Genomic DNA, 110,568 nt, shown 5'->3' with positions numbered 1-110,568 from the left:
TGGGGGAGAGGTGAGGCGGCGGCTCAGGAAGCCCCCGGCCGCGATGAACAGCACGATGAGGGCCTTGAGGACCGTCACGATGTCGCTGTTCACCTTGGCGAGCTTCGTGGTGACGCTGACCGAGCCGGTGTCGATGGTGCCGAACAGGATGCTGGACGCCACGACGCCTGCTGGGGTGCTCTGACCCATCAGGGCCACGGCGATGCCGTCGAAGCCGACGTTCACGGGCATGTTCTGCTTCAGGCGGTACTCGTCAAGCGCCCCACCGTTCACGTAGTGCGTGCCCGCCAGGCCCGCGAACATCCCGGCGATGGTCATGGCCAGGATGGTGTTCTTCGCCACGCTGATCCCGCCGTACTCGGCGGCTTTGGGCGACAGGCCCACGGCGCGCAGGGCGTACCCGGCGGCGGTGCGCCACATCAGCAGGCCGAAGCCCGCCGCGCACAGCAGCGCGATCAGGAACGCGCCGTTCAGCTGGCTGCCGGTCACGGTGACGGGAATCCCGATCCGCCACGTGAGGGCGCCCAGCACGACGGCCGCGGCCAAGGCGATCAGGCTGCGGTTCTTGCGCACGAGCAGACGCACGACCACAAAGGCGATCAGCGCCACCAGCAGGCCGATGCTCAGGGCCACCTGGCCGTTCTGCCCGACGTTCAGGACCTCCAGCAGGGGGCGCAGCTGCGCCTCGCTATGCAGCAGTTCACTCTGCGGGTTCGAGCCCTCAGCCTTCAGGGGCTGCGGGTACTCGCGGCCCAGGAACGGGAAGGAATCACTGCCGATCAGGAACACCAGCACGGACGACGCGATGTAATTCAGCATGATCGTGTTGATCACTTCGCTGGACCCGAAGCGCGCCTTGAGCAGACCCGGAATGGCGCCCCACAGGGCCCCGCCTGCCGCGGCGGCCAGGACACTCAGGGCCAGCAGACCGTAGCCCAGGCTGGCCGGGCCGTACACGCCGACCAGCATGGCGGCGATGGCGCCCATGGTCAGCTGCCCGGGCGCGCCAATGTTGAACAGACCGGTGCGGAACGCGAAGGCCACGCTCAGGCCGGTGAAGATCAGCGGCGTGGCGATCTTCAGGCTGTCCAGCAGCGGGTTCAGGGACGTGATGGGCGCGAACAGCGTGGAGTACACGAAGTACACCAGGTCCGATTTCGCCAGCCACGCGCTCCACAGGCCCATGGGCGCGCCGCTCTGGTTGATGCTGGGCTGCACGATCAGCACGACGATCGCGCCGACCAGGACCGCCAGGCCGATCGCGGCGATGGGCACCAGCAGACTGCGCATGCGGTTGAACGCCTGCCACACGCGCGGCAGGGCGCTGAGGCCCGCGCCGGCCGCGATCAGGCCCGCCAGGGCCGGGAGGAACAGGCCCAGGTTCATGCCGCCACTGGCGTAGAAGTTCCCCAGCTGCCGCTTGGCGCCGGGGCGCAGGGTGGTGTCGGCCAGCACGCGCCTGGTCTGGTCATCCAGAGCGCCGCCCAGTACGATCACGGCGGCCGTGGCCAGCCCGAAGGTCAGCAGGCCCGTCAGCCAGAACCAGCGCTGACGCTGCCAGGCGCCCAGCAGGGTGACGATCAGGGCGGCCAGCGTGGCCCAGGCGAGGCCCAGGACTGTCCCGGTGGGTGGCAGGGGGGCCTGCTGGTTCGAGGTGAGGTTCATGACGCTGCCCGTGACGTGCAGGAGGACGGCGTCGGCACTGAATCCCCGGCCCAGTGTGGCCAGGGGGAAGAGAAGCATGCCCAGGGCGGCAACCGCGCAGGCGATCAGCGCAATGCGGGCCGCGTCGCCGGATGGGCGAGGGGGAGAATCGTGGGTCACCTTCCCATTGTACGGGGTTTGCTGCAAGTCTGGACAGGTGGGCGGGAGGGCCGCCCAGGGGGGGACGTGACACCAGGGCAGGGGGAGCCTGCTATCTTCGGGAGCGCTATGGAACGCACCTTTGCCATGATCAAACCCGACGGCGTCCGCCGCGGCCTGACCCCCGAGATCCTCGCCCGCATCCAGCGCAAGGGCTACCGCGTGGTGGGCCTCAAGCAGATGGTCATCGCCCGCGAGACCGCTGAAGCCCACTACGGCGAGCACAAGGAGCGCCCCTTCTTCGGTGAGCTGGTGGACTTCATCACGGGCGGACCCGTGGTTGCCATCGCGCTGGAAGGCGAGAACGCCATCGCCGGCTGGCGCGCCATGATGGGCGCCACCAACCCCGCCAACGCTGCCCCCGGCAGCATCCGCGCGGACTTCGCCACCACCACCGGCGAGAACGTCACGCACGGCAGTGACAGCAGCGAGAGCGCCGCGCGCGAACTGGCGCTGTTCTTCAAAGACGGCGAACTGATCGCCTGAACTGGCCTCCAGCGGGGCCCCGCCGCCAGCGTGCTGGTCGCGGGGTCCCGCTGCGCTCGGCGCCCCCCCTGACGAGGAGTCGACGGCGTGGGCCCGGCATGCCAGAATTCAAGACACCACATGAGCCAGCTGCCTGACACCGGAGTGAAGCTGCTTTGAGGCCGCTCACGCTGCCTGAACTGCTGCGCCGCAACCGGGTCATGGTGGTGTGCAGCGCCAGCGTGGCGTACGTGCTGTACGCCGTCCTGACCGCCATGGTCGACCCGCCCCGCGAGGGCCTGATGGCCCTGAGCAACCCGAAGAACATCGCGGCCTTCGTGGCGCTCCTGACGGCGGCCACCACGCTGCTGCGCCCGCAGGCGGTGCAGGGCGTGTACGCCGTGACCAGCGTCGGGTACCTGCTGGTCGCCATGCTGGAGGTGCCGCGCGCCGTCGCGTGGGGCGACATGCCCATGCACCTGACCCTGTGGCTGACGCTGAACGTGCTGGTGTCCTACCTCGTGTTCGGCACGCGACTGGGCACCGCCGTGAACGTCGTGTGCGCCCTGTCCATCGTGGTCAGCCTGCTGATGAACGGCCCGGTGGAACCCAGCAACGTGGCCGACTGGATCACGGCCCTGATCGTGATGGGCGGCACGGGCGTCATCGCCTTTTCCGTCATGCGCTTCATTGAGCAGAACCTCAGCGTGCACCTGCACACCGACGCGCGCCTCAGGGCCGCCCGCAAGGACGCCCTGACCGAGGTGCTGGGACGCAGCGCCACCGAGGAGGAACTGCAGCGCAGCATCCAGCAGGCCCTGAACAACCGCGCGCCGCTGAGCATCATCGTGACCGACATTGACCACTTCAAGCACGTGAACGACGTGCACGGCCACGGCACCGGTGACGACGTGCTCCGCTCGTTTGGGAAGCGGCTGCGGCGCAGCGTGGGTGGCTCCGGCGGGCAGGTGGGCCGCTGGGGCGGAGAAGAATTCCTGCTGATCCTGCCCGGCCTGGCCCGCACCGACGCGCTGGCTGTCGCTGAACGCCTGCGCGCCGAGGTGGCCGGCGAGCCCATCGCGGGCCTGGACATCACCGCCAGTTTCGGCGTGGGGTCCCTGCGCGGCGCTGAGGACAGTGCCGCCGACCTGTTCGCCCGGGCGGACAGCGCCATGTACAACGCCAAACGCTCCGGCCGCAACGCCGTGCGCTGAAGCCCCCCAGGGCAGGTGCCGCTCAGCGGCGGAAGGCGGGCAGCAGCGCGGCGTCCTCCTGCGTGGCGTACCCGCGCGTGATCACCCGCAGGCCCTGCGCGGTGGTCAGCACCAGCGTGTCCGCCAGCCGGGACGCCTGGGCGGGGTGCAGCGCCTCGCCCTGCGGCGTCGTGACCATCTGCGCGCCCGGCCCGGCCAGTTCCTGCGCCGTGAAGTGCGGGGAGCGGATGTCCAGCATCCAGCTCAGGGGGCGCGCGTCACTGTCGTACTGCACGACCACCCCGGCCGCGTCCAGCGGGGGGCGGGCGGTCCAGGTGGCGCGGCGCAGGCCCCCACCGATCCGCTCACGCGAGTCCGCCTGCGCGTCGAACGACCCGGTCGCCGTGAACAGGGTCCTGGCCACCAGGTCCTCGCCGCCCTGCGCCGCCCCGCCGGGCTTGCAGGCGGTCAGGAGCAGCAGGGGCAGCAGCAGATGGGCAGGACGCATGCCCCTGAACGTACACCCGCCCCGGCAGGGCATCTGTCACGCGGCGCGCTGAACCGGGCCGCGCCGTGCGAGCATGCAGCGTGAGTCCGCATCACCTGGCCCTGCTGATCACCGCTGCGCTGCTGAGCGCGCTGCTGGCGCTGGGCCTGAGCCTGCAACTCGGCTGGCGGCGCGACGCGGCCCGCTGGCCGCACCACGCGCTGTTCTTCCTGACCTGCGCCGGAGCGCTGCTCAGCCTGGAACTGGCGTGGCGGGCCGGGGCGGCCGCGTGGGCGCTGCTGCCCGCGCTCGCCCTGCTGCTGAGCATGCCCCGCACCCGCCCGGGGCGCGCGGATCACTGGCAGCGCGCCCTGCTGAGCGCCGCCGCATTCGCGCTGGGCGCCCTGCTCGCCTGGAGTTCCTGAGTCACGCGCTGCTAGCCTGCGGGTATGGATCTGATCGACGGCATGCTCGCGCGGCGCACCACCAACGGCCCCTTCCGCCCGGACCCGGTCAGCCGCGAGCACCAGCACCTGCTGATGCGGGTCGCGCAGGCGGCCCCCAGCCACTTCAACAGCCAGCCGTGGCGCTTCGTGCTCATCGAGAACCCCGACACCATCGCGCAGGTCGCGCAGATCGCCGGTCAGAGCATGACCGAACTGATCGAGGGCGGCGTGTTCTTCGAACGCTACCGCCGCTACTTCCGCTTCACGCAGCAGGAGATGGAGGAGCGGCGCGACGGTATTCACATCGACCACCTGCCCGGCCCGCTGAAACCCTTCACGCGGCAGGTGTTCAGCGACGCCGGACTGAAACTCATGCGGCAGCTTGGCGTGCCGAAAAAACTCGGGGAGGACAACCGCAAACTCGTGGCCGGCAGCCCCCTGCTGCTGGCCGCCCTGCTCGACAAGGGCGAGTACCGCCCCGGTGAACTGTCCGGCTTCTACTCCGTGTTCGGCATGGGCGCCGCCATGGAAAACATCTGGAACGCCGTCGGCGCGCTGGGCATGGGCATCCAGTTCGTCAGCACGCCCATGGAGATCCCCCGCCACTGGCAGGCCATCCAGGACCTGCTGCGCGTGCCCGGCGACCTGGAACTCATGGCCGTGTACCGCCTGGGGTACCTGCCGCACGATCAGGCGCGGCCCAGCATCGACTGGAGCAGCCGCCACCGCAAACGCCTGGGTCAATTCGTGTACCGCGACACCTGCGAGCAGCCCGAACGCGAGTGAAGATCACCTTGAGTGAACGCCCACGCTCTGCCGTCAACGGGCAGCGCACAATGCCCCCTTGGAGGGCAACACCATGACCGACACCACCCCCAACGCCGCCCCGAGCGGCACCTTCAAGATCGGCGGCGACCTGACCGTCACCCGCCTCGGCTTCGGCGCCATGCGCATCACCGGCGACGGCGTGTGGGGCGACCCCGCCGACCGCGAGGGCGCCCTGACCACCCTGCGCCGCCTGCCGGAACTGGGCGTGAACTTCATCGACACCGCCGACAGCTACGGCCCGGCCGTCAGCGAGGAACTCATCCGCGAGGCCCTCCACCCCTACGACGCCGTCGTGGTCGCCACGAAAGGCGGCCTGACCCGCACCGGCCCGAACGTCTGGATTCCCGTGGGCCGCCCCGAGTACCTCAAGCAGCAGGCGCACATCTCCCGCCGTCGCCTGGGCGTGGACCGCATCGACCTGTGGCAACTGCACCGCATCGACCCGCACGTCCCGCGCGACGAGCAGTTCGGCGCCATCAAGGAACTCATGGACGAGGGCGTCATCCGCCACGCCGGACTCTCTGAAGTCAGCGTCGAGGAGATCGAGGCGGCCCGCAACGTGTTCCCCGTCGCTACCGTGCAGAACCTCTACAACCTCGCCAACCGCAAGAGCGAGGCCGTGCTGGACTACTGCGAGCGCGAGCACATCGGCTTCATCCCCTGGTTCCCCCTGGCTGCCGGGAACCTCGCGAAAGAAGGCAGCGTCCTGACCGAGATCGCCGCGCGACTGGGCGCCACGCCCTCCCAGGTGGCCCTCGCCTGGGTCCTCAGGCGCAGCCCCGTCATGCTGCCCATCCCCGGCACCGGCAAGGTCCGGCACCTCGAAGAGAACGTCGCCGCCGCCCACCTCACCCTGACCGACGAGGACTTCCGCGCGCTGGACGAGGTCGGCCGCCAGGAATGGGAGAAGCAGCAGTAACGGCCAGGGCGCCCGCCCCACCAGAACAGGACGCAGTGAGCCCGGCATGTACGTTTCCTGAATTCTGAACCGTGGCTTTTCCCTGACCGCCCACGCCACCCGGCGCGCAGAATGCGGCGCATGCCCCTGACCCCCCACCTGCGCGCCCTCGTGACGGGCACGCCCCCGCACCTGACGCCGCAGACGCAGGTGCAGGAGGCCGCCCGCACCCTCTTCCCGCGCATGGCGGCCCGCCCACAGCTGCTGGACGTCTTCACGAACGCGCAGATCGACACGCGCGCCCTGGCCCGCCCACTCGAGTGGTACCTCACCCCACGCGGCTTCGGCGAGAAGAACGCCGTCTTCGTGCAGGAAGCCCGCGCCCTGACCCGCCGACTGGCCAGGGAGGCGCTGGACGCCGCGCAGATCACCCCCGCCGACGTGGACGCCGTGGTCGTCGTGAACACCAGCGGCATCAGCGCCCCCAGCCTCGACGCCGACCTGATCGAACATCTGGGGATCAACCGGCACGCCGCGCGGCTCCCCGTGTGGGGCCTGGGCTGCGCCGGAGGCGCCAGCGGACTGGCCCGCGCCGCCGACCTCGTCCGCGCCGGGTACCGCCGCGTGCTGTACGTCGCCGTGGAACTGTGCAGCCTGACCCTCGTGCACGGCGACGAGACCAAGAGCAACTTCGTCGGCACCGCTCTCTTCTCCGACGGGGGCGCCGCCGCCGTCCTCACCCACCCCGACGAACCGGGCCCCGCCCCCCTGGCCGAACTGTGCGGCGCGTACTCCACCCTCATCGAGGACAGCGAGGACATCATGGGCTGGGACGTCGTCGACGAGGGCCTGAAAGTCCGCTTCAGCCGCGACATCCCCACACTGGTGCGCGGCATGATGCAGGGGAACGTCCAGGCCGCCCTGAGCGCGCACGGTTGGTGCCCCACGCAGGTCGGCACGTACGTCGTCCACCCCGGCGGCGTGAAAGTCCTCAGCGCCTACGAGGAGGCCCTGAACCTCCCCGCTGGAGCGCTGGACGCCAGCCGCCACGTCCTGCGCCACTACGGCAACATGAGCAGCGTCACCGTCCTGTTCGTGCTGCAAGAAACCCTGCGCGCCCACCCGCAGGGCCGCGCCCTCCTGAGCGCCATGGGCCCCGGCTTCAGTGCCGAACACGTCCTCCTGAACTTCCCCGGCTGACGGCTACAGCCGGTTCAGGTCCTGCCGCGCCTCCGCAAAGCCGGGGCGCAGGCGCAGCGCCTCGTGGTACGCAGCCTGCGCTTCGGCGGTGCGGCCCAGGCCGGTCAGGGCCCGCGCGCGCCAGTAGTGCGACTCCTCGTGCGTGGGCACCGAGCGCAGCACCGCGCCTGTCAGGGTGAGCACCCGCGCGTACTGACCGGTGCGGGTGTACGCCTCCAGCGGCCCGAACGAGTACCACAGCGCGCGCCAGGGCAGCCCGCCCTGCACCCACGCGGGCCGGGTCGGGTCGAGGGCGCGGTCGGGCGTCGCGGCGAACGCCCGGTCGAAGGTGCGCGCGGCGGCGCGGGCGTCCCCCGCGTCCAGTTGCGCCTGCCCCAGGGTCAGGAAGCCCACCGCATCGTTGCGCCGTTCCGCCTCGCGCTCGGCGACCCGCAGCGTCTCGGCCTGCTGCTGCGCGCGGTCGGCTCGCCAGTCCAGCACGCCCGCCAGGGCCGCCCGTTTCGACGGCGGCGTGACGATCAGGAACGTGCGCCCGAACGACCGCCACAGCTCGTCGAAATTCGCGTAGTTCATCCGCAGCGGCCCCAGGTACGAGTCCAGCGCGCTGAACTGCCCGGTGGCGTCGTCGTAGCCGGTCAGCAGGCGGTAGTGCCCCATGCCGCCCGAGTCCGGCGTAACGAACCACGTCTCCACGATCACCGGGAAGCCCGACGCGAGCAGCGACCGCAGCAGCGCCCGGTCCCCGCCGCGCGCCAGGTGCACGTCCATGCCCTGCGCCCGCGCGAACGCCGCAAGTTCCTCCGGCGAGACGTTCACGTCCCCCTTCGACGGCTTGAGTTTCGGCGCGATGTCGTACTGGTTCAGCGCGCCTCCCCAGCGGCTCAGGGCCATGCCGATCGTGACCGGCCCGCAGTTGTTCAGCCGCTGGTACTCGTGCCGGATGCCCGTGACGCTGGCCAGCGCCGGCAGCATCCGGGCAGGCGCGGCCGGCCGAGGCGCAGGTGTGACCTCCGGCGTGGGCGGCTGCACCTGGACTGGAGTGGGGGTGACCGGTTCCGGCGCAGGGTCCGGCCCTACGGGTTCTGGTGCGGGTTCCGCAGCGGGCGGTAGCGCAGGCACCGCTGGTTGCTCGACCGCAGCCGTCTGAGCCTCTGCACCAGACTGGAGGCGCGTGACACCGAACGCGGCCGCCCCCACGAGCAGGGCCGCCGTCACCAGCAGGGCAGGGGAACGCATCCCCTCCATCGTCCCCGCCCTTCATGATCCACCCCTGAGGCGAAAAGGTCTCGCAGGTCACGCTGTTGGCACGAGTGCGCTGCAACAGCCGCAAGAAGCCCGCCACTGCTAAAGCCCAAAAAGTAGAACCTTCTGGTCCGCACCAAGTTGGCTTGTCCCACTGGCGTCGTGGCAGCCGAGCCCGTCGTGCGCGCAGCGCGCGGGGCGCTCGCAGCGATACCGGAGGCATGCAAGCCCATACGTGGCCGTCCCCGCCCCATCCCCGCTGATTAAGCCAGAGAAATACCTGCCGAGCGCAGCGAAAACTCCCCCTGCCCCTCTGGGGTAGGGGGCTGGGGGGTGGGGCAGACCGCCGCAGGCGCCCCCATACGCGTTCACTCAGTGGGTCAGTAGTCCATGACCTGCCGGATCGCTTTCGCGACTCGCAGCGGGTTGGGTCGGTACACGTCCTCAACGGCGGTGAAGGGTGGGTAGGGCGCGTCGAAGCCGGTGACGCGGACGATGGGGGCGCGGAGGTGTTCGATGGCTTCTTCGGCGATGACGGCGGCGATTTCGCTGTGGAATCCGGCGGTGCGGGGCGCTTCGGTGACGATGACGGCGCGGCCGGTTTTGGCGATGCTGGCGATCACGGTGTCGGTGTCCATGGGGACGAGGGTGCGCAGGTCGATGACTTCGACGCCGATGCCGGCCTGTGTGGCGGCGGCGGCGGCTTTCTGGGCGACTTCGACCATGCCGCCGTAGCAGATGACGGTGACGTCGTCGCCTTCCGTGACCACTCGGGCCTTGCCGATGGGCACGCGGTAGTCGCCGACTGGGACGTCTTCTTTGACACTGCGGTAGAGCTTGATGGCTTCGAAGAAGAAGACGGGGTCGGGGTCGTTGATGGCCGAGAGCAGGAGGCCTTTGGCGTCGGCGGGGGTGCTGGGGATGACGACCTTGACGCCAGGGGTGTGGGCGAGGATCGCTTCGGGGCTGTCAGCGTGCTGTTCGGGGGTGTGGACGCCGCCGCCGTAGGGGGCGCGGATGACCATGGGGAGGTGGTAGCGGCTGCGGGTGCGGTGGCGGTAGCGACCGAGGTGGGAGAGGATCTGGTCGAGGGCGGGGTAGAGGAAGCCGGCGAACTGGATTTCCGCGACGGGTTTCAGGCCGGCGAGGCCCATGCCGATGCCCATGCCGACGATGGCGGCCTCGGCGAGGGGGGTATCGAAGACGCGTTCCTGGCCGTGTTTGGCCTGGAGGCCGTCGGTGGCGCGGAACACGCCGCCCATGACGCCGACGTCCTCCCCGAAGATGTGCACGGCGTCATCAGCGGCCAGCGCGATGTCGAGGGCGTCGTTGATGGCGGCGACCATGGTCATGGTTTTGGTGGTGCCGGTGGGGGGGGTGGCGGTGGCGGTCATGCCTGCTCCTTGCTGTCCTGGGCTTGGTCGTGCGCGGCGTGCTCGGCGAGGATCTCCGCGCGCTGTTTCTTCAGTTGGGGGGTGGGTTCGGCGAAGACGTGGTCGAGGATCTCGGCGGGGGTGGGTTCGGGGTAGCTGTCGGCCTCGGCCAGGGCGGCCTCGAACTCGGCGGTGATCTCGGCGAGCAGGTCGGCCTCGCTGGCCTCGGTCATCAGGCCTGCGTTCAGGAGGTGGGTGCGCAGGCGCGTGACGGGGTCCTTGGCGTCCCAGCCGGCGGTGTCGGCCTCGCTGCGGTAGCGGCTGGGGTCGTCGGCGACGGTGTGCGGCTTGACGCGGTACGTCACGGTCTCGATCAGGGTGGGGCCGCCGCCGCCCCGGGCGCGGTCCACGGCTTCACGGGTGACGTGGTAGGTCGCCAGGGCGTCGTTGCCGTCCACGCGTACGCCGGGAATCCCGTATCCGTCGGCGCGGCGGCTGAGGTCGGTGGCGCGCGTCTGTGCACGGGTGGGGACGCTGATTGCCCAGCCGTTGTTCTGGAGGATGAACACGCACGGGGCGTTCAGGGCCCCGGCGAAGTTCAGGGCCTCGTGGAAGTCGCCCTCGCTGCTGCCGCCGTCCCCGATGAACGCCATGGCGACGTTGCGGGTGCCCTGGCGCCGCTCGGCGAGGGCCGCGCCGACCGCCTGCGGGTACTGCGTGGCGATCGGTATGTAGAAGGGCAGGACCTTCAGGTCGGCGGGCATGTGCCACCCGTGCGGGCTCGTGCGCCAGTAGGCGAGGGTGCGCGCGATGGGCAGGCCCAGCGTCAGGGCCGCGCCGGTGTCGCGGTAGGTGGGGAACAGCCAGTCGTTCTTCGTCAGGGCGGCGGCGGTGCCGACCTGGCTGGCCTCCATGCCGCCGAAGGGCGGGAAGACGCCCAGGCGGCCCTGGCGGTACAGCACCCAGCCGCGCTCGTCGAAGTGCCGGGCGCGGCGCATCTGGCGGTACAATTCCAGGCGAGTTTCGGGGTCGGGCAGCAGGTCCTCGCGGACGACCGAGCCGTCCGGCGCGAGGCACTGCACCATGTCCCCGCTGCTCTGGGCGTCGTCGTACGCAGCCTGCGCCGCCGCGTAGCCGGGGGCGGTGTCCTGCGATTCTGAGGCGTGACGGTCGGGCTGCGGGGCAGCCAGCTTGGCATCTGGGGTCATGCGGTCTCCTGTCTGAAGGGGTGGCGTCTGCGGGCCGGATGGGGGAGGGGTCCGCCGTCAGGGCGCGCGGCGCTGGTTCAGCAGCCGGTCACTGCGACGCGGCAGGCCGGGAGCGGGACAGGGCAGAACGTCAGGCATGGCAGGAAGAGAGGAGCCGCGCGGCCCCGTCGGTATGAAAGTGCCTCCCAGCGTAGCAGCCGGGAGGCACGGGAACCAAACGAGCGTTTGGGAGGCGGGGACGGGAGCTGACAGCGGTTTCCAGTGCCGTTGAACGGCCAACGGCACGCCCTTCAACTCCACTTCCAACCGCTTCGTTGGCGGCTTCTCGCGCTGCTCGGTTCAGACGTGTTGAGGGAACTCCTCAACACGTCTGAACACCGCTGTCAGCGGGCCAGCAGCACCGCCAGGATCGCCAGCGCGGCAGGCACTGTCTGGATGAACAGGATGCGGCGGTTCGCGGTGGCCGCGCCGTACAGTCCTGCGACCGCCACGCACGCCAGGAAGAACAGCTGGATGGCCGCCGAACCGGTGAGCAGGCCCCAGATCAGGCCCGCCGCCAGGAAGCCGTTGTACAGGCCCTGGTTCCCCGCCATGACGCGGGTCTGCGCCGCGAGGTCTGGCGTGGTGCCGAAGGCCTTCATGGCCCGTGGGGTGGTCCACATGAACATCTCCAGCACCAGGATGTACACGTGCAGCAGGGCGATCAGGCCCACCAGAACCGCGGCGATCAGCGTCATGCGCCCAGCTTAGAGGTCCGGGCGACCACGCGCTCGCGGCCCAGCGTGGCGAGCAGGTCCGGTAGGTCCGGGCTCTCCATGGTGCCCGCCACTGCGGCGCGCACGGGGGGCATGACCTTCCCGAGCTTCAGGCCCTTCTCCTCGGCAAAGGCCGCGAAGGCCGCCTTGATGGACGCCGCGTCGAAGGTCGGCAGGTTCTTCAGCGTGGCGGCCAGCTCGGGCAGCAGCTCGCGCGCGCCGTCGATTGCCGCCTGCGCCTTCTCGGTCACCGGGTACTCCTCCGACCAGAAGTAAGGTGTCTTGTTGAGGAACTCGCTGAAGACCTCCATGCGGGGGGTCATCAGGCGCACCACCGACCGGAAGTAGTCGTCCAGGGGGAGGTTTACCTTCTGATCGGCCAGGAACGCGTGCAGCCTCCGGGCGACTTCGTCCTCGGAGAGCACCTCGCGCAGGTACTTGCCGTTGTACCAGCGCAGCTTCTCCTGACTGAACACCGGGCCGCCCAGCGTCACGTCCTCCAGGCGGAACACCCTCTGGAATTCCTCCAGATCGAACACTTCCAGGCCGTCCGGGTGCGTCCAGCCCATTGTCGCCAGGAAGTTCAGCATGGCCTCGGGCAGGAAGCCCTGCTGCTGGTACCACTCGACGCTGGTGGGGTTCTTGCGCTTGCTGATCTTCGACTTGTCCGAGTTGCGCAGCAGTGGCATGTGCGCGAACACCGGCTCAGGCCAGCCGAAGGCGCGGTACAGCAGCACGTGAATGGGCGTGCTGGTGATCCACTCCTCGGCGCGCACCACGTGGGTCACGCCCATCAGGCGGTCATCCACCACGTTCGCCAGGTGGTACGTGGGGAACCCGTCGGCCTTCAGCAGTACCTTGTCGTCAATCTCGCGGTTCTGGAAGTGAATCGGGTCACGCAGCAGGTCATTCACGAGCGTCTCGCCTTCGCGCGGGACCTTCAGGCGGATCACGGCCGCTTCGCCCGCGTCCACGCGCGCCTGGGCCGCTCCTGCCTCCAGCTCACGGCTGGGCACCGCGATCACGCGGCCCTCCGCCTGCGCCGCCTCACGCAGCGCCGACAGCTCCTCCGCCGTCTCGAAGGCGTAGTACGCGTGCCCGCTGGCGACCAGCTGCCGCGCGTACTCGCCGTACAGGTCGAAGCGCTCGGACTGCCGGTACGGGCCGTTCGGGCCGCCCTGTAGGGGCGACTCGTCCGGCGTGAGGCCCAGCCACTGCATCATCTGGAAGATGCGTTTCTCACTGTCCGGCACGTACCGGTTGCGGTCGGTGTCCTCGATACGCAGGATGAACTTCCCCCCGCCCTGACGCGCCAGCGTGAAGTTGAACAGCCCAATGTACGCGGTCCCCACGTGCGGGTCACCGGTCGGGCTCGGAGCAATACGGGTCACAACAGCCATAGGGCACAGCATACGAAAGGTGGGCAGAACCCACGTCACGCCCGCCGCCGCACTTGACCTTCCCGCTGCTGGAACGCCTAGCGTGACGGGCATGCGAGGTCGCCTGATCATCTCCCGGTTTGCCCTGCTGACCGGGCTGCCCCCGAAAACACTGCGCTACTACGACGAGATCGGTCTGCTGCGCCCCGACGCCGTGGACGACCAGACCGGTTACCGCGCGTACAGCGCCGCGCAGATCAACCTCGCGGTCCGCATCCGCCACTGGCGGGCGCTGGGCCTGCCCATCGACGACATCCGCACCCTGATCCGGCAGCCTGAACTGACTCCAGAGGTGCTCCACGCGCACGAGCAGCGCCTGACTGCCGAGATCGCCGACCGTCAGCAGGCCCTGACGCACCTGCGCCACCTTCTCCAGGAGACCCCCATGCACTACCGACTTGAGCAGCTGCCCGACCGCCAGTGCCTCATCATCCGCACCGTGCTCCAGCCGCCGCACTACGAGGTGATCCCGCAGGCGTTGCAGGACCTCATGCACTACGCCCGCCGGCAGGGGTACCAGCCCGCCGCGCCCAGCTTCTTCATCCACCACAACGACGACACCGGGCAGGGCAGCCTGGTCGAGGTCTGCGTCCCGGTCGACGGGGACGTGCGCCCCGAGGGCCGCATCGAGGTGCGGACCCTGGGCGGTGGCGCCGCCTTCATCGGTCGCTTCGTCGGCCCCTATGACCAGACCGGCGCGGCCTACACGCAGGTCGTGGAGGAGGCGCTGCGGCGCGGCCTGAGCGTCTGTGGCGTGACCGCCGAGTTCTACGTGAGGAGCGTGCCCCACACCCCCAACCCGCAGGAGTACGAGACCGACATCGCTTTCTACCTGACCGGTGATGCCTGAGGGCCAATAGGAGAGGGGCGGGGCTGATCAGCTCCGCCCCCTTCGTGGCCTGCTCAGTTCCAGCGGCCGCCGCGCTGCTGGCGCGCCTCGGGTTCCGGCGCGGCGTACAGTTCCTCCGCGCGGGACAGCTTCTTGCGGCCGTACAGGCCCTCCAGGACGAACTCAGCGGCGGACACACGCACGGCGTCCACGCTGCTCGCGGCAACCTCGGCGGCCAGGTCACTCAGGCCCGGCACCTCACCGGCGGCCTTGAGGGCGGCGGCGCTGTCCCCGCCCTGCGGGAAGCGGAACACGTTCCCGGCCTCGAACCATTTTTCCAGCTCGCGGGTGTTCGCGCTGCCGTAGCGGCGGGCGTACACGGCCCCGGCGGCCTTGCGGATCACGTCCCGGGCGACGTTGTCCGCGCCCTTGAGTTCACCCTCGTACTCCAGTTCCATCTTCCCGGTGATGGCGGGGAGGCCCGCGTACACGTCACTGACGCGCACGACCGCGTCGTCGCCCTGCACGAGGCTGCGGCGCTCGGCGTTCGCGGCGGCGACCTCCATCAGCGAGATCGGCAGGCGCTGCGACACGCCGCTCAGCTTGTCCACGCGGCCGTCCTCGCGCGCCTGGAAGGCAATTTCTTCCACGAGTTCCGCGATGAACTCCGGCACCGTCACGTCGCCGCTGCGCACAGCTTCCTGCGCGGTGATGTCCATGCCCAGGCGCACGTCGGTCGGGTAATGCGTGCGGATCTCGCTGCCGATGCGGTCCTTGAGGGGCGTGACGATCTTCCCGCGCGCCGTGTAATCCTCGGGGTTCGCGGAAAAGACCAGCATCACGTCCAGTTCCAGGCGGATGGGGTAGCCCTTGATCTGCACGTCCCCCTCCTGAAGGATGTTGAACAGCGCCACCTGCACCTTCGGCGCCAGGTCCGCCAGTTCGTTCACGGCGAAGATCCCGCGGTTCGCGCGGGGCAGCAGCCCGAAGTGCATGCTGCGCACGTCACCCAGGCTGGTGCCCAGGCGCGCCGCCTTGATCGGGTCCACGTCCCCGATCAGGTCCGCGACCGTCACGTCCGGCGTCGCCAGTTTCTCCACGTACCGCTCCGCGCGCGGCAGCCAGCGGATCGGCAGCTCCAGCCCGTGCGCCTCCAGCAGCGCGCGGCCCTCGGCCCCCACGGGGTTCAGCACGTCGTCCGGCATGTCCACGCCCGCGATGACCGGCACCTCGGGGTCCAGCAGTTCGGTGATGGCGCGCAGGATGCGGCTCTTCGCCTGTCCGCGCAGGCCCAGCAGGATGAAGTTCTGCCGGGCCAGCAGCGCGTTCACCAGCTGCGGAATCACCGTGTCGTCGTACCCGACCACACCGGGGAACAGTTCCTCGCCGCCCCGCAGCTTGCGGGTCAGGTTGTCCCGCACCTCGTCCTGCACCAGGCGGATCTTCCCGTCGAACGGCGCGCGCCCGGCGTACCCTTCGGTCTGAAGCAGTTCTCCCAACGTCCTCGCCTTCGCAGTCACGGTCATGATGCGCGGAACGTACCACGCGCCCAGACGCGGGAATGTGCGGCTTGCTGGGAATCGGGCACGCGGGGCGCCGTGTGCGGGACGAGGGTGACCCGTGCTCATCTGAGGCCACCCGCGCACGGAACGGACCGTACTGTGGGTCAGATGCATCCTGCCCCCGCTGCCCGCACGGCCCTGCTGCCCATCCTGCTGCTGATTCCGGCCGCCGCCCTGACCCTGTGGGTGGCCGGGGCCACCTTCGACGCGGGCACCAGCAGCGCCCTGGCCCGCACGCTGCGGTACGTGGCGTTGACGCCGCTGCTGCTGATCACCGTCAACCGCCTGCCCTGGCCGACCTTCGCGCTGCTCGCCTGCGGGTGGATGACCGGCGTCCTGACCGTCACGGCCACCCTGGCCGGCACCATGAACTGGCTGCTCGGGGCGCCCGCCCTGCTGCTGGCGATGGCCTGCGCCGCCGGGTTCATCCTGCTGCGCCGCTGAACGTGGCGTGATGAACGCCCTGCACGTCATGAACGCCGCCGGTCAACTGAAGCCTGAACTGGCGCGCGAGATCAAAGGCCAACTGACCGCGACCCTGAACTGGCACGCGGCCCGGCTGAACCTGGACGGCGTGGACGTCGCCCTGCGGGTGCTGCCCTGGGCCCTGCCGGAGACCGGTGTGCACGGCTACGCGCCCACCGGCACTTACGTGGAGCTGACCATCAACCCCGGCCATGGGCACTTCCTGTCCGGCTGGCGCACCGAACTGCCCGCCACGCTCGCCCACGAACTGCATCACGCCGCCCGCTGGCGCGGCCCCGGCTACGGGCGCACGCTGCTGGAGGTGCTGGTCAGCGAGGGCCTCGCGCAGCACCACGAACTCACCGAGCGAGAGACGCCGCCCCTGTACGCGCAGGCGCCCGTGAACCTGCGCGAGCTGTGGGCGCGGGCTACGCCGCTGCTGCGGACCACGGACTTCGGGTTTGAGGCCTGGTTCTACGGTTCTCAAGTGCAGAACCTGCCGCGCTGGGCCGGGTATGCGCTCGGCTTTGACCTGGTGGGCCGCGCGCTGCTGCACCTGGGCGGCGCGGCCGCCGAGCACGTTCACACGCCCGCCGACCTGATCCTGGCCGCCGCCCACCCCTGACGCCACGGGTGCAGCCCGCCCCCTGAGCCCCCTCAGCTGCTGCTGGCGGTACTGGCGCTGGCGGCGTCCTGCTGATCCTCCAGGGCCTTGAAGGCGCAGGTGGCCGCCAGCGCCGCCACCAGTGCGGGCACGCCATCCAGTTCGAGACTCACGTCCTTGCCGTCCACGACCCCGCCGATCCGGCCGTGCAGGCGCCCGCCGTCTGAGGTGAGGCTCACGTCCTTGCCGTCGATCCGGCCCGAGAAGCGCCCCTCGACCCGCGCGCCGCTCAGGGTCAGGTGCAGGTCGTCCCCCTGAATGCGGCCACCCAGACGCACGTCCACGCGCTGATCACCCAGGTCGCCGGTCGCGTCGAAGCCCTCGAACGTCCCGCCGACCCGGCCGGTCACGCGCCCACCGTGCACGCTGAGGTGGATGTCCTTGCCCTCGAACCGCCCGCCGATGCGGCCCGTGAGGCGCTGGCCGTCCCAGGTGGCGCGCAGGTCGTACCCCAGGGAGACTCCGCCGATCCGTCCGTTCAGTTCCATACCTGCCGGTACGCGCGCTGCGGGGTCTGGGTTGCCGCGGGGCAGACTGGGCGCTCAGGGCACACGCCGCTGACGACGGCCACTGGCGGGCCCGCACCTTCGCGCCTGCCTTCAGCCGCTGCGGGCGTCCCGCCACAGGTCCAGTTCCTCGGCGGGCATGGCGGGCGCGAACAGGAACCCCTGCATGTACTCGAAGCCCAGGTCGCGCAGCAGCGCGTGCTGTTCGGGCGTCTCGACACCCTCGGCCAGTACGTCGAGGTTCAGTTCGCGGCCCAGGGTGTGCACGGCGCGCAGCACCTGCGTCCCGCTGGGCAGTCCGCCCGGGGTGTCGTGGCCACTCAGGAAGCTGCGGTCGAGTTTCAGCACGTCGGCCGGGAGGGCCATCAGGGCGCTCAGGGACGCGTGCTGCACGCCAAAGTCATCCACGCTGATCCGCACGCCCAGCGCGCGCAGTTCACGCAGGATCGCGGCGGTGCCCGTCAGGTCCTGCACGAGCAGACCCTCGGTGACCTCCAGTTCCAGCAGGTGCGCGGGCAGGTCCAGGCCAAGCAGCAGGCCCTGCACGTGCGGCACGAAGTCCGGCTGCGTGAACTCCAGCGGGGACACGTTCACCGCGACCCGCAGGGGGCGGCCCTGCGCGTGCCACGCGGCGGCCTGCGCGCACGCCTGCTCGCGCACCCAGCGGCCCAGCGGGAGGATCAGGCCGCACTGCTCGGCCACCGGAATGAACCGCCCGGGCGACACGGGCCCCAGCTGCGGGTCGGTCCAGCGGACCAGGGCCTCAACACTCTCAAGTGCGGCGCCGCGCAGCTGCGGCTGGTAGTGCAGCGTGAACTGCTGGGCGTGCACGGCGCGGCGCAGCGCGGCCTCCAGCGCGAAATGCTCGCGCCGCTGGTCGTCCAGGGCCGGTGTGAAGGCCTTCACCTGCCGGCGGCCGCTGTGCTTGGCGTGATACATCGCGGTGTCCGCCCGGCGCTGCAGGGTCGTGACGTCCGTGCCGTCGCGCGGGGCGACACTCACCCCGATGGACGCCGACACGGTCAGCGTGAGGCCCGCCACGGCCACCGGGTCGCTCAGGCTGTTCAGCAGGCGCCGCGCGGTGTGCAGCGCCTGCGCCTCGTCCGCGCCGGGCAGCACGAGCGTGAACTCGTCGCCACCCACGCGCGCCAGGGTCGCCCGGGCGGGCAGGTGCGTCTGCAGCCGGGCGGCCACGAGGCGCAGCAGGTCGTCACCCACCGGGTGCCCGAAGGTGTCATTCACGTCCTTGAAGCCGTCCAGGTCGATGAACATCACGGCGGCCGGGCCGCTGATGGCGGCGCGCAGGCGCTCCTCGAACTCCGCGCGGTTGGGCAGGCCGGTCAGCGCGTCATGCCGCGCCTGGTACCGCAGCTGGGAGCCGCGCCGTTCCAGTTCCGCCGCGGAGTGCCGTAACTTGCGCGCCAGCAGGTGGTTCTCCTGGATGACCGTGCCCTGGCGCAGCAGCACCAGCAGGAACGTCAGGGCCGCGCCCCACAGCGTGACCGGCGCCGGACGGGACACGAGCAGGGCCGCGCAGGTCAGGCCGCCCGCCAGGTACGGGAAGGCCGCCAGCCACACCCGCACCGGGCGGGGTGGGCGCCACTGCACGCCCCGCACCGCCTGGTCACGCCGCCACCACAGGCCCAGCACCTGCAGGGCGCTGCCCCACAGGTACAGGAAGTCCGCGCGGTTCCCGGACGCGTACCCGCCCACCAGCGCGGCGTGCAGGTCACCACTGACGATCAGGGTCAGGCCCGCGCACAGCAGCGCCACGGGCACGCTCAGGCGCTGCTGCCGCAGGGCCAGCAGGCCCACGGCGATCAGCGCGAGGTCCAGCGTGACGTACGCCGCGCCGGCCGGGTGCAGCGGCACGCTGCGGGACAGCAGGAACGTCCAGGTGACCGTGCCCAGGATCGTCATGACGATCAGGCTGTCGAGCGTCATGGACAGGGTCCGCAGGGAGTTCAGGCGCAGGCGCGTGAGGCTGAGCAGCGCGCCGCCCATCAGCAGGTAGTACGTGGCGTACAGCGCGTCCGCGACGGACAGACCGGGGATGTTCAGGTCCCGCAGCTCGAAACTCAGGGTGACGCAGTCGCCCAACCACAGCGCCGTGAGGGCCAGCGTGAAACGCCCCAGCAGCCGCCGCTGCGCGTGGTGCGCGCCCCGCCAGGCCTCCGCCGCGACGAGCAGGCAGGCCAGCTGACCCAGCAGGTACGCCCCGCCCGTCAGCCAGGCGGACCCGCTGACGGGCGGCGTCACGGTGACCGTCAGGGCATGCAGCAGGACCGTCAGCAGCAGCGCCGCTTCAGCGCGGCGCTCGACCATACGTACGTTGAGGACCTGAACCGTCATGCCGTCACGTCAACCTAACCTTCCCGTCTGAACTTGGTGCCGCAGGCTACCGCACGGCACGCACAGAAACCTAACCCCCCCAGAAAGGCCGGGCGGGGCTGACCCGCCACGAACCCGGAGCGGGCCGCACAGCGCGCCCGTCACTGCCCCTGGCGGCGCGCAGGCTGATGAGCCTCAGGCGCGCGCCCACCTGGAAGTCACGTCAGCGCGGGCGGGGTGGGGCGGCGGCCAGTGCGACGCCCGCCACGCACAGCGCCAGGCCCGCCAGGGAGACGCCGCTCAGACGCTCGCCGTACAGCAGCCAGCTTTCCAGCACCGCCAGCGGCGGCACCAGGTAGAACAGGCTGTTCACGCGCGCCGCCGGCAGGTCCCGCAGCAGCCGCATGAGCAGCAGGATCGCCCCGACCGACAGCACCAGCACCAGCCACGTCAGCGACAGGATGAATTCCGCGTTCCAGTGAATCACGCCGCCCCCACGCGCCAGCGTGATGGCCCCCAGCGCGGCGGCACTCGCCACGTACTGCGCGGCCGTGCCGCCCAGCAGCGGCATGTCCCCGCCCACGCGCCGCTGGTACAGCGTGCCCGCCGTGGTGCAGATCAGCGCGAACGCGGCGGCCCCCAGCGCGGCGGGACTGCCGAGCCCGCCGGTCACGCGGCCCTCCATGACCAGCAGCACGCCCACGAAGCCCAGGGCCAGACCCGACCACTGCCGCGCCGTGACCCGCTCGCCCAGCACCGGCCAGGACAGCAGGCCGGTCAGCAGGGGCTGCACGCCCACCAGCACGCTCGTCACGCCCGCCGGGAGGCCCAGCCAGATGGCGGTGGTCACGCCGCCCAGGTACCCGGCGTGCAGCAGCAGACCCGTCACGGCCGCGCGGCCCGCCTGCGCCCGCGTGGGCCACGGCGCCCGCAGCGCCGCCGTGAGCAGCGCCATCAGCCCGGCGGCCAGCACGAACCGCACCGTCAGGTACGCGAACGGATCGGCGTTGCGGGCCGCGCCCTTGGTCCCCAGGAACCCGGTGCTCCAGAGCAGCACGAACAGCAGCGGCGCCGCCGACAGGAAGGCGGCGGGCGCGGACTTCAGGCGGGTCATGCGGCAGGCTAAACCAACAGGGAACCGGGCGCGGCTCAGGTGTCCAGCATCGCCGCGATGGCCTGCACGGTCCGCTCGTTCCGGACGGTGACCTTCACGCCCAGCGTCCGCTCGATCACGCCCGAGGACAGTTTCATGTTCCGCACGCCGTCGGGGACCGTCTGGCACAGCGTCTGACCCACGATCTCCCAGCGTTCCGGGGCGACGTCCCGCCCCCGCAGGGCCGCCACGCGCGCCGGGTCGGGCGGGTCGCGCAGGAACGCCAGCACGACCGCCTCATCCCGCAGGTGCGCGGGGCAGTCCCTGGCCGCCTCCCGCCACTCGTGCGCCGTGCGGAGTGTCACCGGCACCGGGAAGCCGAACTGCGCTTCCAGCGCCGCCTCCAGCCGCCCGCGCAGCGCCGGATCCGGTCCAGCGCCGAACACGGCGTTCCCGCTCTGGATGTACGTGCGGACCCCCTCCAGCCCCAGGCTGCTCAGCAGGGCGCGCAGGTCCGCCATGGGCACCTTGCGCCTCGCGCCCAGGTTCACGGCGTGCAGCAGCGCCACGAAGATCATGCGTCCGATTCTGTCACGGGGCGCTCCGCCACACCCGCTCACACAGCACCAGCCGGAAGCCGTCCGGGTCGCGCACCGTCACGCCCCAGCGGTCCCAGTACGGGTTCAGCGCCGCGACGCGCCCGCCCCCGTGCGCCTCCAGCCGCCGGATCAGGTCGGGCGGAACCGGGCCGTCCAGGTAGAGCACGAGCAGGTCCTCGGCGGTAGGGGTGGGCGCCACGTGGAGGTGATGGGCCTGCGTGAGTTCCAGGTGCCACGCCGCGCCGGGGAAGCCCAGCATCAGCAGCGCGGCGAACTCGTCGTGGGCACTGCGGTGCAGCACGCGCAGGCCCAGGCCGTCCGCGTAGAAGCGCTGCGCGGCGTCCAGATCCAGACTGGGCCGCGCCAGCCGGATGTGATGGGCAGGGGAGAGGCGGCCGGTCACGCCAGGACCTGAGTGTGCAGGAACGGCAGGTCCGCCGGGGTGAGGAGGCGCTCCCGATCCTGCCGGTAGGTCAGGTGGAACGGGACGGGCTGACCCGGCAGGCCGATCGGGAACCAGCCACGTCCGCGCGGGACGACGATCAGGCTGCCGTCCGCGCCGCCGACCGGGGTGAAGGTGCGGCTGCGGCCCACCCAGGCGCGCAGGCCCAGCCGCGCCTCCAGCCAGTCCACCGCGTCCGTCACGTCTGGCACGACCAGCCCGAATTCGCTGAGGTGCAGCGCGTGCTGCGGCCCGAACGGCCCTGTGTGATCGAAGGGCAAGTCGTGCCGCGCGATGAATTCGGCGATGTGGCCCGCCGGGTCGCGGAAGTACAGGTTTGAACTGTGAAAGGCGCCGTCCGGGCCGAACCGCACCTGCCCGTCCGGGTCTGCGAGCAGCGGCGCCCGCGCCTCCAGCCACGCCTGCGCCTGGGTGACCAGCGTGCGGGGAATGTCCATGGCGAAGTGCGCGGCGGGCGTGTCCCCCTGGCGGAAGGACAGCCGGGAGCGGCCCACCTGCACGGTGAATTCTTCCGGGGTGTCGTGGCAGATGGGCAGACCGAGGGTCAGGGCGTAGAAGGCCCGCTGGGCGCTCAGGTCCGGGGCGTGCAGGGTCAGGTGGTCAAGGCGCATCGGGGTTCCTCCGGGGTGGGGGCGAGCGGGCTGAGGTCACGGGCAGGTAGGGACGCAGGGACAGGGTGGGCGCCGCATACTGGAAGGGTAGAACCTCAAGTCAACTTGAGGTCAAGCCCAGGAGGCCACCCATGCCCACGCCCCTCACGCCCGCCCAGCTCGCCGCCCGCAGCGGCCTGAGCGTCCCCACCCTCCACCACTACGAACGCGAGGGCCTGATCACCGCCGCGCGCACCAGCGGCAACCAGCGCCGCTACCCGCCCGACACGCTGCGCCGCCTCGCGTTCATCCGCGCCGCCGCCCGCGTCGGCGTGCCCCTCGCCGAGATCCGCGCCGCGCTCGACACCCTCCCCGGCGGCCGCCCGCCCAGCGCGCAGGACTGGGCGGCCCTGTCCGCCACGTGGCGCGCCGCGCTGGACGCCCGCATCGCCACCCTGACCCGCCTGCGCGACGACCTCGACGGGTGCATCGCCTGCGGCTGCCTCAGCCTGGACCGCTGCGCGCTGCACAACCCCGGCGACGCGCTGGGCCGCACCCTGCCCGGCGGCAGTCAGCTGCTGGGAGACGCATGACCCTGCGCCCGGTTACGCCCACTGATGCCGCTACCGTCGCCGCGCACCGCTTCCCGGACGCCCGCGACTTTCCCGAGCGGCCCGTGTACGCCACGTGGGTGGCCGGTGCCATCCGGGACGGACGGTACCTGGGGTTTCTGCGTGAGGACGGGGGAGAGGTGATCGCCGGAGCGGGCGTGACCCTGCTGCACTGGGGGCCCACGCGGGGTGATCCGCAGCCGTGGCGGGCGCGGGTGGTGAATGTCTGGACGCACCCGGACTGTCGCCGCGCTGGGCACGCCCGCACGCTGGTGACGGCCTGCCTGGACGCCGTGCGCTCGCGCGGGATCACGCGCGTCAGCCTGGGCAGCAGCGACATGGCCCGGCCGCTGTACGAGGCGCTGGGTTTCACGGCCAGCGCGCATGAGATGACCCGCGTGCTCGACTGAACGGGCGCGCGGGTCAGAGGGCTGCGGTTACAGCTGGACGGGTTGCGGCTCCGGGTCGGTCTTCCAGTCGCGGTAGGAGGCGTACGTCAGGACCCCCAGCATGAGGGCCACGGCGGCCAGCAGGGCGTAGGGGGCCACCCACGGGGTCAGCCACGCGGTGGGCACCAGCAGCGCGGCGAGCAGCAGGCCCACGCCCAGGCCGACGAACCACACGCCGCTGCGGCGCTGCGAGGCGTGCCACGCGCGGCGGCTCAGGTACACCCAGGGGGTGCGCAGGCCCACGAACGCACTGGGGTGCGCGCGGCCCATCACGTTGCCGATCATCGTGAACAGCAGCCCCAGGCCGACCAGCAGGGCGCGGATGGTGTTCCACTCGAAGGCCAGCGCGGCTGTCTGGGTGAGGGCCAGCAGGCCCAGGCCCAGCGCGACCAGTTGCAGGAGGGGCGTATTCCGGCGCTGGGACGGGACCTGGCCCAGGTACAGCAGGAGCAGGGCGGCGGGCAGCATCAGCGTGGGCAGCTGGAACAGGGCCTGTGCGGCGCTGCCCCAGGCGTCGGGCTGACCGTCCACGCCCCAGTGGGTGGGCAACCGGGCGGGCTGCTGCGGGAGGCTCCAGGCGGCCAGGGCGAAGGTCAGCGGGAAGGGGAGCAGGGCAAGCCAGGGGCGCATCAGGGGTTCTCCTTCTGGGTGGGGGGGGCGCTGGTGGGGCCGAACAGATTGAGCATGTGGCTCAGGACGTCCTGGAAGACGGTGGTGTTCAGGCGGTAGATGATGGTGGTGCCGCGTTTCTCGCTGTCGATCAGGTCGGCGGCTTTCAGCACGGCGAAGTGGCCGCTCAGGGTGCTCTTGCTGAGGGGGAAGCGGTCGGCGAGCTGCCCGGCGGTCTGTTCGTCCTGGCGCAGGGCGGCGAGAATGTCGCGCCGGGTGGGGTCGGAGAGTGCTTTGAAGACCTCGTTCATGAGTGGTCACGCATACCAGCACCTCATTCGTTGATTGCCTTATTAGGCAACTACCGAAATACTAGCAGCCTGCTCCCATGATCTCAAGCACAATGCAGGCATGACCCCCTTCAAGCGCGCCCTCACGCAGGCCACCGCCCGGTACGGTCGCTTCAGTCACGCCGCACACCTGCACGTGGCGTGGCACCTGCTGCGGGAACAGCCCGCCCTGGCCGCCCTGGCCGAATTCCGCGCCGGCCTGCTGGACCTGGCCCGCCGCATGGGCCTCCAGGACAAGTACAGCGAGACGCAGACCACCGCGTGGTTCTTCGCGGTCCTCGACCACCTGGACCGCACCCCCCGGGAACCCACGGAAACCTGGGACGCCTTCGAGGCCCGCTGCCCCCACCTGTTCAACCCTGCGTACCTGCACGCCTTCTACCCGCCGGACATGCTGAACAGCCCGGCGGCCCGCACCCACTTCCTGCCGCCGGACCGGCCGGGCACGTGAAGCGGAAGCGGGCCGCCCGGATGTGGGCGGCCCGCTTCAGTCCGGCTGGATTACACGTCGAAGCTGTAGTCGCTCCACCACATCTTCACGATGGCCGGCTGCTGGCTGTTGTACCGCACGGTGTGCACCGAACGGCTGCTGCTGTAGATGGACAGGTAGTACGTGTCCCCGGACTGATCCGTGAACGCCAGGTACATGCTGCCGCTGCCGAAGCCGCTGGGCCCCTGGGCGTCCACGTTCACGACGTAGTCGTAGATGCCGGGCGAACCGGTCAGCGTGATGCCGTACACCTTGGCGCCGCCGTTGGCGATCATGCAGGTGGACAGGTCCGTGTTGCCGTCAATGGCGGCGGCCTCGTTGGGCTGCATGCCGCGGTCACAGGTCACGGAGTTGGGTTGGCCTCGGGTGGAGGATTCGCCGCAGGAACCAGAGAAGTTGGCAAGGGGATAGTTCGTCATGGGCTACCTTCGCGTCACGGCGTGACGACTTTCAGTGGGGAAGACGGAGGGGAAGTCGGCGGTGCGCGGCGCGGCGTGAGAGGCGGGCAGGCCCGGGTTCCGGCCCCCCTCCCTCGCAGCTCAGGCACAGGGTCAGTGTGCCCGGGCGGGCGTTAATCCCGCGTTACGCTGGGCGCATGCAGAGACGTGCCGCGTGGACCTGGATGCTGGGGGCCGGACTGACCGCGCTGGGGTGGACATCCGCGGCCGCCCTGACGCCCACCGAGTCGGCCGCGGCGCAGCGGCTGGTGGCGGCGTACCCGGCGTTCCTGCGCGGCGTGGAGGGCGGCGCGCTGGTGTGGCGGGAAGGGACGCGCACACCCCTGACCCGCAGCGCCGCTCAGACGTACGCGGCGCGGCTGAACGCCCCGGGTCTGCTCGACCAGCTGGACGCCGCGTACCCCGCCTGCGCGCCCCTGACGGCGCCCGCGTACCTGAGCGACCCGGGCCGCGCCCGCTTCGAGCCCCTCTTCCGGAAGATGTACGGCGCGTCTGAGGCCGCCGTACGCGCCGGGCTGGTCACCGTCAACTGGTTCGGGCAGCCCCTGCAGGTCACGCGCGTGAACGGGGCGGCCGACTCGCTGCGGGCCGTCGCGCAAGACCTTGCGGCGCACCCCGAATGGCGTCCCTTCCTCACGCCCAGCGCGGGCACGTTCCTGTGGCGCGCGGTGGCGGGCACGCCCCGGCGCAGCGTTCACTCGTTCGGCGCGGCCATCGACCTGAACACCGCCCGCGCCGCGTACTGGCAGTGGAGCGGCTTCCGCGAGGGGCAGCGCGGCATTCCCTGGCGCAACCAGTTCCCGGCGGGACTGGTGCACACCTTCGAGCGGCGCGGGTGGATCTGGGGTGGGCGCTGGTACCACCTCGACACCATGCACTTCGAGTACCGCCCGGAACTCACGGGGGCGTGCGCCACCGGGCGCTGAGGGGCCCTGTAAGGGGGCGCCTTCCTAGTCCTGAACGCCGGGTTTCCCGCCCCGCAGCGGTATCCTGCGCGTCATGGCGTATCAGGCGGTCATTGGTCTGGAAGTTCACCTGCAACTGAAGACGAAATCGAAGATCTTCAGCGCGTGCCCGCAGGAGTATCACGGCGCGCAGCCGAATTCGTTCACGGACCCGTTCACGCTGGGCCTGCCCGGCACCCTGCCGACCCTGAACCGCGAGGCGGTGGAACTCGCCATGATGTTCGGCCTGGGCCTGAACTGCGACGTCTCGGGCTTCACGCAGTTCCACCGGAAGAACTACTTCTACCCGGACGCCCCGAAGAACTTCCAGCTGTCCCAGTACGACCGGCCCATCGCGCGCGACGGGTTCCTGGACGTGACGCTGGAGGACGGCAGCACGCACCGCATCCGCATCAAGCGCGCGCACCTGGAGGACGACGCGGGGAAACTCACGCACCCCACGTACGCGCCGTACTCGATGCTGGACCTGAACCGCGCCGGGTCCAGCCTGCTGGAGATGGTCACCGAGGCCGACATCGTGAGCGCCGAGCAGGCCCGCGCGTTCCTGGAGAGCGTGCAGGCCATCGCGCAGGCGCTGGGCGTCAGTGACGCCACGCCCGAGGAAGGCAAGATGCGCTGCGACGTGAACCTCAGCCTGCACAAACCAGGCGAGCCGTGGGGCACGAAGTGCGAGGTGAAGAACCTCAACTCGTTCCGCTCGGTGGCGCGCGCCATCGAGTTCGAGTCTGCCCGGCAGGCGCGCATCCTGGACGCCGGGGGGCGCATCACGCAGGACACCCTCGGCTGGGACGAGGGCGGGCAGAAGACGTTCCTGATGCGCACCAAGGAGGGCGAGGCCGACTACCGCTACTTCCCCGAGCCGGACCTGCCGCCGCTGGACATCACGCCCGAGTGGATCGCCCGCGTCCGTGAGCGGATGCCCGAGCTGCCCGCGCAGAAGCTGGAGCGGTACCTCGCGGCGGGCGTGCGCGCGGCGGACGCGCAGACCCTGAGTCTGAGCGTGCCCCTGTCGCACTTTTTCGACGAGGCCCTGACCGCGCAACCCCAGGCCGGTGCGCAGCCGGACGCCCAGAAGCTCGACGCGCAGAAACTCGCGAACTGGCTGCTGGGCGACGTGTCCGGCCTGCTCGCCGCGCGCGAGGAGACGCTGGACGGCAGCGCCCTGCGACCCGCGCACCTCGCCGCGCTGGTGGGCCTGATCGACGCGGGCACCATCAGCGGCAAGATTGCCAAGGACCTGCTGCCCGACGTCCTGGCTGGGCAGGACCCCGCCGCCCTGGTGCAGGAGCGCGGCCTGAGCGTCGTGACTGACACGGCCGCCATCGACGCTGCCATCGACGCCGCGATGGCCGCCGACCCCGCCACCGTGGAGAAGGTGCGCGGCGGGAACGCGAAGGCCATGAACGCGCTGTTCGGACCGGTCATGAAGGCCATGGGCGGGCAGGCCAAGCCGGAGGTGGTGCGCGAGCGCCTGACCGCGAAACTGGGCCTGTCATGACCCCACGCGGGCCCGCTGGACCACCGGACCGCTGGAGGACCGCGGCGCTCGCGGCCCTGTGGGCGCTGGCCGCCGCGACCCTGGGCCTGGGCGCGTACAGCCTGTGGCGCGCGGGCCTGACCGATCAGTTCGCGTGGCTGGCGACCCTGCGGGCCCTGCTGGCCGCCGTGGTGCTCGTCTGGTGGACGCAACTGCTCGCCCGCTATACCCGGGCGGCGCCCACGCCTGAAGAGGACGGCGTGCGCCGCTCCCTGCGCGCCCTGTTCCCCTGGCTGACCTCGCTGCGGCTGGCGCTGTGGGCCCTGAGTGCCCTGGCGTACCTATCCGGCCAGCTGAATGCGAACCCGGTGGCCCTGGCCGCGATTGCCAGCATCGAACTGGGCTTCATCCTGGCGAAGAACGCCGGGTACGGCAGCCTCGTGCGCGCTGCACCCCACCCGGAAGACCCGCACGCCCGCGCCCGGCTGCTGTCCTGGCTGAACGTGACCGCCCCGCTGAGCCTCGCGCTGGGTGTCGTGAACGTCGTGCCCGTCGCGGGCCTGAGCGGCGCGCCTGACGCGGTCAGCCTGACCGTGTACGGCCTGCACGCCCTGCTGGACGTGACCGCCACGCTGCTGGCCCTGAAGGCCGTGCAGACGGCCCCCGGCGCACCCTGAAGTTTCGCGCTGAGCGCTGAGGCTCTGTGCAAGGAGGCGCGGCCCCCACAGTGGAGGGCCGCGCCAGCGTACTGGGCCTGCGCTACGCGCTGAGCGGCAGCACCACCGCCCTGGCCTTACCGCCATTGACGCGGGGACGCAGGTTCAGGACCATCAGCGTGGTCTCGGCGCGCAGCAGGTACGGCAGCCACGAGTGATTCAGGGCCGACAGGGCCCGCGCGGCCTCACCCGACGGCACATTCCGCAGCACCAGCACGGCGCGTGTGGCCGCCGCGTCGCTGTACAGGTCCGCCAGGCCGGGCCGGTCAGCACCCGACAGGGAACGGTATTCGAATTCGTGATTGCGCCTCAGCAGGTGCATGGGGTTCTCCTTGAAACTGACTTGGATGCCAGCAGCGTAGCGGAAGAAGCGGTGGCCTTTGTCCCCACATCGCGGCGGGCCGGGCCGTTGTCCAGCATGACTGTCCTATGGGCGCAGCATGCCCGCCCCCGATCAAACGGGTGTGAAAGAACCGTGTGGTGTATGGGCGCTCGCCTACACTGACCGGCGTGTCCGCTCCCGTCACCGACCTGCTGCGCGAATACCAGGAGTACGTGCTCGCCTACCGCCTGCGCCGCGCTGTGGGCGGCCGCGTCACGCCGCCCGGCGAGCAACTGCGCCTCGCGGAGTACGCCGCGCTGCGCCTGGAACGCCAGGACCTCGCGCGGTCCCTGGTGCGCGTCGGGCTGGACGGCCCCCGCATGCGCCGCCTGGACGCCCTGAGTGACCAGCTGATGTTCGGCTTCTGGCTGAATCCCGCCGAGGTCGCCGCGTTCCTGCGCGCCGCGATCCGTGAGGGCAGCCACCCCGCGCTGGGTGACCCGGCCGCATTCGCCCGTCTCCTCACGCCCAGCGAACGCAGCCGCCTGGGGCCCAGCGGCGTGGCCCTGGTCTGCGCGCACCACATCGCGTGCTTCGCGCTGGCCGCCCCCATGCTCGACCCGGACGGCCTGAACGCCGCGTGGCAGCGGATCGAGGCGACCCGCCCACCCCTCTTCCTGGACGGGTTGACGCCGGACGAGCCGTGAACGTCACCTGAGGCGCCGCGCCGCAACCGGACGTGCTTCACTGCCCTTATGACGGCCCTGATCGGTCCAGCCCTGCTGGCTGCGCTGCGCACCCTGCTGCCCCGCGCCTGCCCTGGCTGCAGCGCGCAACTGGGCCCGCAGCCGGGCCTGTGCCCGGCGTGCCACGCGGCCCTGCGCCCCCAGGTGCAGGCGCACAGCCCGCTGCGCCCACGCCCTGAACCGCACCTCGTGACCCTCGGCCCGTACAGCGGCGTGCGGCGCCGGGCCGTGCGGGAACTGAAGTTCGCTCAGGCCCGCGACCTGGCCGCGCTGCTGGGCGGGGCGCTCGCGTCCGGCGTGCCCGCCGAGTGGGACGTGCAGGCCGTCGTCCCCGTGCCGCTGCACCCGGCCCGGCAGCGCCAGCGCGGCTTCAATCAGGCGGAACTGCTGGGCCGCGCGCTGGCGGGCGCCCTGGCCGTCCCGTGCGTGCCCGCCCTGACCCGCACCCGCGCCACGGCGCAGCAGGCCCGGCGGCACGGCGCGCAGCGCGAGGACCTTCGCGGCGCCTTCCGCGCCCACGAGGGCTTCCTGCCCACCGGGGCGGTGCTGCTCGTCGATGACGTGCTGACTACCGGTTTCACCGCCCTGGCCTGTCAGGACGCCCTGCTTCAGGCGGGCGCGGCGCAGGTGTACGTCGCCGTTGTCGCCCGCTGAACCAGACAGCGAACCCCGCAGCACAGAGGCCGGATCATCCCGGCCCCCTTGATCACCCGCGGCGGATCAGCTCAGGCGCTCCCCTGCGGTCACCGCGTCCGGCAGCCAGTTCTCACGGGGCGGCAGTGGACACGTCCAGCCGTCCCCGTACGCGCAGTACGGGTGGTACGCCAGGTTGAAATCCACACGGACCAGCGCTCCGTCCCCACCTAGCTGCCGGTCCAGCGGCGCGTCCAGGTAGCGGCCCGCGCCGTACGTCTCCGGGCCGCTGGTGGCGTCCCGGAACGGAATGAACACCCGCTCCGGACGCTCCTCACCCAGCGGCGCGAACACCGTCAGGGTCCGCTCGCCGTCCGGCAGGGGCAGCAGGATCTCGCCCACGCGGGCCATGGTGCGCGTCTCGCCCGTGTTCGTCTCCAGCGTCCACTCCGCCCCGGCGTCCTGCGGCAGGGGCGTCAGGGGCACCGTGAACGCCCACGTCTCGTCCGGCGGGTAGTACGCCAGCCCCCGGAACGCGGCCGGTTCGACCGGCCCGCGCCCCGCCGCGAAGTGCTCGTCCTTGCGGCGGCGGAAGTCCAGCACCGCCGCCTCGTACGCAGAGGCGGTCACGTTAGAAGTCCACCCGCACGCGCTCCCCGGCGTACTCCACGATGTCGCCGCGGCGCAGTTTCTTGCGGCGGCGCGTCTCGATCTCACCGTTCAGGCGCACCTCGCCGCCCTGCACGCGGAACTTCGCCTCGCCACCGGTTTCCACCATGCCGCGCATCTTCAGGAAGTCCTGAAGGTCAATCGTGTCCTGCTCGGGGTAGCCTTGTTCGCCAGTCATGCCGCGCAGCGTAGCAGCGCCCCGCCCCACCTGTCTGTGGGGCGGGGTGTGGACTTGCACTGGCGGGTTCCGTCTGTTCCGCTGATGATCCGGATGGGCGCCGGGTCGTCAGCTCCACGCCCGGAACCCGCACGGTTCCCACTCGCTCTGCTGCGCAGCTCTCCGAGTCCGCTCGGATTGGACTGGTGGTGCCCACCAGCCCATCGGAGTCACAGCTTGTACTGCGCGCTGAACAGTTTCAGGTCGGCGTCGTCCACCTTGCCGCTGCCGTCCAGGTCGCCGAGGCTGGTGGCCTTGCCGTAGTTGTTCATCAGCAGGGCCAGGTCGGTCAGGTCGATCTTCCCGTCGCCGTTCAGGTCCGCGCCGCTCAGGCGGGCGCGGGCGCTGGCGGTCGTCCAGTCCGTCAGTTTCCACTCCTGGGTCAGCTCGGCGCGGATGGCGTCTTGCAGGTTCAGCGGGCCGCGCGGGTTGAACTCGATGCGGCGGTCCGCGCCACTGCCGAAACTGCGGGCCGCCACGTCCGGGCTGAAGGGCGCAGAGCCCCCCAATGTCAGCGTGGGGCCGCTGCTGCTGTCCAGCGTGACCGGGAAGTCCGGCGTGGACAGCGCCGCCAGGGCGGCCTGCACGGCCCTGGTCAGCTCCTCGCCCTGCGGGCGGAGCTTCACGGTGACCGCGCCCGCGCCGCTCAGGGCGCCGCTCAGCAGCAGAAGTGTCAGGAACCGGCCGCGCATCATTTCCCTCCCCGGGCGCTCAGCAGCGCCTCACGCAATTTCGCGGGGTCCGTGATGGTCCCGGCGCTCACCTTACCGCCCGTCACGGCGTACAGGCCCTGATTGAAGCCCACGACCGGGCTGTCCAGCCGCGCGGCGTACAGCAGCGCCACGACCTCCAGCCCCGCGCGCAGCTCAGGCAGACCGTCCACGCCTTTCAGGACGAACAGGGCGGGCGTGCCCTCCTGCTGCGGCAGGCGCGTGGGATCGCCGGCGATGGTCTCGGTGACCGTCAGCGGGTACGCCAGGTACGTCACCTCGCCGTCTTTCACCTCGGCGGGAGTGCCCAGCGTGGCGCGCACGATCACCTCGGCCCGCTGCGCCTGCTGCGCCAGCGTCAGGGTGGGCGCGGTGGTCGCCCCGGCAGGACACAGACCCCCCAGGCTGACGCTCAGGAGCGCGGCGGCCAGCGCGGCGCGCGCGTTCACTTGCCCCCCCCTGACCCGTCCGTGGGGGGCGGATCAGCCTTGGGCGTCTCGTTGGAGGGCGGGGTCTGCCCGGCCGGCGGGGTGCTGGTCCCGGGCGGCGTGGTGCCCGGCTGAGCCGTGCTCTTCTGCTCCGCTGCTTTCTGCTCGGCAGCTTTCTGCTCGGCGGCCTTCTGGTCATCGAGTTTCTTCTGCTCCTCGGCGGACAGTTTCTGCGCCAGCATCTTGCCGTCCCCGCCACGGGCCTCGTAGGCCAGGGCAGGTGTCCCCAGCGTGACGGGCGCGGCGGGCTTCACGCTGATCAGTGCCACGCGCGTCCCGCTGCGCGGCACGGCCTTGAAGCCCAGATCGACCGTCAGGCGCGTCCCGTCCTGCCGCCAGAACACCAGCGCCCCGCCTTCGGGCTGCACGCGCGTGACCGTCACATTCGCCGGGAGGGTCCAGGTCAGGCGCGCGGCCCGCACGCTGCGCGGCGCGCTGATGGTCACGGGTACGCGGGTCTCACCGCGGATCTGGCCGCTGGGCAGCGTCAGGGCCAGGCTCAGGGGCGGCAGTTCCTGCACGTTCACCGTGTAGGACTTCTGCTTGCTGCTCAGGGTGGAGTCAGTGGCTTCCAGCGTGAACGTGTACGTCCCAGCCTTGCTGGGCGTGCCGCTCAGGGTCGTGCCGTTCAGGGTCAGGCCGGGCGGGAGGGTCCCCTCAATCTTGCGCACCGTGTACGGTCCCGCGCCGCCCGCCACCTCAATGGCCGCGGTGTACGGCTCCTGGAGGTACACGGGCGGCAGGCCGCTGGCGCGCTCGTTGAAGTACAGCGCGTCGCGGGCGCTGGTGCTGGACGTGCCCGAGAGGTCCTGCCCGCAGGCGACGAGCGCCCCCACGGGCAGCGCGCAGGCCAGCAGGACGCTCAGCCCCCGCCGGGCAGCGAAACGCGAATGTGCCATGCCCAGCAGTGTAGCCGCGCGGCCCCGCCCGGGGGTGATGGGAGCATGAATCGTGCCCGACTTCCCGCACGGCGCGCCGGGACCGGGTTTAGACTGCCGGGCATATGACGATCATGGATTCACTGCCCGCCGCGCCGCGCGTTGGCGAGACGCTGGGCCGCTATACCGTCGAACGGGTCGAACTCCTGCCGGAGATGCAGGGCACGCTGGTGCTGCTGCGCCACGAACTGGGCGCCCGGCACGCGCACGTGATCCGCGCGGACGACAACTCGGCGTTCGGCGTGACGTTCCCCACCGTCCCGCAGGACAGCACCGGCGTGGCGCACATCCTCGAACACGTGGTGCTCATGGGCAGCCAGCGCTTCCCGGTGCCGGACCCGTTCTTCTCGATGCTGCCCAGGTCGCTGAACACGTTCATGAACGCCATGACGGCCAGCGACTGGACGACCTACCCGTTCTCCACTCGTAACGAGAAGGACTTCTTCAACCTGCTGGCCGTGTACCTGGACGCCACGTTCTTCCCGCTGATGCGCTACGAGAGCTTCCGGCAGGACGGGCACCGCTTCGAATTCGCCACGCCCGACGACCCCACCACGCCGCTGAAATTGCAGGGCGTCGTGTACAACGAGATGAAGGGCGCGATGGCCAGCCCCGGTTCGGTCATGTGGCGCGCGTTCGGCAAGGCGCTGTACCCGGACCTGACGTACGCGAACAACAGCGGCGGCGCCCCCGAGGAGATCCCGAACCTGAGCTACGAGGGCCTGCGGGCCTTCCACGCGGCGCACTACCACCCTAGCAACGCGTTCTTCTACACGTACGGGCAGCTGCCGCTGGCGCGCATCCTGGACGCCATCGAGAACCACGTCATGGCGCAGTTCGCGCCGCAGACGCTGGACGTCAGCATTCCCGACCAGCCCGCGTTCGACGCGCCGCGCCACGAGAGCGCCGTGTACCCCGGCACGGACGTGGAACGCGGCGCGCAGGTGCTCGTCGGCTGGAAGCTCGGGCATTCCAGCGACCCGGACCTGAACCTGCGCTGGAGCGTCCTGAGTGACGTGCTGCTGGGCAACCCCGCCGCGCCCCTGACCCGCCCGCTGATCGAGTCCGGGCTGGGCAGCGCCCTGGCGGACGGCAGCGGCTACCGCGACTCGTTCCGCGAGGGGGCCTTCGCCGCCGGACTCAAGGGCCTCCCTGCCGGGAAGGCCGCCGAGGTCGAGGCGCTCGTCCTGCGCACCCTGGAAGAGATCGCCACGCAGGGCATCGAGCCGGAACTGATCGAGAGCAGCCTCCACCAGTTCGAGATCGCGCAGAAGGAGGTCAGCAACAGCGGCTACCCCTTCGCGCTGGGCGTGATGTTCCGCCTGCTCGGCCCCTGGATGCAGGGCGGCGACCCCGTCACCGGCCTCCGCCTCGACGCGCAACTGGAGCGCCTGCGGACCGACCTAGCGCAGGGCGCGGTGTTCGAGCCAATGCTGCGTGAGCTGCTCGCCAACCCTCACCGCGTCACGCTGGAGGTCACGCCCGACCCCGCCCTGGCCGAACGAGCCGAGGCGGACGAAGCCGCCCTCGTCGAGCGTCTCAGCGCCGACTTCACCGACGAGGACCGCGCCCGCATCGTCGCGGACAGCCTGCGCCTCAAGGAACTCCAGGGTCAGGAGGCCGACCGCAGCGTCCTGCCCACCCTGGGCCTGGAGGACATCCCCACCGCCGCGCCCGCCGTGACCTACCACACCGAGCAGCCCGGCCGCGCCCGCGTGGCCCGCGCCGCGCAGCCTACCGGCGGCCTCACGTACCTGGACGTGCAACTACGCCTCCCCGCGCTGCCGGACGACCTGCTGGACGCGCTGCCGCTGTACACCTTCGCCGTGACCCGCAGCGGCGCCGCCGGGCAGGACTACGTGAGCCTCGCGCGCCGCATCGAGGCCGTCACGGGCGGCGTCAGCGCCGCCGTCGGCGTGGGCACCCCTCCGGACGACCTGAACGCCGTGCGCCTCGCCGTGACCTTCAGCGGCAAGGCCCTGGCCCGCAACGCCCCCGCCCTGGTTGAGGTGCTGCGCGACCTGATCGCCGCGCCCGAATTCACCCGCGACCGCCTGGAGCAGCTGCTCAAGCAGCGCCTCGCGGGCCTGAAGGCCAGCGTCGTGCAGGCCGGGAACGCCTACGCCGAACGCCTCGCCGCCGCGCAGCTCAACGCCACGGGCGCCGTGCAGGAACGCTTCAGCGGCCTGACCGCCCTGGCCACCCTGAAAGCCACCGTCGAAGGCGAGGGCGGACTGGACGCCCTGCTCAAGCGCTTCGGGCGCCTGCGGGACCTGATCCGCACGGCGGAACCCCTCGTCGCCCTGACCGCCACGCCCGACGACCTGAACCTCGACCTGACTCCCCTCACGGGGCTGTTCAGCGGCGACGCCCCCGTCGGCCGCCCCGCCCCCACGCTCCCCACGCGCGCCCCGCAGGCCCGCACGACCGACGTGCCCGTCTCGTACAACGCCGTCGCGTTCCCCACCGTCCCCTACTCCCACCCCGACAGCCCCGCCCTGCTCGTCCTGTCCCGCGTGCTGCGCAGCGAGTACCTGCTGCCCGAACTGCGCGAGAAGGGCGGCGCGTACGGCGGCGCCGCCAGCTTCGACCCGCGCGAGGGCGTCTTCGCCATGAGCAGCTACCGCGACCCGCACGTCACCCGCACCTACCAGGTGTTCAAAGACGCCCGCGCGTTCCTGAACGGCGACCTGGGCGAACGCGAACTGACCGAGGCGATCCTCTCCGCCAGCAAGATCCTCGACCCCCTGACCAGCCCCGACACCGCCGGCCGCCGCCGCATCTACGGCGACCACGCCGGCTACACCCAGGACGTGGAGCAGGCCTACAAGGCCCGTCTGCTGGCCGTCACCCTCGACGACCTGCGCCGCGTCATGGACACCTACCTCACCCCAGAACGCGCCACGTACGGCGTCGTGACCGGCCGCGACCCCAACAGCGACGACCTCGCCGCACTGGGCCTGAAGTTCGACGTGCAGGCCATCTGAAGCCCTCAAGCAGCAAGAGGCCCCCTCCAGTGATCGGAGGGGGCCTCTGCTGTGAATCTCATACGGAGTCCGTTTGTTTCGTTGACAACCCGGAACCACAGCGGGTTGCCAACTTCACGCCCGGACTCCGCTCTACTCCTACTCGCTCCGCTCGGATTGAACGGTTTGCAAAAACCGTTCAATCGGAGTCTCAGATCTTCTTGAACAGCAGCGCGGCGTTCTGCCCGCCGAACGCGAAGGAGTTGCTCAGCGCGTACTCCACCTGCGCCTCGCGGGCTTCCAGGGGGATGTAATCCAGATCGAGTTCCGGGTCGGGGTCGGTGAGGTTGATGGTGGGCGGCAGGATACCGTCCTTCAGGGCCTGCGCGACTGCGATGGCTTCCACGGCGCCCGCCGCGCCGAGCAGGTGCCCGGTCATGCTCTTCGTTGAGCTGATGGCGAGGGTGTGGGCGTGCTTGCCGAACACGTGCTTGATGCCCTGCGTCTCGTGCAGGTCATTGAAGTGCGTGCTCGTGCCGTGCGCGTTGATGTACCCGACCTGATCGGGGTTCACGCCTGCCGTGGCGAGCGCCATGCGCATGGCGACCTGCGCGCCGCGGCCCTCGGGGGCGGGCATGGTGATGTGGTGCGCGTCGGCGCTGGTGCCGTACCCGACGACCTCGGCGTAGATGGTCGCGCCGCGCTTCACGGCGTGCTCGTACTCCTCCAGCACGACCACGCCGGCGCCCTCACCCAGCACGAAGCCGTCACGGGAGGCGCTGAAGGGACGGCTGGCGAGTTCCGGCTCGTCGTTGCGGGTGGACAGCGCCTTCATGTTCGAGAAGCCCCCGATGGCGATGGGCGTGATGGCGGCCTCGCTGCCCCCGGCGATCATCACGTCCGCCAGACCCAGCTGGATGTACCGCGCGGCGTCCCCGATCGCGCCGGTGCCGGTGGCGCAGGCGGTGACGACCGTGCTGCTCGGGCCGGTCGCGCCGTAGCGCATCGCGACGTGCCCGGTCGCCATGTTCGCGATCATCATGGGGATGAACATCGGGCTGATGCGGCCCGGACCGCGCGAGTGCAGCACCCCGGCCTGATCCTCGAAGGTCTTCACGCCGCCGATGCCGCTGCCGATCACGGTGCCGGTGCGCTCGCCGCGCAGCTCGTCCTCACTCAGGCCGCTGTCCTGCACAGCCAGCGCCGCGCCCGCCAGGGCCAGCTGCACGTACCGGTCGAGTTTCTTCGCCTCGCGCGGGTCCACGAACGCGGACAGGTCGTCATTGACCTCACCCGCGATCTTGCTGCCGGTCTCCGCCGGGTCAAAGCGCGTGATGGTCGCAATGCCGCTCTTCCCGGCCCGCTGCGCCTGCGCGAACGCCTGCGCGCCCACCCCGATGGGCGTGACCGGCCCCAGGCCCGTGATCACCACCCGTTTCAGTCCTGAAACACCCACTGGCTTCCCTCCTGACTGGGCCCGCCCCGCACGGGGCCACCCGGAAAAAGTTGGGGCGGGAGGCGGATTTCTGCCCGCACCCCGCCCGTCACGCTGCCCCCCGCGTTGGGGGAGCGGCCTGAGTTACTGCTTGCTCTCGATGTAGTCGACAGCGGCCTGCACGGTGCGGATCGTCTCGGCGTCTTCATCGCTGATGGTGATGCCGAACTTGTCTTCCAGACCCATGATCAGTTCCACGGTCTCCAGGCTGTCGGCGCCCAGGTCTTCCACGAAGCGCGCCTCGGGGCTGACCTTGTCGGCGTCCACACCCAGCTTGTCCACGATCACGTCTTTCACATCATCAAAAGTTGCCATGAGTTCGTACCTCCTGATACTGAAGTCTGCGCCAGTCTACACGCGGCGTCCATGAGAGGCAGCTGATTTGAACGGGGTTCAACGGTCATGAAATGACCGGTGGCACGCGCCGTTCAGTGAGGGTTCAGCCCGCCGTCCACGCCGATGGTCTGCCCGGTGATGTACCCCGCGCCATCGCTGGCCAGGAACGCCACGAGCGCCGCGACCTCCTCCGGCTGCCCGAAGCGCGCCAGGGGAATGCCGCCCAGGTACGCCTGCTGCACGGTGTCGGGCAGCTGCGCGGTCATGTCGCTCTCGATGAAGCCGGGCGCCACGGCGTTCACGGTGATGCCGCGCCCGCCGTACTCCTTGGCCAGCGCCTTGGTCAGGCCGATCAGGCCCGCCTTGCTCGCCACGTAGTTCGCCTGCCCGGGGTTGCCCATCAGGCCGACCACGCTGGCGATGTTGATGATCCGGCCCGAGCGGGCGCGCATCATGTGCTTGATCGCCGCGCGGCACGCCGTGAACGCACTGGACAGGTTCGTCTGGAGGACGGCGTCCCAGTCCTCGTCCTTCATGCGGATCGCGAGGGTGTCCCGCGTGATCCCGGCGTTGTTCACGAGCACGTCCAGACGGCCCATCGTCTTGATGACGTCCTCGACGAGCGCTCCGGCGTTCGCGGGGACGGTCAGGTCGGCGCCGAACACCTCGGCGCGGACGCCGTGCGTGGCGGCCTCGTCGGCGACCTTGCGGGCCTCGTCGGCGTTCCGGCCGTAGTGGATGGCGACGTCGAAGCCGCTCTCGGCGAGGTTCAGGGCCATGGCTCTGCCTAGGCCCCGGCTGCTGCCGGTCACCAGGGCGACTTTACGGATTGGTTCGGTCATGGGATCTCCAGTGTTTGAAGCTTCAGTGCATTCTGCACGCCCCGCAGGTGATGCAGGTCGTGGTACAGGGTGAAGTGCAGCATCTCGGCCAAGGTGACCTCACCCAGGGCCGGGTGGGGCAGCGTCGCGCCGTGCAATTCGGTGTCTGTGCAGTCGGCGGCGAGGTGATGCTCCAGCAGGGCGACCGAGTCGCGGTAGGTCTGCACCAGTTCCGCCTGGGTGCCCTGCGGGTCGGGCAGGAAGCGGCCTGAGGCCTTCACGCCGCCGCGCAGCGCCTCCAGGTACGCCGCTTGAAGCTCGGCGGCACTGCGGCTGCCGGCCGGCGTGCGCTGCCCCCAGCCGAAGCGGTCGCGCGGTATGGAGAGGGCCAGCGCCAGCACCTTGTGCGAGCGGATCAGGTGATCGAGGTGCTGCGCGGGCGACCAGCGTTCCGGTGCGGCGCGCGTGAAGTCCTGTGCGGGCAGGGCCGCGAAGAATGCGGCCACCTCCGCACCACGGGCATTCAGCGCGTCCTGGAACGCGGCCAGGTTCACAGCGTGAAGTCCTGTACCTGCGCGGCGGTGCCGACGTTGATGGTGCGGGCGTCGGGCAGGATGCGCTTGACGAGGCCGGTCAGGACAGTGCCGGGACCGAACTCGATGAACACGTCCGCACCCACGGCGGCAAGCGCCTGGATGGTCTCGACCCAGCGCACGGCCCCGGTGATCTGCTCGGTCAGCAGTCCCGGCAGGGCGGTGGGGTCGGTGTTCGGCTGCGCGGTGACGTTCGCGTACACCGGGAAGGCGGGGGGCGCGAACGCGGTCGTCTGGAGCTCCGGGGCGAGCCCGGCGGCAGCGGGCGCCATCAGCGGGCAGTGGAAGGGCGCGCTGACTTTCAGGGGGATGGCCTTCAGGCCACGTGCTTTCAGGGCGGCGTTCGCAGCGTCCACGCCGCCCTTCGTGCCGCTGATGACGGTCTGGGTGGGGGCGTTGAAGTTCGCGGGCTGCGCGCCCTCGGTCCCGGCGCAGACTTCCGCGACGACCGCCGGGTCGCCCATGACGGCGCTCATGGCGCCCGCACCGACCGGCACGGCGGCCTGCATGAGTTCGCCGCGCTGGCGGGTCAGGCGCAGCGCGTCCCCGAGGCTCAGGGCGTCGGCGGCCACCAGTGCGGAGTACTCGCCCAGCGAGTGCCCGGCGGCGAACGCGGGCGTCAGGCCGGTGTGGGCGCGCCACGCGCGGTACGCGGCGACGCTCGCGGCGACCAGCGCCGGCTGCTGGTTGGCGGTCAGGGTTAGGTCTTCCAGGGGGCCCTGCTCGATCACGGCGCGCAGGCCTGGCAGGACGTGCTCGACCTGGGTGTACACCTCGGCGGCCTCGGGGAACGCGGCGGTCAGGTCGGCGCCCATGCCGACGCTGTGCGAGCCCTGACCGGGGAAGAGTGCGGCGATCTTCATGCGGTTACCTCTGCCTTGCTCTCGGCTTTCAGGCTGGGCGCGCCGTCCCACCATTTCATGGTGCCCGCCACCCAGCTCAGGCCGCCGCCGAACGCGATCAGCAGGAGCTGCTGCCCGTCTGTGATCTGCCCGGCGTCCACGCCCTCGCGCAGCACGAGCGGCACGGTCGCGGAGCTGGTGTTCCCGTAGCGGTCGAGGTTCACGATGGTCTTACTCATGGGTAGCCCGAAGCGGTCCATGGCGGCCTCGATGATCCGCACGTTCGCCTGGTGCGGGATGACCCAGTCCACGTCAGCGGTGGTCAGGCCGCTCTTGGCGAGGACCTGCGTGCCGCTGTCCCCCAGGACGCGCACGGCGAACTTGAAGACCTCGCGGCCGTTCATGCCGACCGATTCGCCCATGGGGAAGCCGCCGGGGAGGTTGGGGGCGGCGCAGCGCAGGTACAGGCTGGACCCGCCGTTGCCGTCGGCGCCCATGATGAAGTCCTGGAAACCGTACCCGGCGGGCACTGGGCCGACCACGGCGGCGCCCGCGCCGTCCCCGAAGAGGATGGCGGTGTTGCGGTCATTCTGGTCCACGACTTTGCTCAGGGCCTCGGCGCCGACGACCAGCACGCGCCGGGCGCTGCCCGCGAGGATCAGGCCCTGCGCGACGCTCAGGGCGTACACGAAGCCGCTGCACGCGGTCGAGAGGTCGAAGGCGGCCGCGCCGGTCAGGCCGACCTGCATGCCGATCAGCGCGGCGGTGGAGGGCATCAGCGCGTCGGGGCTGACGGTGGCGCAGATGATGGCGTCCACGTCCTGCAGGGCCTGTGGGTCGCGTCGCAGCATGTCGCGCACGGCCAGGACGCCCACGTCACTGGTGTACTGGTCGGGCGCGGCGAAGCGGCGTTCGCGGATGCCGGTGCGGGATTCGATCCACTCGGCGTTGGTGTCCATGCGGGCTTCAAATTCGCTGTTGGGTACGACGCGTTCGGGCACGTACATGCCCAGGGCCGTGATGCCCAGCGTGGGCCGGGTGGGGGAGGGGGTGCTCATAGGGGCACCGTAGCATTCTTTGAACGGACGTTCAATGAATTGAGTCCAGATTCTGTCCGGATCATCCGAGCAGACGGCTCACCCCCCTCATCCAGTCAGGGCCAGCAGAAAAACCGGGGCGCTCCCGCAGGAACGCCCCGGCCCTCAGACGGAATTACTCCGCGCTGGTTTCGGTGCTCTGCTCGTCGGTGCTCTCGGCGGCCTCGCTGCCCTCGCTCTTGGCGCCGGACAGCTGGGCGATGGCCTGCTGAAGGCCCTTCTCGCGCACGAGGCTGATGTAGTACGAGTTGATGCCGTTCGGCCCGAGCTGCTTGCTCAGCTCGGCTGGGGTCAGGCCGTTGGCCTGCGCCAGCGCGTTCATGGTCTGGTTGAACTCGGCGTCGCTGACCTGCACCTTCAGGTCCTCGGCCAGCTTCTCCAGCACCAGGTCACGCTTCACGCGGCTCTCGGCGTTCTTGCCCAGGTCGGCCATGAAGTCGTCCAGCTTGCCCTGCTCCTGCATGAACGCCTCGTACTCGCCCCACTTGACGCCCTGGCGGCCCAGGTCGTCCTTGATCTCTTCGAGCATGCCCTCGCGGCGGCGCTCCAGCAGCGCCTGGGGAATGTCGGCTTCCATGCCGTCCACCAGCGCGGTGATGAACTCCTCGCGGCGGGCGGCTTCGCCCTCCTGCTGCGCGCGGCGTTCCAGTTCACCCTTCAGGTCGGTCCGCAGGCGTTCCAGGGAGTCGAAGTTCAGGCTGCCCGCGAAGGCGTCGTCGAGCTCCTGCAACTGCTTGGTCTTCACGTCCACGACCTTGACGGTCACGGTGTGCTCGGCGTGCTCGTGGTCGCCGTGGCTGTGCGCGGGCACGGTGATCTCCACGGTGTCGCCCTTGGTCTTGCCGACCAGCGCGTCACGGACGTGCGCCTCGGCGACGTCCAGGTACACGGGGTACGTGCCGCCGTCCTCGCCTTCTTCCTCGATGGTCACCTGGTCGCCGGCCTCGATGGGACGCTCGACGCTCTCGAAGGTGGCGTTGCGCTCGCGCAGGTCGTTCAGGGTGCGCTCGAGCACCTCGTCGGTGATCTCGGGCGCGGCGGCGCTGAGGCTCAGGCCGCTCCAGTCGGCGAGTTTCACTTCAGGGTACGTCTCGCCCTTTACGGTGAACTCGAACGTCTGGCCGCTGGCCAGGGCCTGCGGCTCGATGTTGGCGTCCACGAGGCTGAGTTTCAGTTCGCGGGCGGCCTGGGTGTAGTGCGTTTCCAGCAGGCGGTCACGGACTTCCTGCTCGACGTAGCCCTTGCCCACGCGACCCTCGATGACCTTGCGGGGAGCCTTGCCGGGGCGGAAGCCGGGCACGCGCACGTCGCGCGCCAGACCGGCCCACACCTGGTCGTAGGCGCGGTTCACTTCGGCGGCGGGCACCGACACCTTGAATTCCACCTTGTTGCCTTCTCTGCTGATCAGCTCTGCCATTGGGTCTCCCGTCTGCGCCGCTTCCGCCCGCCGTCAGGCCCCGGTGGGGGTGCGTGCGGGCGTGCGCGGCGCGTTCCTCTGTTGAATCTGCCCTGCCGCTCACCGGCTCCCCACCACCGCGGGGGCCTGGGCGCGACATGCCGCCAAGCATGATAGTGCATTTACGCGCGGTGGACAGGAGGCCGCAGGGCCCCGCGGGCCCCGTCCGCTGCGCGTCTCGCCTGGGCGCGCCCCTGCGGCCGAACGGCCCGCACCGGGCGGGGCGTACACTGACCGGTACGGCCATGAACACCCCCGCACGCCACGGAACGCCCGCATGATCACACCGGACTGCCTGCGCCAGGTCCCCATCTTCGCGGACCTGGCCGAGGAACTGCTGCACGCCCTGGCCGCCGACTCGGCGGACGTGCGCCTGAACCCGGGCGAGTACCTGATCCGCGAGGGCGACTCGGTCGCGTTCTTCGTGCTGCTTGAGGGTGAACTGAACGTCACGAAGGACGTCGCGGGCGAGCCGCAGGCGGTGGACACCTACGGTCCCGGCGACTCATTCGGGGAGCTGCCGCTGCTGCTGGGCACGTCCGCCACAGTGGACCTGCGCGCCCGGACGCCAGTGCGGGTCATGCGGGTGGACTCTCAGGACTTCATGGCGCTGCTGCGCTACTCGGACACCCTGGCGGGCACCGTCGTGTCGAACATGACCCGCCGCGTGCAGAACCTCCAGCGCGTGGTGCTGGACGCCCCGCCCGCCGTGACGCTGCTGGTGGGCTCGGCGGACGACCTGCACTGCTTCGGGCTGCGCGACTTCCTGTCCCGCAATCAGGTGGTGTTCCGCTGGCTGGACCCGGGCACCCCCACCCTGGCCTGCGAGATTCCCACGGGGGTCGAGGCGGGCCCCCTCCCGGCCGTGGTGCTTCCGGACGGCCAGGTGCTGATCCGCCCCAGCGTGCGGGACCTCGCGCCGCGCGTGGGTTTGCAGGTGGACCCCACCATGCAGGAGTACGACGTGGTGATCGTGGGCGGCGGCCCGGCCGGTCTGGCGGCCGCGGTGTACGGCGCCTCGGAGGGCCTGTGCACCCTGCTGATCGAGAAAGAAGCCCCGGGCGGTCAGGCCGGCACGAGCAGCCGCATCGAGAACTACCTGGGCTTCCCGACCGGGCTGTCCGGCGGGGAACTGAGCGCGCGGGCGCTGCGGCAGGCCCGCCGCTTCGGCGCGGAAGTCGTCACGACCCGTGAGGTAGAGACCCTGGTGCCCGGCCCGGACACGCACGAGGTGGTGCTCGACGGCGGCGCGCGGGTGCGTGCCCGCAGCGTGGTGCTGACCATGGGCGTGACGTGGCGGGCGCTGCCACTTGGCGGCGTGGACCGCTTCGTGGGGCGCGGCGTGTGGTACGGCGCGGCCCGCACCGAAGCGCCCGGTACGCGCGGCAAGGACGTGTACCTGATCGGCGGGGGCAACTCGGCCGGGCAGGCGGCCATGTTCTTCTCGAACTACGCCCGGCGCGTGTCCCTGCTGATCCGCGCGCCACAGGTGGAACGCGGTATGTCGCAGTACCTGATCGACCAGCTGCGCGCCCGGGACAACGTGCGCATCTGCGAGTGCTGCGAGGTCACGGCCCTGCACGGCGACGCGCACCTGAGTGGCCTGACCGTGCACCACTCGGACACCGGCGAGGACGAACATGTGCAGACCGACTCACTGTTCGTGCTGATCGGCGCGGACGCCCGCACCGACTGGCTGGATGGCGTGGTCCTGCGCGACGAGCGCGGCTACGTCTGCTCGGGCCTGGACCTGGCGCCGCAGGGCGCGTGGCCGCTCAGCCGCGACCCGTTCCCACTGGAAACCAGCGTTCCCGGCGTGTTCGTGGCCGGGGACGTGCGGCGCGGCTCAGTCAAGCGCGTGGCCAGCAGCGTCGGCGAGGGGAGCATGAGCATCGCCCTCGTGCATCAGTTCCTCGCGCTGAACGCTGAATGACCTGACGGCGTGCACGGGCAGAAATGAGAACAGCCCGCGTCACGGCGAGCTGTTCTGTCTGGGTGGTGCGAGGAAAGGGACTTGAACCCTCACTCCCTACGGGAACCAGATCCTAAGTCTGGTGCGTCTACCAATTCCGCCATCCCCGCACGCTGGTTGTGTCTGAACTTGAAATGAAAGCCGGCCCTGGGCTGATGCCTGGGGCCGGGATTTCAGTGTGGGGTGGATTATGGGATTTGAACCCACGACCTCCGCTTCCACAGAGCGGCGCTCTAACCGGCTGAGCTAAACCCACCACGCTGGCCTACGTCCTGTCAGGCCCACACAGCTTAAAGGCGCAGGGGCAGGCTGTCAATCCCACGCGGGGGAACGCCTGCCCCGGGCGGCCTCACTTCACGGTGACGGTGCCTTTCATGCCGCCCTCGTAATGGCCGGGCTCGTGGCAGGCCATCTCGAAAGTGCCGGCGTGCGCGGGCGTGAAGCTCAGCGTGGCGGACTGCCCGGGTTTCAGGGCCACCTCAATGAACTTGCCGGTCACGGCCTTCCCGGCGATCTTCAGCGCGGTGTCCCTGCTGGCCAGCCAGATGGAGTTCTTCTCCATGTAGGCGTCCCAGGCGTTCTCGCCCCTGGGGAGCGTCCTGGGTTTGGCGTACAGCTGGAATTCGTGGTCGGCCTTGCCGGTGTTCTTCAGCGTGATCGTGACCTTCTGCCCGGCTTTCAGGCTGAGGTTCATGGGCATGAACATCATCTCGGACATGCGGACCGTGACGGCCTGCGTACCGGCAGCGTGAACGAGGCTGGTGGAGGCGAGGATGGCCAGCAGGGTCAGGTGTTTCATGGGTCTCCTGGGGACGAAGCGGGCGCGTCCCTGTCGCGCTGGGCAGGGTGTCCAGCTGGGTCGCCCGGAGTGTAGGCCGGCCCGTCCGGGCAGGGGATGCGCCCAGCATGAGAGTGGCCCACCCCCGTTCAGGGGCCGGGCCGCATGCGGTCACTGGAGGGTCTTCACGTACGCCTGGATGGCGTCCAGCTGCGCGTCGGTGGGGGGCGCGCCGTCCAGGCCGGTGGTGGCGAAGCGGGGCATCACGACGCCCAGCGTGCGGCCTTCCGGGGCCTTCCCGTCCAGCACCGCGTGCCGGAAGTCGGCGGCGCTCCAGCCGCCCACGACCTTCAGGGCGGGGCCGACCGCGCCCTCGGCCTTCGCGCCGTGGCAGCCGGCGCAGTTCCCGGCGTACAGGACGCTGCCGTCCGGGGTGGCGGCGCTGCTGGCCGCCGCGACGACTGCGCCGCTGCCCGTGCCCGCCAGGCGGTGCCCGGCCCCATACGAGCCGGCGCCCAGCGCCACGCCCAGCACCAGCAGCCCCACAAAGCCCGCGATCTGCCCCGGCGTGAACCAGCCCCCGTGTGCCTCGTTCATGCCGCTCACCAGAGCCTCTGGCCGGGAATGAACTGGTAGTTCGCCAGCATCGGCGCGATGACCGGGCCGTACACCAAGATCACCAGCACGAGGGCCACGAACGTCAGGGCCAGCAGCGGCTCGGTGCGGCGCACCAGCGGGCTCGCCCCGGCCAGGGTCTCCCCGGCGGGGCTGATGGCCTCACTGGCGGGGATCGGGGTGCTTTCCGGGTCGTCCACGCGCCGGGAGAGCAGCGTGCGCCACAGCACCGTGTAGAAGAGGATGGCCGCGATGAACAGCACGATGCCGCTGGCCGCCGTGATCGCCTTCGGCAGACCGAGGTGCATGGCGTCGTACACCGCCTGCTGCGTCGAGGCGCTCACCTGCGCGCGCCGGGGCACGCCCGCCAGGCCCTGCCAGTGCATGCCCAGCGCGAAGAGCATCATGCCCGTGAACCACCACCACACCGACGCCAGCGCCAGGCGGGGCGACGCGAGCCGCTTGCCGGTCAGGTGCGGCACCAGCCAGAACATCACGCCCATGAACGTCAGGGTGGTCGCCGTGCCCACCGTGATGTGGAAGTGCCCGGGAATCCACGCGGTGTTGTGAATCACCGGCGAGAACGCAATGGACGCGTTCACAATGCCGCCCGCCCCGCCGAAAATGAACGAGATCATGGCGAGCACCTGCGCGGTCATGCTGGCGTTCCCCCACGGCAGGCGGCGCACCCAGCCGATCAGGCCCCGGCCCCCCCGGGCGCGGGCGGCGTCCTCCAGCGACGCGGCGGCGCTGAACGCGGTCAGCAGGCTGGGCACCGCGACCAGGAACGTCAGGAACATGTGGATGATCTTCCAGCTGTTCTGCACGTTCGGGTCGGCGTACTGGTGGTGCAGGCCCACGGGCACGCTGAACACCAGGAACATCGCGAACGCCAGGCGGGTCAGGCCCTCGCTGGCCATGCGGCCCCCCGCCTGCCGCGGCAGGAACGCGTACCACGAGATGTATGCCGGCAGCAGCCAGAAGTACACGATGGGGTGCCCCGTCCACCAGAACAGCGTGCGGGCCAGCAGCGGGTCCACGCCGCGGGTCAGGCCCAGCGACCAGGGGATCAGCATGACCACAACCTCAATCACGAGGCCCAGCGCCGCCACGACCCACATCAGCCACGTGGCGACACTCATGTACGTCACGACGGGCGTCACGCGGCCCGGGTGGGCGCGTTTCCAGGCCAGCCACAGCCACACGACCTGCCCGGCCACCAGCAGGCTCGCGGCGACCATCACGGCCGCGCCGATGTAGAACACCGGGCTGCCCTCCAGCGGCGGGTAGAAGGTGTACAGCACCGTCGCGTTGTTCGTCAGCAGCGGCACAGCGGCCGTGAGCAGCCCCGCGGTCATCATCAGGTACGTGAACCACGCAAATTTCATGTTCGGGCGGGCGTTCAGGTCGCGCACCGGCAGGTACAGCATCCAGCCGCTGATGAAGAACTGCGTGAACACCAGTGCGTTCAGCACGCCGTGCAGCGTCAGGCCCTGGTAGTACGACTTGATCAGGACCTTCAGCAGGGGATAGTCGTACACGTTGATGCCGCCGTAGTTCAGCGCCTGCAGCGGCCCCAGCAGCACGCCGATCATCAGGGCGATGAAGGCGGTCACGGCGTAGTACTGCGTGAGCTTCTTGAGGCTGCTCAGCGTGGCGGCGTCCAGGCCCGGCAGCGCCGCGCTGGGGGCCGACTTGGAGGGAAGGGCGGTGGTCACTGGGTCTCCTTGGCGCCTGTGGCAGGCGGGTCGACCACGAAGCGGGTGATCATGTTGTGATGCCCCACTCCGCAGTACTCGTTGCAGATGGCGTGCTGCTCACCCGGGTGGCGGAACGTGACGGTCAGGGAGGCGACGTGCCCAGGCAGGATCTCGGCGTTGATGTTCGTGCCGGTCACCTCGAACCCGTGCGCGACGTCGGTCGCGGTGACGTGCAGCGTGACGGGGACGCCCGCCGGGACGCGCAGCACTGCGGGCTGGAACGTGAAGTTCCCCGCCACGATGTACGCGTCCAGGGTGCCCTGAGCGTTCAGGGCAGGCTGCCCGGCCGCGTCCACGACCAGGCCCGGTTTCGCGAAGGGCGTCTCGGCCAGAGTCTTCGGATCCACACGGCCCCGGACAATGGGACCGTCGTGCGCATGCCCGCTGCCCGCGTCCAGCAGCGGGTAGGTGCCGCTGATCACGCTGGCCAGCACGCCCACGAACAGCAGCGCCGTCATGACCACCGCCACGCCCAGCCACGCGGTCTCGTAGCGTTCCAGGGCGTGGTGATCCAGCCGGGCGGGCGGGGCGGATTCAGGTGCGCGGCTCATGTCAGGCCCGCCCCTGCAGGACGCCCAGCGCCAGCATCCACAGGCTCAGGATGCTCAGCACCAGGGTGATCACCACGACCAGCGCGCCGCGCGGGGCCTCACCGCCCTCCTGCGGGTGGTGAGGGCCGCTCACGCCGGCCCCTCCGCGCCACTCTGGGCGGCACCGGGTTTCAGTCCGTCCTCGTACGCGTAATCGCGCAGCACGTCGCTGACCGTCACGACCCCCACCACGCGCCCCTGGTCGTCCACGACGGGCAGCGCGCCCACCCGGTGGGTGAGCATGGTGTGCGCCGCGTCCCGCGCGTCCGCGTCAGGGCGGGTGGTCAGCACCGAGCGGCGCATCACGTCCGCCACCGTCACGGCCGCCAGCCGCGTCGTGGCCTCCCACGGCGACAGGCTGGACACGCGGCTGGGCATGGCCTCACGCACGTCACGGTCGGTCACGATGCCCACGAGGACCGCGCCGTCCATCACGGGCAGGCGCCGGATGCCGCGCGAGCGCATCAGGTGCGCCGCATCCGGCAGGGACAGGGTGGGGGCCGCCGTGATCACCGGGGCCGTCATCAATTCAAGAACTTGCATGGAACACCTCCATGCCGTGAGGGTCCGGTGAGGGCATTACGAAGGCATTACGGCAGGGTCCGCGTCAGCCAGGAACGGCCAGGACGACAAAACACGGGGCCCCGGACGACGCCGGGACCCTTCATGCCAGTCGCCCTACTTGTCGCTTGTGGCGCCCGACGGGCGGAAGGGGGCAGTCACGCAGGGCAACTCGCCGCCCTTGAGCCGCTCCGCGAAATCCACCGTTTCCGGCATGGGCGTATCCCCGATCTCCGTGGCGAGGTAATGCCGGTACCGTCGGTAATGCTCCGTCGCGGCGTACCGGTCACGGGTCATGGCCAGGCAGGCCATGAGGCGCTGGTGGTGGTCCTCGCCGATCAGCGGGTCGGCCTGCGCGGCCCGCACGAGTTCCTGCGCGGCCAGGGGGCACTCGTGCGCCGCGCAGTGCAGCTGCGACAGGGTCAGGTGCGCCTCCACAACCGCCGCGCGGTGCGCCTGCCGCGCCTCCTGCACCCACTCGCCCGTCAGGTGCGGCAGGTACTCCCCGTCCGCGCACGCCAGCGCCCGGCGCAGCAGTTCCTCCTGCGCGCGCGGCAGCTCGGCCTCCCGCGCGCCGTGCAGCGCCCGGTGCAGCGCCGCCGTATCACTCGCCGCCAGCAGGTCCGGGTGCAGCGCGTACCGCCCGCCCCGCTCGGTCACCGCCTCAGGGAAGTCCAGCGCGTGCCGCAGGCGGTGCAGCGCCACCCGGAAGCGGTTCGCGGCGGCCGGCGTGTCCTCCAGATCCCACAGGTCGCGCAGCAGATCATGCCGGTACCGGCCGTCCGGATGCGCGTGCAGGTACCACAGCAACTCCTCCGCGCTGCGGGCGGGCCACACGATGGGCACGCCGCCCCGCAGCACCTCCGCCTGACCCAGCGACCGCAGCAACCAGCGCCCGTCCGTCATGCCCGCCACCCCCTGCCCGTATGGTGCCACGCCCGGGCACCGACAGGTATCCCGCAGTCAGGGAGTACGCTGGGAGCCACATGAACTTCGAGCTGCCCGGCGACCTGCGCGACATGCAGGCGACCATCCGCGACTTCATGCTCAGCCGCGTCGAACCCCGCGCGCACGAGATCGAGGACACCAACCACGTCCCCGACGACCTGCTCCGCGAGGCGGCCAACCTGGGCCTGTTCGGCCTGAGCATCCCCGAGGAGTACGGCGGCGTCGGCCTGAGCACCCTGGGCCGCTGCGCCGTGTACGAGGCCATGGGCATGGGCCACATGGGCTTCGGCGGCGTGATCAGCGCGCACGCCAGCATCGGCACCAGCGGCCTGGTCAAACTCGGCACGCCCGACCAGAAAGAGCGCTTCCTGCCCCGCATGGCCACCGGCGAGTGCATCGCGGGCTTCGCCATCACCGAACCCAGCAGCGGCAGTGACGCCGCGAACATCCGCACCCGCGCCGAGAAGAAAGGCGACACGTACGTCCTGAACGGCACCAAGCACTACATCAGCAATGCGCCCATCGCGGGCCTGCTGACCGTCATCGCCGTCACCGACCCCGCCCGCGGCAGCAAGGGCATGAGCGCCTTCCTGGTCGAGCCGCAGCGCACGCCCGGCGTCAGCATCGGCAAGATCGACGAGAAAATGGGGCAGAAGGGCGCCCTGAGCGCCGAGGTCATCTTCCAGGACGCCGAGATCCCCGCAGGGAATCTCCTCGGCCCCGAACACCTCGGCTACCGCGAGGCCCTCGGCATCCTCACGAACGGCCGCGTCGGCATCGCCGCGCGCAGCACTGGCGCCATGCAGCGCCTCCTCGACCTCTCCATCGCGCACGCCAAGACCCGCGAACAGTTCGGGCAGCCCATCGCGCAGTTCCAGGCCGTGCAGTTCATGCTCGCCGAGATGGACATCGCCATCCAGACCAGCCGCGTCCTGTGGCAGAAAGTCGCCTGGATGGTCGACGAGGGCCAGGACGTGCGCCGCATGGCCTCGGTCGCCAAGTACCACGCCACCGAAGCCCTCTCCCAGGTCGCAGACAAGGCCGTGCAGGTCGCAGGCGGCATGGGCTACATGAAAGACAGCCCCGTCGAACGCTACTACCGCGACCAGCGCCTCCTGCGCATCTACGAAGGCACCAGCGAAATCCAGAAACTCATCATCGCAGGCGACCTGCTGCGCTAAGAGCCTCGGTGGCGAGACTCCGGACTTCCGGGCTGGCGTCCAGTCGCGCCTCGGCCAGCAGGTCCGGTGGCGCGGCGTCATGCTCGATCAGCACCGCCAGCATTCGTTCACGACAGCATGCGCAGGGCTGCTGAGGGAAGGCTCCGGTGAGAAGCTTCAGCAGCCCCTCGTCAGGGAATTGCTCAGCGATGTCTGCCACATTGCGCAGGAAGCTCTGGCGCTCCCCTGCTTTCAGTTGTTCTTGAAGGCCGTTCAGCTGCATGCAGATCAGCTGTTCGTCACCGGGGCGGTAGTTCAACCGCAGGAGCGAGGTGGCCTCCTCACTGAACCGCTGCGGGGTGCGCAGGAGTTCAAGGGCGAATTCACGCACCCGCTCGTGCTGAATGTGACCCAGGGCGCGCAGGGCCCGGAAGGCCACCCCGTTATCCTCGTGACGTACCAGGCTCAGCAGCCGCCTCAGCGCGCCCGGAACGCCGTGACGCATGAACAGGCTGAGGAGCAGGCGAAGTTTCGCTGGATCTTCGGTGTTGAGATCAGTGGTCAGTCTCTGCCAGTCCGGTGGGGTGAGGCGGTGGATGAGCTGGTAAGGCAGCATGGACACCGGGTGTAGACGCGGCTGAACGGCGTCATGGATCAGCATGTGCACGTGCTGGTAGGCGTCTGTGGGCCTTGGGTTTGAAGCTTTTTGCTGCTTTCGCTTCCGCGCTCGATCCGCGTTTCCTCTGGGTCGCAGGGCTTCGGGCAGGTTCTTCAACTCGCTCTCCACAGCGTCGTCGCCCAGCAGCGTGCGGGCCTCCCACACGTAGGGATGATGACTGGCGTCCGGGCTGGTCGCGGTGAAGCGGTGCTGGTCCTGCACGATCTGCCTCAATCCATTCAGGCCGTCCAGCTGCACGAGGGCAGGGGAGAGCAGATCCCACAGGGGTGTCTCGGCCCGCGCAGCGCTGCGGTACTTGTCTCTGAGGGCCTTTGCGGCGCGCTGGTCGCCTTGCTGGCCCAGCGCGGTCAGGATATTCACCCACTGGTTTACGTCCCAGCGGCGTGCTGTGGCGTTCCGCGCATGCTTCACGCGGGGGATGAGGATCTCGGCAGCGTCCAGCGGTGGTGAGAGGCGTGCGCAGGCCTCCAGAAGGTAGGTGGTGCGGGGTGGTTCGCACTGAGGATCGTAAGCCTGGTTGTGCAGCAGGCCTTGGGTCACGGCTTCCCGGAGTTCTGGGGCGGCCGCGTGCTCGGAGAGGTACACCAAGGCGCGGCCCAGGCCAGCGTGGAACGCGTCGGTAAATTCCGTTGAGGGGACGGTCATTCCTGGTCATCTTCCCAGGCGGATGTGGTGGGAACATCCGCTGATTGGCTCAGCCTTCGCGCCACCAGCGCAGGAAGGCAGGTAGGCGTTCTTTCCAGGCGGGTTCGTCGTGCCAGTGGCCCTCGCCGACCGTGAAGTGGGTTTCGCGGACGTGCAGGGTGAGCTGGGCGGTGAGGTCCCGGGCCAGGTGCAGCACCTCCTGCGCGCCTTGCACGCTGCTGCCCTCGTGGTCGCCCATGTCGATCCACACGCGCGCCTGGGGGTCGCTGCGGCCATTCAGCCAGCGCAGGAACGCGAAGTCGGCGGGCCACACGGCGGGGCTGAGCACGCCCAGCGTGCCGTAGGTGCCGGGGTCGCGCAGGCCCGCGTACGCGGTGATCAGCCCGCCGAACGAGGACCCGGCCAGTGCGGTGTCCTGCGCCGGGATGGGGCCGAAGCGGGCGTGTAGGTGCGGTAGCAGGGTTCCCCGGAGCCAGTCGGCGTACTCGTCCGCGCCGCTGTCTTGGTCGTTCATCTCGAAGGGGAAGGGCACGTAGCGGCGGCTGCGGTCGTCGTTCACGGGCAGCGCCGCGATGCGGATGGGGTGCCCGGCGTCCGCGAGGGCTCGCCCGGCCCCGGCGGCGTCCCAGCTGTCCCCGGCGAAGGTGGGGCCCTCGTCGAAGACGTTCTGCCCGTCATGCAGGATCAGCAGGGGCAGCGGGCCGTCGTGGCCATCGGGCCACCAGAGGCGCACGGGTTGTTCACCCCAGGGGGCACTCAGCACGGTTTCCTCGCGGGGTGGGGTGCTGCGGGCGGGGCGGCGTCCACCTGTGCGCTCGTCCTGCCAGCCCGCCACGGTCAGTGGGAGTGTGGTGTCGCCGCGTACGATCACGCGGTGGGCGCGGGCGCGGCTGCCCCAGGCGTCGCCCTCCTCGGTGACCGTGCCGTCCGGGTTCACGCGGCGGACCTTCACCTGCGCCAGGGTTCCGTCGGGCAGTTCGGCGTGCAGGGTGCTGCCGCTGAAGGTCCAGCCGTGAGGGTCGCTGCTCCAGGCCCGGTGATCACCGGTCAGGAAGAGGGTTCCCGGTGGGGTGCCAGGGGGCAGGGTCAGCTGGAGGGTCACGCGGGGCATGGGGGCAGTCTAGGAGGGTCAGGCAGTGGTGAAGGTCTCGTCAGCTTCACGTGAGGGTTGTGTCAGGCGTGTGGGCGTAGGCTTTTGTCGTGGAGGACGAGGTTTGAAGTGGTCTCGTTCGGGTCGGCTGCGGCTTGCCCCCACCCTGGAAACTTGATATAGTTGCACTCAAGTTTCCTGGATGCAGGAGTTTCAGGAACCCGCTCTCACCAAGACCCCACCCGGGCGAAAAGGAGTTCCGAGATGCCCACCAACACCCTCCCCAGCAACGTTCCCGTCTGCCCGGTCCGCGGCAGCGTGATCTACCCCACGATGGTCCAGCACATCGACGCCAGCCGCGCGCTGTCCATCGGCGCGATCGAGGCGGCCATGGGCAGCGACAAGGTCATCCTGATCGTCTCCCAGCGCGACAAGGACATCGACGACCCCAAGGGCAGCGACCTGTACGACGTCGGCACCGCCTGCAACGTCCTGCGCGTGCGCAAGAACCCCGACGGCACCGTGCAGATGCTCGTGTCTGCCGTCGCGCGCGTCCGCGCCAGCAACTACCAGCGTGGCGATTACCTCAGCGCCGACATCACCCCCCTGAACGCCGAGGCCGACGACACCGTCGAACTCCAGGCGCTGGGCCGTGAACTGCGCGAGCGTTTCGACGCCCTGGCCAGCGGCGGTAAGCTGAACGCCGAGACCGTCCAGACCATCCACAGCAAAGAAGACCTGGGCGAGATGGCCGACCACATCGCCTTCAACCTCGACTTCAAGCTGGATGACAAGCAGGCCCTGCTGGAACTGCCCAGCCTGACCGCCCGCATCCGCAAACTGCTCACCCTGCTCGACACCGAACAGGAAGTGCAGGCCGTGCAGGCCAAGATCCGCGCCCAGGTCAAGGAAGAGATCGACAAGAACCAGCGCGAGTACTACCTGCGCGAGCAGATGAAGGTCATCCAGAAGGAACTCCAGGGCGGCGAGGACGGCGAGGAAGGCGACGAGGCTGAAGCGTTCCGCGCCAAGCTGGACGCCCTCGACCTGAAACCTGACGTCCGCAAGGACATCGACCGCGAGGTCAACCGCCTGGCGCGCATGCACCCCGACGCCGCCGAGGCCAGCGTCATCCGCACGTACCTCACCTGGATCACCGAACTGCCCTGGAATACCCGCAGTGATGACCAGCTGGACGTCATGCAGGCCTCCCAGATCCTCGACGACGACCACTACGGCCTGGAGAAGGTCAAGGACCGCGTGCTGGAATTCCTGGCCGTGCGCCGCCTTCGCAAGGAACGCGCCGAACGCGGCGAACTGAGCGCCGAGGACGTCAACAAGGGCCCGATCCTGGTATTCACCGGCCCTCCCGGCGTCGGTAAGACCTCGATTGCGCAGAGCATCGCCAAGGCGCTGGGCCGCAAGTACGTCCGCATCGCCCTGGGCGGCGCCCGCGACGAGAGCGACATCCGTGGTCACCGCCGCACGTACATCGGCGCGATGCCCGGCCGCCTCATCCAGGGCATCCGCACCGCCGGCACCAAGAACCCCGTGATCCTCCTCGACGAGGTCGACAAGCTCGGCAGCAGCTACCAGGGTGACCCCTCGGCGGCCCTGCTGGAAGTGCTCGACCCCTCGCAGAACCAGCACTTCACCGACCACTACCTGGGCGTGCCCTTCGACCTCAGCGAGACGATGTTCATCGCCACCGCCAACTACCCCGAGCAGATCCCGGCTGCGCTGATGGACCGCATGGAAGTCATCGACTTCTCCAGCTACATCGAGCAGGAGAAACTCGAGATCGCCAAGCGCTACCTGCTGCCCCGCCAGCTGATCGCCAACGGCCTGAAAGCCAACCAGATCGCGTTCACCGACGCCGCCCTGGAAAAACTCATCAGCCACTACACCCGCGAGGCCGGCGTCCGTAACCTCGAACGCGAGATCGGCACGGTCGCCCGCAAGGTCGCCCGCCGCATCGCCACCGGCGAGGTTAAGCGCGTCAAGGTCACCGACAAGGAACTCGACCGGTACCTCGGGCAGGCCCGCCACATCCCCGAAACCGAAGGCAAGGAAGACATGGTGGGCGTCAGCACCGGCATGTTCTACACCCCGGTCGGCGGTGACATCCTCTTCGTGGAAACCAGCACCAGCCCCGGCAAGGGCCTCGTCCTGACCGGCCAGCTCGGCGACGTCATGAAAGAAAGCGCCCGCGCCGCCCTGACCTACATCAAGGCCAACGCCGAACGCTTCCACATCGACAAGGCCCGCATTGACGACAGCGAGATCCACGTGCACGTCCCCGCCGGAGCGATCCCCAAGGAAGGCCCCAGCGCCGGCGGCGCCATGGTCACCAGCCTCATCAGCGCCCTGACCGGCATCCCCGCCCGCCACGACGTCGCCATGACCGGCGAGATGACCCTCACCGGCCGCTACCTGCCCATCGGCGGCCTGAAGGAGAAAGTGCTGGGTGCCCGCCGCGCTGGGATCAAGCACATCATCCTGCCCAAGGCGAACGAGGGTGACCTGCGCGACATCCCGCTGCACCTGCGCAGCAGCATGCGCTTCCACCCCTGCGAGACCGTGGATCAGGTGCTCGACGTGGCCCTCGTCGGCGGCCTGAAAGCCCTGGAAACGCCCCGCGACGGCAGCCCCGCCCCCACCCTCCCCGCCCCGAAACGCAAGAGCGCCCGCCGCACCGACGCCCGCGCGTAATCCCCCTCCCTCAGAACCTCCCCGTCCAGACTGGACGGGGAGGTTTGTGCATGTCCGCCCCGTCGCCGCCCTATCCTGCCGGGACATGCGCCGCCTGCTGCCCCTGCTGCTCCTGACCACCCTGTCCACCGCGCACGCCGCGTACTGCTACGACGTGCCCGGCGAGGACCGCACCCTGTTCCCACGCGTTCAGGGCAGTGCTCGGCAGGTGGTCGAGGAACGCCGCGAGACCGATCCTGCCCGACCGGGTGACGCAGCCCTGACCATCCGCACGTTCACCTTCCAGAGCGGTCAGCTGGCGCAGATCGAGACGCAAGCCCCGGGCGACCTGACCCGGTCACTGCTGACCCTGACCGGCAGGGCCGGCTACCAGCGCGCGGCAGGCGGCCTGGACGCCCTGTTCAGCGGCAAGGGCGTCACGCTCGCCGACGTGCAGCGGCAGCCCCGCCAGCCGGTCACCGTGACCTTCGACCCGCAGGGCCGCCTGACCGCATACAGCGGCGTGTGGGAGAACGAAACCTTCCAGGCCGTGAAGGAGCAGGTCAGCTGCACCTACTCCGCTGCGACACGGCAGGTGGTGGAGCGCGTCACCCGCGCCGGAGCCGTGGCCCAGGTGACCACCGCCCAGCTGGACGACCGCGGCCGCCTGATCCAGCGGGACATCGCCGCCAGCCTCCCCGGCTCTGGCCGCCGCGCCACGCGCCAGACCACCTACACCTACGCGCCGGACGGCACGGGTATCCGCGTGGAGGACCGCGCGAATGGTGAGCGCCTGCCCGCCGTGCTGATGACCACCGACGCTGCCGGGCGCGTCACGCGCATCCAGATGGCGGACCTGGGGGACGTGCAGGAACAGTGGCAGATCGAGTACGACGCGCAGGGCAACTGGGTGCGGCAGACCGGGACCATGCAGGGGCAGACGTTCATGACCGTCACGCGGCGCATCACGTACTGAACTGTTCTGAAGAGAGCGGCGGGGCGCGCTATCCTGTGCTCATGAGCGCGCCCGTGACGTTCCTGGTGGCCAGCCCGCACCTGCGCGGCGGACCGTTCGAAGGTGCGGTGATCCTCCTGCTGGAACACGACACGAAGGGCGCGATGGGCCTCATCGTGAACGCCTCGATGACCCAGAGCGTGCAGGACCTCATGCCGGAACTGGAGGGCCACCCGGAGCGCGCGTGGCTGGGCGGCCCGGTGGATCCGACGCTGGGCTGGTGCCTGTACCGGCAGCCCGTGACCATGGACGGGGAATTGCGGCTGCTGCCCGGCCTGACCGTATCGAGCAGCATGGACGTGCTGCGCGCCGTGGAGCGCAGCGGCCAGCCGTTCATGCTGGTCCTCGGGTACGCCGGGTGGGGGGCGGGTCAGCTGACCGAGGAGGCCCGCGAGGGCACCTGGGTCTGGGTGGAGCAGAGCACCCCGGACCTGCTGTGGGACGTGCCCGCCGAGGAGCGGTGGCAGGCGGCGCTGGACCGGCTGGGCGTGGACGCCTCACAGATCGTGCCAGGCGGCGCGCAGGCCTGACCTCGTCAGAAGGTTCATGACGGGTTTACCGGTCGGGCAGGCCCGGTCATTTCTGCTTGGCTGAACGGACGGTCACCTCTAGACTGGCCTGTCTCCTCTGCCGCGCCGACCCTCAATGTTCATTTTGCAGGTGCCGTCATGTTCGAACAGCCGCAACCCAAGGGCAAGAAAGCCAACCAGAAAAAACCCCTGACGCCAGGATCCAAGCCGCCCGCCCAGAAGGCGCCCGCCCGGCCAGCGCACGGCGCCCTGAAGGTCGGGCGAACCCCCGCGGCGCCCCGACCGGGCCTGAAGGCCGCGCCCATGATCGGCCCGGTCCTGCCACCCGCAGCGCGAAAGACAGCGCCCGCGAAACAGACCAACCCGACCCCAAAAATGGCGGGCCGGCCCGCCACGCCACCCCGCGAGGCCGGGGGCGTCATGGGCTTCTTCCGAAAGCAGTTGACCAGCCTGCACACCAGCGCCGCGAAGAACCTGCCGGGCCTGCTGGACGGCGCGAAGAAAGTCGTCAAGGGTGCCGCTGACTTCGCGAAGAATCCCGTCAAGGGCGTCATGAACGGCGCTGCCGCTGCGGGAAAGTACGCCGGGGCGAAACTGGATCAGTTCAAGAAGTGGTACGCCACCCCGGAAGGCAAGGCGAAATTCTGGAAGGGCGTCGCCCTGACCGCTGTGGCCGTCGCGACCGTCGCGACCGGCGGCGCGCTGACGGCGCCTGCCCTGGCGCTCGCCGCCGGGATCAGCGCTGGGGGCGGTATCGCTGCGCAGGTCGTGGAGAACAAGGTCTTCAACGCCGCCGCGAAAGCCAAAGCGCAAAAGGAGAAAGGGTATAAGTTCAAGGCACGCGGCACCTTCGAGGACGTCACCGCCAAGAGTATCGCCGTGGACGCTGTTGTCGGCAGTGTGGGCGGCCCGGTGTTCAAATTCGCCGGGAAGGCCGTGGTCGGCGTGGGACGCGCGTTCGGGAAGGGCCTCGCGCCCGCCGCGCGCGGCCTGGCTCACCTGGCGCAGGGCGCTCTGAAAGGCAGCGGGAAGGCCGCCGCCACCCTCGCGCGGCGCGTGCTGCCCACCGGCGCGAAGACCGTCCTGAAGAACGCCGGGAAGCTGGCGCAGAAATACCTCACGCAGCCCATTGGCCGCGCCGCCACGAACGTCAAGAACGCCGTCACCACCGGTGTCAGCAACGCCGCCGCGAAGGCCGGATCCGCTGCCCGCAAGGTCCGCGTCCTGACCTCCCGCCGCGCCCGACAGGCCCACGCGTACCTGAAAGCCCAGACGCCCACCCTCCGCAAACTGGCCAGCAGGGGCGCAGACGCGATCACCGGGAGCGTACGCAAGGGCGCGGCCAACCTCCGCAGGTGGGACAACACCGCCCTCTCCTTCCTGCGCAACCAGGCCCGGAAGAGCCCCGTCCTGAAAGCCGCACGCAAACTCCGCGACGCTGTGGACGGCGCCGGGAACAGCCTCAGCCGCAGGCTCACGAACGGCCGCGTCAAGGCCGCCGACCGTGTCGACGCCTGGAAGGCCGCGCTGGGCAGCAAAATCACCCAGACCAGCGTCGCCCGGCACGCCCGCCACCTCAAGGCCACCACCGTCCAGCGCCTCGACGACCTGATCGCCCGCAACCCCGACGGGCACGTCGCCAAGGCCATCGTGGAATTCCGCGCCAGCGGCACCGCCATCCGCACGCACCTGAACAAAGTCTGGGCCGACGCCAGCCACGACCTGAACAAGGACCTCTCCCGCCTGCTGGGCCGCCACGGCAGCGTCCAGGCGGACTTCAAGGTCCTGGCCGAGCAGGGCGCGCCACTGACCTACCAGGCAGAAGTCGCCCACGCCCGCGCTCTGGCCGAGCAGCGCCTCCGAGACAAGGTCGCGCAGGACACTGAGGCAGCCCTGCTGGCCCAGCCGAGTGCGCCTGGCGTCACGGTGAGCCAGACCGTCATCCGGCAGCGGGCTCAGGAAGCAGCAGATGCTGCCGTGAAGAAATCCGCTGACCTGCTGACCCGCCAGGCTGAGACCTTCGTCGCGCGGCATCCCTCCACGACCCTTCAGACGCTGGCCATGAAGACCGAGGCGCTGAATGCGTCGAAAAAGGCCATGGAGCGGTACTTCGGGAAGAACGCCGCTGATAAGGGTGCGTTCGAGCGGCTGGGCATGGCGCTGACCACTCCGGCCCGTGTGCCGATCAACGAGCGAATCGAGAAGTACGGCAAGGTGATTCAGGCACTGAAATCCACCACGCCACTGGCGTCGGTGGTCACGGTGGGCTCGGAAGCGGTGGACGAGGTGCTCAGTAAGGCCGCCGAGTCGGCCATCGCCGCGCCCGTGAAGGCGAAAGCGAAGGAACTCAAGGGCGATAAAGACGAGAAGAAGAAGGCCACCGAGGAAGAGGCCAGTGGTGTGTTGAAAGTTGCCGAGGATGTCCTGAAGGAACTCTTCCCCAGCCTCAACCCGGATGAGATCGTGGACGACACGGCCAAACAACTGAACATGAAGGCGGGCGACTGATGTTCGGACTGTTCAGGAAGAAACAGCCGGAGCCTCATCTGCGCCAGGGCGTTGAGGTTGGAGAGATGCGTGAGAACGCCCTGACCACGGTAGCGACGCTCGCTGCGGCGGGGGGAGAGCCTCACTCGTTCCAGCAGGTGGGGGAAGACACGGCCACGTTCACCTACCGGGGAATGAGCGTGACGATGCCTATCGTGGCGAACCTCCTCGGTCTGTCCCTGACGACTCGTGTGCCGGAATGCAACGTCTTACGGGCGGGGTCGGTGGCGGAGAAAGCGTTTGCGTACCGCTGCATTGATCATGTGTGCGGGTCGTGCGCGGGCGTGCGGGCGCATTTTGATCCGAGTTCGGGTGACCTGGTGCTGGGTGTGGAATCGGCGGGTTTTGACCGGCAGTTCCGGGCGGACACCCTGATTGATGTGGCGCTGTTCATGCTGGAGGAGGGGGTGATGGCGGCGCGGGCGTACCTGGGATTGCCGTTCACGGAGGCCGCGCGGCCCAGCGTGTCGCAGTGGCTGGGGGGCTTCCATTACGGCGAGGGGTTCAACGTGTACCCGACGGCGTCGGATGCGTTCGCGGTGTTCATGCGGAAGAAGTACCAGGCCGAGGAGGTGAGCCGGGACGCGACGTCGATTCTGCTCGCGTCGGGGCCGCTGCGGTTCGACGTGCGGTTCTTCGGGTGGCGGTTTGGGTACATGGTGGAGACGGCCACGCGGGGTTTCCGGCACGCGGCGCTGGATGACGAGCGGTACGTGCGGATTCAGGAGCGGCTGGCGCAGCCGGTGCGTGATCCGGGGGACGCTGGGGACGGCGGGTGGACCTTCCGTGATCCGGCCGGGTCGGCCATCGCGTACTTTCAGCCGGACGGGACGTTCGTGGTGGGCGAGTACGGGTTCGGGAATGCGCAGACTGAGGAGAACGGCGCGGCGTTCGAGCGGGTGGCGACGCGGCACCTGCTGAACATGCGGTACATGACGTTCCTCGCGGAGGACCTGCCGGAAGACCTGTACTCGGACGAGTCGAACCGCCCGAATTGAGCCCCCTGTCCCGCCGCCCTGACGTGGGCTGGCGGGTGTGCGCTGGAGGAATGATATGGCTGCGCAAGCGGTGAAGAAGAAGGTCGTGAAGGTCGCCCCCCCACCCCGGTCCGCGGCGCCCCTGCCGGAGGGGCTCGCGGCGGTCCGGGACGCCCTTGTGGCGCTGGGGTTCGCGGTGCAGGTGGACGCAGAGTCGGGCCTGGCGTTCATGTTCGAGGGTGGGCAGTACTACGTGCCTGCGCAGGGGGATGACGTGGGGTTCTATCACCTGCTGTTCCCTAACTTCTGGCCGCTGGAGTCCGATGAGGAGTACGGCCGGGCGCTGTTCGCGTGTGACGCCGTGAACCGGGAGGCGAAGCTGGTCAAGCTGCACACCGTGGACGGCGACGTGTGGGCGGGTGTGGAGGCGCTGCACGCGCAGCCGCAGGGGTTCGTGGAGGCCCTGCCGCGCTCCCTGATGTTCGTGCAGGAGGCGGTGCGCGCCTTCCGGGACGTGATGCTGGCCGCGCAGGACGCGGAGGAGGCCGGGCCGGAGCAGGACGTCTGATTGGGCGGGCCGTGCTGTAATGCGGTGACGGCCCGCTGACCGAAATCCTGTTCACTGCTGAAGGAGTCATGACTGTGCCTGCTGATAAGTCCCTGCCTGCCCGTTCCGTTTCCTCTCGTGGCCGCTCGCGGCGGAAGGAGGAACCCGGGGGGGAGGACGTGCGGACGCACAGCACGGTCGCCAACCCCGAGAGCCCCTTCCTGAACCGGGAGCTGTCCTGGCTGGCGTTCAATGAGCGCGTGCTGGCGGAGGCGCGCGATGAGCGCAACCCGCCGCTGGAGCGGCTGAAGTACGCGGCCATCTGCGGCAGCAACCTCGACGAGTTCTTCATGGTGCGCGTGGCGGGCATTCACCGTCAGATTGCGGCGGGCGTGAATACGCCGAGCCCGGACGGTCTGCTGCCGCGCGAGACGCTGGCGCTCGTGCGTGAACGGACGCAGGTGATGCTGCGTGAGATTGAGCGCGTGACCCGCAAGACCCTGCGGGACCTGAACGCGGCGGGCGTGCGGTTTGCGCGCGTCTCGGATCTGGGAAAGCGCGCGCGGGCGCAGCTGCGTGAGCATTACCTTGCGGAGATCCAGCCGGTGCTGACGCCGCTGGTGGTGGATCCCAGCCACCCCTTCCCGTACCTGAGTAACCTGAGCCTGAACCTCGCGGTGCTGCTTGACGGCGGTGAGGGTGAGGCTCCGGAGTTCGCGCGCGTGAAGGTGCCGGTGGGGGTGCTGCCGCGCGCGGTGTGCATTGCGGACACGATCCTGCTGCTGGAGGATGTGATCGCCGCGCACATCGGCGAGCTGTTCAAGGGCCGCACCGTGCTGGCCGCGCACGCGTTCCGCGTGACCCGCAACACCGATTACGAGTTCGAGGAGGAGGAGGCCGAGGACCTGCTCGCCACCATCGAGGACGGCCTGCGGCGGCGGCGTTTCGGGTCAGCGGTGCGCCTGGAGGTGATGCGGGACACGCCGCCGGCGCTCACCGCGTTCCTTCAGGAGCGGTTGCGGCTGGCCCCGGAGGACATCTTCCTGCTGGACGGCCCGCTGGGATCAGCGGACCTGATGGGCCTGCCCGTGAAACGCCCGGACCTGGGGTTTCCGGAGTTCGCGCCAGCGGTGCCGGACCTGGACGGTGATGAGGACAGCGGCATCTTCGATACGCTGCGCGCGGGAGACGTGCTGCTGCACCACCCGTACGACGGCTTCACGAATATCCTTGATTTCCTGGAGGAGGCCAGCCGCGACCCGCAGGTGCTGGCGATCAAGCAGACGCTGTACCGCACAGGGGACGATCCCCGCCTGCTCGCGGCGCTGCGCACGGCGGCGGAGAACGGCAAGCAGGTCGTGGCGCTGATCGAACTCAAGGCGCGCTTCGACGAGCAGCGCAACATCTCCTGGGCGCGCAAACTAGAGCGGGCCGGGGCGCACGTCGTGTACGGCGTCGCGGGCCTGAAGACGCACGCGAAGGTCACCATGATCGTCCGCCGCGAGGAGGGCGGGCTGCGCCGCTACGTGCACATCGGCACCGGGAACTACAACGCGAAGACCGCGCGGCTGTACACCGACCTGAGCCTGCTGTCCGCCCACCCGGATCTGGGCGCGGACGTCGCGGAACTGTTCAATCACCTGACCGGGTACGCGGAGGCCGAGTACACGCACCTGCTGGTCGCGCCGGACACCGCCCGCACGGGCTTTGAGGCGCTGCTGGACCGCGAGGCCGCGCACGCCCGGGACGGCCTGGACGCCTGGGTGCGCGTGAAGGTGAACCAGCTGACCGACCCGGGCATGGTCGAGGCGCTGTGCCGCGCCGCTCAGGCGGGCGTGCGGGTGGAACTGATCATCCGCGGCGTGTGCTGCCTACGCCCAGGCGTGCCGGGCCTGTCGCAGAACGTGCGGGTCCGCAGCCTGCTGGGCCGCTACCTAGAGCACGCGCGAGTGTACGCCTTCGGGAATGGCGGCAGTCCCGAGGTGTACTTCGGGAGTGCCGACTGGATGAGCCGCAACCTGGACCGCCGCGTCGAGGTAATCGCGCCGGTGCTGGATGACGGTCACCGCGAGGCGTTCCTGAGCATCCTGGACACCGAGTGGGCCGATACGCGCGGCTCGTGGGAACTGAACGCCGACGGTGAGTACATGAAGATCCCGGGGGATTTCAGCGCGCAGGGAACGTTTGCCGCGGCCCGGCACCCGCTGTAGACCTCAGGCGAGTGGGAGAGGGGAGGCCGCCTGGGCCTCCTTTCTTGTGCAGGGGCAACAAGAAACCCCCGGTGCGAACACCGGGGGGCCTTGAAGAGGCGGGGTTTAGCCCTGCTCTTCTTCGGTCTTCTTGTCGCCGCCCAGACCGAACTGGGCGAACAGGTCGGCGTACACGTCGCCGAGCTTGGTGCTGATCTTGCCGCCCTGCTGGGCGTCCTTGGCGTTGTACGCGTAGTCCGCGCCGCCTTCACGGCGACGGCCACCGCCGCGCTGGCCGCCCTGGCCACCGCTGTAGCGGTCGCTGCGGGCGCCGCCACCCTGGCTGACGTAGTCACGTTGGGTGGGCGCTGCGCCACCACCGAGGAAGCGGCGACGGCTGAGGCTGGCGCGCTGCTCGACGGGGTCGATGTTCAGGATGACGGCTTCGATCTCATCGCCCTTCTTGAACAGGTCGGCGGGGTTGTTGACGCGGTTCAGGTCGAGTTCGCTGATGTGGATCAGGCCCTCGATGCCTTCTTCGATCTCCATGAACACGCCGAAGTCGGTCATGCCGGTGATCTTGCCCTTCACGGGGGTGCCGGGCGGGTAGCGGTCAGGCAGGGCGCTCCAGGGATCATCCGTGGTCTGACGAATACCGAGGCTGATGCGGCGGTCCTTCGGATCGATGCGCAGGATGACGGCTTCGACCTCGTCGCCTTCCTTCATCACTTCGTTGGGGTGACGGACGCGCTTGGTCCAGCTCATCTCGCTGACGTGCACCAGACCTTCCAGGCCGGATTCCAGTTCGACGAACGCACCGAAGTTGGTGAGGTTCGTGACCTTGCCGTGCACTTTCTGGCCGATGCTGTACCGCTCGGTGGCGCCTTCCCAGGGGTCCTGGGTGAGGGCCTTCATGCTCAGGTTGATGCGTTCACGGTCGTTGTCCACGTCCATGACCTGCACCTGCACCTTGTCGCCCACCTTGACCACGTCGCGGGGGTGGTTGAAGCGGCCGTAGGTCAGTTCGCTGCGGTGAACGAGGCCGTCGATGCCGCCCAGGTTCACGAACACGCCGAAGTCGGTGATTTCGACGACTTCGCCTTCGAACTGCGCGCCGGCTTCCAGCTGGCCGACCGTGGCTTCACGGGCCTTGGCCTTCTGGGCTTCCAGGATGGCGCGGTGGCTGATGATCACGCGGTTGCGCTTGCGGTTGAGCTCGATGAGCTTGACCATCAGGGGCTTGCCCACGTAGGGGTCGAGGTCGTTCACGCGGCGGGTGTCCACCTGCGAGGCGGGCAGGAAGGCGCGGATGCCTTCAACCTGCGCGACCAGACCGCCGCGAACCTTCTCGAGTACGTCGACTTCGAAGGCTTCTTCGGCTTCCTGCATCTTCTCCAGGACGCGCCAGCCCTTGTCCTGATCGGCGCGCTTCTTGCTCAGCACGATCTGGCTGTTGGGCAGGTCGACGCGCACGACGTACGCTTCGATCTGTTCGCCGGACTTGTACATCTCCTGGGCCTGCTCCAGCGTGACGGGCTCGTCGCCCAGCTGGTTCAGGGGGATGATGCCTTCGACCTTGGCGCCGATGTCCACGGCAATGCCTTCCTGGCCGATGAACACGATGGTGCCGTCAACGATGTCGCCGCGGCTGACGTTCTGGGGTTCCTGCGCCTCACTGGCGAGGATGTCCTCCATGGTCATCGCGGGGTACTCGCGCTCCTCCACGGGGGTGGGGGTGCTGGGGGTGGTGCCCGTCGTGGGCTGAGTCCCGCCTTGCTGGGCGGGGGTCTGGGTGTTGTCTTCCATGAACTCCTGTCCTCCTGGGTGCGGGCGCTTTGCGGCGTCCGTACCGGCCTGATACCTGCTTCCCGACCCGGCTGTCCGGCCCTGGGGCACGGCGATGGGTGGGCGCGGCAACACCTTAGTGTACCAGAGTTCAGAGTGTCGCGGCAACTGCGCTCTGAACGCGGTCCAGACGGGTTGTACGGCGTTACGTCACGGAAGGCGGGTCGCGGCGCGGCAGGGGGGTGACTTGACGCCCGACCAAGTGGGTGTTTATACTCCCTCACGCTTCGCCTTACGGGCAAGCTGGTCAGAGCAAGACCGTTGGGGCATCGTCTAATGGCAGGACACCAGTCTCTGACACTGTCGATCTAGGTTCGAGTCCTAGTGCCCCAGCCACCACACCCACCCGCAAGGGTGGGTTTTTTCATGCCGCCTGCATTCCGGCCGCGCGTGGCGTGAGGGCTGTGAGGGCACCCCCAACGGCGTGGCAGCGCTTCCAGACCGGGCGTGTCTTAGACTCCAGATTATGACCAGTGTTCCCGCACCGGAGTGGTACAAGAGCGCCGTCTTCTACGAACTCTCGGTCCGCACCTTCGCGGACGGCAACGGCGACGGCAAAGGCGACTTCCCCGGCCTGACCGGCAAACTCGACTACCTGCGCGGCCTGGGCGTGGACGTCCTGTGGATCCTCCCGTGCTACCCCAGCCCCCTGCGTGACGACGGTTACGACGTCGCCGACTACGTGGGCATCCACCCGGACCTGGGCACCCTGGAGGACTTCAAGGTCTTCCTGCGTGAGGCCCACGCCCGCGGCCTGCGCGTCGTCACGGACTTCGTGACGAACCACACCAGCAGCGACCACCCCTGGTTCCAGGCGGCCCGGCGCGGCCCGACCCTCCCGGACGGCAGCCCCAACGAGTACCACGACTACTACGTCTGGAGCGACACCGGCACCGAGTACGCCGGGGCCAGGATCATCTTCACTGACACCGAGGTCAGCAACTGGACGCTGGACGAGCAGAGCGGCCGCTACTACTGGCACCGCTTCTTCTCCAGCCAGCCGGACCTGAACTACGACAACCCCCGCGTGACCGAGGAGATCCTGAACGCCGCGCGCTTCTGGCTGGACCTCGGCGTGGATGGCTTCCGCGTGGACGCCGTGCCCTACCTGATCGAGCGCGAGGGCACCAACTGCGAGAACCTGCCCGAAACGCACGACATCCTCAAACGCTTCCGGCGCATGGTCGACCAGGACTACCCCGGCCGCGTCCTGCTGGCCGAGGCGAACCAGTGGCCCGAGGAGGTCGTGGAGTACTTCGGCACGGACGCCGACCCCGAATTCCACATGTGCTTCAACTTCCCGGTCATGCCGCGGCTGTACATGAGCCTGAAGAAGGAGGACACCACCTCCATCCGCGAGATCATGGAGCGCCTGCCCGCCATCCCCGCGTTCGGGCAGTGGGTGACCTTCCTGCGCAACCACGACGAACTGACCCTAGAAATGGTCACTGACGACGAACGCGCCTTCATGTACGCCGCGTACGCCCCGGACACCCGCATGAAGATCAACGTGGGCATCCGCCGCCGCCTCGCGCCGCTGCTGGACAACGACCGGCGCCGCGTGGAACTCCTGACCACCGTCCTGCTGGCCCTGCCGGGCAGCCCCATCCTGTACTACGGCGACGAGATCGGCATGGGCGACGACCTGTCCCTGGCCGACCGCAACGGCGTGCGCACCCCCATGCAGTGGAACGCCGGCATGAGCGGCGGCTTTTCTACCGCCACGCCCGACCAGTGCTTCTTCCCGCCCATCGGGGACGCCGTCTACGGGTACGGCCGCGTGAATGTGCAGAGTCAGGAACAGGACCCCAGCAGCCTCCTGAAATGGACCAGTCGCCAGCTGGAACTCCGCCGCCGCCACCCGGCCTTCGCCGTGGGCGACCTGACATTCATTGACACCGACAACCCCGCCATCCTGGCCTTCACGCGCCGCACCGGGGACGAGACGCTGCTGATCGTCAGCAACTTCGCCGGGAACGCCCAGTCGGTCCACCTGAACCTTGACCAGTTCGTCGGGCGCGTGCCCGTCACGCTGGCCGGCGCCAGTCCCTTCCCCGCCATCGGCGAGACGCCGTACGCCATGATCCTCGGGAAGTACGACTACTACTGGCTGCGCCTGAACTGAACCCGGCCCACCGCGCGGAACAGGCCGACTGTGCACAGGGCCTAGCAGGTGCCTGCACGGTCGGTTTCGCAGGCGCACGCCGCAGGTCAGCCGGTGGCGTGGAGCAGGGTGGGCCGGGCCTCCAGCGCCACGCTCCCCGCGCGGTCCAGACGGTCCAGGACCGCCTCGAACGTCCAGTCCCGCGCCCACACCCGCTTCACCGCCTGAAGGGCCGCCGTGCCCGGCACCAGGAACGTGACCTCCTCGGCCTCCACCTCATCCGCCCGGCGGACCCGCATGCGCGCCCCACCCGGAACGTTCGCGCGGGCCAGAGCGCGGTAGAAGGCCTGCACCGCGTCATCCATCAGGTACGACGTGCGAATCAGGGTCTGCGCCTGCGCTGCCAGCGGCTCCAGCGCGTCCTCGTCAATGCGGGCCGGGCGGATCGGCGCGAACAGCCGCCGCAACTGCTCGGGCAGATTCCCCCCCCGGTAGAACGCCTCCTCAAACGCCGGCGGCACCACCACGCCCGGCGTGCCCAGCGCCAGCAGCCGGGCGGCCTCCGCCTGCACGGCAGGCAGCAGATCAGGGGAACGGGCCTCCGCGAAGGTCAGCATGCCCGCAGCATAAACGGGTCAACCTGCGCGGCGGCGCATCCAGGCCTTCACGCTGCTCGCGCCGGACGTATCCCGCACCAGCACCGCCACGAACCCGTCCTGGGAGGGACACACGACCAGCACCCGCTCCTGAAATTCCAGCTGCGCGGCCTTAAGCGGCGCAAGCACCCGCAGGTGCGGCGCGAGCGTCTGCGCGGCCGTCAGCAGGAACCGCAGGTAGCTGCCCACCTGCACGCCCAGCACCTCCTGAGACGTCAGGGGCTCGCCCCGCCCATTGAACGCGCAGACCGCCGTCACGCCCGGCAGGGCCAGCAGGCCCGCCACGAGAACCTGCGCCTGCTGCCGGGGCCACTCCGGGAGGAGCGCCCCACCCGGGGACGCCGGGCCTGCGGAGGCTCTCCCACTCGTGTCCCGCGCGCCCGCCCGCTGGGAGGCGGCGACCACCGGATCCCGGTCCGGTCGCGGCGGCTGGCGCGCCAGCCAGCCCTGAAGTGCCGGAAACAGCACACCCGGCCGCAGCGGCTTACGCAGGACGTCCAGCACGTCCAGTTCCTGCGCCTGGACCCGCAGGTCCGCCTCGACCCCCCCCGTCATGAACACCACGGGCAGCAGCGGGTGCGCGCGCCGCAACTGCCGCGCGAGGTCCACGCCCCCCATGCCCGGCATGTGCACGTCCGTGAGCACCAGCGCCGTGTCCGCCGTCACGGCCCGCAGCGCCTGCTCGCCACTCTCCGCCGTGACCACGGTCACGTGCGGCGCCAGCAGGTACTCAAGGTGCTGAAGGACCCCCGGGCTGTCATCCACGACCAGAATCGTGGGGCGCCGGGGCGCAGAGCGGGTCATGCGCCCAGCCTACCCCCCACCGTTCCGTCCCGCCAGCGCCGCCCGCCCGGGCCCAGCCGCCCATCGCGCGCGCCGCCGGTATGCTGCGCGCATGACCGCCCCCGACCCCCGCGCGCCCATCGGGCTCATCCCGCCGCTGCCGCGCACCGCAGACACGCCCGGCGCCGTCGCGGCGCGCATGGACGCCGTCACGCTGGCCTGGCAGGACCTCCTGACCGGCACCCCCACCGCACGCCTGGACGCCCGCCCACACCCGCACGGCTGGACCATCACGCAACTGGCGCACCACACCGCGGATGCGCACGCCCACGGCCTGAACCGACTGAAGTACGCCCTCACCACCCCCGCGTATACCATCCAGCCCTTCGATCAGGACGCCTGGCTGACCCTGCCCGACGCCACCCTGCCCGTCCAGGACGCCCTGGACCTCCTGCGCACCACCAACCGCCGCTGGACGACCCTGCTGCGCGCCCTGAGCCCCGCCCAGCTGGACACCAGCCTCACCCACCCGCAGGAAGGCCCCCAGACGCTGTGGGACCTGACCGCCAAGCACGACTGGCACCTGCGCCACCACCTCGCGCAGGCCCAACTGGCGCTCGGGGTGAGCCCCTGAACGGCCTGACCCCCCTGCTGGCCCTCGACGGCCGCCTGCCCCGCGTGTGGGCCTGGGTGCAGACCGAGATGCGCCCCGACGCCGCGCACGACGCCGCGCACCTGGCGCGCGTGGCCCGCTGGACGCTCCGCTGCGCGCCCGACGAGGCGCCCGCCCTGGCCGTCGCCGCCGCCCTGACGCACGACGTCGTGAACCTCCCCAAGAACCACCCGGACCGCGCCCACGCCAGCGACCTCAGCGCCCAGGCCGTCCTCACCCACCTGCCCAGGCTGGGCTTCACCCCGGAGGACACCCACGCCATCGCAGACGCCGTGCGCGACCACAGCTACTCCCGCGGCGCGACGCCCAATACCCCCCTGGGCCGCGCCCTTCAGGACGCCGACCGACTCGACGCCCTGGGCGCCCTGGGCGTGCTGCGCGTCGCGGGCGTCGGCGGGCAGCTGGGCCGCGCCCTGATGCACCCCGACGACCCCTGGGCCGAGGCGCGCGACCCGGACGACCTCCAGTACACCACCGACCACTTCTTCACGAAACTGTTGCGCCTCGACGGCACGTTCCTCACGCCCGCCGGTCAGGCCGAGGCGAGGCGGCGCACCCTCACGATGCGCGCCTTCCTCGCCGAACTCGCCAGTGAACTGGACATCGCCCCACCACGCCACGGGAAAGAGGGCGTCACCGCGGGGTAAGGCCAGCCGCCGGTCAACCGCCGACTGGCTCCTCCAGGTGCGCGTGATCGTTGTACGTCACGAGCGCCCAGCGCGCCCCGGGGCCCCGTCCGGCGCGGGTCAGGGTGGTCAGACTGGTGTGGGACAGCTGGTACGGGAACGGCAGCACGTACCCCGGCTGCGGGTCGGCAGGCCAGCCGAACAGGTCGCACAGCAGCGCGCGGATCGCCGCGCCGTGCGTGAACGCGATTACGCGCCCGCCCGGCACTTCCTCCGCCCAGTCCCGCAGGCGCGCCCCCACCTGCGCCAGGCTCTCCCCACCCGGCGCGGGCGAACCCCACGGATCCAGCTGCCACTGCGCGTACCCCGCGTCGTGCAGCACCTCATCCGTGGTCACACCCTCAAACACCCCGAAATGCAGTTCGCGCAGCCGCACATCCAGCGTGAGCGGCGTCCCCGCCGGCAGGCTCAGCTCCGCCGTGCGGGCCGCGCGCGCCAGATCACTGCTGAACGCCCGGTCAAACGCCCGGCCCGTCAGCCGGGACCGCAGCCGCGCCGCCTGCTCCGCCCCCACTGCGCCCAGCGGCGTATCCGACCAGCCCTGCCAGCGCCCCGCGCCATTCCAGTCCGTCGCGCCGTGCCGCACCAGCGTCAGGTGCAGCCGCTCCTCCGTCACGGACGGGCCTCGAAGTCCGGCTCCGCCGCACTCGTATCCTGGCCCTCCGGCAGGGGCGGCACCGGGCGCGGCCTGCCCTGCTCATCCAGCGCCACGAACACGAAAAAGCCTGTCGTGGCCAGCTCCTGATCCCCTGTCGGCATGTGCTCCCGGTACACGTCCACCCGGATCGTCATGCTCGTGCGGCCCACCCGCACCACCTGCGCGTCCAGCGCCACCGCGTCCGCCACCCGGATCGGCACGTGGAAATCCACGCCGTCCATGCGGGCCGTCACGACATTGCCCCCCGCGTGACGGACCGCCGCGATACTCGCCGCCTTATCCATCAGCGACAGCACCCACCCACCAAAAGCCGTCCCGTGATAGTTCGTGTCCTTCGGGAACACCAGCTCCAGCATGCGCGCGCGACTCCGCGGCGCTTTCCCCATCGTCTCTTCCATACCCTTCACCCCTCTTCGACCTCTTCCGGAATCAGTTGAGTCCCGCAGTGGCCTGCATCAGCGCCGCTGTCCGGACCTCCGCGCGTCCGTGAGTGTACAGGCGCAGGATGCTGCCGGAGCCCGCGCGCCCTGCACAATCTGCAAGGGGCACAGAGGGAGGGGTCATCCTGAGATGGACCGTTGGCCGGTGGTCCAGTGGCCGGAGCGCACGAGTCGATCAGGCACCAGCAGGACGGGGGCCGCTGTGGGCCGCCGGTCTGGCGGCAGGTGACGGTGGGGGCATGCCAGCACGGTCATCCCATCCGGTAAAAACCCAGGCAGGCTGCGGCGCTGTCCGCCGTTCAGCGCCGGGGTTCCTGGCGGGTCCAGATGAAGGGCGTGGTGGTGGTCACGGGCAGCAGCCCACTGCGGTGCAGGATCGGGCGGGACGCGGCGGTGGAGTCGCTGTGCAGGTAGCGCACGCCACGGGCCAGGGCGGACCTGGCCCGCTGCGCGACGAGCGCGCGGTAGATGCCCCGCCCGCGCCATTCAGGGACGGTGCCGCCCCCCCAGATGCCGGCGACCGCCGTGCCGGGTACGACTTCCAGGCGGCCGGTGCAGATGACCTCGCCGTGCGCTTCCGCCACCCAGAACTCCAGAAGGTCCCGGTGCTGCTGGACGCGCAGGGCCAGATCAGCCGCGGAAAACGGCGTGCCGAACGCGCGCTCCTGCGCCGCCGCGGCGCGCATCAGGTCGGGAAGGGGATCCGGTTGATGGTCGATGCGCCGCAGGTGCACGCCGCCGGGCAGGGGCAAGTCCACGGCCAGCAGCGCCGCCTCGCCCAGCATGACGGTTTCCGGCTCCTCGGCGTGCAGGCCGTGCGCGACCAGCCGGTCCGGCAGGTCTGCGGGGGCGTCATGCCCGCGGGTCTTCCATTCAAAGGACGTGACGGGCGTCTGCGTGGCGTAATACGTGACGGTCCGCGCGATCAGGTGGTCAAGGGCCGGGCCGGTGAGGCCACCAAGGTCACGGTACGTGACGAAACCCCGGTCGCCGAACGTGCCGCGCCACAGGGGTCCGTCGCGGGTGACGGTGGTGGCGCCGGTCATCTCGGCCGCCTCGCGGAGTTCAGTGTCATACACGCTGAGCAGCCGCCGGGCCTGCTGGTCCTGATCGGAGGGAAGCACAGCGCAGCCTATCAGTCGGGTGTTGTCAACAAGCCGGCGAGGAGCGCGGGGATCGGGGTTTGTTCACGATGCGCCCGCCTGTCATGACCACGCCATGCCAGGATGACCCGCAGGGCAACACGGCCCGGAGGAGGCAGATGACGAACTGGTGTCAGAACAGGCTGGAAGTGAGCGGCGCGGATGACCTGCTCGCCGCGTGGCGCGCCGCACAGCAGGGCCCGACCCCGGTGTACGGGCGTGGCCGGGCGCCGACGCAGGCGCTGACGTTCAGCGCGCAGGTCCCCGTCCCGGCTGCCGTGCTGGCACGCGGGTACGGCGTGGGCGGCCTGCACGATCTTCAGCGGGCCGTGGCCATCACGGCTGGCGGCGAGGACCCAACGCCGGACGTGCCGCTGGACGGCGCGTCCTGGCAGGCCGTGCACTGGGGCTCCAGCCGGGACGCCGCCGAGGTCACCGTGATCGTCACGCCGGGCAGGCTCACGCTGGATTTCGTGACGGCGTGGGCGGCGCCCGTCCCGTGGCTGGAGGCCACAGCGGCGCGGTGGCCAGCCCTGCGCTTTGAACTGTGGACCATCGAGCCTGGCAACGAGGTGTACGTGCACGCACGTTTGGAGGCTGGTCGGACCACCCTGCTGGAGGAGCGCGCGCCGACCCCTGAGGACCTGCTGGCCTGGGGGTACGACCCGGACGACGCCTAACTTTGGTGGGCGCCACCCTGAAGGGATCGTCGGTGCAGCTGGAACAGACAGCCGCAGGCTCACGCCCAGGGACTGCTGCACGGAGCGCTATCCATCTGCGCTGTGCCTGAACTTGCAGATGACGGAGATGCGGCCGGGCGCGAGCCGTTCAGCGGCGAGCACAAGGGCGGCGCACAGGACGCGGAGAGCGTGGGGATGCGGCGTGACCAGGGACACCGCAGGTGAATGGGTGCCCGGCGCGCTGTCGACAGAGTGCTTAGGAGCCCCTGCCCCTTCAGGTCCCATTGGCTGCCGGTCCCTGGTGAACCGTCCAGGGGCGCCCCGCACGAGCGCGCCCAGAGGATGGCCCCCTCCCTATGTTGTGGGGCTGCGACCAACCCAGGTTCAGCGGGCAGGGGGCGGAGTTCCGCGGTGCGGGCGGCCTCCTTCCCGCAGGGGCAGTGAGCTTCTCCAGCGACAGGTTAGTGGGTGTCTTCCAGGGCGTGCACCAGCTGAGCCGCCTCGCAGGCCGCCCGCACCGCCTCGTCCTGCTGGGCGGGGGGCGCGCCCGTCGTGTTCCGGTCCGCCGCCGACGCGCACGAGGGGAGCAGCCCGGTGGTCTGGCCGGGGGTCGATCGTGGCGTTACTGCTGCCGGGGCGGGATGCAGGAGCCGGTTGCAGCTGGACCACACGGCGGGCACCACGAAGGACAGGGCGGCCAGACCGAGGTGCACGGTGAAGCGTCGGGGCGACATGCTTACATCCTGCGCCGCACCCACTGACAGGGCTCTGCGCGCGCCAGGGGAAGGCGGTTCGGTTTAGCGGGTGGCGCTGGCGTCCACCGTGGCGTTCAGGGTGCCCAGGGCCTCGCCGGTCACGATCAGGGCGTCCGGGGTGACGCGCACATCCGTGACGCTCAGGGACCGCAGCGTGCCGCTCAGGGTCACGCCGGGGGTGGGCGTGAAGGGCAGGCGCGTCTGCATCTGCGCGCGCACGGCGTCCAGTCGCGGCCGCAGGTCGAAGCGGGCGGCCTGCGCCACGTACGCCTGCGCGCGGGCGTCCGCCAGCCACGCCAGCGCGCGTCCCGTCAGGCCCTCGCGGCGCGTGCGGACCGTGACGTTCTTCAGGGTCAGGACCTGTCCGGCGGCGTCCAGGGTGGGCGTGCCGCGCACGTCCGCCGTGGCATTCAGTTTCAGGCCCAGCGGCCCGCTGATCTGGAGGCTCACGGCCGCGTTCAGGGCTGCGCCCGCCGCGCTCAGGGTCACGCCGGTCACGCGGAGCGTGGGTGAGGTCGGGACGGGCAGCGTCAGGGTGCGCTTCGCGGCCTCCCGCGTGGCCGCCGCCGACAGTTCCGGGTAGGGGAGACGGGCAGGCACGCTGAGGTTCACGTCTGGGGTCAGCGTCTCGCTGCGGCGCAGGGGCGGGAGGGGCTGGGCCACCTGGGCGGGCGCGCGGCCCAGTCCGGCGTCCAGGCGCAGCTGCGCGCCCAGCGTGACCTTCAGTGCGTCCGGCGTGAAGCGGAACGGCGAGACGCTCAGGTTCAGGGGCGTCACGCGCGCGTACGCGGGGTCCGGTGTGGGCAGCGTCCACGGCTGCTGCGCGCGCGCCCACAGCGTCCCCGCCCGCTCCCGCAGCCGCGCCTGCTCCCGCACGGACGTCCGCACCTGCGCCGCCAGTGCGTCCAGCTGCGCGCGCACCTGCGCGTCCACCAGGGACTGCACGCTGACCCGCACGCCCTGCGCCAGTTCCACACTCAGCGGGTCCGTCCAGGCGTAGTCGCCTTTCACCGCCACGTCCGCTTCCCAGTCGGGCGTGACAGTCGGCACCACCGTCAGGGCCACGGTCGCCTCGCCACCAAAGTCACGCGCCAGGAACGCCCCCACCCCGCCCGGCTCGGCCCGGAAGGCCGCGCGGATCGGCACGCTGACCCGCAGGCCCGAGCCGTCCGGAAGTGAGCGCACCTGCACGTGCCCCGCCCGCGTCACCATCCCCGACAGCGAAACCGTCAGCAGACCGCCCAGGAATGACCGCTGTTCATTCACCCGCGCGAACTCCAGCGGCACCCGCGCGTTCGCCGCGCCCTGCACGCCCGCCAGCGGTACCGACACCGGCACCGTGAGCGTCGAGGGAGCAGGAGCGGCCAGCGCGGCGGGAGCAGTCATGACGGCAGTCAACACGACCGGCGTGAGGAAACGCATCAGGCGAACGGACGACACAGTCGGAGGCGAGGCGGGCATCCCCCAGACGCTACCCGCCCCGCATGAATATTTCACTCGCCTGCCGTAAATCAAATTGCGCCGGCGTAGAATTGAGGCGCGGGGTATAAGTGGCCTTGTGACCACATTGCGGAAATTTATTGAAATTGAATCGAAAGTATTCTTCTGGGCCAACCTGCTTCTGCCCATAGCTTGGTAAGCCTTTATCACAATGACTTCGACGACGGGATTCAGAGGGGCTAATGTCATTCCGAATGCGGCAGCCTTTTTCTCTGCACTTCAGATGCTGCCACTCTGTATCGGATGGGCGAAATCCCGCCCTATTCAAGCTGGAAGATGGGAAATTGTCCTTCTGATACTCATGTTGATGTACCCCATCACATTCCTCATCGTGTTTACTGGGCCTTTGCTCTACTCTGAGGCCATTGCGTTATGTCTTCCGTTAATTCCTGCCTATGGGATTGCTTACGGTGTCGTCGTCGCGCGAAAGACAAGACTTATGTGGACTGGTGTGCCGTCAGCTTTGTTGGCCATGGTATCGATTGCTTTCTATTGGGTTATTCAGGCCGTAGTGGGGTAAGAGAACCAACCTCTCTGTGCTTGATCGTGTTGGGTCGCATGATTCCTGCGGGTGCATCGCCTCTGAGTGAGGTCGTACCCCTTGGATTAACCAACCGTGCCTACTCTCACGGTGCAGCGCCCCCATCTCCACGCGGCGCGCAGGAGCCCCCATGAACGAGCCGATCCGCCCGTACCCCGCCGACGACCACGATCACCACGACGACCTGAACAACCTGGGCCTCCAGGCGGACGCGAACATGCTGAGCCGCAGCGTCCTCGACCGCCGCCACGTGCTGGGGCTGGGCCTGCTCGGCATCGGGCTGCTCGCCGGGAACCGCGTCAGCGCCGCCACCGGCACCAGCGCCGCGTGCACCGTCATGCCCACCGAAACCGCCGGGCCGTACCCCGCTGACGGCTCGGTCGCCAGCGGTCAGAGCCTCAACGTCCTGACCCGCAGCGGTATCGTCCGCCGCGACCTGCGCCGCAGCCTCGGCACCGGCAACGTGGCCCCCGGCGTGCCCCTGACCCTCACGCTGAAACTCGTCAACGTCAGCGGCAGCTGCGCCCCCCTGCGCGGGTACGCCGTGTACGTCTGGCACTGCACCGCCGACGGCAACTACAGCATGTACAGCGCCCCCGTCGTCAGCGAGGACTACCTGCGCGGCGTGCAGGCCAGTGACGCGGGTGGCAACGTCACCTTCCAGACCATCGTGCCCGGCTGCTACCCCGGCCGCTGGCCTCACATTCACTTCGAGGTGTACCCCACCCTCGCCAGCGCCACGAGCGCCAGGAACAAGGTTCAGACCTCACAGCTGGCCCTCCCGCAGGCCCTGTGCCAGCAGGCGTACACCCAGGCGGCTTACGGCAGCAGCGCCCGCTTCCTGACCCAGACCAGCCTGAGCCGCGACAACATCTTCAGCGATGGGGCCGCCACGCAGCTGCCCACGATCACCGGCAACGCCACCAAGGGTTACTCGGCCACCCTGACCGTCGGCCTCGCCCGCTGACGCACCACCCACCGCGCCGCCCGGAGCCGTCAGGACCGGGCGGCCCTTCTGCCGGTACAGTTCAGGTCATGGCTCAGAAGCAGGCTGGGCGCAGCCTGTCACTCCTGTATGGATGGCCTGAACAGGACTGGGGCATCGTCAACGCCGATCCGCACCGGGCTCAGAACTTCGCCGCCTTCTAACGGGAACATGCGAGTCACTTCGCCGACCGGGCGACCGAGTTCTACCTGGGTGAACTGCTGCTGGAATCGGTCAACGATGCCCTGCGGTCAGGTCGCTGACAGAGCCGCGCAGGAGTGGGTGCAGGCCATTCTGCGACGCCGCTCTCAGGAGGCGACGGCAGCACGCCTCGCCTGCTGGGTGAACCTCGATCAGGCGGGCAATCTGGAAGAGAAGCAGCGGTGGCCGGTGTGTCGGCTGTTGCGTGCCGGACGGAACGGGTACACGGCAGATGAAGGTCCCCTCGACCAGTCACGGTGAGGGGACCAGGGGGCGGGTCTTCAGCGTGCGGCGCGGCGTTTCCCGGTTTCTTCCAGCAGGCGCAGGCCGAAGGTGAAGGCCACGAGGGCCACGGACGTGGCGTACAGCGGCCCCAGCTGATCGGTGCCGGCCGTGACGCCGTGCGCGGTGAGGAGCGCGAAGGCGGGGTACGCCGTGAGGTGCAGCGCCTTCCACACGCGGGGGCTGAGGCGGCGCCGGGCGCGGTTACTGAGGATCACCAGCGCCAGTCCGTACAGGCCCAGGGTGCCCAGCGCGACCGGGAGGGGCAGCACGCGGCTCGCGCCGGGGATCAGGACGGCCAGCAGGGACTGCGGGTACGTGGCGTCCACGGTCAGCAGGAGGCCGTGCAGCGTGCCCAGGGCGAGGGCGAAGCCGCTGGCAATGCCGTGCCAGCCGGCCTGCTGGGCGCGGCTGAGCCACGCGGGGGCGGAGCGGCTGCCCAGCAGTGCCCCGGTGGCGGTCGTGACGGCCAGCAGCAGGTACGCGACGGTGCCGGTGGCGCGGTTGAGGCTCCACGCCAGGGTGTGCGGCCCGAGGTGCAGCCAGCACGCTAGGTAGGCCAGCGCGAAGATCAGGAGCAGCGTGGCCGTCAGGGTCGTGTTGCGTTCGTCGTCCAGCACGCTGTTCACGCTAGGTCTGCTGGGCGGACGGGTGGTCATGCGGCCCACCTGCCCCACGAGCCGTCTTCCCAGGTGTGGGCGCGGTACGCGTCATCGAACGCGATCAGTCGCGTGCCAGGCGGGGCGAGGTCGCGCAGCAGGTCGTCTGCGCCTAGCAGCGCCAGTTTCGCCAGGGTTTCCGCGACGGTCACGCGGCCCGCCACGGCCGTGACCTGCACCCACGGCGTGACGGCAGGGCGGGCGGTGCGCGGATCGATCAGGTGATGCCCGCCCGCCCAAGCGCGCGTCAGGACGCTGCTGGTGGCCACGCCACTGACGCCCGAGCCGACGTTCAGGAACAGCGGCGACCCGTCCGGGGTGCGGACGCCCAGCGTGCCGGGCTGCGTGAACTGCGCGTGCAGGTCCCCGCCCGCGTCCAGCAGCGCGTCCCCGGTCAGGCAGCGGGCGGCCTGCGTGGCGATCCAGCTCTTGGCGGTGCCGCCCAGATCCAGCCGCACACCGCGCGGCAGGCGGATCAGGTCGTCGTGCACCGTCACGCCCGCCAGCACGTCCAGCCCCGGCACGGGCGCAGCGGGGCGCCTGGGCCCGGCTCCGGGCGCGGTGGTATACCCGGCGGCTTCCAGGGCGCTGAGCACGGCGGGCGTGATCAGGCCGCGCGTGCGGTGGGCCACGTCTAGCGCGTGCGTCAGCGCCAGCCGCAGGTCGGCGGGCGGGTCGCGCAGTTCCCCGCAGGCGTTCAGCTCCGTCAGCGGTGAGGGCCGGAAGCGGGTCAGCAGGCGTTCCAGGCGGCGCACCTCACGCAGCGCCGCGAACGCCCCGGCCCCCTGCGCGCGAACCTCGGTGCCCAGCGCGCGCAGGCTCAGGTCGGGGCAGGACGGGGCGGTCATCTCACGACCCCCGCGACCAGCCACGCGAACTCTGCGCGGGCTGCGAGTCGAACGAACTCTGCGGCGCGGCCTGCCCCCAGTCGTCACTGTCCTGCCACCCGTCATCCTGCGCGGAGGCACTGGCCCAGGTGTCCGTGGAATCTGGCTGCGTGGCCGTCTGCGCCGAGGTCGCGTGCGCACTGCGGTCCAGCCACAGCGTCGTCAGGCCCAGCGACAGGCTCCCGGTCAGCAGCAGCAGTGTGCCGGTCGCGCGCCGCGCGTCAAAGAGCTTCAGGGGTGGGCGGGCAGGGGGTCTGGGCGTCATGCCTCACGGTGCGTCCCCCCGGTTAAACCGCCGCAAAGAACCCGGACCGTTGAAGGTACCCTGAGGGCATGTGGGCCCAGCACACCCTGACCCTGCCCGAACGGCGGCGCGGCTTTCACCTCATCACCCGCGAGATTGTCGGGGCCATTTCAGAACTGGGGCGCACCCGCGCCGGACTGCTGCACGTGTTCATTCAGCACACCAGCGCCAGCCTCACCCTGAACGAGAACGCCAGCCCCGACGTCCGCCGCGACTTCGAGACGTACTTCAACCACGCCGTTCCCGACGGCTGGGCGCCTTTCCAGCACACCCTGGAGGGCCCGGACGACATGGCCGCGCACATCAAGGCCAGCCTCCTGGGCCCCAGCCTGACCCTTCCCGTCCAGAATGGCCGCCTCGCGCTGGGCACGTGGCAGGGCGTGTATCTCTGCGAACACCGCGACCACGGCGGCCCGAGAAGACTGGTGCTCACGCTGACGGGAGAAGTGATGTGATGGAAGTCTGGGTCTTTCATGGTCAGGAGGCCCGCCTGGCCTCAGGCGTGTTCTCCACCCGCGAGCAGGCCGAGAACTGGATTCGGCGTTATGGCCTGACCGGACTGCTGACCTCATATCCGCTGGGTGAAGGGATGTATGACTGGGCGGTTACCAACACGCCGTTTCGTGCCAAACGTGCTGACCAGACCACGCCGGGCTTTATCGGGAGGTTCACCAGTGCGTACCGCCCGCATGAGCACTTCAGAGAGGGAAGAGGATCTACAGAGCGCGAAGACACCTGAACGGCGCACGGGTTGTGACAGGGTTTGAGTGCCTCCTGTCCGGCCCGGGTAAACAAGTCCTGCCGGGTGGCCTGACATTTCCCGTACACTGAGGCACGGTGCTGCGCGCCGTGTTTTTTTTGCCGGGCTTCGGTCTGGCGGGAAGGGCAAGTCTGTGCGCGTGGCCGGAGGGCTGAGATGCCTGGAATTGCAATTGTGGGCGCCCAGTGGGGCGATGAGGGCAAGGGGAAGATCACGGATTTTCTCGCGCCGGAAGCCGAATTCGTGGTGCGCTACCAGGGTGGCGCGAACGCCGGGCACACGGTGACCGCGAAGGGGCAGACGTTCAAGCTGAACCTGCTGCCCAGCGGCGTGCTGCACGACGGGACGGTCAGCGTGCTGGGCGACGGCATGGTGATCGACCCGGATAAGTTCCTGGAGGAACGCCGGAACCTGATCGCGGGTGGCCTGAACCCGGACCTGCGGATCAGTGACCGGGCGCATCTGGTGCTGCCTCATCACAAGTTCGTGGATGGCCGCAAGGACTTCGTGGGCACGACCGGGCGCGGGATTGGCCCGGCGTACGCGGACCGCGCGCGCCGCGTTGGCATCCGCTTTGGTGATCTGCTGGATGACGGCGTGCTGACTGAGCGGGTCGAGCGGCTGCTGGAAGCGAAGCCGAACAGCACCCGTGACGCAGGCTGGACGAGCGTGCAGGTGGCCATGGAGGCCCTGGCGCCGGTGCGCGAGGCGCTCTCGCCGTTCGTGCAGGACACCGGCGCGCAACTGCGGGACGCCATCAAGGAGGGCCGGAACGTGCTGTTCGAGGGTGCGCAGGCGACCCTGCTCGACCTGAACTACGGCACGTACCCCTTCGTGACCAGCAGCCACCCCACGGTGGGCGGCATCCTGGTGGGTGCGGGCGTGAACCATAAGGCCATTCACAAGGTGTACGGCGTGGCGAAGGCCTTCAACACCCGCGTCGGGCACGGGCCGTTCGTGACCGAGGTGCATGACGAGGCCGGGATTCTGCGCCTGCGTGGCGACGGCAGCAAGCCCTGGGATGAGTACGGCACGACCACCGGGCGTCCGCGCCGGGTGGGCTGGCTGGACCTGGCGCTGCTGAAGTACGCGGTGGACGTGAACGGCCTGGACGGGCTGGTCATCAACAAGATGGACATCTTGGCGGGCCTGGAGGAAATCCCGGTCTGCGTGGCGTACGACGCGGACGGTCAGCCCGTCTGGAAGAAGATGAAGGGCTGGGCGACCACGGACGGCGCTGACAGCCGCGCGACGCTCGCGAAGGAAGCGCAGGCGTACCTGGACCTGATCGAGGAGACCGTGGGCTGCCCCGTGGTGATCTTCTCGGCGGGCCCGGCGCGTGAGCAGACGTACGGTCAGGTCAGCTGGACCTGATCTCATGGCCCGGCTACCTGCGGGTGAGGGCCGGGGATGCAGTTGACAGTGCCGCGAGGGGCGTTCGCCTAGACTCGCGGCATTGCCGTGCTGGGCTGGCCTGAGGGGCCGGGCCGGGAAAGGAGTGAGGACGTTGACGACCGAATCAGTGAAACGCCCCGATGATCAGGGGGAAGTGCCGGGCCTGAGCGCCCTGACGCGCGAGTGGCTGGGCGCGGTCGGGGAGGACCCGGACCGCGAGGGGCTCGTGAGAACGCCGCACCGCGTGGCGAAAGCCTGGGGGTTCCTGACCGCCGGGTACGGGCGCACCCTGGAGGACGCGGTGGGTGAGGGCGTGTTCGCCGCCGAGGGGAGCGAGATGGTGATCGTGAAGGACATTGAGTTCTACTCGATGTGCGAGCACCACATGCTGCCGTTCTATGGGCGGGCGCACGTGGCGTACATCCCGGATGGGAAGATTCTGGGCCTGAGCAAGTTCGCGCGGATCGTGGACCTGTACTCGCAGCGCCTGCAGGTGCAGGAGCGCATCACGACGCAGGTCGCGGACGCCGTGCAGGACCTGCTGGCGCCCAAGGGCGTGGCCGTCATGATGGAGGGCGTGCACCTGTGCATGGCGATGCGGGGCGTGCAGAAGCAGAACAGCAGCACCACGACCAGCGCCATGCGCGGCCTGTTCAAGAGTGACGCCCGCACGCGCGCGGAGTTCATGAGCGCCGTGCAGGGCACCCTCCGGGGCCGCTGACCGCACCCGGTGCTGGGCGGGGGGCTCGCGCGGGCCCTCCCGCTGCTTTTATGCTGTGAGCGTTCACGCCAGAGTCCTGTGTGAGCGGTGTCAGGGTGGGACTGCTACGCTTCGTTGACAGTCGGGGTCGTTGTGCTGCTGAATCTTTGCCTACTGCTCACCTGCACGTTCGTGCTCAGCCTCTCCTATCGTGAGTGGCCGGTGCGTCGCGCGTGGTGGCTGCACGCGGCCCGGATCCTGATTTCGGCCGTCACGTCGGGGCTGCTGGTGTGGTACAGCGCGCCGCTGGGGGACCTGAAGGTGGACCTGCGGTACGTGCCGGTGGCGCTGGTCACCATGCGGTACGGGGTGGCGGCCGGGGCGCTGGTGGCGCTGGCGCCGGTGGCGTGGCGCCTGCTGGAATCCCCGGTGGGTGGGGCGGTGGCGCTCACGAACGCCCTGACGGTGCTGGTGCTGGCGGGTGTGCTGCGCTCGCGGCTGCGCCTGACCCAGTTGCAGCCGCTGGCGTGGCCGCTGCTGTTCGTGCCGTACCTGGGAGTGGGCCTGGCGGTGTTCGTGGTGCCGGGCGCGCGGCCCATCGCGTGGTGGCTGTACCTGGGCATGCTGGGGATGCACGGCCTGGCGACGCTGGCGGCGCTGGTGGTGCTGCACACGCGGCTGCGCCTGCTGCGCCTGACGTTCGAGGCGCGCCAGCAGTCGCGGCGCGACGAGCTGACGTCCCTGGGCAACCGGCAGGCGTTCGATGAGCACCTGGCGCGGCTGGAGCCGGGGCAGCAGCTGGTGCTGCTGGACGTGGATCAGTTCCGCCTGCTGAACGAGAACCACGGGGCGGCCGTGGGGGACCGGGCGCTGCAGTACATCGCGCAGGTGCTGCGGGATGAGGTGCCGGACGGCGCGTACCGCCTGAGCGGGGAGGAGTTCGCGCTGCTGCTGGACCTGGGCAGCGAGACCGAGGCGCGCGCTGTCGTGGAGCGCATTCAGGTGCGGCTCGCGGACCGGGGGGAGGTGCCGTGGGCGAACCTGAGCCTCTCGGCGGGGCTCGCCACGCGCCTGCCGCGCGAGCAGCCGGGCGAGCTGCGCCACCGGGCGGATGAGGCGCTGTACGTGGCGAAAGCCAATGGCCGCAGCCGCCTGGTCCTCAGCCCGAACGCGCCGCGTCCGCCCGCGCCTGCGGCCCCACAGGCGGAGATCCGCCCGCGGCACTCGCTGTGGCAGGCGCAGCGGACCACCGTGAGCCTCATGACGCAGCGGCGCCCGCTGACGGGCGCGGACTGGCTGCTGGTGCTGCGCAGCGCGGTGGACACCCTGGACGGCGTGGAGGCCGCCAGCCTGAACATCCGCGAGGGCAACCGCTTCCGGATGTGCGCGGTGGTCGGCTACGACCCGGAGCTGCTGGGCCTGGAGTTCACGGAGGCCGTGCAACTGCGCTGGTACGGCGGTCCGCTGGCCGAGTGGTTGCAGGGCCGGCCGCGCGTGGCGAACATGACCGCCATGCAGCGCGCCTGGGTGGAGGAAGGCGAGGTGCTCGGGGACCGGGCCAGCCTGCTGCTGCGGGACGCCGGGCACCGGGACCGGCTGCGCAGCAACCTGTGCGTGCCGGTGGTGCTGGACGGCGAGGTGGTCGCGCACCTGAACCTGGATTCGCACACGCGCGAGGAGGCGTTCCTGCCGGGCGTCATGCAGGACGCGCAGCTGTTCGCGCAGCAGATCGCGGCGCTGCTGCAACTTCAGGACCGCTGGCGGGAACTGGAGCAGCTGTCGCACCTGCACAGTGACCTGAGCCGCGCCGGGGATGAGCAGCTGGGCGCGCACCTGGCCGAGACCGCGCATGACCTGCTGCGCACCACGTACACGCTGCTGCTGCGCTACGACCCGTACACGGACGCGCTGGTGCCCGCCGCGGAGGCCGGGGTGTTCCTGGACCCGCAGGAGCCCGCGCCGACCCTGGCGCGCGGTGAGGGCATGGCGTGGCGGGCCCTGTCGTCCGGGAGGGTCATCCGCGTGGATGACATCCTGAATGCGCGCGGCGCGTACCGGCCGGCCACGAGTCACCCGGACCGGCGCGCGCTGATGGTCGTGCCGCTGCTGTCCCGCACCGGGGACCCGCTGGGGGCGCTGTGCCTGCTGCGGGATGAGCACCGGCCGTTCCGCGCGCCGGATGAGGCGCTGGCGCAGATGCTGGCCAGCGTAGGCGCGCGGGTCATGGAGGGCCGCGCGCACGTCACGGACCTGGAGATCACGCTGGACGCCGCGCTGAACATGCTGGGCGTGGCCCTTGAGGCGCGGGATTTCGAGACGCAGGGGCACACGCAGCGCGTGCAGGACCTCGCGCGGCGCATGGGTGAGGCGCTGCACCTGAGTGACGCGCAGCTCACGGCCCTGCGCCGCGGCGCGGCGCTGCACGACATCGGCAAGCTGTGCATTCCGGACGCGGTGCTGCTCAAGCCGGGCGCCCTGACGCCCGAGGAGCGGCGCGTAGTCGAGCGGCACGCGCCGCTGGGCGCGGCCCTGGTCGCCCGCATTCCCTTCCTGGATCCGGACGCGCAGCAGGTGGTGCGCCATCACCACGAACGCTGGGACGGCGGCGGGTACCCGGACGCCCTGGCGGGCACGCAGACACCCCTGCTGGCCCGGCTGTTCGCGCTGTGCGACGTGTACGACGCCCTGACCAGCGAGCGGCCCTACAAGCGCGCCATGAGTCACGAGGCGGCGCTGACCGTACTCAGGGGCGGGCGCGGCACGCAGTTCGATCCGGACCTGCTGGACGTGTTCTGCCGGGTGGTCACGCCCCGGCCCAGCCTCGGCCCGTCCCCCGACCTGACCTGAGCCCCGCGGCGAACCTCAGTCGGCGCGCGGCAGCGCCTGCTCCAACGCCCGCCACGCGAGCAGCGCGCACTTGCGCCGCGCGTGCAGGCGGCTGACGCCCGCCAGGGCCAGCAGGTCCCCCAGGTCGGCTGGACCCTCGGCCTCGCCTAGGATCATCGCCTGGAACTGCCCGGCCAGTGCGCGGGTCTCTGCCAGGGTCTTCCCGGTCAGCGCGACCGTCATCAGGCTGGCGCTGCTCTGACTGATCGCGCAGCCCTTCCCGGTGAAGGTCAGGCCGGTCAGTCGGCCCTCCCGCACGTCGGCCCAGACGGTCACCTGATCCCCGCAGCCCGGGTTGTCCAACGTGACCCCATCCACGCCGTCCAGCGCCCCGATGTGACGCGGTCGGCGCTGGTGATCGGCGATGATCTGCTTGGCGACCGCCTCGGGCAGCAGCACGGCGTTACTCCGGCTGGGCGAGGCGCAGCGCGGCGGCGCTCAGCATCCGCACGCCGGTCTCCAGGCTGGTCTCATCGATCGTGAAGCGCGGGTGGTGGTGCGGCCAGCGGCTGTCGGCCTCATCGCTGCCCGAACCGACGTTGAAGTACGCCCCGGGCGCCTTCTCCAGGTACGCGCTGAAATCCTCGCCGCCCATGGTGGGTTTCGCGTCGCGGAAACGGTCCTCGCCCACCTCGTCCAGCGCCACGGCTTTCAGCTGCGCGGCCACCCAGTCCGTGTTGATCAGCGGACGGTACCCGAACTCGTAGCGCAGGTCGTACGTGGCGCCGTGCGCGTCGCACAGGCCCCGGACCACCCGCTCAATCAGCTGCGGCGCCCGCTCGCGCAGCGCCGGGTCGAAGGTGCGGACCGTGCCCATCAGTTCCGCCGTGTCGGGAATGACGTTGTGCGTGGTGCCGCTCGAGAATTTCGTGATGCTGACCACCAGCGCGTCCTGCGCGGCCACCATGCGGCTCACGACATGCTGGAGGTTCGTGACGACCTGCGCGCCCACCGCAATGGGATCCACGGTCTCCTCGGGGTGCGCGCCGTGCCCGCCCCTACCGCGAATGGTCAGCTCGATCGTGTCGGGCGCCGCCATGAACGCGCCGGGCTTCACGGCCACCACCCCGGCGGGCAGCTGGCTGTTCAGGTGCAGGCCCGTGACGACGTCCACGCCGTCCATCAGCGGGGTGTTCATGACCAGTTCCTCTGCGCCGCCGGGCCCAATCTCCTCGGCGTGCTGGAAGATCATGCGGATCTCGCCGGGCACGCGCGCCGCGTCCCCGGCGAGCAGTTTCGCCACGCCCAGCAGGATCGCGGTGTGCCCGTCGTGCCCGCACGCGTGCATCACGCCGGGCTTCTGCGAGGCGAACTCGAAGGTGTTCTCCTCGTGGATGGGCAGCGCGTCAATGTCGGCGCGCAGCAGCACCGTCCGGCCCGGCTGCCCGCCCTTCAGGACGGCCAGCACGCTGGTCGCGGTGGGCCGCGAGACGCTCAGGCCCGGCATGGCGCGCAGCTGCGCTTCGATGTACGCGGCGGTCGCGTGCTCCTCGAAGCCCACCTCGGGGTTCATGTGCAGGTGCCGCCGCCACGCCACGAGCTGCTCACGAAGTTCCTCCACCCGGTCACCAGTTGCGGTCATGCCCCAGCCTAGCGCCTCCCGCGCGCGGGCGTCCGCCGCGCCCCACCTCATCCCGATTTCGTGGACGTGTCACGCCGGGCTGCCTGACCACGCAGGAGGGCACCCGCCTTCAGGTCATTCCGGACCCCCGGAGTGCCGCCGGAGGTTCCGGGCGGGCCGCAGCCGAACCTGAAGGAACCTGAGCTGGCCTTCAGCAACTTTCCTGCCCCGTATGTCGTACTGGGGGCATGAAGACGCGCACCCGCAAGAACAGTAAGTCCGGCAAGATGGGCCTCATCCTGGCCGCTGCTCCCGTCGTGCTGGAGCTGATCGTGGCGGCCCGCAACGGTCAGAAGAAACGTGGCAAGTACACCCGCGCCCGTAAACGTGACCGGCTGATTGATTCGCTGCTCAGCGGCGCGCAGAAAGCAGTCGGGAAGTCCAGTCGGCGCCGCTGGTTCTGAGGCGCAGCGGTCAGGGAGGGAAGCAGCTGCTTCCCTCCCTCGTCTGTTGTGGGGCTGGGTGGAGCGGAGGAGAGTGTCTGGGAGAGCATTTGGGCAGGGGACTGATGATCAGAGGCTGCGCGCGCCGGTAGCCATCAGGTGTCTGGCGAAAGCAGCTTCCGGCGTGACTGTGCGTTCCGGGCCGGTGGGTCACGGTGATCGAGGGAAATGAAGGTCCATACCGTGGTAAACAAATTGTATAGATAACCAAAACGGTTCACTCAACGGAACGACTAGAACTGAATGGTCTGCTCAATGTCAGCTCAGCCGCCCACCGGGCAGGCCACCCCATGGCGCACACCGCAGGGGTGCCCAGGAGGAACCGCATGCACGCACGCTCCACCCTCGCCGCCATCACCCTCACCTGCCTCCTTGCCGCCTGCGGTCAACAGGCCGCCACCCCACAGTCGGGCCTGCCCACCACCGAAGGCGCGGCCCGCACCCACACCCAGGCGCCCCTGCTGGGCACCAGCAACCCAGACGCCATTCCCGGCCAGTACATCGTCGTCATGAACGGCGCCGCCGCCAGCAGCCTCGCCAGTCAGGGCGGCGGCCTCATTCAGGCGCTCGGCCTCAACCCACAGGGCGTGACGGTCCTGAACGTCTACGACCAGGCCCTGAACGGCTTCGCCGCGAAGCTCAGCGCGCAGAACGTCGCGAAACTCCAGGGTGACCCGCGCGTCAAGTACATCCAGCAGGACAGCATGTCGCGCGCTACCGCCACCCAGTCCGGCGCCGTGTGGGGCCTGGACCGCACCGACCAGCGCAACCTCCCCCTGGACGGCAGCTACACCTACAGCACCACCGCCAGCGGCGTGAAGGTCTACATCATCGACACCGGCATCCGCGTCACCCACCAGGAATTCGGGGGCCGCGCCGTGTGGGGCAGCAACCAGACCGGCGACGGGAACAACACCGACTGCGGCGGACACGGCACTCACGTGGCTGGCACGGTCGGCAGCACCACCTACGGCGTCGCCAAGGGCGTGAAATTGATCGCCGTGAAGGTCCTGGGCTGCGACGGACGCGGCTCGAACAGCGGCATCATCGCCGGGATCAACTGGGCCCTGAACAACAAGGGCAGCGGCACCGCCATCGCCAACCTGAGCCTCGGCGGCGGCGTGGACCAGGCCGAGAATGACGCCGTGACCAACGCCAACAGCAAAGGCCTGTTCATGGCCATCGCGGCCGGAAACGAGAACCAGAACGCCTGCAACGTCTCCCCGGCCAGCGCCGCCGGGGCGTTCACGGTCGGCGCGACCACCAAGACCGACCGCCGCGCCGACCCCAACGACTGGGGTTACACCGCTTCCGGCAGCCCCCTGGGCAGCAACTACGGCACGTGCGTGGACATCTCTGCACCCGGGACGGGCATCACCAGTACCGTCAACACCAGTGACACGGCGATCAGCAGCGCCACCTGGAACGGCACGAGCATGGCCACTCCGCACGTCGCGGGCGCCGCCGCCCTAGTCCTGGCCGCCAATCCCAGCTACACCCCGGATCAGATCAAGACCGCCCTGCTGAACGCGGCCACCACCGGCAAGCTGACCAACCTGAATGGCAGCCCCGACAAACTCCTGTACGTGGGCACGGGCAGCACCACCCCCACGCCGACGCCCACGCCCGGCACCACCTACCAGGGCAGCGTGAACGCCGGGTACAGCGCCTACGAGCCGAAAACCTCCGGGTACTTCCAGTACGCGGGCGGCACCCTGAAGGGCGCCCTGACCGGCGCCAGCGGGACTGACTTCGACCTGTACCTCCAGAAGTGGAACGGCAGCGTCTGGGCGGACGTGGCCGCTGCCGAGGGCAGCACCAGCACCGAGAACATCACCTATGTGGCCGCCAGCGGCTACTACCGCTGGCAGATCTACGCCTACAGCGGCAGCGGCGCGTACACCCTCGTCGAGAACCGCTGACCCACACGTTTCCAGCCGGAGTCAGGGGGCCTGCCAATCCAGGGCGCAGGCCCCCTGTTCCGTGCTTCCAGTTCCGACGGTCGTCCCGGTGCTCAGTCCGGTAATTTCGTTGCGACGTCCAAGAAGAACGCGGCGTCACCTGCCCAGGGGCGCAGGTAGCCCATGTCATGCGACACGCGGCGCGCCGTGTCCGACAGGGCCCGCAGCGCCTCGGCCGTGAGCGGCCACTCGGGCCAGTCCGGCCAGGACACGCTCAGCGCCGCGACCAGCGTGCCTCCGGCGCGGAAGACCGGCGCGGCCACCTGCGGCCACCCGCTCGCCACGTCCTCGCGGCGCGGTGGGGACAGCCACGCGCGGCGCGTCACCTGATCCAGCGTGTCCAGCGTGGCGCGCCCTGCGCCCGCCTGCCCCAGCAGCCGCTCCCGCAGGGACAGCGTCCCGAAGGCCAGCAGCAGCCGCCCCGACGCGTCACTCAGCACGTCCCGCCGCTCGCCAGGACTCAGCGGGCCCCCAGGGGTGGGCAGCACCTCGGTGTACAGGGTGTCCTGACCGTCCAGCACGGCCCACGCCACGGCCAGGCCCGTCTGCTCACGCAGGTGTTCCATGTGGGCCAGCGCGACGTTCAGTGGCGGGGCGTGCACCTGCACGTGCGCTTTCATGGCAATGAAGCCGCTGCCCAGCCGGTACCCGTCTCCGTCGCGGCGCAGCAGTTCGTACTTCTCCAGGACGCGCAGCGCGCGCAGGCAGCTGGCCTTGGGCAGGCCACTGGCCCGCGCGAGTTTCGCCAGCGTCCACTCCGGCTGGCGCGGCGTGAAGAACGTCAGCAGGTACAGCGGGCGCTCCAGGGTCGGCACGTCCGTCCCGTGCGCGCCCCGTTCCGCTGACTGAATCGCTGTGTTCACCCTGCCGGTATCGTACTTCACCGTGCGGGCATGCAGGACGGCGCGCGGACGTGGCCACTAGACTGCGCTATGTCCACCGTTGAGCAGCTGGAACGTCACCTGTGCGGCGCGCGCGGTCAGACGCGCCTGCGGGTGCTGCTGGATCTCGCGGCGGAACTGTGGGACAAGAACCCGGCCGACGCGGTTCGCCGCGCACGTGACGCGGCCGCCCTGGCCGGGCGCCTGAACGACCCGGGCGCCCTGGCCCGCGCCACGCTGGAACTCGGGCGGGGCCAGTCCAGGCTCGGTCACTACGATGCGGCGCGGGCCACGCTGCAGCGCGCCATCACGCTGCACGAGGCGGCCGGGGACGAGCTGGGTCTGGCGCGCAGCTGGATGGGGCTGGGGACCGTCCGCTCGAACCTGGGTGAACTGCCGCAGGCCCTTGAAGCGCATTTTGCCGCGCAGACACTCTTCGAGCGCCGCAGCAACGACTGGTTCCTCAGCGCGTGCCTGAACAACCTCGGCGTGGTCTACCAGCGCCTGGAGGACCACACGGCCGCCATGAACTACAGCCTGCGGGCGCTGCGCCTGGCGACCGGGGCGGGGAACACGGTCGTGCGGATCTCCGCGACGAACAATGTCGGGAACGTCGCCATGGACATGGACCGGCATGAGGAGGCCCTGTCGTACCAGACCGAGGCGCTGCACCTGGCGCGCGTGCACGGCAGCCCGTACAACGAGATCGTGGCCCTGACGAACCTGGGCATCCTGCACAGCCGACTGGGGCAGTTCCCGCAGGCGCGGGAACACCTGAGCCGCGCCGGGGAGCTCGCCCAGGCAGCCAGTGACCTGGACAACTTGGTCGAGGTGCACGCCGAGCTGGGCCACATGCACCACCAGTCCGGGCAGTGGCCGGACGCCCTGGGCGCCTACGCCCGCGCGCTGGAGCTCGTGAACCGCATGGGGGACTTCTACCTGCAAGCGCGCCTGCACCTGCGCCGCGGCGAGACCCTGCTGCGCCTGCATGACCACGCGCAGGCCGGGGACGCCCTGCGCCGCGCCCTGAACCTTGCCGGGCGGATCAGCGCGGACCGCATCGCCAGCGAAGCGCACCAACACCTGAGCGACCTGCACGAGCAGACCGGGGACCTGAGCGGCGCGCTGCGTCATCTGCGCGAGCACCTGCGGCTCACGGTCGCCATCAGCCGCGCCGCGGCCGAGCGCCGCAGCGCCGTGCGGCTCATCGAGCATGAAACCGAGCGGAGTCGTCAGGTGGCCGCCGCGCAACGTGACCTAATCGAGCAGCTGAGCCTCGCCTCCGGCACGCTGAGCGGCCCGGACACGCCCGCCTGGACCCTGGACCTCCTGCGCAGCCAGCAGCAGCTCGCGCAGCAGGCCAACCTTGACCCCCTGACCGGCCTGTTCAACCGCCGCTTCCTGGAGCAGCGCCTGAACGGGGAATTCGAGTGCGCGCGGCGGCAGCACCAGCCGCTCGCCGTGGCGGTGCTGGACCTCGGCCCGTTGCGGCCGGACGCCACCGCTCACGCCGCCACGGACGACGTTCTGCGCGAGATCAGCGGCCACCTGCGCCGACAGGTCCGCCAGCTGGACGTGCTGGCCCGCCTGGATGACCACCGCCTCGCGCTGCTGCTCCCGCAGACCAGCCCGGACGGCGCGCTGCTCCTGTGCAGCCGCCTGCGCGCCAGTGCCGGCGCCCTGCGCTTCCCGCACCTGCCCCACCCGCAGGTCACCCTGAGCGTCGGCCTGTGCACCGACACCGCCTGCGCCCACCCGGACGACATGCTTGAACGCGCCCAGCAGCTGCTGTACGCCGCGCGGGCCGCCGGGGACGGTCAGATCGCAGCGGACTTCACGGCCCCCTGACGCGCCGCTGAAGAAGCCCTGAAGTGCCGCCCCATCCGGACGCCGCGCCGCGCGGCTACGGTAAGGCCCATGCCCCTGAAACCGGACATCAAAGCGCCCGAAGCGCAGCGTGAGCGCGTGGGGTTCGCCCTGGTCGGCATCGGCAAGCTGACCGCCGAGGAGCTCATTCCCGCCGCCTGCACCAGCAAGCACGCGTACGTCGCCGCGCTCGTCAGCGGCGAGGCGGACAAGGCGCAGGGTTTCGCGCGCGCCCTGGGCCTGACCGAGCAGGACGCCTACACCTACGAGGAGTTCGACGAACTGGCGGGCCGCGACGACGTGCAGGCGGTGTACATCGTCACGCCGAACAGCCTGCACCGCGAGTACGCCACCCGCGCCGCCCGCCTGGGCAAGCACGTCCTGTGCGAGAAACCGCTGGGCGTGAACGCCGAGGACGCCCAGGCCATCGTGGACGCCTGCAAAGAGGCCGGGGTGCTCCTGATGACCGCGTACCGCTGCCAGTACACCCCGGAACACTGGGCGGCCAGGGCCGCCGTGCAGGGCGGCACGCTGGGCGAGGTGCGGCTGCTGCACTCCATCCACGCGCAGGTCGAGGACGACCCAGAGGCGTGGCGCCTGAAACGCGAGCTAGCGGGCGGCGGGCCGCTGCCGGACGTGGGTATCTACAGCCTGAACACCCTGCGTTTCATCACGGGGCAGGAACCCGAGTGGGTGTTCGCCACGCAGCATCAGCCCGACGGCAACCCGCGATTCCGCGAGGTCGAGGCCTCCATGAGTGCCCTGCTGGGCTTCCCCGGCGGCGTCAGCGCCACCCTTCAGACGAGTTACGCGGCGTTCAAGACCACCTCCCTGCGCGCCATGGGCGAGAAGGGCAGCCTGAACATGGAACCCGCCTTCCCCTACGACGGCCTGAAGGTACAGGTCAGCAGCGAGGGCGGCACCCACGAACCCACATTCCCCGAGTACGACCAGTTCACGCTGGAATTCGACCACTTCGCGCAGTGCATCCGCAGCGGCGATACCCCGTGGACGCCCGGTGAGGAGGGCGTGCAGGACCACGTCATCATGGACGCCCTGTACGAGAGTGCCCGCACCGGGCAGGTCGTGCGCCTCCCCACCCAGACCAGCGCGGACGCGTTCCGGGGTACGAAACCACAACTGCCCCAGAAGTAGATTCGCGTCCCACAACGAAACCTGAACGTTCGCCCGCCGGAAACCGTAGCCGCGCGCCCACCTGCCCAGCCGCCGGACTTTCTACAGTCAGCCCATGGATCTCCGTAGCGGACGCGCCTTCTGGCCCCTCACCAACGGCCTCATGCACACCTACCCGCCCCTGAGCGGCGACGAGCGCGCCGACGTGCTTGTCATCGGGGCGGGCATCACAGGTGCCCTGATGGCCGATCAGCTGACCGCCGCCGGGCTGAATGTCGTCGTGACCGACCTGCGCGACGCCGCGTTCGGCAGCACCAGCGCCAGCACCGCCCTCCTCCAGTACGAGATCGACACGAACCTCGTGGACCTGATTCCCATGACCGGGCAGGCCGACGCGGAACGCGCCTACCACCTGTGCCGCGAGGCCATCGACATGGTGCGCGACCTGACCGCCGAGCTGCCCGACGACTGCGGGTTCCGCGAGCGGGGCAGCCTGTACTACGCCAGCAACCGCCGCGACGCCCGCATGCTCGCGCAGGAGCACGCCGCCCGCACCCGCGCCGGCCTGAATGTCGAACATCTGGACGCCCGCAACCTGAAGGCCCGCTTCGGGATCACTGCACCTGCCGCACTGTTCAGCAGAGACGGCGCGGAGGTCGACCCGTACCGCCTCGCGCAGCACCTGCTTCAGCGGGCGCAGTCCCGGGGCGCGCGGGTGTACGACCGCACGGAAGTCACCCGCCTGGACGAGCCCAGAGATAGGCACGGAGGCGACTTCACGGCGCACACTGACCGGAACGCGAAGATCCAGGCCCGCTGGGTCATCGTCGCCACCGGGTACGAGGCCGAGAAGTTCCTCGGCAGGCGCCTCGCGCAGCTGAAGAACTCCTACGCCCTGGCGACCGAACCCATCGCAGAAACCGACGGGGAACTGTGGCCCACCGGCTGCCTCATCTGGGAGACGGCCCGCCCGTACCTGTACGCCCGCACCACCCAGGACGGCCGCGTCGTCATCGGCGGCGAGGACGACAACCACCACAGCCCAGCCCGCCGCGAACGCGCCCTGCCCGCCAAGCAGAAACGACTCGAACGCAAACTCGGCAAGCTTCTCCCGCACCTCCACCCGGAAACAGCCTTCGCCTGGGCCGGCACCTTCGGCGAGACGAAAGATGGTCTGGCGTACATCGGCCCCCGGGAGAAGGGCGACCGACTGCTGTTCGCCCTCGGCTACGGGGGGAACGGCATCACGTACAGCGTGCAGGCCGCCCGCCTCCTCACGGACCTGATCCAGGGAGAGGAGCACGACGACCTGCGGATCTTCCGGCTCGACCGGTAAACGGAAAGGGGGCGCCGGGTGGTCGCCCCAGCGCCCCTCCTCCTGTCACCTCTTACCGCTGGTACGCGACTTTCCCGTCCACGACGGTCAGCACCGGCCAGCCCTTCAGGGTCTCGCCCGCCCAGGGCGTGAACTTCGCCTTGCTCTTGAACTCGGCGGGGTTCACGGGGCGTTCGGTGCTCAGGTCGAGGATGACCAGATCAGCCTTCGCGCCCGCGTCCAGGGTGGGTGCCTCCCAGCCCATCACGCGCGCCGGTGCGGCCGTCATCAGGTCCAGGATGCGCTCCAGGCCCAGCGTCTCACCGAAGCGGGTGTACATCAGCGGGAACGCCAGTTCGATGTACGCGATGCCGCTGGGTGCGTCCAGCAGGTCTCGTTCCTTCTCCGCGCGGGTGTGCGGCGCGTGATCCGTGGCGAGGCAGTCCACGCTGCCGTCCCGCAGCCCCTCCAGCAGGTGATCGGCGTCCACCTGCGTGCGCAGGGGCGGCGCGACCTTGTAGATCGCGTCAAAAGAACGCAGCGCCTCGTCCGTCAGGGTCAGGTGGTGCGGGCAGACCTCACACGTCACTGGCAGGCCCTGCGCCTTCGCGGCGCGCACCAGATCCAGGGCGCGCGCCGTGCTCAGGTGCTGGATATGCAGCCGCGCCGGGACGCCCTGCGCGTGCAGGCCCGCTACGATCTCGATATCCCGCGCCACGCGCGCCGCCTCCGCCGCTGCCGGGTTCCCGGGCAGGCCCAGCGACTCGCTGACCGGCCCCTCGTTCATCACGCCGTCCGCGCGCAGGCTGGCGTCCTCGGCGTGCACGCTGATCACCATGCCCAGGCTCCCAGCCGTCTCCAGCCCCAGGCGCAGCGTGCGGGCGTTCTCGTTCGTGCGCCCGTCGTCCGTGAACATCGCCGCGCCCGCCTCTTTCAGGTAGGTCAGTTCGGCCAGCTCCTCACCCTTCTGCCCCTTTGTCAGCGCTGCCGCCGGACGCAGACGCGCGAAGCCCAGGCCCGACGCCTTCTCAATCAGGCTGCGCACGATCGCCGGATCGTCCACAACAGGGCTGGTGTTCGGCATGCTCACTACCGTGCCGTACCCACCGGCCGCCGCCGCCGCCAGACCGCTGGCGAGGTCCTCCTTCTCCGTCTGCCCCGGCTCGCGCAGGTGCGCGTGCAGCTCGATCAGCGCGGGCGCGACCGTGCCGCCCTGCCCGTCGATGACCTGACCTTCTTCCGGCAGGTTCCAGCCCTTGATCAGGCCGCCCTCAATGGTGACGCTCTCGGTCTTCTCCGACCCGACGCGCTTGATGTTCGTAATCGTGATCATGTGTCCTCCGTATGTCCTGTGGCGAGGTTCTCGACCTTGAAGCTCAGGGAGTGCGTCTGTTCCAGTCCACTTACGTGATGGCGAAGAGTCAGGGCGTACCGTTGGCCCAGCCAGATCAGTTCGTGCTGCCAGCAGGGCTCGGCGTTCTCCCACCAGTCGAGCGTAGTGTTTTCCTGTCCTGGTGGTCCGTGAGTGGTCTCGATCAATCCGCACAGCAGATCAACTTCGGCTGCGCTGGCCTCGCCGAGACGTTGGGCCTCTTCCAGGGTGAACAGTTCGGGGATGGGCTGGGCGTTCACGAGCAGCGTCACCCACTCCTGCCGTTCTTCCACCACAACTGCTTCAGGCGCTGAACCGGTCCGTGCCGTCTGGTACCTGAGGCCGAGTTGTTGTGCCGCCTCCCTGAGTGAAGTCCGTTCCGCTTGCAGCCAGAGGTCGAGAGCCTGATGCACAGTGGCCTCGACCTCCGACATGCTCAGTTCCGTCCGACGAGCAGGTGGTAGAGGACGCTCATGCGGATGGCCTGTCCGTTCTCGACCTGTTTCAGGATGCGGCTCTGAGGGCCGTCGGCGGCGTCGCTGCTGATTTCCAGGTCGCGGTTCATTGGGCCGGGGTGCAGGACGATGGCGCCGCTCTCGGCGTCTTTCAGCAGGGTGTCGTTCACCTGGTAGGTGTTGGCGTATTCCTGGAGGCTGCCGAGGAACCCGCCTCCCATGCGTTCGCGCTGGAGGCGCAGTGCCATGACGGCGTGGGCGCCGCGCACGGCTTCCTTGGGGTCCGTGGTGAGGGTCACGCCCGGCATGTGGGCGAGGCCGGGGGGGAGGAGGGTGGCGGGGCCGCACAGGACGACCTGCGCGCCCAGTTTGGGCAGCAGTTCGGCGTTGCTGCGCGCCACGCGGCTGTGGCGGACGTCACCCAGAATGGCGACCTTCTTGCCTTCTAGGCTGCCATATTCCTGACGGATGGTGTACGCGTCGAGCAGCGCCTGGGTGGGGTGGGCGCGGCGGCCGTCCCCGGCGTTGATGACGGGCTTGCCGCTGTAGCGGGCCACCAGATGCGCGGCGCCGGCGGCGTGGTGGCGCACGATGTACGCGTCGACCTTGTAGGAGGTCAGGACTTCCAGCGTGTCACGCAGGCTCTCGCCCTTGCTGACGCTGCTGGCCCCGGCGGCGAACGTGAGGACGTCGGCGCTCATGCGCCGGGCGGCCAGTTCGAAGCTGGTGCGGGTGCGGGTGCTGTTCTCAAAGAACGCGTTGCAGACCGTCAGGCCCTGGAGGGCCGGGACCTTCTTTACGGGCCGGTCAAGCACCTGGAGCATGGTGTCGGCGTTGTCGAGGATGGCGCCCAGGCGTTCGGGCGTCCAGTCCTGGAAGTCCAGGAGGTGGGGTGGGCGGGCGCCCATGCTGGTGGGGGCGTTCATCGCAGCGCCTCCATGTCCCACAGTTCGACGCTGTCCACGTCGTCGGTTTCCTGCAACTTGACCTTCACGACTTCGCTGGCGGCGGTGGGCAGGTTCTTGCCCACGTAGTCCGCGCGGATCGGCAGTTCGCGGTGCCCGCGGTCCACGAGGACGGCCAGCTGGATCCCCGCGGGGCGGCCGAGGTCGATCAGGGCGTCCAGCGCGGCGCGGACGGTGCGGCCGGTGTACAGCACGTCGTCCACGAGGATCACGCGGCGGTCGCGCAGGTCAAAGGGCACCTGCGTCTCGCGGATGATGGGCTGCTGGGCGACCTCGCTGAGGTCGTCGCGGTACAGGGTGATGTCCAGCATGCCGGTGGGGACGTCCACGCCTTCGAGGGTGCTGAGTTTCTCGGCGAGGCGGCGGGCCAGGGGGATGCCGCGGGTGTGCACGCCGATCAGGGCGAGGTTCTCGGCGCCCTTGTTGCGTTCGATGATCTCGTGCGCGATGCGGGTCAGGGCGCGGCGGACCTCGTCGGCGGTGAGGATCGTGGCTTTAGGCGTCACGCTCTTGCTCCGGTGGGGGCCATAAAAAAAAGGCCGTGCAGCGCGGGCTGACGGGTCGGGGTTGGGTGGGTCATGGTGCTCCTTCTCCTGCCTCACGGGGCGGGTGCAGCCTCACGGGACTGCCGGGAAAGGGACGGGGTGTGGGGTTGTAGGGCGCGCCGGGGCGCGGGCCCTGTGGAGTGTACACCGCCGCGCCCGGGCCTGTCATGCCGCCCGTCCGACCGAATGCGGGAGTTTGAGGCGCACTAAACTTGACAATATGGCGCGCAGGTTTTACTATGTTGATAGTTGAGCGCAAGGCACTCAGATTTATGAATGAGGGTGCGGCGCGCTTCCAGTCTCAGGAGGTACTCAAATGATGCGATTCGATCCCTTCCGTGAAATTGAGGAACTGACCCAGCGCATGGACCGCGCGTTCGGCCAGGCTGCTGCGCCCGCCCGCTTCGCCCCGCCCGTTGATGTGCACGAGGACGACCAGGGCCTGGAACTCACCCTGGACCTGCCCGGCGTGACCCCCGACCAGGTGCAGATTGAAGCGGAGAACCAGACGCTGACCGTCCAGGCCACCCGCACCTACGACCGCCGCGAAGGCCGCACCGCCCACCGCGTCGAACGCGCCCACGGCACCCTGGCCCGCACCTTCAGCGTGCCCGCCAAGTACGACCTCACCAAAGTGGAAGCCGACCTGCAACACGGCACCCTGACCATCAAGGTGCCCCGCAGCGAAGCCGCCCAGAAACGCACCATCACCGTCCGGACGAACAACGTTCTCGACAGTGAGACGGCCAGCGCGTAAACCAGAACGAATGAAAGGAGCGAGCCAGTGATCGGCTCGCTCCTTTCATTCGTGGGGAGCTGCCGGGTCTACGCTCGCATCTCTACTCGCCTTCGCGTACGGCCTCCAGCAGCTCCTGCACGATGTGCAGCGCCGCTGGCCCCAGCGGGGAGCGCGTGACGCCCATCAGCGTGCCAAGTTTCTCGCGCCGTGCGGGCGTGAGGTTCAGCCACCGCTGGAGGTCCTCGCGGTGCGTGCGGGCCGTCTCGTCCCGCAGGTAGCGCACCGCGCCGTCGTAATACCCGACCTGGAACGCCGCCCGCGCGCGCCGCTCCTGCTCCACGAGGCCCAGGCCGCGCGTGGCAAGCAGCACCCGCCGCGCCTCCGGCTCCCCGCCGAACGCGTACAGACTCTCGAGGTGATACACCGCCTTCGGGAAGCGCAGCCCGGCCGAGGCGCGCCACGCGTGCGGCAGGCGGATCTCGAACTCCGGCCATAGGTGCAGCCACGTCAGCAGCGCCGGGTACAGCAGCGTCAGTGCGATCTCGCGGGCGTCCGCGAGGGCCAGCAGCTGCTCCTGCACGCCGTGCCCGGCCCCCGTGTGCGCCGAGCGGGCGGCCGTCAGCGCGTCCTGCGCGTTCAGCAGCAGCTCCGCGCGGTGCGCGGCCCGCTGCGACGCGCTGAGATTCCACAGCGTCCGCTGGATGCGCCCGTAGTGCCCGGTCGGGTCGTACAGCACCCGGCTGGTGGCCAGCAGCGCCAGGGGCGCCTCCGCGCGGGCCACGTCCCAGTCCCGCCACGCCTCCAGCTTCTCGAACGGGAAGTGCTCGACCGACACGCCCGCCCGCGCGTCCGCGTGGGCGCTCAGCACGCCCCGCTCAAAGGTCACGAACGTCGGCACGCTGCCCGACCACTGAAATTCCGTGCCGTAACTTCCGGCCTGCGCCACGGCGCGCACCTTCCGGTCCGCCACCAGCCGCTCCGCGACCCGTTCCGGCGAGTGCCGCTCTGACCGCTCTGCATTCGATTCTGTCTTCACGTCACCCCCCTAACACGCCCCCGTTCACCCGGGGCAGACCGCGTAGCATACCTGACCGCGGCCCTGGCGCCGCGTGCCCGGCTCAGGCGTTCACGCCCGCTCCGCTGCGCGCCACCACCGTTTCCGCGCCCGTCACGCGGTCGCCCACGCTCACGGCGGGTGTGAACGCCAGCGGCACGTGCAAGAGCACCAGCCCACCCTCCTGCAGGAACGCGGCCTTGTACCCGGCGCGCACCTCGTCGCCCTCCCGCGTGAAAGACGTGCCGTTCAGGCCCGCGCGGCCCGCCACCAGCGTCACCGTCACGTCGCCCGCCGGGGTGGAGATCACGGCGGCCTGCCGCTCGTTCTCCAGCGCCCCGCGCGACACCAAGGCGTCCACCGCGCGGCCTGTCAGGGCACTCAGCGTGCCCGCGGCGTCCAGCAGCGGCACGTTCACCCGCGCGCCCACGTGCGTCGCGTACGACACCGCGCCCGACACCGGCTGGAACACGTAATGCACGTCCAGCGGCCCGACCGTCACCCCGATCAGCCAGCCGTCCGCCGCGCCCGGCGTGCCCAGCAGCGCCGGCATGTCCAGCCCGTCCGTCCGACAATCCTGTACCCGCCGCACGAACCCCACCACGCCGTCAGCGGCACTCAGGACCTCACCCGCCCCCACCTTCGGGAGGCGCACCGGGTCACGGTAGCGGTACACGCCCCGCAGGTACAGGGCCGCGCCAGCAGCCAACGCAACAGGAATCAGACGGCGAACACGCATGCCCACAGTCTAGGGGCACGCGCGCCGCGCCGGGGAAAGGAAATCTTTGGTGATGCGCAGGCGAGCTCGGCCTCAGGGGAGAGAGGAGAGGCCGCGCCGGAACAAACCCCTGAAACTGGCCTGCGCGGACCCGCTTACTGCTCCTGAAGGATCTGCACGCCCAGCAGCGTATCGGCGCCCGCACCGGCAATGGGGCCGCTGCCCGTGTAGTTGCGTTGCAGGCGGTTCAGGACGTCCTGCCCGCTGATGACCTGCCCGAACACCGTGTAGTTCCCGCTGAGGAAGTCCGCAGGCGCGACCGTGATGAAGAACTGGCTGCCCTGCGAACTGAGGCTCTGCGAGCGGGCCATGCCCAGCACCCCGGCTTTATCGAAGCGGACGCCGCTGACGAGTTCCGCGCTGAACTGGTACCCGGGGCCGCCCGTGCCCCAGTTCGCCTGCTGCGCGGGATCGGCGCTCAGGGGGTCGCCGCCCTGCGCCATGAAGCCGTCAATCACGCGGTGAAAGCGCGTCCCGTCGTAGAAGTGATTCAGCGCGAGGAACACGAAGTTGTTCACGGCGACCGGCGCGACCTTCGGGTACAGGTCGAGCGTCACGTCGCCCTGACTGGTCTTCAGGACGGCGCGGTAGCGTTTGTTCGGGTCGATGATCTGCGCGGGCGGGCTGCTGAACGAGCGCACCGGAGCCTGCGTGAGTTCCGGCATCGCCTGGAAGCTCAGCACCGGGGCGGGCGCGGGCGCCGCAGGATTGGGGGAGACCGGCGCGGTGACGGGCGCCGGGGCCGTGGTGGCCGGAGCTGTACCAGCCGGCGTGGTGGTGGCCGGGGCGGTAGTGGCGGCGGGCGCGCAGGCGACCAGGGCGGCACCCAGCAGGACGGAAGCGGTGATCAGGGCACGTCGGGACATGCATCAGTGTCCCACAGCGTCCATGAGAGGTCCCGGCGAGCGTCCGCTGGGCGTGGGCCTGGTGCCGCCCCAGCAGGCCGCGTCACTCCAGTGGGAGGCTGGTCGTGTACTTCTCCTGCTTCACCACGATGGTGCTGGCGGTGTTGCGCACGCCGGGAATGGCGGCCAGGGTGTTCACCAGGAAGTGCTGGTACGCGTCCAGATCCGGCACGGACACCTTCAGCAGGTAGTCGATGTCGCCCAGGCACAGGAAGCATTCGAGCACCTCGGGTCGTTCCTGCATCTTCTTCGCGAATTCCTCGAAGCCCGCCTTGGTCTGCTTGTCCAGCGTGACGCGCACGATCACCATCAGTTCGCGGCCAACGGTTTTCGGGTCAAGCAGTGCCACGTACCGCTGGATGACGCCCTCCTCCTCCAGGCGGCGCACGCGGCGCAGGGTGGGGGCGGGGGTCAGGCCAATCTCGTCCGCGAGTTCCGTGTTCGGAATGCGGGCGTCCCGTTGCAGGATCCCCAGAATCTGCCGGTCAATGGCATCCAGATCACTCTGAGACATGATAGAGCGCATCATAGCATACCGGCGCAATCATATTGCGGCATACGGCCTGAAAAGGGCGCTTGCGGGCAATCCTGATTGCGTCACCAACTGTTAATCTTGCGTCAAGCAAATCAGCATCTCGCCCGCAGATTCACGCTGCGCGGCCACAAAGGACACACCATGCACATCGGACTCCCGAAAGAAATCAAGGTCAAAGAAAACCGCGTCGCCCTCACCCCCGGCGGCGTCGCCACCCTCATCCGCCGCGGCCACACCGTCACCGTCCAGCAGGGCGCCGGCCTCGGCAGCGGCATCTCCGATCAGGACTACGTGAGCGCCGGCGCTACCCTCGGCACCGCCGACGACGCCTGGGCCGCCGAGATGGTCGTGAAGGTCAAAGAACCCATCCAGAGCGAATACCACTACCTCCGCCCCGACCTGCTGCTCTTCACATACCTGCACCTCGCTGCCGACCGCCCCCTCACCGATGCCCTCCTGCAAAGCGGCACCACCGGCGTCGCCTACGAAACCGTGCAGCTCGACGACGGCAGCCTCCCCCTCCTCACCCCCATGAGCGAAGTCGCGGGCCGCCTCAGCGTCCAGGCCGGCGCGTACCACCTCCAGAAACCCGTCGGCGGACGCGGCGTCCTCCTCGGCGGCGTGCCCGGCGTGCAACCCGGCCACGTCACCATCATCGGCGGCGGCGTCGTCGGCACCAACGCCGCCAAGATGGCCATGGGCCTCGGCGCCAAAGTCACCATCCTCGACGTGTCACAGCGCCGCCTCGCATACCTCGACGACGTGTTCTTCGGCAAGCTCACCACCATGATGAGCAGCGAAGCCAACATCCGCGACCTGCTCCCCACCACCGACCTCCTCATCGGCGGCGTCCTCATCCCCGGCGCCAAAGCCCCCCACCTCGTCACCCGCGACATGCTGGGGCTCATGCCCGAAGGCAGCGTCATCGTCGACGTCGCCGTCGACCAGGGCGGCTGCGTCGAAACCATCCACGCCACCACCCACGACGACCCCACCTACACCGTCGACGGCGTCATCCACTACGGCGTGGCCAACATGCCCGGCGCCGTGCCCCGCACCAGCACCTTCGCCCTCACCAACCAGACCCTCCCGTACGCCCTCCTCCTCGCCGACCACGGCGCCAAAGCCCTCCACCGCAACAAGGCCCTCATGCTCGGCCTCAACACCCACCAGGGCAAACTCACGTACCAGGGCGTCGCCGACGCGTTCGAACTGGCGTACGTGGCACCTGAAGCGGCGCTGGCCTGAGATTTAACTGATCACCCCACCCCCCAGCCCCCTGCCCCTCTGGGGTAGGGGGCTGGGGGGTTTACGTTGCACTGGGCAAGAGATTCTTTCGATGCGGCGTGTTCGTGTCGGGCGGTAACGTGTCTGGCTTCGACGCCATCCTTCGCCCCCCTCGCAGGCCCGCGCGCTTCGCGCACAACGGCCAGTGGTGGTGTGCGGCGGCGAGCAGGGCGGATGGTGCGGGCCGCTGATCGACTTTGTTTCGCTTCGGCAGAAGCATGCTGCCCCTGACTCTCCTTCAAGGGGAGCTGTCAGCGCAGCTGACTGGCTGGCACAGCTGCGAAGCAGAGGATTTACCCTTCCCGCTGCGAAGCAGTCTGGGTTCCCACTCCCCACGACCTACTCCTCACTGCCCTCTCGCTTCCCGCGTACCCTGTTCCTATGTTCTCCCGTCCTGGTCGTGCTGCTTCGTCCCTCAGTCCGGATGCGCCGCGTGTGAGGCGGGATCCGCGTCAGCTGGTGCGGCTGCTGGCGTTCGCGCGGCCATACCGGTGGGTGTTCGTGGTGGGCGTGGTGGCCACGCTGATCTCCAGCGGCCTGAATCTGGTCTTCCCGGCGCTGTTCGGGCGGTTGATTGATGCGTCATTCCTGAAGGTCGGGTCCACGGACACCGGGCCGCTCGACCGGACGGTGCTGGCGCTGCTGGGCATCTTCGCGCTGTCGGCGGTGTTCGGCGCGGCGCAGTCGTTCCTGCTCTCGCGGGTGGGGGCAGGAGTGGTGGCGGACCTGCGGCGGGCGGTGTTCGCGCATCTGCTGACGCTCTCGCCGCGCTTCTTCGGGGAGCACAAGACCGGGGATCTGACCAGCCGCCTGACGTCAGACGTGGGCACTGTGCAGACCGTGACGAGTACGGCGCTGGCGCAGCTTGCGGCGCAGTCGGTGAGTCTGGTGGGCGCGGTGGTGCTGCTCGTGACGACCAGTCCGCGCCTGAGCCTGCTGACCCTGGCGGTCATTCCGCTGGTTATCGGCACGGCCGTGACGATCGGGCGACGCATCCGCCGCGTGAGCCGCGAAGTGCAGGACGCGGTGGCGGGCGCGAACGCCAGCGCCGAGGAGGCCATCAGCGGCGTGCGCGTCGTGCAGAGCTTCACCGCGGAAGGCGTGGAGGAGGGCCGCTACGGGCAGGGCGTCACGCAGAGCTTCCTGGCCGCCCTGAAACGCGCTCGCCTCCAGGCACTCATGGCGGGCGTGATGAGCTTCCTGACCTTCGGCGCCCTGGCCGTGGTCCTGTGGTACGGGGGGCGGCTGGTCATGGCGGGCAGCCTCACGCCGGGGAATCTGGTGACATTCCTGTTCTACGCGCTTCAGGTGGGCGGCACGGTCGTCGCGCTGACCGGCGTGTTCAACCAGTTCCAGGAGGCGCTGGGCGCGTCGGGCCGCATCTTCGAACTGCTGGACGAACGCAGCGACCTGCCGCAGCCCGCGCAGCCCGCCCCGCTGGCCCGCGCGGAGGGCCGCGTGTCCTTCGACGGCGTGTCATTCACCTATGACGGTGAGACTGAAGGGAAACGTGCCGCCGTGCTGCGCGACGTGACACTGGACGTTCCCGCCGGGCAGGTCGTCGCGCTGGTCGGGCCGAGCGGGGCGGGGAAGACCACCCTCGTGAACCTCATCCCGCGCTTCTGGGACGTCACGGGCGGCACCCTGCGCGTGGACGGGCGGGACGTGCGCGACTACGCTCTGGCGGACCTGCGCGCCCAAGTGGGCCTCGTGCCGCAGGAGACGCTGCTGTTCAGCGGCAGCATCCGCGAGAACATCCTGTACGGCCGTCCCGGCGCGAGACCCGACGAGGTCGAGGCCGCTGCCCGCGCCGCGAACGCCCACGAGTTCATCAGCGCCTTCCCGCACGGCTACGACACGGTCGTGGGGGAACGCGGCGTGAAACTCAGCGGCGGGCAGCGGCAGCGGGTCGCCATCGCCCGCGCCATCCTGAAAGACCCCCGCATCCTGATCCTCGACGAGGCCACCAGCGCCCTGGACAACGAATCCGAAGCGCTCGTGCAGGCCGCGCTGGAACGCCTCATGCAGGGCCGCACCACCTTCGTCATCGCCCACCGCCTCAGCACCATCCGGAACGCCGACCGCATCCTCGTCATGGACGCCGGGCGCGTCACCGAGGACGGCACCCACGCGCAGCTCCTCGCGGTGGGCGGCCTGTACCGCGACCTGTACGAACTCCAGTTCCGCGCCGAACAGGAAGCCCAGGCTGACCTGAACCTCACCACCAACTGAACGCCAGCGGCGCACAATACCCGTCATGGAACAGAGGGACTTCGGCACCACCGGCCTGCGCGTCAGCCTCCTCGGCCTCGGCGCCGGGCAGATCGGCGACGGTGCACTGAGTGAAGACCACGCGGGCACCCTGCTCAACCGCGCCATCGACCGGGGCATCACCCTGGTCGACACCGCGCGCGGCTACGGCCTCAGCGAGGAACGCATCGGACGGCACCTCGCCTACCGCCGCCACGACTTCATCCTCAGCAGCAAGGGCGGCTACAGCGCCGACGGCGCCGACGACTGGACGCCGCAGGCCATCCGCCTGGGCATCGAACAGGCCCTCACACGGCTGCGCTGCGACTGGATCGACATCTTCCACCTGCACTCCTGCCCGGCCGAGACCCTGCGCCGCGACGACCTCCTCGGCGCCCTCGACGCCGCCCGGCGCGACGGCCTGATCCGCGTCGCCGCGTACAGCGGCGAGAACGAAGCCCTCGCCTGGGCCATCCAGAGCGGCCGCTTCGGCAGCGTCGAGACCAGCGTCAACCTCGCCGACCAGTTCAGCCGCCGCCAGCTGCTCCCCGCCGCCACCGAGAGCGGCATGGGCGTCATCGCCAAACGCCCCATCGCCAACGCCGCCTGGCGCTTCGCGGACCGCCCCGCAGGCGACTACGCTGAAACGTACTGGGAGCGTCTGCGCACCCTGAACATGGACTCCATCCGCCAGCAGGCCGGACTCGACTGGCTGGACCTCGCCCTGCGCTTCACCGCGTACGCCCCCGGCGTCCACAGCGCCATCGTCGGCACCGCCAGCATCCAGAACCTCGAACGGAACATCGACCTCGTCCAGCAGGGCCCGCTGCCGCTGGACGTCCTGACCCACATCGAAGCCGCGTGGACGCGGCACGGGCTGGAATGGGGCGGGGAAGTGTAAAACGCAGGGCGAGCAGGGGTGGTCACACGCCCCCTCACCCGCCCCTGCAGGGCACCCTCTCCCCTTGTGGGACTCGTAGCTGTACCGCAGAGAGCGAGAGAGCCGCGCCTTACGCTCTTGCGGCCCCGCGCACGCGTTTCTCGGCTTCGATGGCGCGCTGGAGGTCCTGAATCTGCCGCAGGAGGCCCAACTGCTCGGTGGGAGGAGCGCCCGGCACCTGTTTCTTCAGCAGGTCCACCTCGGCGCGCATCGCGTCGATGCTGAGAGTCACCTGAATGTCGTCCACGGCGGCCGCCGCGTAGCCGTTGACCTTCTGCTCGTACTGCTGGCTGTTCTCCCGGCCGATGGTGCCCGCGTCGCGGCCCTCGAACATCAGGCGGATCAGGAGTTGCTCCTCGGGCTGGCCCCGGAACACGTCCAGAATGTCGTCGGGGGTCTGCGCGCCGCGCGCGGCCAGCATCACCTTGCGCACCGACTCGTTGCGCCACGGCATACTGCCGTCCAGTTTCGCCAGCAGCGATGGATCAACCAGCAGCTGCTTCAGGAGGGCCAGTTCGCGGTCCTCCTCGCTGCGCGTGCTGGTCATGCCCGCCAGATGCGTGTCGGTCAGGGTGCGCCTCTTGGCCTTGCTGGCGATCCATTCCATGAGCGCCTCGGGCTTGATGCCCAGCGTCTCGCACGCCGCGCCGCGCACGCCCTCGGCGATCTCGTCCAGGGGGTCGAGGTTCTGCATGCGCGGCAGCAGTTCCATCAGGATGCGGCGTTTGCCCTCGCTGGTGCCCACCCCGTGCCGCTCGATGGCGGCCTGCACGCGGTAGCGCACCTCGTCCAGACCGCTGCTCAGGGCCGTGCGCAGCTGCTCGATATCCCCCGCCAGGAGGGTGTCCGCCGGGTCCTTCCCGCTCGGCACGCTCGTGGCGCGCACGCGGAACTTCGCGCCGAGCACCTGATCCAGTCCCGACAGCGTCGCCTTCAGGCCCGCCTCGTCGCGGTCGAACAGCAGCACGAGACTCTGCGCGCCCAGGCGTTCCAGCAGCGTCGCGTGCTCGGCGGTCAGGGCCGTGCCCAGGCTCGCCACCGCCCCCGTGAAGCCGTGCTGGTGCATGGTGATTACGTCCATGTAGCCTTCGACCACCACCAGCTCGCCGCCGTTCTTCAGGCCCAGGCGGGCCTTGTCCAGCCCGTACAGCAGTTCACCCTTGCGGAACACGTCCGTCTCGGGGGTGTTCAGGTACTTCGGCTTGCTGTCGTCCAGCACGCGCCCCCCGAAGCCCACCAGCCGCCCCAGGTGATCGCGGATGGGGAACATCACCCGCGCGCGGAAGCGGTCGTACACCCGTCCGGACTCCGGGTTCTCGATCAGCAGCCCGGCCTCCAGCAGCTGCCGTTCCGACACGCCCTTCACCCGCGCGTGCTTCAGCAGGCCGTCCCAGCCGTCCGGGGCGAAGCCGATCTCGAATGACTCGATGGTCGCGTCCGTCAGGCCACGCCGCCGCAGGTACGCCAGCGCTGCCTCACCCGCAGGCCCCATCAGGTGCTCACGGAAGTACGCCAGCGCGAACGCATTCACGTCGAACACGTCCCGGCTTGACCGCTCGCCGTACCGCGCCTCCACCTGAATTCCGGCGCGCTCCGCGAGCTTGCGCATCGCGTCCCCGAAACTCAGGTTCTCGGTGCGCTGCACGAAACTGAACACGTCCCCGCCCGCCTTGCAGCCAAAGCAGTAGAAGTAGCCCTGCTCCGTATCCACCTGGAACGACGGCGACTTCTCCTTATGGAACGGGCACAACCCCTTCAGGCGACCGCGCCCGGCGGGGGAGAGCTGCACGTACTCGCCCACCACATCCGCAATGTTCAGGCGCGAACGAACCTCTTCTTTCGTTCCCACGGCAGCACCTCACCCCCTTTCAGACGGCCACACACAGGGCGGCCAGAGACGCCCAGTGTACCCCACACCCGCTCAACCTGCCAGAGGAAGAAAATGACCACTGGGACGGCAAAAAAAACGGGGTTGCCGGGGCGTGCGTCCAGCACGGGAACGGCGCGCTCAGGCAGCGAAAGATGCAGCGTGCCCCGGCCCGCACCCACCGGGGGACTGGACAGCGCAGCAACCAGGCTCTGCGGCGCCTCAAGTCCTCATCAACCCTGCGTGAATTCCCCTTCAGGCCCCCATCACGCCCCGGGGCGCCCAGGCAGCGCACGCTGAACTCCATGAGCCAATACAAGGTCAGCCAGAGCGACACCACCCACGGTAAAGACGGCGAACACCACCTCGTCAAGGGGCAGCAGAGCAGCATGCGCCTGTGGCACCGCGAGGAACCCAACGCCGACAAGCCCGAACACACCCACGAGTACGAAACCCTCGGGTACGTCATTGAAGGCAAGGTTGACCTGATCGTGAACGGCGAAACCGTCAGCCTCCAGCCCGGCGACTCCTACCACGTCCCCGCCAATACGCCCCACACCTTCCGCGTCACCGAGACCCTCACCGCCGTCGAAGTGACCACGCCCGGCACAGACAAGTAAGGCCCCCTCACCGCTCGGGAGAGGGATAAATAATGCCCGCCCCTGGCCTGTGCCGGGGCGGGCGCGTTCTTCACTTGACGGTCAGGCGGGGGTCGCCACCACGAACGCCGCACTGTCGTAATACGTGCGGAACGCCGAGACCTTCCCACCCTGCACGTCCAGCAGGCTCACGCCCCGGTACGAGATCTCCCGCCCGCCCGGCAGGCGACCCGACGCCGTCCACTCCAGCACGCCCAGACCCCCCTCTTCCTGCACGCGGGTGAACTCACTGCGCACCTCCTCGAAATTTTCCAGGTACGCCTCCCAGAACGCCCGCGCACCCTCCGCCCCCTCCCACGTCTGCTGCGTCAGGTTGCGCAACGTCACGTTCCCCGCGTGCAGGGCCAGCAGCCCCGAAACGTCCCCGCCCTGCTCGGCCGCCTGCAAGGCCTTCGCGAACTCCTCAGTCAGTGTCATGCCCCCCACCCCATCACACGCCCCTGGCCCGCAAGGCAAGAACCCACACCAACTCAAGCCCCCCTCAACCCCGCCTCAACGCGCCTTCAGACCACCATCACGCCCCACGTCAGCCCACACGGCACGCTGAACGCATGACCGACCAACCCCTGAAAGGCAAGACCATCGCCATCCTCGCCGCCGACGGCGTCGAACAGGTCGAACTGGTGAAACCCCGCGAGGCGCTAGAGGCCGCCGGGGCCACCACGCACCTCATCAGCCTCAAGGCCGGGCAGATCCAGAGCATGAAAGGCGACATGGAACCGCAGGACAAATACGACGTGGACCACACCGTCACGCAGGCCAACCCCAGCGACTACGACGGCCTCCTGCTCCCCGGCGGCACCGTCAACCCCGACAAGCTGCGCCTGGACCCCTACGCCATGAAGTTCGTCCGCGCGTTCTACGACCACGGCGCACCCATCGCCGCCATCTGCCACGGCCCCTGGAGCCTCAGCGAGACCGGCATCAGCAAAGGCCTGAAAATGACCAGCTGGCCCAGCCTCAAACACGAACTCACCCTCGGCGGCGCCGAATGGGTCGACCAGCAGGTCGTCGTGGACAAGGGCATTGTCACCAGCCGCAACCCCGACGACATCCCCGCCTTCAACGCCAAGATGATCGAAGAATTCCAGGAAGGCGACCACAGCAGCAAAAGGTAAACAGGAGACAGGAGAAGGGTCGCACTCGGGGGAGGAGGGCGGCCCCTGACTACCCTTCAAAACGCACAGTAGGCAGCAGAAAGTCGGCTCCTGTACGGTATTTCTGCGA

Annotated in this window: 111 protein-coding genes and 3 tRNA genes (1 of these 114 only partly in view); 49 read left to right on the top strand and 65 right to left on the bottom strand. The window is 69.8% G+C overall.

Annotated elements, in window-relative coordinates; all coding sequences use genetic code 11:
- Positions 1-1,824: the 5' portion of an ABC transporter permease gene (locus IEY63_RS13910; protein WP_373290924.1), read on the bottom strand. The gene continues 129 nt to the left of window position 1, outside the view; 1,824 of the gene's 1,953 nt are visible here — the first part of the coding sequence; it begins with the start codon at positions 1,822-1,824; the stop codon falls past the left edge of the window.
- A gap of 108 nt (positions 1,825-1,932) precedes the next feature.
- On the opposite strand from IEY63_RS13910, the gene ndk reads away from it, so the two are divergent.
- Together ndk and IEY63_RS13900 are read left to right on the top strand one after the other, a co-directional pair.
- Positions 1,933-2,349 (top strand): nucleoside-diphosphate kinase, encoded by a 417-nt coding sequence (gene ndk, locus IEY63_RS13905; protein WP_189069606.1) that lies wholly within the window; start codon positions 1,933-1,935, stop codon positions 2,347-2,349.
- Between the two features lie 155 nt (positions 2,350-2,504).
- Positions 2,505-3,542 (top strand): GGDEF domain-containing protein, encoded by a 1,038-nt coding sequence (locus tag IEY63_RS13900; protein ID WP_229784717.1) that lies wholly within the window; start codon positions 2,505-2,507, stop codon positions 3,540-3,542.
- 22 nt (positions 3,543-3,564) lie between these two features.
- Here the strand turns inward: IEY63_RS13900 and IEY63_RS13895 are convergent, their stop codons facing one another.
- Positions 3,565-4,029: a hypothetical protein gene (locus IEY63_RS13895; RefSeq protein WP_189069605.1), complete on the bottom strand. Its 465-nt coding sequence runs from the start codon at positions 4,027-4,029 to the stop codon at positions 3,565-3,567.
- Between the two features lie 80 nt (positions 4,030-4,109).
- Here IEY63_RS13895 and IEY63_RS13890 point away from each other — a divergent pair, with 80 nt between their 5' ends.
- From IEY63_RS13890 to IEY63_RS13875, 4 genes are all read left to right on the top strand, one after another.
- Positions 4,110-4,433 carry a hypothetical protein gene (locus IEY63_RS13890; protein WP_189069604.1) on the top strand — a complete coding sequence of 108 codons (324 nt, stop codon included), beginning with the start codon at positions 4,110-4,112 and terminating at the stop codon, positions 4,431-4,433.
- 24 nt (positions 4,434-4,457) lie between these two features.
- Positions 4,458-5,240 (top strand): nitroreductase family protein, encoded by a 783-nt coding sequence (locus IEY63_RS13885; RefSeq protein WP_189069603.1) that lies wholly within the window; start codon positions 4,458-4,460, stop codon positions 5,238-5,240.
- Between the two features lie 73 nt (positions 5,241-5,313).
- Entirely contained in the window at positions 5,314-6,201 is an 888-nt protein-coding gene (locus IEY63_RS13880; RefSeq protein WP_189069602.1) for an aldo/keto reductase, read from the top strand.
- Between the two features lie 111 nt (positions 6,202-6,312).
- Positions 6,313-7,380 (top strand): type III polyketide synthase, encoded by a 1,068-nt coding sequence (locus IEY63_RS13875; protein ID WP_189069601.1) that lies wholly within the window; start codon positions 6,313-6,315, stop codon positions 7,378-7,380.
- A 3-nt stretch (positions 7,381-7,383) separates the two neighbouring features.
- Here the strand turns inward: IEY63_RS13875 and IEY63_RS13870 are convergent, their stop codons facing one another.
- From IEY63_RS13870 to gltX, 5 genes are all read right to left on the bottom strand, one after another.
- On the bottom strand, positions 7,384-8,616 hold the full coding sequence (locus tag IEY63_RS13870; RefSeq protein ID WP_268239662.1) for a tetratricopeptide repeat protein: 1,233 nt from the start codon (positions 8,614-8,616) through the stop codon (positions 7,384-7,386).
- A gap of 386 nt (positions 8,617-9,002) precedes the next feature.
- Positions 9,003-10,016, bottom strand: a complete 1,014-nt coding sequence (locus IEY63_RS13865; RefSeq protein WP_189069599.1) for an alpha-ketoacid dehydrogenase subunit beta — start codon at positions 10,014-10,016, stop codon at positions 9,003-9,005.
- Entirely contained in the window at positions 10,013-11,080 is a 1,068-nt protein-coding gene (gene pdhA / locus IEY63_RS13860; protein WP_229784721.1) for a pyruvate dehydrogenase (acetyl-transferring) E1 component subunit alpha, read from the bottom strand. Before pdhA ends, IEY63_RS13865 begins: the two co-directional genes overlap by 4 nt.
- Positions 11,081-11,586: 506 nt before the next feature.
- Positions 11,587-11,940 carry a DUF1304 domain-containing protein gene (locus tag IEY63_RS13855; protein ID WP_189069597.1) on the bottom strand — a complete coding sequence of 118 codons (354 nt, stop codon included), beginning with the start codon at positions 11,938-11,940 and terminating at the stop codon, positions 11,587-11,589.
- Positions 11,937-13,358 carry a glutamate--tRNA ligase gene (gltX, locus tag IEY63_RS13850; protein ID WP_189069596.1) on the bottom strand — a complete coding sequence of 474 codons (1,422 nt, stop codon included), beginning with the start codon at positions 13,356-13,358 and terminating at the stop codon, positions 11,937-11,939. The genes IEY63_RS13855 and gltX overlap by 4 nt, the downstream gene beginning before the upstream one ends.
- Positions 13,359-13,449: 91 nt before the next feature.
- On the opposite strand from gltX, the gene IEY63_RS13845 reads away from it, so the two are divergent.
- Positions 13,450-14,247, top strand: a complete 798-nt coding sequence (locus IEY63_RS13845; protein WP_189069595.1) for a MerR family transcriptional regulator — start codon at positions 13,450-13,452, stop codon at positions 14,245-14,247.
- A gap of 53 nt (positions 14,248-14,300) precedes the next feature.
- Here the strand turns inward: IEY63_RS13845 and IEY63_RS13840 are convergent, their stop codons facing one another.
- Complete coding sequence (locus tag IEY63_RS13840; RefSeq protein ID WP_189069594.1) at positions 14,301-15,752, bottom strand: sigma 54-interacting transcriptional regulator; 1,452 nt, start codon at positions 15,750-15,752, stop codon at positions 14,301-14,303.
- A gap of 144 nt (positions 15,753-15,896) precedes the next feature.
- Between IEY63_RS13840 and IEY63_RS13835 the strand changes: the two genes are divergently transcribed.
- Together IEY63_RS13835 and IEY63_RS13830 are read left to right on the top strand one after the other, a co-directional pair.
- On the top strand, positions 15,897-16,232 hold the full coding sequence (locus IEY63_RS13835) for a hypothetical protein (protein ID WP_189069593.1): 336 nt from the start codon (positions 15,897-15,899) through the stop codon (positions 16,230-16,232).
- A 10-nt stretch (positions 16,233-16,242) separates the two neighbouring features.
- Positions 16,243-16,878, top strand: coding sequence for a DUF2268 domain-containing putative Zn-dependent protease (locus tag IEY63_RS13830; protein WP_229784716.1), 636 nt, complete (start codon positions 16,243-16,245; stop codon positions 16,876-16,878).
- Positions 16,879-16,910: 32 nt separating this feature from the next.
- On the opposite strand, the gene IEY63_RS13825 is transcribed toward IEY63_RS13830, so the two are convergent.
- The 6 genes from IEY63_RS13825 to IEY63_RS13800 form a co-directional block, all read right to left on the bottom strand.
- Positions 16,911-17,405: a hypothetical protein gene (locus IEY63_RS13825; RefSeq protein WP_189069592.1), complete on the bottom strand. Its 495-nt coding sequence runs from the start codon at positions 17,403-17,405 to the stop codon at positions 16,911-16,913.
- 111 nt (positions 17,406-17,516) lie between these two features.
- A complete protein-coding gene (locus IEY63_RS13820; RefSeq protein WP_189069591.1) occupies positions 17,517-19,775 on the bottom strand; it encodes a putative bifunctional diguanylate cyclase/phosphodiesterase in 2,259 nt (752 codons plus the stop codon).
- A 202-nt stretch (positions 19,776-19,977) separates the two neighbouring features.
- Positions 19,978-20,868: a DMT family transporter gene (locus IEY63_RS13815; protein ID WP_189069590.1), complete on the bottom strand. Its 891-nt coding sequence runs from the start codon at positions 20,866-20,868 to the stop codon at positions 19,978-19,980.
- Between the two features lie 35 nt (positions 20,869-20,903).
- On the bottom strand, positions 20,904-21,425 hold the full coding sequence (locus tag IEY63_RS13810) for a DUF1697 domain-containing protein (RefSeq protein ID WP_189069589.1): 522 nt from the start codon (positions 21,423-21,425) through the stop codon (positions 20,904-20,906).
- Between the two features lie 13 nt (positions 21,426-21,438).
- A complete protein-coding gene (locus IEY63_RS13805; protein ID WP_189069588.1) occupies positions 21,439-21,849 on the bottom strand; it encodes a VOC family protein in 411 nt (136 codons plus the stop codon).
- Positions 21,846-22,520: a VOC family protein gene (locus IEY63_RS13800; protein ID WP_189069587.1), complete on the bottom strand. Its 675-nt coding sequence runs from the start codon at positions 22,518-22,520 to the stop codon at positions 21,846-21,848. Before IEY63_RS13800 ends, IEY63_RS13805 begins: the two co-directional genes overlap by 4 nt.
- A 131-nt stretch (positions 22,521-22,651) precedes the next feature.
- Between IEY63_RS13800 and soxR the strand changes: the two genes are divergently transcribed.
- Entirely contained in the window at positions 22,652-23,092 is a 441-nt protein-coding gene (soxR, locus tag IEY63_RS13795; RefSeq protein WP_189069586.1) for a redox-sensitive transcriptional activator SoxR, read from the top strand.
- Positions 23,089-23,520 carry a GNAT family N-acetyltransferase gene (locus tag IEY63_RS13790; RefSeq protein WP_189069585.1) on the top strand — a complete coding sequence of 144 codons (432 nt, stop codon included), beginning with the start codon at positions 23,089-23,091 and terminating at the stop codon, positions 23,518-23,520. Before soxR ends, IEY63_RS13790 begins: the two co-directional genes overlap by 4 nt.
- Before the next feature lie 27 nt (positions 23,521-23,547).
- Here the strand turns inward: IEY63_RS13790 and IEY63_RS13785 are convergent, their stop codons facing one another.
- Positions 23,548-24,189: a DUF1648 domain-containing protein gene (locus tag IEY63_RS13785; protein WP_189069584.1), complete on the bottom strand. Its 642-nt coding sequence runs from the start codon at positions 24,187-24,189 to the stop codon at positions 23,548-23,550.
- Positions 24,189-24,479 (bottom strand): autorepressor SdpR family transcription factor, encoded by a 291-nt coding sequence (locus tag IEY63_RS13780; protein WP_189069583.1) that lies wholly within the window; start codon positions 24,477-24,479, stop codon positions 24,189-24,191. The genes IEY63_RS13785 and IEY63_RS13780 overlap by 1 nt, the downstream gene beginning before the upstream one ends.
- A 100-nt stretch (positions 24,480-24,579) precedes the next feature.
- Between IEY63_RS13780 and IEY63_RS13775 the strand changes: the two genes are divergently transcribed.
- Positions 24,580-24,969: a hypothetical protein gene (locus IEY63_RS13775; protein WP_189069582.1), complete on the top strand. Its 390-nt coding sequence runs from the start codon at positions 24,580-24,582 to the stop codon at positions 24,967-24,969.
- Between the two features lie 50 nt (positions 24,970-25,019).
- On the opposite strand, the gene IEY63_RS13770 is transcribed toward IEY63_RS13775, so the two are convergent.
- Entirely contained in the window at positions 25,020-25,337 is a 318-nt protein-coding gene (locus IEY63_RS13770; protein ID WP_189069581.1) for a hypothetical protein, read from the bottom strand.
- Between the two features lie 266 nt (positions 25,338-25,603).
- Here IEY63_RS13770 and IEY63_RS13765 point away from each other — a divergent pair, with 266 nt between their 5' ends.
- The 3 genes from IEY63_RS13765 (at position 25,604) to IEY63_RS13755 (ending at position 28,585) form a co-directional block, all read left to right on the top strand.
- Positions 25,604-26,392, top strand: coding sequence for a M15 family metallopeptidase (locus IEY63_RS13765; protein WP_189069580.1), 789 nt, complete (start codon positions 25,604-25,606; stop codon positions 26,390-26,392).
- 73 nt (positions 26,393-26,465) lie between these two features.
- Positions 26,466-27,929 (top strand): Asp-tRNA(Asn)/Glu-tRNA(Gln) amidotransferase subunit GatB, encoded by a 1,464-nt coding sequence (gatB, locus tag IEY63_RS13760; RefSeq protein WP_189069579.1) that lies wholly within the window; start codon positions 26,466-26,468, stop codon positions 27,927-27,929.
- Entirely contained in the window at positions 27,926-28,585 is a 660-nt protein-coding gene (locus tag IEY63_RS13755; RefSeq protein WP_189069578.1) for a hypothetical protein, read from the top strand. Before gatB ends, IEY63_RS13755 begins: the two co-directional genes overlap by 4 nt.
- An 82-nt stretch (positions 28,586-28,667) precedes the next feature.
- On the opposite strand, the gene IEY63_RS13750 is transcribed toward IEY63_RS13755, so the two are convergent.
- Positions 28,668-28,946 (bottom strand): hypothetical protein, encoded by a 279-nt coding sequence (locus tag IEY63_RS13750; RefSeq protein ID WP_189069577.1) that lies wholly within the window; start codon positions 28,944-28,946, stop codon positions 28,668-28,670.
- A gap of 188 nt (positions 28,947-29,134) precedes the next feature.
- On the opposite strand from IEY63_RS13750, the gene IEY63_RS13745 reads away from it, so the two are divergent.
- Together IEY63_RS13745 and IEY63_RS13740 are read left to right on the top strand one after the other, a co-directional pair.
- The gene (locus IEY63_RS13745; protein WP_229784715.1) at positions 29,135-29,653 is read left to right on the top strand and encodes a hypothetical protein; all 519 of its coding nucleotides are present in this window, start codon (positions 29,135-29,137) and stop codon (positions 29,651-29,653) included.
- 48 nt (positions 29,654-29,701) lie between these two features.
- Entirely contained in the window at positions 29,702-30,346 is a 645-nt protein-coding gene (locus IEY63_RS13740) for a ComF family protein (protein ID WP_189069576.1), read from the top strand.
- Between the two features lie 66 nt (positions 30,347-30,412).
- Here the strand turns inward: IEY63_RS13740 and IEY63_RS13735 are convergent, their stop codons facing one another.
- The 5 genes from IEY63_RS13735 to IEY63_RS13715 form a co-directional block, all read right to left on the bottom strand.
- Positions 30,413-30,955, bottom strand: a complete 543-nt coding sequence (locus tag IEY63_RS13735) for a DUF1684 domain-containing protein (RefSeq protein ID WP_189069575.1) — start codon at positions 30,953-30,955, stop codon at positions 30,413-30,415.
- A gap of 1 nt (position 30,956) precedes the next feature.
- On the bottom strand, positions 30,957-31,172 hold the full coding sequence (locus IEY63_RS13730) for an RNA-binding S4 domain-containing protein (protein WP_189069574.1): 216 nt from the start codon (positions 31,170-31,172) through the stop codon (positions 30,957-30,959).
- A 209-nt stretch (positions 31,173-31,381) separates the two neighbouring features.
- A complete protein-coding gene (locus IEY63_RS13725) occupies positions 31,382-31,903 on the bottom strand; it encodes a hypothetical protein (RefSeq protein ID WP_308425231.1) in 522 nt (173 codons plus the stop codon).
- A complete protein-coding gene (locus IEY63_RS13720) occupies positions 31,903-32,370 on the bottom strand; it encodes a hypothetical protein (protein ID WP_189069572.1) in 468 nt (155 codons plus the stop codon). Before IEY63_RS13720 ends, IEY63_RS13725 begins: the two co-directional genes overlap by 1 nt.
- Positions 32,367-33,308 carry an Ig domain-containing protein gene (locus IEY63_RS13715; protein ID WP_189069571.1) on the bottom strand — a complete coding sequence of 314 codons (942 nt, stop codon included), beginning with the start codon at positions 33,306-33,308 and terminating at the stop codon, positions 32,367-32,369. Before IEY63_RS13715 ends, IEY63_RS13720 begins: the two co-directional genes overlap by 4 nt.
- A 104-nt stretch (positions 33,309-33,412) precedes the next feature.
- On the opposite strand from IEY63_RS13715, the gene IEY63_RS13710 reads away from it, so the two are divergent.
- Entirely contained in the window at positions 33,413-36,334 is a 2,922-nt protein-coding gene (locus IEY63_RS13710) for an insulinase family protein (RefSeq protein WP_189069570.1), read from the top strand.
- Positions 36,335-36,524: 190 nt separating this feature from the next.
- On the opposite strand, the gene fabF is transcribed toward IEY63_RS13710, so the two are convergent.
- The 7 genes from fabF to tig form a co-directional block, all read right to left on the bottom strand.
- Positions 36,525-37,769, bottom strand: coding sequence for a beta-ketoacyl-ACP synthase II (fabF, locus tag IEY63_RS13705; RefSeq protein WP_189069569.1), 1,245 nt, complete (start codon positions 37,767-37,769; stop codon positions 36,525-36,527).
- Positions 37,770-37,892: 123 nt separating this feature from the next.
- Positions 37,893-38,123, bottom strand: coding sequence for an acyl carrier protein (gene acpP / locus IEY63_RS13700; RefSeq protein WP_046843145.1), 231 nt, complete (start codon positions 38,121-38,123; stop codon positions 37,893-37,895).
- A 113-nt stretch (positions 38,124-38,236) separates the two neighbouring features.
- Positions 38,237-38,986: a 3-oxoacyl-[acyl-carrier-protein] reductase gene (fabG, locus tag IEY63_RS13695; protein ID WP_189069568.1), complete on the bottom strand. Its 750-nt coding sequence runs from the start codon at positions 38,984-38,986 to the stop codon at positions 38,237-38,239.
- A complete protein-coding gene (locus IEY63_RS13690) occupies positions 38,983-39,519 on the bottom strand; it encodes a DinB family protein (RefSeq protein ID WP_189069567.1) in 537 nt (178 codons plus the stop codon). Before IEY63_RS13690 ends, fabG begins: the two co-directional genes overlap by 4 nt.
- Positions 39,516-40,421 carry an ACP S-malonyltransferase gene (gene fabD / locus IEY63_RS13685; protein ID WP_189069566.1) on the bottom strand — a complete coding sequence of 302 codons (906 nt, stop codon included), beginning with the start codon at positions 40,419-40,421 and terminating at the stop codon, positions 39,516-39,518. Before fabD ends, IEY63_RS13690 begins: the two co-directional genes overlap by 4 nt.
- On the bottom strand, positions 40,418-41,458 hold the full coding sequence (locus tag IEY63_RS13680; protein WP_189069565.1) for a beta-ketoacyl-ACP synthase III: 1,041 nt from the start codon (positions 41,456-41,458) through the stop codon (positions 40,418-40,420). Before IEY63_RS13680 ends, fabD begins: the two co-directional genes overlap by 4 nt.
- Before the next feature lie 154 nt (positions 41,459-41,612).
- Positions 41,613-42,914: a trigger factor gene (gene tig, locus IEY63_RS13675; protein WP_189069564.1), complete on the bottom strand. Its 1,302-nt coding sequence runs from the start codon at positions 42,912-42,914 to the stop codon at positions 41,613-41,615.
- A 316-nt stretch (positions 42,915-43,230) separates the two neighbouring features.
- On the opposite strand from tig, the gene IEY63_RS13670 reads away from it, so the two are divergent.
- Positions 43,231-44,886: an FAD-dependent oxidoreductase gene (locus IEY63_RS13670; protein ID WP_189069563.1), complete on the top strand. Its 1,656-nt coding sequence runs from the start codon at positions 43,231-43,233 to the stop codon at positions 44,884-44,886.
- Between the two features lie 63 nt (positions 44,887-44,949).
- Here IEY63_RS13670 and IEY63_RS13665 read toward each other — a convergent pair.
- The 9 genes from IEY63_RS13665 to IEY63_RS13630 all read right to left on the bottom strand — a co-directional run bounded on the left by IEY63_RS13665 (position 44,950) and on the right by IEY63_RS13630 (position 50,135).
- Positions 44,950-45,035: transfer RNA gene (locus IEY63_RS13665), tRNA-Leu, on the bottom strand.
- 69 nt (positions 45,036-45,104) lie between these two features.
- Positions 45,105-45,181: transfer RNA gene (locus tag IEY63_RS13660), tRNA-His, on the bottom strand.
- Between the two features lie 93 nt (positions 45,182-45,274).
- Positions 45,275-45,724, bottom strand: coding sequence for a cupredoxin domain-containing protein (locus tag IEY63_RS13655; RefSeq protein ID WP_189069562.1), 450 nt, complete (start codon positions 45,722-45,724; stop codon positions 45,275-45,277).
- 150 nt (positions 45,725-45,874) lie between these two features.
- A complete protein-coding gene (locus IEY63_RS13650; RefSeq protein ID WP_189069561.1) occupies positions 45,875-46,300 on the bottom strand; it encodes a c-type cytochrome in 426 nt (141 codons plus the stop codon).
- Positions 46,301-46,305: 5 nt separating this feature from the next.
- Positions 46,306-48,036 carry a b(o/a)3-type cytochrome-c oxidase subunit 1 gene (locus IEY63_RS13645; protein WP_189069560.1) on the bottom strand — a complete coding sequence of 577 codons (1,731 nt, stop codon included), beginning with the start codon at positions 48,034-48,036 and terminating at the stop codon, positions 46,306-46,308.
- Positions 48,033-48,629 (bottom strand): cupredoxin domain-containing protein, encoded by a 597-nt coding sequence (locus IEY63_RS13640; protein ID WP_189069559.1) that lies wholly within the window; start codon positions 48,627-48,629, stop codon positions 48,033-48,035. Before IEY63_RS13640 ends, IEY63_RS13645 begins: the two co-directional genes overlap by 4 nt.
- Position 48,630: 1 nt before the next feature.
- Entirely contained in the window at positions 48,631-48,762 is a 132-nt protein-coding gene (locus IEY63_RS22465) for a hypothetical protein (protein WP_268236006.1), read from the bottom strand.
- Entirely contained in the window at positions 48,759-49,211 is a 453-nt protein-coding gene (locus IEY63_RS13635; RefSeq protein WP_229784714.1) for a CBS domain-containing protein, read from the bottom strand. The genes IEY63_RS22465 and IEY63_RS13635 overlap by 4 nt, the downstream gene beginning before the upstream one ends.
- 135 nt (positions 49,212-49,346) lie before the next feature.
- On the bottom strand, positions 49,347-50,135 hold the full coding sequence (locus IEY63_RS13630) for an AfsR/SARP family transcriptional regulator (RefSeq protein WP_189069558.1): 789 nt from the start codon (positions 50,133-50,135) through the stop codon (positions 49,347-49,349).
- An 80-nt stretch (positions 50,136-50,215) separates the two neighbouring features.
- On the opposite strand from IEY63_RS13630, the gene IEY63_RS13625 reads away from it, so the two are divergent.
- Complete coding sequence (locus IEY63_RS13625) at positions 50,216-51,358, top strand: acyl-CoA dehydrogenase family protein (protein ID WP_189069557.1); 1,143 nt, start codon at positions 50,216-50,218, stop codon at positions 51,356-51,358.
- Here the strand turns inward: IEY63_RS13625 and IEY63_RS13620 are convergent.
- Both IEY63_RS13620 and IEY63_RS13615 read right to left on the bottom strand, forming a co-directional pair.
- Entirely contained in the window at positions 51,333-52,253 is a 921-nt protein-coding gene (locus tag IEY63_RS13620; RefSeq protein WP_189069556.1) for a HEAT repeat domain-containing protein, read from the bottom strand. The genes IEY63_RS13625 and IEY63_RS13620 overlap by 26 nt on opposite strands.
- Before the next feature lie 457 nt (positions 52,254-52,710).
- Positions 52,711-53,772: an alpha/beta hydrolase gene (locus IEY63_RS13615; protein WP_189069555.1), complete on the bottom strand. Its 1,062-nt coding sequence runs from the start codon at positions 53,770-53,772 to the stop codon at positions 52,711-52,713.
- Positions 53,773-54,015: 243 nt separating this feature from the next.
- Here IEY63_RS13615 and lon point away from each other — a divergent pair, with 243 nt between their 5' ends.
- The 7 genes from lon (at position 54,016) to ppk1 (ending at position 64,268) form a co-directional block, all read left to right on the top strand.
- Positions 54,016-56,463: an endopeptidase La gene (gene lon, locus IEY63_RS13610; protein WP_189069554.1), complete on the top strand. Its 2,448-nt coding sequence runs from the start codon at positions 54,016-54,018 to the stop codon at positions 56,461-56,463.
- An 85-nt stretch (positions 56,464-56,548) separates the two neighbouring features.
- On the top strand, positions 56,549-57,418 hold the full coding sequence (locus IEY63_RS13605) for a hypothetical protein (protein ID WP_189069553.1): 870 nt from the start codon (positions 56,549-56,551) through the stop codon (positions 57,416-57,418).
- Positions 57,419-57,459: 41 nt separating this feature from the next.
- A complete protein-coding gene (locus IEY63_RS13600; protein ID WP_189069552.1) occupies positions 57,460-57,987 on the top strand; it encodes a YqgE/AlgH family protein in 528 nt (175 codons plus the stop codon).
- A 138-nt stretch (positions 57,988-58,125) separates the two neighbouring features.
- On the top strand, positions 58,126-60,495 hold the full coding sequence (locus IEY63_RS13595; protein ID WP_189069551.1) for a hypothetical protein: 2,370 nt from the start codon (positions 58,126-58,128) through the stop codon (positions 60,493-60,495).
- 65 nt (positions 60,496-60,560) lie between these two features.
- A complete protein-coding gene (locus IEY63_RS13590) occupies positions 60,561-61,532 on the top strand; it encodes a hypothetical protein (RefSeq protein ID WP_229784713.1) in 972 nt (323 codons plus the stop codon).
- Between the two features lie 55 nt (positions 61,533-61,587).
- On the top strand, positions 61,588-62,079 hold the full coding sequence (locus IEY63_RS13585) for a hypothetical protein (protein ID WP_229784712.1): 492 nt from the start codon (positions 61,588-61,590) through the stop codon (positions 62,077-62,079).
- 68 nt (positions 62,080-62,147) lie between these two features.
- Positions 62,148-64,268, top strand: a complete 2,121-nt coding sequence (gene ppk1 / locus IEY63_RS13580; RefSeq protein WP_189069549.1) for a polyphosphate kinase 1 — start codon at positions 62,148-62,150, stop codon at positions 64,266-64,268.
- A 105-nt stretch (positions 64,269-64,373) separates the two neighbouring features.
- Here ppk1 and IEY63_RS13575 read toward each other — a convergent pair whose 3' ends face one another.
- Positions 64,374-66,053 (bottom strand): 30S ribosomal protein S1, encoded by a 1,680-nt coding sequence (locus tag IEY63_RS13575; RefSeq protein WP_189069548.1) that lies wholly within the window; start codon positions 66,051-66,053, stop codon positions 64,374-64,376.
- 301 nt (positions 66,054-66,354) lie between these two features.
- On the opposite strand from IEY63_RS13575, the gene IEY63_RS13570 reads away from it, so the two are divergent.
- Together IEY63_RS13570 and treS are read left to right on the top strand one after the other, a co-directional pair.
- Positions 66,355-66,428: transfer RNA gene (locus IEY63_RS13570), tRNA-Gln, on the top strand.
- 130 nt (positions 66,429-66,558) lie between these two features.
- The gene (treS, locus tag IEY63_RS13565) at positions 66,559-68,217 is read left to right on the top strand and encodes a maltose alpha-D-glucosyltransferase (RefSeq protein ID WP_189069547.1); all 1,659 of its coding nucleotides are present in this window, start codon (positions 66,559-66,561) and stop codon (positions 68,215-68,217) included.
- Between the two features lie 86 nt (positions 68,218-68,303).
- Here the strand turns inward: treS and IEY63_RS13560 are convergent, their stop codons facing one another.
- Positions 68,304-68,813 (bottom strand): hypothetical protein, encoded by a 510-nt coding sequence (locus tag IEY63_RS13560; protein ID WP_189069546.1) that lies wholly within the window; start codon positions 68,811-68,813, stop codon positions 68,304-68,306.
- Between the two features lie 18 nt (positions 68,814-68,831).
- A complete protein-coding gene (locus tag IEY63_RS13555; RefSeq protein ID WP_189069545.1) occupies positions 68,832-69,656 on the bottom strand; it encodes a response regulator in 825 nt (274 codons plus the stop codon).
- Positions 69,657-69,747: 91 nt separating this feature from the next.
- On the opposite strand from IEY63_RS13555, the gene IEY63_RS13550 reads away from it, so the two are divergent.
- The gene (locus tag IEY63_RS13550) at positions 69,748-70,269 is read left to right on the top strand and encodes a DinB family protein (RefSeq protein ID WP_189069544.1); all 522 of its coding nucleotides are present in this window, start codon (positions 69,748-69,750) and stop codon (positions 70,267-70,269) included.
- A 56-nt stretch (positions 70,270-70,325) separates the two neighbouring features.
- Positions 70,326-70,955 carry an HD domain-containing protein gene (locus IEY63_RS13545; protein ID WP_229784711.1) on the top strand — a complete coding sequence of 210 codons (630 nt, stop codon included), beginning with the start codon at positions 70,326-70,328 and terminating at the stop codon, positions 70,953-70,955.
- A 13-nt stretch (positions 70,956-70,968) separates the two neighbouring features.
- On the opposite strand, the gene IEY63_RS13540 is transcribed toward IEY63_RS13545, so the two are convergent.
- From IEY63_RS13540 to IEY63_RS13530, 3 genes are all read right to left on the bottom strand, one after another.
- Positions 70,969-71,610 carry a histidine phosphatase family protein gene (locus IEY63_RS13540; protein ID WP_189069543.1) on the bottom strand — a complete coding sequence of 214 codons (642 nt, stop codon included), beginning with the start codon at positions 71,608-71,610 and terminating at the stop codon, positions 70,969-70,971.
- The gene (locus IEY63_RS13535; protein ID WP_189069542.1) at positions 71,607-72,050 is read right to left on the bottom strand and encodes an acyl-CoA thioesterase; all 444 of its coding nucleotides are present in this window, start codon (positions 72,048-72,050) and stop codon (positions 71,607-71,609) included. The genes IEY63_RS13540 and IEY63_RS13535 overlap by 4 nt, the downstream gene beginning before the upstream one ends.
- A gap of 341 nt (positions 72,051-72,391) precedes the next feature.
- Positions 72,392-73,216: a GNAT family N-acetyltransferase gene (locus tag IEY63_RS13530; RefSeq protein ID WP_229784710.1), complete on the bottom strand. Its 825-nt coding sequence runs from the start codon at positions 73,214-73,216 to the stop codon at positions 72,392-72,394.
- A 137-nt stretch (positions 73,217-73,353) separates the two neighbouring features.
- Here IEY63_RS13530 and IEY63_RS13525 point away from each other — a divergent pair, with 137 nt between their 5' ends.
- Positions 73,354-73,914 carry a hypothetical protein gene (locus tag IEY63_RS13525; protein WP_189069541.1) on the top strand — a complete coding sequence of 187 codons (561 nt, stop codon included), beginning with the start codon at positions 73,354-73,356 and terminating at the stop codon, positions 73,912-73,914.
- Positions 73,915-74,375: 461 nt separating this feature from the next.
- Here the strand turns inward: IEY63_RS13525 and IEY63_RS13520 are convergent, their stop codons facing one another.
- Complete coding sequence (locus IEY63_RS13520; protein WP_189069540.1) at positions 74,376-74,648, bottom strand: hypothetical protein; 273 nt, start codon at positions 74,646-74,648, stop codon at positions 74,376-74,378.
- A 63-nt stretch (positions 74,649-74,711) separates the two neighbouring features.
- Positions 74,712-76,055: a DUF4403 family protein gene (locus tag IEY63_RS13515; protein ID WP_229784709.1), complete on the bottom strand. Its 1,344-nt coding sequence runs from the start codon at positions 76,053-76,055 to the stop codon at positions 74,712-74,714.
- A gap of 785 nt (positions 76,056-76,840) precedes the next feature.
- On the opposite strand from IEY63_RS13515, the gene IEY63_RS13510 reads away from it, so the two are divergent.
- Positions 76,841-77,677, top strand: coding sequence for an intradiol ring-cleavage dioxygenase (locus tag IEY63_RS13510; protein WP_229784708.1), 837 nt, complete (start codon positions 76,841-76,843; stop codon positions 77,675-77,677).
- 500 nt (positions 77,678-78,177) lie between these two features.
- Here the strand turns inward: IEY63_RS13510 and IEY63_RS13505 are convergent, their stop codons facing one another.
- From IEY63_RS13505 to IEY63_RS13495, 3 genes are read right to left on the bottom strand one after another with little or no spacing between them, the layout of a single operon-like run.
- Positions 78,178-78,837 carry a ferric reductase-like transmembrane domain-containing protein gene (locus IEY63_RS13505; RefSeq protein WP_189069538.1) on the bottom strand — a complete coding sequence of 220 codons (660 nt, stop codon included), beginning with the start codon at positions 78,835-78,837 and terminating at the stop codon, positions 78,178-78,180.
- Complete coding sequence (locus IEY63_RS13500; protein WP_189069537.1) at positions 78,834-79,685, bottom strand: FAD:protein FMN transferase; 852 nt, start codon at positions 79,683-79,685, stop codon at positions 78,834-78,836. Before IEY63_RS13500 ends, IEY63_RS13505 begins: the two co-directional genes overlap by 4 nt.
- 1 nt (position 79,686) lies before the next feature.
- Positions 79,687-79,989 (bottom strand): hypothetical protein, encoded by a 303-nt coding sequence (locus IEY63_RS13495; protein WP_189069536.1) that lies wholly within the window; start codon positions 79,987-79,989, stop codon positions 79,687-79,689.
- A gap of 68 nt (positions 79,990-80,057) precedes the next feature.
- Between IEY63_RS13495 and IEY63_RS13490 the strand changes: the two genes are divergently transcribed.
- The 5 genes from IEY63_RS13490 to IEY63_RS13470 all read left to right on the top strand — a co-directional run bounded on the left by IEY63_RS13490 (position 80,058) and on the right by IEY63_RS13470 (position 85,730).
- Complete coding sequence (locus IEY63_RS13490; protein WP_189069535.1) at positions 80,058-80,483, top strand: secondary thiamine-phosphate synthase enzyme YjbQ; 426 nt, start codon at positions 80,058-80,060, stop codon at positions 80,481-80,483.
- Positions 80,483-80,767: a DUF7710 domain-containing protein gene (locus IEY63_RS13485; RefSeq protein ID WP_189069534.1), complete on the top strand. Its 285-nt coding sequence runs from the start codon at positions 80,483-80,485 to the stop codon at positions 80,765-80,767. Before IEY63_RS13490 ends, IEY63_RS13485 begins: the two co-directional genes overlap by 1 nt.
- Positions 80,768-80,944: 177 nt before the next feature.
- Positions 80,945-82,162 carry an adenylosuccinate synthase gene (locus IEY63_RS13480; protein WP_189069533.1) on the top strand — a complete coding sequence of 406 codons (1,218 nt, stop codon included), beginning with the start codon at positions 80,945-80,947 and terminating at the stop codon, positions 82,160-82,162.
- Between the two features lie 133 nt (positions 82,163-82,295).
- Positions 82,296-82,904, top strand: a complete 609-nt coding sequence (gene folE, locus IEY63_RS13475) for a GTP cyclohydrolase I FolE (protein WP_189069532.1) — start codon at positions 82,296-82,298, stop codon at positions 82,902-82,904.
- Positions 82,905-83,036: 132 nt separating this feature from the next.
- Entirely contained in the window at positions 83,037-85,730 is a 2,694-nt protein-coding gene (locus tag IEY63_RS13470) for an HD domain-containing phosphohydrolase (protein WP_189069531.1), read from the top strand.
- A 15-nt stretch (positions 85,731-85,745) separates the two neighbouring features.
- Here the strand turns inward: IEY63_RS13470 and sufU are convergent, their stop codons facing one another.
- Both sufU and IEY63_RS13460 read right to left on the bottom strand, forming a co-directional pair.
- Entirely contained in the window at positions 85,746-86,168 is a 423-nt protein-coding gene (gene sufU, locus IEY63_RS13465; RefSeq protein WP_229784707.1) for a Fe-S cluster assembly sulfur transfer protein SufU, read from the bottom strand.
- A gap of 4 nt (positions 86,169-86,172) precedes the next feature.
- Positions 86,173-87,351, bottom strand: a complete 1,179-nt coding sequence (locus tag IEY63_RS13460) for a M20 family metallopeptidase (protein ID WP_189069530.1) — start codon at positions 87,349-87,351, stop codon at positions 86,173-86,175.
- A 227-nt stretch (positions 87,352-87,578) separates the two neighbouring features.
- Here IEY63_RS13460 and IEY63_RS13455 point away from each other — a divergent pair, with 227 nt between their 5' ends.
- Complete coding sequence (locus tag IEY63_RS13455) at positions 87,579-87,794, top strand: hypothetical protein (protein ID WP_189069646.1); 216 nt, start codon at positions 87,579-87,581, stop codon at positions 87,792-87,794.
- Positions 87,795-88,159: 365 nt separating this feature from the next.
- The gene (locus IEY63_RS13450) at positions 88,160-89,755 is read left to right on the top strand and encodes a S8 family peptidase (protein WP_189069529.1); all 1,596 of its coding nucleotides are present in this window, start codon (positions 88,160-88,162) and stop codon (positions 89,753-89,755) included.
- A 92-nt stretch (positions 89,756-89,847) separates the two neighbouring features.
- On the opposite strand, the gene IEY63_RS13445 is transcribed toward IEY63_RS13450, so the two are convergent.
- On the bottom strand, positions 89,848-90,657 hold the full coding sequence (locus IEY63_RS13445; RefSeq protein ID WP_189069528.1) for an IclR family transcriptional regulator: 810 nt from the start codon (positions 90,655-90,657) through the stop codon (positions 89,848-89,850).
- A gap of 69 nt (positions 90,658-90,726) precedes the next feature.
- Between IEY63_RS13445 and IEY63_RS13440 the strand changes: the two genes are divergently transcribed.
- From IEY63_RS13440 to IEY63_RS13430, 3 genes are all read left to right on the top strand, one after another.
- Positions 90,727-92,523 carry a GGDEF domain-containing protein gene (locus IEY63_RS13440; RefSeq protein ID WP_189069527.1) on the top strand — a complete coding sequence of 599 codons (1,797 nt, stop codon included), beginning with the start codon at positions 90,727-90,729 and terminating at the stop codon, positions 92,521-92,523.
- A gap of 69 nt (positions 92,524-92,592) precedes the next feature.
- Entirely contained in the window at positions 92,593-93,696 is a 1,104-nt protein-coding gene (locus tag IEY63_RS13435) for a Gfo/Idh/MocA family protein (protein ID WP_189069526.1), read from the top strand.
- Between the two features lie 94 nt (positions 93,697-93,790).
- Positions 93,791-95,011 (top strand): NAD(P)/FAD-dependent oxidoreductase, encoded by a 1,221-nt coding sequence (locus IEY63_RS13430; RefSeq protein ID WP_189069525.1) that lies wholly within the window; start codon positions 93,791-93,793, stop codon positions 95,009-95,011.
- Between the two features lie 52 nt (positions 95,012-95,063).
- Here IEY63_RS13430 and IEY63_RS13425 read toward each other — a convergent pair whose 3' ends face one another.
- Genes IEY63_RS13425 through pyrR form a run of 4 tightly spaced genes read right to left on the bottom strand, consistent with a single transcriptional unit; the run spans position 95,064 to position 98,288 of the window.
- Positions 95,064-96,323 (bottom strand): dihydroorotase, encoded by a 1,260-nt coding sequence (locus IEY63_RS13425; RefSeq protein ID WP_189069524.1) that lies wholly within the window; start codon positions 96,321-96,323, stop codon positions 95,064-95,066.
- A complete protein-coding gene (locus tag IEY63_RS13420) occupies positions 96,320-96,796 on the bottom strand; it encodes a hypothetical protein (RefSeq protein ID WP_189069523.1) in 477 nt (158 codons plus the stop codon). The genes IEY63_RS13425 and IEY63_RS13420 overlap by 4 nt, the downstream gene beginning before the upstream one ends.
- Positions 96,797-96,798: 2 nt before the next feature.
- Positions 96,799-97,743, bottom strand: coding sequence for an aspartate carbamoyltransferase catalytic subunit (locus IEY63_RS13415; protein ID WP_189069522.1), 945 nt, complete (start codon positions 97,741-97,743; stop codon positions 96,799-96,801).
- Entirely contained in the window at positions 97,740-98,288 is a 549-nt protein-coding gene (gene pyrR, locus IEY63_RS13410) for a bifunctional pyr operon transcriptional regulator/uracil phosphoribosyltransferase PyrR (RefSeq protein ID WP_046844314.1), read from the bottom strand. Before pyrR ends, IEY63_RS13415 begins: the two co-directional genes overlap by 4 nt.
- 355 nt (positions 98,289-98,643) lie before the next feature.
- Here pyrR and IEY63_RS13405 point away from each other — a divergent pair, with 355 nt between their 5' ends.
- On the top strand, positions 98,644-99,084 hold the full coding sequence (locus IEY63_RS13405) for an Hsp20/alpha crystallin family protein (protein WP_119673946.1): 441 nt from the start codon (positions 98,644-98,646) through the stop codon (positions 99,082-99,084).
- Between the two features lie 82 nt (positions 99,085-99,166).
- Here IEY63_RS13405 and IEY63_RS13400 read toward each other — a convergent pair whose 3' ends face one another.
- From IEY63_RS13400 to IEY63_RS13385, 4 genes are all read right to left on the bottom strand, one after another.
- The gene (locus IEY63_RS13400) at positions 99,167-100,102 is read right to left on the bottom strand and encodes a hypothetical protein (protein ID WP_189069521.1); all 936 of its coding nucleotides are present in this window, start codon (positions 100,100-100,102) and stop codon (positions 99,167-99,169) included.
- 82 nt (positions 100,103-100,184) lie between these two features.
- Positions 100,185-100,859: a phosphatidylserine decarboxylase gene (locus IEY63_RS13395; RefSeq protein WP_189069520.1), complete on the bottom strand. Its 675-nt coding sequence runs from the start codon at positions 100,857-100,859 to the stop codon at positions 100,185-100,187.
- A gap of 134 nt (positions 100,860-100,993) precedes the next feature.
- The gene (locus tag IEY63_RS13390; RefSeq protein ID WP_189069519.1) at positions 100,994-101,764 is read right to left on the bottom strand and encodes a peptidylprolyl isomerase; all 771 of its coding nucleotides are present in this window, start codon (positions 101,762-101,764) and stop codon (positions 100,994-100,996) included.
- Positions 101,765-101,846: 82 nt separating this feature from the next.
- Positions 101,847-102,317, bottom strand: a complete 471-nt coding sequence (locus tag IEY63_RS13385) for an Lrp/AsnC family transcriptional regulator (protein WP_189069518.1) — start codon at positions 102,315-102,317, stop codon at positions 101,847-101,849.
- A gap of 162 nt (positions 102,318-102,479) precedes the next feature.
- Here IEY63_RS13385 and ald point away from each other — a divergent pair, with 162 nt between their 5' ends.
- The 3 genes from ald (at position 102,480) to IEY63_RS13370 (ending at position 106,776) form a co-directional block, all read left to right on the top strand.
- Positions 102,480-103,586, top strand: coding sequence for an alanine dehydrogenase (gene ald / locus IEY63_RS13380; protein ID WP_189069517.1), 1,107 nt, complete (start codon positions 102,480-102,482; stop codon positions 103,584-103,586).
- A gap of 420 nt (positions 103,587-104,006) precedes the next feature.
- Positions 104,007-105,857, top strand: a complete 1,851-nt coding sequence (locus IEY63_RS13375) for an ABC transporter ATP-binding protein (protein ID WP_189069516.1) — start codon at positions 104,007-104,009, stop codon at positions 105,855-105,857.
- A gap of 25 nt (positions 105,858-105,882) precedes the next feature.
- Positions 105,883-106,776 carry an aldo/keto reductase gene (locus IEY63_RS13370; protein ID WP_189069515.1) on the top strand — a complete coding sequence of 298 codons (894 nt, stop codon included), beginning with the start codon at positions 105,883-105,885 and terminating at the stop codon, positions 106,774-106,776.
- 109 nt (positions 106,777-106,885) lie between these two features.
- Here IEY63_RS13370 and dnaG read toward each other — a convergent pair whose 3' ends face one another.
- Positions 106,886-108,664: a DNA primase gene (dnaG, locus tag IEY63_RS13365; RefSeq protein WP_189069514.1), complete on the bottom strand. Its 1,779-nt coding sequence runs from the start codon at positions 108,662-108,664 to the stop codon at positions 106,886-106,888.
- Between the two features lie 323 nt (positions 108,665-108,987).
- Here dnaG and IEY63_RS13360 point away from each other — a divergent pair, with 323 nt between their 5' ends.
- Positions 108,988-109,302 carry a cupin domain-containing protein gene (locus tag IEY63_RS13360; protein ID WP_189069513.1) on the top strand — a complete coding sequence of 105 codons (315 nt, stop codon included), beginning with the start codon at positions 108,988-108,990 and terminating at the stop codon, positions 109,300-109,302.
- An 81-nt stretch (positions 109,303-109,383) separates the two neighbouring features.
- Here IEY63_RS13360 and IEY63_RS13355 read toward each other — a convergent pair whose 3' ends face one another.
- Positions 109,384-109,758 (bottom strand): nuclear transport factor 2 family protein, encoded by a 375-nt coding sequence (locus IEY63_RS13355; RefSeq protein ID WP_189069512.1) that lies wholly within the window; start codon positions 109,756-109,758, stop codon positions 109,384-109,386.
- A gap of 134 nt (positions 109,759-109,892) precedes the next feature.
- On the opposite strand from IEY63_RS13355, the gene IEY63_RS13350 reads away from it, so the two are divergent.
- On the top strand, positions 109,893-110,459 hold the full coding sequence (locus tag IEY63_RS13350; protein ID WP_062158976.1) for a type 1 glutamine amidotransferase domain-containing protein: 567 nt from the start codon (positions 109,893-109,895) through the stop codon (positions 110,457-110,459).
- Positions 110,460-110,568 lie beyond the last annotated feature (109 nt).

This window comes from Deinococcus radiotolerans (assembly GCF_014647435.1).
GTDB lineage: Bacteria > Deinococcota > Deinococci > Deinococcales > Deinococcaceae > Deinococcus > Deinococcus radiotolerans.
The sequence above is the reverse complement of the archived record's forward strand: the minus strand, read 5'-3'. Positions and strand labels throughout refer to the sequence as shown.

Coding starts and splice junctions, on each gene's coding strand:
- IEY63_RS13770 (WP_189069581.1), bottom strand. CDS start 25,337: ATGCAGCCCAACGAGGCCGCCGCCATTGACGGCAACACGGACCTGTCC.
- IEY63_RS13615 (WP_189069555.1), bottom strand. CDS start 53,772: ATGCCCCGCGTGACCCTCCAGCTGACCCTGCCCCCTGGCACCCCACCG.
- IEY63_RS13865 (WP_189069599.1), bottom strand. CDS start 10,016: ATGACCGCCACCGCCACCCCCCCCACCGGCACCACCAAAACCATGACC.
- IEY63_RS13390 (WP_189069519.1), bottom strand. CDS start 101,764: ATGTCCCGACGTGCCCTGATCACCGCTTCCGTCCTGCTGGGTGCCGCC.
- IEY63_RS13640 (WP_189069559.1), bottom strand. CDS start 48,629: ATGAGCCGCGCACCTGAATCCGCCCCGCCCGCCCGGCTGGATCACCAC.
- IEY63_RS13835 (WP_189069593.1), top strand. CDS start 15,897: ATGCATCCTGCCCCCGCTGCCCGCACGGCCCTGCTGCCCATCCTGCTG.
- IEY63_RS13635 (WP_229784714.1), bottom strand. CDS start 49,211: ATGCAAGTTCTTGAATTGATGACGGCCCCGGTGATCACGGCGGCCCCC.
- IEY63_RS13505 (WP_189069538.1), bottom strand. CDS start 78,837: ATGACCACCCGTCCGCCCAGCAGACCTAGCGTGAACAGCGTGCTGGAC.
- treS (WP_189069547.1), top strand. CDS start 66,559: ATGACCAGTGTTCCCGCACCGGAGTGGTACAAGAGCGCCGTCTTCTAC.
- IEY63_RS13810 (WP_189069589.1), bottom strand. CDS start 21,425: ATGATCTTCGTGGCGCTGCTGCACGCCGTGAACCTGGGCGCGAGGCGC.
- IEY63_RS13840 (WP_189069594.1), bottom strand. CDS start 15,752: ATGACCGTGACTGCGAAGGCGAGGACGTTGGGAGAACTGCTTCAGACC.
- IEY63_RS13825 (WP_189069592.1), bottom strand. CDS start 17,405: ATGGAACTGAACGGACGGATCGGCGGAGTCTCCCTGGGGTACGACCTG.
- IEY63_RS13590 (WP_229784713.1), top strand. CDS start 60,561: ATGCGTGAGAACGCCCTGACCACGGTAGCGACGCTCGCTGCGGCGGGG.
- IEY63_RS13895 (WP_189069605.1), bottom strand. CDS start 4,029: ATGCGTCCTGCCCATCTGCTGCTGCCCCTGCTGCTCCTGACCGCCTGC.
- tig (WP_189069564.1), bottom strand. CDS start 42,914: ATGGCAGAGCTGATCAGCAGAGAAGGCAACAAGGTGGAATTCAAGGTG.
- IEY63_RS13750 (WP_189069577.1), bottom strand. CDS start 28,946: ATGCACCTGCTGAGGCGCAATCACGAATTCGAATACCGTTCCCTGTCG.
- IEY63_RS13800 (WP_189069587.1), bottom strand. CDS start 22,520: ATGCGCCTTGACCACCTGACCCTGCACGCCCCGGACCTGAGCGCCCAG.
- IEY63_RS13670 (WP_189069563.1), top strand. CDS start 43,231: ATGATCACACCGGACTGCCTGCGCCAGGTCCCCATCTTCGCGGACCTG.
- IEY63_RS13495 (WP_189069536.1), bottom strand. CDS start 79,989: ATGACGCCCAGACCCCCTGCCCGCCCACCCCTGAAGCTCTTTGACGCG.
- IEY63_RS13815 (WP_189069590.1), bottom strand. CDS start 20,868: ATGACCCGCCTGAAGTCCGCGCCCGCCGCCTTCCTGTCGGCGGCGCCG.
- IEY63_RS13885 (WP_189069603.1), top strand. CDS start 4,458: ATGGATCTGATCGACGGCATGCTCGCGCGGCGCACCACCAACGGCCCC.
- IEY63_RS13430 (WP_189069525.1), top strand. CDS start 93,791: ATGGATCTCCGTAGCGGACGCGCCTTCTGGCCCCTCACCAACGGCCTC.
- IEY63_RS13350 (WP_062158976.1), top strand. CDS start 109,893: ATGACCGACCAACCCCTGAAAGGCAAGACCATCGCCATCCTCGCCGCC.
- IEY63_RS13875 (WP_189069601.1), top strand. CDS start 6,313: ATGCGGCGCATGCCCCTGACCCCCCACCTGCGCGCCCTCGTGACGGGC.
- gatB (WP_189069579.1), top strand. CDS start 26,466: ATGGCGTATCAGGCGGTCATTGGTCTGGAAGTTCACCTGCAACTGAAG.
- IEY63_RS13460 (WP_189069530.1), bottom strand. CDS start 87,351: ATGACCGCAACTGGTGACCGGGTGGAGGAACTTCGTGAGCAGCTCGTG.
- IEY63_RS13415 (WP_189069522.1), bottom strand. CDS start 97,743: ATGAACGCCCCCACCAGCATGGGCGCCCGCCCACCCCACCTCCTGGAC.
- IEY63_RS13680 (WP_189069565.1), bottom strand. CDS start 41,458: ATGAGCACCCCCTCCCCCACCCGGCCCACGCTGGGCATCACGGCCCTG.
- IEY63_RS13625 (WP_189069557.1), top strand. CDS start 50,216: ATGAACTTCGAGCTGCCCGGCGACCTGCGCGACATGCAGGCGACCATC.
- IEY63_RS13765 (WP_189069580.1), top strand. CDS start 25,604: ATGCAGAGACGTGCCGCGTGGACCTGGATGCTGGGGGCCGGACTGACC.
- IEY63_RS13490 (WP_189069535.1), top strand. CDS start 80,058: ATGTGGGCCCAGCACACCCTGACCCTGCCCGAACGGCGGCGCGGCTTT.
- IEY63_RS13655 (WP_189069562.1), bottom strand. CDS start 45,724: ATGAAACACCTGACCCTGCTGGCCATCCTCGCCTCCACCAGCCTCGTT.
- IEY63_RS13710 (WP_189069570.1), top strand. CDS start 33,413: ATGACGATCATGGATTCACTGCCCGCCGCGCCGCGCGTTGGCGAGACG.
- IEY63_RS13440 (WP_189069527.1), top strand. CDS start 90,727: ATGTCCACCGTTGAGCAGCTGGAACGTCACCTGTGCGGCGCGCGCGGT.
- IEY63_RS13780 (WP_189069583.1), bottom strand. CDS start 24,479: ATGAACGAGGTCTTCAAAGCACTCTCCGACCCCACCCGGCGCGACATT.
- IEY63_RS13650 (WP_189069561.1), bottom strand. CDS start 46,300: ATGAACGAGGCACACGGGGGCTGGTTCACGCCGGGGCAGATCGCGGGC.
- acpP (WP_046843145.1), bottom strand. CDS start 38,123: ATGGCAACTTTTGATGATGTGAAAGACGTGATCGTGGACAAGCTGGGT.
- IEY63_RS13575 (WP_189069548.1), bottom strand. CDS start 66,053: ATGGAAGACAACACCCAGACCCCCGCCCAGCAAGGCGGGACTCAGCCC.
- IEY63_RS13500 (WP_189069537.1), bottom strand. CDS start 79,685: ATGACCGCCCCGTCCTGCCCCGACCTGAGCCTGCGCGCGCTGGGCACC.
- soxR (WP_189069586.1), top strand. CDS start 22,652: ATGCCCACGCCCCTCACGCCCGCCCAGCTCGCCGCCCGCAGCGGCCTG.
- IEY63_RS13420 (WP_189069523.1), bottom strand. CDS start 96,796: ATGTCGGAGGTCGAGGCCACTGTGCATCAGGCTCTCGACCTCTGGCTG.
- IEY63_RS13845 (WP_189069595.1), top strand. CDS start 13,450: ATGCGAGGTCGCCTGATCATCTCCCGGTTTGCCCTGCTGACCGGGCTG.
- lon (WP_189069554.1), top strand. CDS start 54,016: ATGCCCACCAACACCCTCCCCAGCAACGTTCCCGTCTGCCCGGTCCGC.
- ppk1 (WP_189069549.1), top strand. CDS start 62,148: ATGACTGTGCCTGCTGATAAGTCCCTGCCTGCCCGTTCCGTTTCCTCT.
- IEY63_RS13785 (WP_189069584.1), bottom strand. CDS start 24,189: ATGCGCCCCTGGCTTGCCCTGCTCCCCTTCCCGCTGACCTTCGCCCTG.
- IEY63_RS13525 (WP_189069541.1), top strand. CDS start 73,354: ATGACGAACTGGTGTCAGAACAGGCTGGAAGTGAGCGGCGCGGATGAC.
- IEY63_RS13730 (WP_189069574.1), bottom strand. CDS start 31,172: ATGACTGGCGAACAAGGCTACCCCGAGCAGGACACGATTGACCTTCAG.
- IEY63_RS13405 (WP_119673946.1), top strand. CDS start 98,644: ATGATGCGATTCGATCCCTTCCGTGAAATTGAGGAACTGACCCAGCGC.
- IEY63_RS13370 (WP_189069515.1), top strand. CDS start 105,883: ATGGAACAGAGGGACTTCGGCACCACCGGCCTGCGCGTCAGCCTCCTC.
- IEY63_RS13595 (WP_189069551.1), top strand. CDS start 58,126: ATGTTCGAACAGCCGCAACCCAAGGGCAAGAAAGCCAACCAGAAAAAA.
- IEY63_RS13880 (WP_189069602.1), top strand. CDS start 5,314: ATGACCGACACCACCCCCAACGCCGCCCCGAGCGGCACCTTCAAGATC.
- pdhA (WP_229784721.1), bottom strand. CDS start 11,080: ATGGTGCAGTGCCTCGCGCCGGACGGCTCGGTCGTCCGCGAGGACCTG.
- IEY63_RS13715 (WP_189069571.1), bottom strand. CDS start 33,308: ATGGCACATTCGCGTTTCGCTGCCCGGCGGGGGCTGAGCGTCCTGCTG.
- IEY63_RS13605 (WP_189069553.1), top strand. CDS start 56,549: ATGCGCCGCCTGCTGCCCCTGCTGCTCCTGACCACCCTGTCCACCGCG.
- ald (WP_189069517.1), top strand. CDS start 102,480: ATGCACATCGGACTCCCGAAAGAAATCAAGGTCAAAGAAAACCGCGTC.
- IEY63_RS13820 (WP_189069591.1), bottom strand. CDS start 19,775: ATGACGGTTCAGGTCCTCAACGTACGTATGGTCGAGCGCCGCGCTGAA.
- IEY63_RS13555 (WP_189069545.1), bottom strand. CDS start 69,656: ATGACCCGCTCTGCGCCCCGGCGCCCCACGATTCTGGTCGTGGATGAC.
- IEY63_RS13560 (WP_189069546.1), bottom strand. CDS start 68,813: ATGCTGACCTTCGCGGAGGCCCGTTCCCCTGATCTGCTGCCTGCCGTG.
- IEY63_RS13455 (WP_189069646.1), top strand. CDS start 87,579: ATGAAGACGCGCACCCGCAAGAACAGTAAGTCCGGCAAGATGGGCCTC.
- IEY63_RS13585 (WP_229784712.1), top strand. CDS start 61,588: ATGGCTGCGCAAGCGGTGAAGAAGAAGGTCGTGAAGGTCGCCCCCCCA.
- IEY63_RS13790 (WP_189069585.1), top strand. CDS start 23,089: ATGACCCTGCGCCCGGTTACGCCCACTGATGCCGCTACCGTCGCCGCG.
- IEY63_RS13630 (WP_189069558.1), bottom strand. CDS start 50,135: ATGACGGACGGGCGCTGGTTGCTGCGGTCGCTGGGTCAGGCGGAGGTG.
- IEY63_RS13395 (WP_189069520.1), bottom strand. CDS start 100,859: ATGCGTGTTCGCCGTCTGATTCCTGTTGCGTTGGCTGCTGGCGCGGCC.
- IEY63_RS13740 (WP_189069576.1), top strand. CDS start 29,702: ATGACGGCCCTGATCGGTCCAGCCCTGCTGGCTGCGCTGCGCACCCTG.
- IEY63_RS13515 (WP_229784709.1), bottom strand. CDS start 76,055: ATGACTGCTCCCGCCGCGCTGGCCGCTCCTGCTCCCTCGACGCTCACG.
- IEY63_RS13535 (WP_189069542.1), bottom strand. CDS start 72,050: ATGGAAGAGACGATGGGGAAAGCGCCGCGGAGTCGCGCGCGCATGCTG.
- IEY63_RS13485 (WP_189069534.1), top strand. CDS start 80,483: ATGGAAGTCTGGGTCTTTCATGGTCAGGAGGCCCGCCTGGCCTCAGGC.
- fabG (WP_189069568.1), bottom strand. CDS start 38,986: ATGACCGAACCAATCCGTAAAGTCGCCCTGGTGACCGGCAGCAGCCGG.
- IEY63_RS13480 (WP_189069533.1), top strand. CDS start 80,945: ATGCCTGGAATTGCAATTGTGGGCGCCCAGTGGGGCGATGAGGGCAAG.
- gltX (WP_189069596.1), bottom strand. CDS start 13,358: ATGGCTGTTGTGACCCGTATTGCTCCGAGCCCGACCGGTGACCCGCAC.
- IEY63_RS13510 (WP_229784708.1), top strand. CDS start 76,841: ATGAACGAGCCGATCCGCCCGTACCCCGCCGACGACCACGATCACCAC.
- IEY63_RS13385 (WP_189069518.1), bottom strand. CDS start 102,317: ATGTCTCAGAGTGATCTGGATGCCATTGACCGGCAGATTCTGGGGATC.
- IEY63_RS13600 (WP_189069552.1), top strand. CDS start 57,460: ATGAGCGCGCCCGTGACGTTCCTGGTGGCCAGCCCGCACCTGCGCGGC.
- fabD (WP_189069566.1), bottom strand. CDS start 40,421: ATGAAGATCGCCGCACTCTTCCCCGGTCAGGGCTCGCACAGCGTCGGC.
- IEY63_RS13355 (WP_189069512.1), bottom strand. CDS start 109,758: ATGACACTGACTGAGGAGTTCGCGAAGGCCTTGCAGGCGGCCGAGCAG.
- IEY63_RS13435 (WP_189069526.1), top strand. CDS start 92,593: ATGCCCCTGAAACCGGACATCAAAGCGCCCGAAGCGCAGCGTGAGCGC.
- IEY63_RS13855 (WP_189069597.1), bottom strand. CDS start 11,940: ATGACGCTGATCGCCGCGGTTCTGGTGGGCCTGATCGCCCTGCTGCAC.
- IEY63_RS13450 (WP_189069529.1), top strand. CDS start 88,160: ATGCACGCACGCTCCACCCTCGCCGCCATCACCCTCACCTGCCTCCTT.
- IEY63_RS13775 (WP_189069582.1), top strand. CDS start 24,580: ATGACCCCCTTCAAGCGCGCCCTCACGCAGGCCACCGCCCGGTACGGT.
- IEY63_RS13520 (WP_189069540.1), bottom strand. CDS start 74,648: ATGTCGCCCCGACGCTTCACCGTGCACCTCGGTCTGGCCGCCCTGTCC.
- IEY63_RS13375 (WP_189069516.1), top strand. CDS start 104,007: ATGTTCTCCCGTCCTGGTCGTGCTGCTTCGTCCCTCAGTCCGGATGCG.
- IEY63_RS13725 (WP_308425231.1), bottom strand. CDS start 31,903: ATGCGCGGCCGGTTCCTGACACTTCTGCTGCTGAGCGGCGCCCTGAGC.
- IEY63_RS13425 (WP_189069524.1), bottom strand. CDS start 96,323: ATGATCACGATTACGAACATCAAGCGCGTCGGGTCGGAGAAGACCGAG.
- IEY63_RS13360 (WP_189069513.1), top strand. CDS start 108,988: ATGAGCCAATACAAGGTCAGCCAGAGCGACACCACCCACGGTAAAGAC.
- IEY63_RS13755 (WP_189069578.1), top strand. CDS start 27,926: ATGACCCCACGCGGGCCCGCTGGACCACCGGACCGCTGGAGGACCGCG.
- ndk (WP_189069606.1), top strand. CDS start 1,933: ATGGAACGCACCTTTGCCATGATCAAACCCGACGGCGTCCGCCGCGGC.
- IEY63_RS13830 (WP_229784716.1), top strand. CDS start 16,243: ATGAACGCCCTGCACGTCATGAACGCCGCCGGTCAACTGAAGCCTGAA.
- IEY63_RS13870 (WP_268239662.1), bottom strand. CDS start 8,616: ATGCGTTCCCCTGCCCTGCTGGTGACGGCGGCCCTGCTCGTGGGGGCG.
- IEY63_RS13550 (WP_189069544.1), top strand. CDS start 69,748: ATGACCGCCCCCGACCCCCGCGCGCCCATCGGGCTCATCCCGCCGCTG.